The organism is Rahnella aquatilis CIP 78.65 = ATCC 33071, assembly GCF_000241955.1.
GTDB lineage: Bacteria > Pseudomonadota > Gammaproteobacteria > Enterobacterales > Enterobacteriaceae > Rahnella > Rahnella aquatilis.
Genome location: NC_016818.1, coordinates 3,736,142 through 3,850,977 on the forward strand (window position 1 = coordinate 3,736,142; position 114,836 = coordinate 3,850,977).

Here is a 114,836-nt window from a genome sequence, read left to right on the forward strand (position 1 = left end):
CGCAAGCCGCTTAAATAGGTGAAGATCGCGTCTAACACGTCTATAATCGGCGCCCCAAGTAGAGGTAGACCATGACTGTAACCACTTTTTCCGAACTCGAACTCGATGAACGCCTGATTGAAGCCCTTGGCGACAAAGGCTATAGCCGCCCTACTGTCATTCAGGCAGAGGCCATTCCGCCAGCAATGGACGGACGCGATGTGTTGGGTTCGGCTCCTACCGGCACCGGCAAAACAGCGGCATTCCTGCTGCCTGCATTACAGCATTTGCTGGATTTCCCGCGTAAGAAATCGGGTCCGCCACGAATTCTGATCCTCACGCCAACCCGTGAACTTGCTATGCAGGTTGCTGAGCAGGCGCGTGAGTTAGCCAAACATACCGAACTGGATATCGCGACCATCACCGGCGGTGTGGCTTATATGAACCACGCCGAAGTGTTCAGCGAAAACCAGGACATCGTTGTTGCGACTACCGGTCGTTTGCTGCAATACATTAAAGAAGAAAACTTTGACTGCCGCGCAATCGAAACACTGATCCTCGACGAAGCCGACCGCATGCTGGACATGGGTTTTGCTCAGGATATCGAAACGATTTCTGCTGAAGCACGCTGGCGCAAACAGACGTTGCTGTTCTCCGCAACGCTGGAAGGGGAAGCTATCCGTGAATTTGCAGAGCGCATTCTGACTGAGCCGGTAGAAATCGAAGCTGATCCGTCACGTCGCGAACGCAAAAAAATCCTGCAATGGTATTATCGTGCCGACGATCTGGCGCATAAAACCCGGATGCTCATTCATTTGCTGAAACAGGAAGATGTGACTAAATCCGTCATCTTCGTGCGTAAGCGCGAGCGTGTGCATGAGCTGGTTGCGTGGTTGCGCGAAGCAGGTATCAACTCCTGTTATCTCGAAGGCGAAATGGTGCAGGTGAAACGTACCGAAGCCGTCAAACGTATGGTTGAAGACCGCGTTAACGTCCTCGTTGCGACCGACATCGCTGCCCGCGGTCTGGATATCAACGACATCAGCCATGTCTTCAACTTTGACCTGCCGCTGACCGCGGATATCTATCTGCACCGTATTGGCCGTACCGGTCGTGCGGGTCGCAAAGGTACTGCGATTTCCTTTGTGGAAGCCCATGACCATTTGCTGCTCGGTAAGATTGGTCGTTACCTCAACGAGCCGCTGAAAGCGCGTGTGCTGGACGAATTCCGTCCAAAAACGAAAGCACCGAGCGAGAAAGTCACCGGTAAGCCGTCGAAAAAAGTGCTGGCGAAACGCAAAGAGAAGCAGAAAGCGGATCAGGAAAAATCGAAGGTGAAAGTGAAAGTTCGCCATCGTGACAGCAAAAACGTCGGCAAACGCCGTGTTAAACCTGATGCTGTAAAAGACGCCGCTAAATAAATATTGGCCTGATTTGATGCAAAGAAAAACCGCCCCGTATGAACTGAGGCGGTTTTTTTATTTCTATAATCTTAAAAGCTGAGAGGCAATTACAGACTTTCAGTGAAGGTACGGGTAATCACGTCACGCTGTTGCTCAGCAGTCAGTGAGTTAAAACGCACCGCATAACCCGATACACGAATGGTCAACTGCGGATATTTTTCAGGATGCTTAACCGCATCTTCCAAAGTTTCACGGCGCAATACGTTAACGTTCAGATGCTGACCGCCTTCCACACGTACAGTCGGCTGAATTTCCATCGGTACTTCACGGTATTCAAACTGGCCAAGATCGCTGACAGCAACAATCTGGTCTTCCGCAAAACCTGCTTTTGCACACACGCAGCGCGCTTCCGCTTTTTCATCATCCAGCAGCCAGAAAGAGTTTTTCAGCGCTTCGTTGTTGCTTTTAGTAATTTGGATCCCGGTGATCATATGTTGCCTCCGTTGTTGGCTACGATACTGTTAATTGATTGGCGTTAGGTTTGAACGACAACCTGTTTACCTGTTGTCAGATATAACAGCAGAAGACCCCGCATTCTTTGATAAATATCAATCTTATCCTTGGGGGTATTTCTCTACTTCAGCATATTTATGATTTATATCAATTTTTCCAAGATGTCCGATTAAATTATTTTGTAAATTATCAACAAATTTTGCATAGAACGTTAAGTCGCAGATAAACATCAGCAAAAGCTCGCGCGGGTTTAACTCATCAGGATGAGCAGGTAAGCTACAGTCAGTTTAAAATTATCTTCAAAAGGAGAGCGTCAATGTCCACTACTCTCACCTGGCATGACGTGCTCGGTCAGGAAAAAGAACAACCCTACTTCGTTGATACACTGAAGTTTGTCGCTGCCGAACGCGCTGCAGGTAAAACAATTTATCCGCCCCAGCAGGATGTGTTTAACGCTTTCCGTTCTACTGAACTGGCAGATGTCAAAGTCGTGATTTTGGGCCAGGACCCTTATCACGGACCCAACCAGGCTCATGGCTTATCGTTCTCCGTTCGCCCGGGCATTCCGGCACCGCCTTCTTTAGTGAATATGTATAAAGAACTGACCGCCGATATTCCCGGCTTTGAACGGCCTCCTCACGGCTATTTGCAGAGCTGGGCAGATCAGGGCGTACTGTTGCTCAATACCGTGCTGACTGTTGAAGAGGGTAAGGCGCATTCGCATGCCAAACTGGGCTGGGAAACGTTCACTGATAAAGTCATTGCCGCGTTGAATGAAAATCGTGAAGGGATCGTCTTTTTACTCTGGGGCTCACATGCGCAGAAAAAAGGCAATATTATCGATCGCCATCGCCATCATGTATTGAAAGCACCGCACCCTTCTCCGCTTTCTGCACACCGGGGTTTTCTGGGGTGTAAGCACTTCTCACAGGCGAATGCCTTACTGGTGCAGCAAGGATTGGCACCGATTGACTGGGTGCCAAGATTGCCGGAATAACGCAAAAAAGAGGCACCCGTAAAGGTGCCTCTTCTATTATGTCAGTCTGCTTAAAACAGAATCAGGCTTTGGCTTTAGAGACCGCAACCATTGCCGGGCGCAACAGACGGCCGTTCAGCGTGTAACCCTTCTGCATCACCATCATTACGTGATTAGGTTCCAGCTCGTCGGACTCCATCATGGTCATCGCCTGGTGCAGTTCAGGATTGAATGGCACGTGAATATCAGCCACCACTTCCATACCGAACTTGCGAACGGCATCCAGCAGGGATTTCAGGGTCAGCTCAACGCCTTCAATCAGACCCGCCAGTTCTGAATTCGATTTATCAGCCAGATCCAGCGCACGTTCCAGATTATCGATTACCGGCAACAGTTCACCGGAGAATTTCTCCAGGGCGAATTTATGCGCTTTCTCGATATCCTGCTCAGTGCGGCGGCGGATGTTTTCCACTTCCGCTTTCGCCCGCAGCAGGCTGTCACGCTCACGCTGCTGGAGTTCTTTCAGCTGTGCTTCCAATTCAGCAATACGTTCATCGCGGGGGTCAACGACATCTGCCGCCTGGGTTTCCGCTTCCGCTTGCAGCTCTTGTTCCTGATTCAGTTCTTCAGAGACTTGCTCGTCAGGTGTCTTATGTTCTTTACTACTCATGAATCTCTCCGCGTTTTAGCATTAATCTTGCTACTTGGCTTATTATGGGGATCAAAACCGGGGTTTCAAGGTTTGGTTTTTAATGAAACCGGTCATAATGCAGGAGTCATCACACCCTGCTGAGGATAACCACAGCGATGAATAAAAAATTTGAGTGCATTGGGATTATCGGACATCCCCGTCATCCTTCCGCACTTGCCACCCATGAAATGCTTTACCACTGGTTAATCTCAAAAGGTTATCAGGTGGTCGTCGAACGTCAGGTGGCGCAAGATTTAGCCCTGGAAGGCGCACAGACAGGTAGCCTCGCTGAGATTGGCAAGCTGGCAGATTTAGCCGTGGTCGTCGGCGGTGACGGGAATATGCTGGGTGCGGCGCGCGTTCTGGCACGCTATGACATAAAAGTCATCGGCATCAACCGGGGTAATCTCGGCTTTCTGACCGATCTGGATCCGGATAACGCTTTGCAGCAACTTGATGACGTTCTGCAAGGCGAATACATCAGCGAGCAACGTTTCCTGCTGGAAGCCATGGTGCGCTGCAAAGACCAGCAATGTCGCGTAAGTACCGCCATCAATGAGGTGGTTCTCCATCCGGGGAAAGTCGCCCACATGATTGAGTTTGAAGTCTATATTGATGACAAATTCGCTTTCTCCCAGCGTTCCGACGGTCTGATTATTTCGACACCAACCGGCTCAACCGCATATTCGTTATCTGGTGGCGGTCCGATCCTGACGCCAACATTAGAAGCTATCGCGCTGGTGCCAATGTTCCCGCATACGCTCTCGGCGCGCCCGCTGGTCATCAACAGCAGCAGCACAATTTGCCTGCGGTTTTCGCACATGAGCAATGACCTTGAAATCAGCTGTGACAGTCAGATTGCCCTGCCTATTCAGCCGGGTGAAGAAGTCGTTATCCGCCGCAGCGACTTCCATCTGAATCTGATTCATCCGAAAGACTACAGTTATTTCAATACATTAAGCACAAAACTCGGGTGGTCCAAAAAACTTTTCTGATCGGATAAAAATAATTCGCCAGCCCCTTTACTGTATATAAAACCAGTTTATACTGTATGTAATTACAGGTCTGTTGTTATGTACAGGAGGGTGATCATGCTGGCGCAATTAACTATCAGTAACTTTGCCATTGTCCGCGAATTAGAAATCGATTTTCATGCAGGTATGACAGCCATCACCGGTGAAACGGGTGCCGGTAAGTCCATTGCTATTGATGCTCTCGGACTTTGTCTGGGCAACCGGGCGGATGGCAGCATGGTGCGCCTCGGCGCCAGCCGTGCAGATATCTGCGCGCGGTTCACCTTAGCGGATACACCTTCCGCGAAACACTGGCTGACGGAAAATCAGCTCGATGAAGGGCTGGATTGTCTATTGCGCCGGACTATCAGCAGCGATGGCCGTTCGCGCGGCTTTATCAACGGCACGCCTGTTCCCCTGTCACAGTTACGTGAACTGGGCCAGCACCTGATCCAAATTCATGGACAACACGCCCATCAGCTTCTGCTCAAACCTGAGCATCAGAAAGATTTACTCGACGCTTATTCAGATCAGCCCTTACTGCTATCAGAAATGCGCAAGGCTTACCAAAACTGGCATCAGAGCTGCCGTCAGCTGGCACAATATCAGCAGCAGATGAGTGAGCGTGAATCGCGCCGTCAGTTGTTGCAATACCAGTTGAAAGAGCTGAATGAATTTGCCCCTCAGGCAGGTGAGTATGAGCAAATTGATGAGGAATACAAACGCCTGGCTAACAGCGGCCAACTGCTTTCTCTGAGCCAAAATGCACTCTATTTGCTGGCAGATGGTGAAGAGCAAAATATTGTCAGCCTGCTCTACAGCGCCCGCCATCAGTTGGCTGAGCTGGCTGAGCTCGACAGCAAAATGAATGAACTGATCGTCATGCTTGACGACGCTTCCATTCAGGTCAGCGAGGCCAGCGATGAATTACGCCATTACAGCGAACGTCTGGATATGGATCCAAACCGTTTATTCGAGCTGGAGCAGCGCTTGTCCCGCCAGATGAATCTGGCTCGTAAACATCATGTCAGCCCTGAAGAGCTCCCTGAGCTACATCGTCAGTTGCTCGAGGAACAGCAGGCCCTGGATGATCAGGAAACGAATCAGTCTGAACTGAGTGAAGCCGTACAGCGCCATTATCAACAAGCTGTAGCTATCGCTGAACAGTTGCACGAAAAACGCCAGTATTTTGCCGATGAGCTAACCCATCTGATCACCCAAAGTATGCAGGCACTTTCCATGCCACACGGTAAATTTAAAATTCAGGTTCAGTTCGAACCCGAACATTTAAATATGGAAGGGGCAGACCGCCTCGAGTTCCAGGTCACCACCAACCCGGGGCAGCCGCTTCAGGCGCTTGCAAAAGTGGCCTCCGGTGGTGAGCTGTCACGTATCGCGTTGGCTATCCAGGTGATCACGGCACAGAAAATGGAAACGCCGGCGCTGATCTTTGATGAAGTGGATGTCGGAATCAGTGGCCCGACGGCTGCGATAGTCGGTCGCCTGTTGCGTCAGTTAGGCGAATCCACGCAAGTTATGTGCGTCACTCACTTACCTCAGGTTGCAGGTTGTGGTCATCAGCATTATTTTGTCAGCAAAGAAACTGATGGTGAAGTGACTGAAACCCAAATGAATCGCCTTGATAAAAAGGCGCGTTTGCAGGAACTGGCACGTCTGCTGGGCGGAAGTGAAGTGACCCGAAACACGCTGGCCAACGCAAAAGAGCTACTCGCAGCGTAAAAAGCTCAACTTTTTTACAGTTCAGCGGTCATACAGGTGCCCCGCAAAGGTTTCAAACTGATGAAAGGTCTATTATCATCGGCATCTTATGCCCTAAAGGAATGTAATGACTATGCGCTGTAAAACGCTAACTGCCGCCGCTGTAGCTCTTGTAATGCTTACTGCGGGCTGTTCCACTCTGGAAAAGGTGGTTTATCGGCCTGACATCAATCAGGGGAACTATCTGTCTCCTGCTGATGTTCAAAAAATTCATACCGGTATGACTAAACAACAAGTTGCTTATGTTCTCGGCACGCCGATGCTGCACGACCCGTTTGGCAGTAATGTTTGGTATTACGTGTTCCGTCAGGAACCAGGCCATGAAGGCGTCACTCAGCAGACGCTAACGCTGACCTTCAACGAGTCTGATACGCTGACCAACATCGACAACAAACCGAAGTTGAGCGATCAAAAATAAATCGCCCCGGTGTGATGGTCTCTGGTTACCGCCAAAAATCATCTTTCAGGGTAAAAAAATAAGGCGCCTGAGGCGCCTTATTTTTTAGAACGTTCGGCGCGGATACGCCGTAATTCTTTCGGATCGGCAATCAGTGGCCGATAAATTTCAATACGATCCCCCTCACTGACTGTATCCGCAAGCTTCACCGGGCGGCTGTAGATGCCTAATTTGTTCTGTTTTAGATCAATATCCTGACGCAACTCAAGTAAACCGGAAGCCTTCACCGCCTCTTCGACACTGCTCCCTTCTTGCAGTGTTACCGTTCGCAGATACTGACGTTCCGGCAAAGCGTAGACCACTTCAACACGGATCTCAGACACTGTAGACCTCTTTCGCACGTAAAGTGAATGCCTGAACCATACTGCCGGCCAGTTCTTTGAAGATTTTACCGAATGCTAACTCAATCAACTTATTTGTAAATTCAAAATCAAGACTGAGCTGAACTTTGCAGGCATCGGGGCTAAGTTCGATGAAATCCCATCCTCCGGTCAGTTTACGGAACGGGCCATCCACCAGTTGCATATCAATGCGTTTGTTGCTGATTAGCGTATTTTTGGTGGTAAACGTTTTACTGATGCCCGCTTTGGAAACGTCTACAGCGGCGGTCATCGACGTATCGCTGTTTTCCAGGATGCGGCTGCCGGTACAACCGGGCAGAAATTGCGGGTAGGCATCGACATCATTTACTAAGGTGTACATCTGCTCCACGCTAAACGGCACAAGCGCAGAACGACTTATCTGTGGCATATCATTTTCCAGGTGTCATAAAACGTACAGATAATATCATTTATCCATGCGGTAATAAAAACTACGAAGCACAGAGCGCCACAAACAGGAAAAACACCTGACTCTCGCTGCGTGGGGATTTCAATCGGCATCGCTTACAGTATAATAAGTATCACTATGACAAAGAAAAAAGCACATAAACCCGGTTCCGCGACTATCGCGATGAACAAACGCGCTCGCCATGAATATATCATCGAAGATGAATTCGAGGCGGGGCTTGCTTTGCAGGGATGGGAAGTCAAATCGATGCGCGCTGGTAAAGCAAACATCACTGACAGCTACGTCACATTCCGCGACGGTGAAGCCTTTTTGTTTGGCGCAACCATTCAACCCCTTAACGTGGCGTCCAGTCATATTGTTTGTGACCCGACTCGTACAAGAAAATTACTGCTCAACAAGCGTGAATTAGAAACGCTGTTCGGAAAAGTCAGTCGCGATGGTTACACCGTCGTCGCGCTTTCCATGTACTGGAAAAATGCCTGGTCCAAAGTGAAGATCGGCCTGGCGAAAGGTAAGAAAGAGCACGACAAGCGCGATGACATTAAAGATCGTGAATGGAAAGTAGACAAAGCACGTATCATGAAGCACGCAAATCGCTAAGACTCTGGCTTAGCTGGGTGTTTTTCTGGTATACTGTGAAATAGTACTTGGGGCTGATTCTGGATTCGACAGGATTTGCGAAGCCCAAGGAGCATGCCGAGGGGCGGTTGGCCTCGTAAAAAGCCGCAAAAAAATAGTCGCAAACGACGAAAACTACGCCCTAGCAGCTTAATACCCTGCTTAGAGCCCTCTCTCCCTAGCCTCCGCTCTTAGGACGGGGATCAAGAGAGGTCAAACCCAAAAGAGATCGCGTGGACACCTTGCCTGGGGTGAAAGCGTTAAACTCAATCAGGATAGTTTGTTAGTGGCGTGTCCATCCGCAGCTAACCGGCGAATGTAAAGATTGGACTAAGCATGTAGTGCCGACGGTGTAGTAATTCTGGACGGGGGTTCAAATCCCCCCAGCTCCACCAAATAATGATCCGGTTATTACCAGATAAGTCCGGAGAAGTCCTGAAAGCCCGCATCCCTTCTAGGTTTGCGGGCTTTTTTGTGTCTGTAGAAGTCCGAGAAGAACCGCCTACCGGCGTCTATAGGTATACCAATTAGGGAAGATCCTTGCATGGCGCGGACTACACGCCCCCTCACCCACACCGAAGTACAAAAAGCCAAAGCCACTGATAAAGACCTCACCTTGCATGACGGTGACGGACTCTTTCTCCTGGTCAAAACCACCGGCAAGAAAATTTGGCGCTTTCGCTACCAGGTGCCTGGCACATCAAAACGCACCATGATCAGCCTCGGCGCTTATCTGTAGTCCCTCCGGTTTTTAGTACCACCGCCAATGAGGATCTCCGGCCAGTTTTTGCCTCACATAGATAACGGGTGGCATATCACCCAGTGAGCTATGCGGACGTTCTTCGTTATATTCTGCGCGCCAGTCTTCTGTCAGCACACCAAACGGCCTCTATATTGGCAACGCCAACATTATTCCGGCTAACCCGCGTAAATATCTCTATCACGCATACCTGTCGTTTATGGAAGCGCGAGGGCATCAGCACCCTATGAGCCTGACGGCCTTTGGTCGGGATGTACCGCAAACGCTGAAAGAATATGAGATTGAATTCATGAAGCGAAAGACCAATCAGGGAATGCAGACTAACCTCACGTTAAACGATGACAGTGAGGCGGATTGGTTGCCGAAGTGCGAAAGATAATTTAATTCTCACCGCCTCAGATGATAATGAGGCGGTGAGAATTTCATATCTACAGGAGCTGTATTTTTGCATCAACTCTAGCATGTTCTCTTAAAAGATAAAGTAAACCACCACCATCAATTAATTCTATAGGTTTATCTTTACAGAAATTATAAGCATCTTTGCCATATTTACTAGTGCAAACCAAGATTCCTTTATTTGCACCTTCATTCATCATGGTTCCATAAAGATCTCGTACGGCACTCACACCTACAGTATCTTTATATCTTTTAGCTTGAATGACAACTTTCCCACCAAGAATAGGTCTTGTATCAAACGCTATTGCATCAACCCCGCCATCTTTAGTACCTCGGGTTAGTTTGGTATCTAATCCCATCTGCGAAAAAAGATTTGAAACTAAAACCTCGAACTCCCCAGGGGATAAATCCATAAGATTAGGACGCGATTCTAATCCAGACAAAGCATCACCCTGCTCAATAAACCTCTTATCTACCATATTAAATTCTATAATAGGCTTAATTGCTTGAAGCTCTTCAGGATGATTAGATACTTGAGCACCAAGACTACGAAGGCAAGCTACCTTATCTATTCGGTCTAATTTTATAGCCATAAACTCTTCTTTGAAAGCTCTAACAGATACGACATTCACATTGATATCATGCCCACTAGTTGGGTCGATCGTATCGAGCACCCCATTGAATACTACTGATAATATAGCACCAGCCTGATCAGCCTCAAAAATCTCATGTAATGTACGCAAAGCAATTGCAGCTATAATATCTTGGTATAGTTTATTTATTTCAGATGGCTTTCTTAATTTTGAAGTTATCGCATCACGAGTCTTAATATATTTGTATTCTAAATCCTTTGGGATAACATCGATACTAGGTATGAAATACTCTATTATTAATTCTTTGTTTGCAATTGTATAGGCAAGACGGAAATTTTGTTGAAATCCATCTTGCGGATACTCAGAGCGAGTAAGAACCATTTCGCAGTAATTTTTAACGGACAGTTCATCTCCAGAAAAATAACTTATTTCAAACTCATCAATATCTTCATTATGCCGATTCACCTCATCAAGATATCTATTTTTTTCTCGTGAATATTCATTTTTCATCTCTTCGATTTTCTGGCTTTTTTCTTTTTCTTTAGAGATATACTCTTTCATTTCAATTTCTAATTTCTTCTCAGCCAACTCTACTTTAGAATTGTATTTTTTACCCGCACCAGGTATTAACTTTCTCCATCCCATCGGCATAGGTACGAAATCTATTATCGGGCTACTGTCGGGTAAAAGATGGCTCGGCGTCTGAAATTTTTTAAAGCTAGGTACCATTTTTAAACTTGAAAAATCAATAGAATCATCATGATTTAAAGTGTGTTCTAAAATGCCAGATAATTCAGAGATTGTTTCAACCAAATCAGAATTAAGATCGTTAACCTCCTCTATTCTATCTTCTAAATACATTACTTTAGCAAGTTTATCTGCCTCCTTTTGCTCACGAATTAACTGTTTTTCTTCACGCACGCATTGTGCATATTCTTGTCTGTTCTGCCTTTCTACACGCCTAGCTTCAGCGGCATGGCTTCTCAGAGATCTTTTATTTTCACGGTCAATTGCCGCAGCAGCCCTAACCGAAGCCCTCAAAAAACCCTCAAAACCGGATCTACGCCCCATTTTATGTCCTTAAATTAGTTTAGCGCTTTTACTGTGTATAAATGATAACAAACAATTTTTTTCATAATAGGCGAAGTCATGAACCAAAAATACCTTTTGGCATCATCGTGAATAGAAGTGAAGGCTATGAAATGACTTAAAAAAATTAACCAACTGAAAAAAAAGAGTTTTCTATAAGAGTGAACACTGTGAGCAGTTTTTCTTTAAATCTTTTTTTATCGAGCAGGCTACTCACAGACCTCCTACTCAAAGCGTTCAAAATATGAACATAACGAAGCACGGTTATCTGCATTGGTATACGTTTAGGTATACACCACAAATTTGAATTCATAATTAATCATTTAAAACATTAAGTTAGCAACTTAACTCAACGTCCCCAGCCAATGATCCGGTTATTACCAGAGAAGTCCGGAAAGCCCGCATCCCTTCTAGGTTTGCGGGCTTTTTTGTGTCTGTAGAAATCCGAGAAGAACCGCCTACCGGCGTCTATGGACAGTTCGGAACAAACCAGTCACCACATGAAATAAAAAATTAAAAGTGAACACCGGGGACAGTTTTCTATAAATCTTTTTTCTGACGTTCAGATTATTGCCCTGTTAGAGACTCTTCCAGTCAGGCAGTTTGTTGACCCGCTTACGCCAAGAGTGGAATAACGCCATGAAAAAACCAAACAGCAAACCCGCTAAGAGGGCGGTCAATACCGTACGCAATACGCTGAAGTCTTGATTTTTCCAAATACTAAACCACATGAAAATGCCCCATAGAGGGCCAAACCAGACGGCAAAGAACAACGTATTCAGCCACAGGGGGGCAAACGGCGGTGGTGGCATTTTACCTCCCGTTTTCCAAAACAGGCGCAAGATGGGGGGTGCATAATTGCTCCGCCACATCTTTTTATTTTCCATCAGGGCTATTGCCTTTTTCTTCTTTTCTTCAAATACCATCATCCGACTCCTTTCATTAGATACCCGTAAAGACCTCCTAATGATATGCCTTATTCAAAGTCAGCTATAGAGTGAAGTAAATTAAACGGCTTATTCAGATCCCCCCGGTCAGATACGCCCGTTACCACAAAGAAAGCCGCAGCCCGCATGGGTTTGCGGCTTTCTTTTGCCTGTTATCTTTCAGGCACCGGTAATCTATCTTCTTGTTTTCAATGCACAAGCAGCATGAATCGGCCTCAGTCGTCCCCACTTCGTGTTAGGTCTGCAACAAAAACTCTCACTGCCGCCGCAGGGATCTTCCTCTGCGACAGTTTTTTTGGATACAGCTTCCACTTACGAATAGCTGTTACTGAAACGCCTACGTTTTTTTCCGCAGATCTGCGCAACCCTCAGACCCGCCTGTTTTATTGATTCGTCAGCAGACGTAAAGTCTGCATAGGTTGATATCTGAAGCAGATAAAAATCAGACAACAATAATCTCTGTCGACGTTTGTTTGAGTGCCTGTTGCACATCATGGCTGATACCGGAGTCAGTAATGATGGTGTCGATTTTTTCCATAGGCAGCACCAGGTTATATCCGCGTCGTCCAAATTTAGTGGAATCAGTGACTACCACTACACGCTGAGCGGCATCGGCCATAATACCGCTGATACTGTAGCCTTCATTAAATGTGGTGATCCCTGTTGCCGCGTCGAGGCCATCAGCGCCAACAAACATGAGGTTAGCGACGATACCCTGCAATGCATATTCCGTGATGTTGCCGTGCAGCGAGCGCGTTTTGTGGCGTAGCGTTCCCCCGCAGACAACCAGCGTGATATCGGGGTTTTCTGATAACACAAATGCAGCAGGTAAGTTGTTAGTAATCACAGTGATATCGCCCGCTTTTACTAACTCTTCAGCCAGCAGCATGGTGGTACTGCCACTGTCGAGGATCACGGTATCCCCCGGCTTAACCAACCCTGCGGCAGTCTGAGCGATGCGGTTTTTCGGGTCGCTGGCCTGAAGATAGCGCTCTTCCAGAACCATTTCACCCAGCGGTTTATCGTGACCCGGAGCTTCCTTTGCGGTCCACTTTGCCGCACCTCCGTGAAAACGACTGAGCGCACCTTTTTGTTCCAGCAAACTCAAGTCAGAACGAATTGTCACTTCCGAAACTTCGAAAGCACTCGAAAGCTCAGCTACCAGAACACTGCCATTCTCATTCACTAAATCAATGATTTTATTGCGTCGTTCATAAGTATTCATTATGGGTAATCCGAAAGGTCGTATTCCTCATAGTGTAAACAAAAGGCAAGTTAATGAGGAGTAAAAATTCCGCACGATGTGAATCACCGCAACTCCCGACGGGCTGACATCACGCCAGGCGATTTTATCTTTTCATTTCTCGAGATACCTCCAAAAACGAAAGAAATCGAATGGTTAATGCTTACGAAATATTTCGATCACCATCACGAAATGTGCAAAACGCTATTGTTTGCCTTTCGGAAAGATATGATCCTCTTCGGAAATAAACGGAGGCTTAAAATGAAAGACATTATTGCTAAACACAAGACAGGCGAAAGGATCGGCATCTGCTCAGTATGCTCTGCGCATCCGCTGGTGATTGAAGCAGCATTACGGGAAGACCTGCGCACCGACCGAAAAGTGCTGATCGAGGCCACCTCAAACCAGGTCAATCAGTTTGGCGGCTATACCGGCATGCTGCCGATTGATTTTCGTGATTTCGTTCTCGCCATTGCTGAGAGGATCGGATTCCCGTTACAGCGTCTGATCCTAGGGGGCGATCATCTGGGGCCAAACTGCTGGCAGCACGAAAACGCTGAAACAGCGATGGCAAAAGCAGAAGAACTTATTGCGCGCTATGTCGAAGCCGGATTTAGCAAAATTCATCTGGATGCGTCAATGTCCTGTGCAGACGATCCTGTTCCCCTGGATCCTTTCGTTGTGGCTCAGCGCGCAGCGCGTTTATGTCAGGTCGCAGAAAAAGTGGCAACTCCGCAGCAGAAAGCGTTGCTGACCTATGTCATTGGTACCGAAGTTCCGGTTCCAGGCGGTGAATCATCAGCAATTCAGCATGTTCATGTCACCGAAACCAGAGATGCAAAAGCGACTGTGGATATGCACCATCAGGCATTTCTTGAACTTGGGCTGAATGATGCCATAGATCGGATCATCGCCATCGTGGTGCAGCCCGGCGTTGAGTTCGATCACAGCCGCGTGATTCACTATCAGCCTGATCTTGCTCAGGATCTGTCAGCCTATATTGCTGGTACACCGCTGGTTTATGAAGCGCATTCCACCGATTACCAGACCCGCGATTCCTACCGCAACCTGGTAAAAGATCACTTCGCTATCCTGAAAGTGGGTCCCGCATTGACTTTCGCTTTGCGGGAAGCGGTTTTTGCCCTGGCCAATATTGAACAGGTATTAATTGCACCGGAATGCCGCAGCCAGATCCTGACGGTCATTGATGGCGTCATGCTGGATGAGCCCGGTTATTGGAAAAAGTATTACAACCCCACATTTAGCCTTTCGCTTATCGATCTGCATTTCAGCTTATCCGATCGTATTCGCTACTACTGGCCCCATACCCGTATCAACAGGGCGATGGACGTTTTAATGGCCAACCTGAGTTCAGTCGATATCCCGCTTGGCCTGCTGAGCCAATACCTTCCTGCTCAGTTTGAACGGGTGATGACCGGCGAACTTGCCCGCGATCCGCATGAACTTATCATCGATAAAATTCAGGACGTGTTGCGTGCGTATCACTTCGGCTGTACGCCATCACAGACGATATGCGAAGGAACCTGCCATGCATAACTGTGAAATCTTTGTCAAAACCGGTATCGACTTTGCGGATTATCACGAGGCACTCACGCATATCTGTGAGCGTATGGTGCAGGAAGGCGTGGTGGAAACAACGTATCCGCAGGCGCTGATAAATCGCGAGGCTGAATATCCCACCGGCATTCAGCTTGAACACCACGCTGTCGCTATTCCACATTGCGAAGCCACCCATGCCCGTAGTCCGGCCATTTATCTGATCAGGCCAGATAACGCGGTCGAATTCTTTCAGGCTGATGATGAAGGAACGATTCCCGCAACACTTATTATTGCCCTGATTGTCACTCACCCGTCCGAACAGCTGAAGTTGTTACGTCAGTTATTCAGCCAGCTACAGGACCCTGTTTTTTTCGAAAGCTTACTGACCGCTCCGGAAGAACAGCTCGCCACGCTTTTTGAACAGCACCTTTTTATTCCAGCACCGGAGAAACGCTCTGCCGTTTGTACCTGAAAATATTCGAAGCAATAAACCCGACGTCTTACCTACAAAAATAACATTTAAAACAATCTGTTAAGGAGCCTTACCGTGAAGCGAAAAATCATAGTCGCCTGTGGCGGAGCCGTTGCCACCTCTACGCTGGCAGCGGAAGAAATCAAAGAATTGTGTGAGGCACATGGCATCCATGTGGATCTCGTGCAGTGCCGGGTAACGGAAATCGAAACCTATATGGAGGGTGCTCATCTGATTTGTACCACCGCCAAAGTCGACCGGACATTTGGCAACATTCCGGTAGTGCACGGCATGCCGTTTATCTCCGGCGTGGGTATGGATACGTTACGCCAGCAAATACTGACCCTGTTACAGGAGTAAGTCATGTTTACCGACATCATGCGCTACATCCTCGATCTCGGCCCGACAGTCATGCTGCCCGGGGTGATCATCGTTTTCTCTCTGATATTAGGGATGAAACTTGGGGATTCATTTAAATCCGCGATTCATATTGGTATTGGTTTTGTCGGGATCGGTCTGGTTATTGGCCTGATGCTGGATTCCATCGGGCCTGCGGCAAAAGCCATGGCAGAGCATTTCGAAATTAACCTGCAGGTCGTTGATGTTGGCTGGCCGGGCTCATCGCCAATGACCTGGGCATCACAAATCGCGCTGGTCGCTATTCCGATTGCGATCGGTGTGAATATCGTGATGTTGCTGACGCGTATGACGCGTGTCGTCAATGTGGATATCTGGAATATCTGGCACATGACGTTCACGGGCGCCATGCTGCACCTCGCCACCGGTTCTTACTGGCTGGGGATCATGGGGGTCGTTTTGCACGCAGCATTCATTTACAAGCTGGGCGACTGGTTTGCAAAGGACACGCGTGACTTCTTTAATCTGGACGGTATTGCCATTCCGCATGGTTCCTCAGCCTATCTCGGCCCGATTGCGGTACTGGTTGATACCCTCATTGAGAAGATCCCGGGGCTGAACAAAATTCACTTCAGCGCTGACGACGTACAAAAGCGTTTCGGCCCGTTCGGTGAACCGGTCACCGTCGGTTTCGTGATGGGGCTGATTATTGGTTATCTCGCCGGATACGACGTCAAAGGTGTATTGCAGCTGGCCGTTAAAACCGCTGCGGTCATGCTTCTGATGCCACGGGTCATCAAACCGATAATGGACGGTTTAACACCCATTGCCCGTCATGCCCGTACACGTCTGCAAGCCCGCTTTGGCGGACAGGAGTTCCTGATTGGTCTGGATCCGGCTTTATTACTCGGCCATACCGCCGTGGTTTCCGCCAGCCTGATTTTTATTCCTCTGACAATCCTTATCGCCGTGCTTGTCCCAGGAAATCAGGTCTTGCCGTTTGGTGACCTCGCCACTATCGGTTTCTTTGTTGCCATCGCGGTTGCCGTGCATCAGGGCAACCTGTTCCGCACGCTGATTTCAGGTTGCATCATCATGAGTATCACGCTGTGGATCGCGACACAGACCATTGATTTGCACACTCAACTGGCCGCGAATGCGGGGGCACTCACGGCTGGTGGAAGAGTGGCTTCGATGGATCAGGGCGGCTCGCCGATCACGTATTTACTCATCCAGCTTTGCACGCTTAAAAACATCGCAGGGCTCACCATCATCGGCGTTATTTACGCTATCGGCGTATTCCTGACATGGCGTCGCGCCCGTCAATTCACCCAAACAGAGAAGCGGGCAGCCGCGTCACTGGCTAACTCTTAATTTTCATCCCGGCGGGGGAAATCCCCGCCTAAGGAATCTGACTATGAAATCTGTCGTTGTACATGCTGACAGTAAGATAACGATTGAAGAGCAACCCGCTCCCACGCTGAGTGCTCCTGATGAGGTACTGGTGCGCATTGCCTACTCCGGGCTTTGCGGATCCGATATCCCGCGTATTTTCGCCAGCAGTTCACATTTTTATCCCATCACATTGGGCCATGAATTTAGTGGCCACGTCGTCAACACCGGAGAAGAAGTCAGCGATTTACACGAGGGGGATGCCGTGGCCTGCGTACCTTTACTGCCGTGTTTTCAGTGCGAAGAATGCCGCAAAACGGCGTATTCCCAATGTAAGCATTATCAGTTTATAGGCTCCCGCCGGAGTGGCGGCCATGCTGAATTTATTGTGGTTTCACGGAAAAACTTGTTCAAATTGCCGGAGAATTTTTCACTGCTGCAGGGCGCTTTTTTGGAACCGCTCACCGTTGGCTTGCATGCCCTTAAACTGGCAGGAGGTTGTGAAGGTAAAGAGGTGATAGTGGTTGGAGCTGGCACCATCGGGCAGTTGCTTATTCAGGCAGCCAGCGCACTGGGGGCTAAATCGGTGACAGCCATTGATATCAATCCGCAGCGCCTTGCCCTGGCACGGGAAACAGGTGCCAGCCACGTTTATAACAGCGCAATGTCCGATGCCGATGAAATCCGCCAGCAAACACACGAAAGGCGCTTTAATCAGCTGATTGTTGAAACGGCAGGCACGGCTCAAACCGTGGCACTGTCTCTTAATATCGCAGGCCCAAAAGCGCAAATCGCGCTGGTTGGTACCTTACACAAAGACCTGACTTTAGACGTCGCCACTTTCGGTCATATCCTGCGCAAAGAACTGACCTTGCTCGGCAGTTGGATGAATTATTCCTCTCCGTGGCCGGGCAATGAGTGGCGACAGGCCGTTCAGCTTTTTGCTGAGAACAAGCTAAGCCTTGACCCTCTGATCGCCAGCGTTGCCCGTCCGCAGGAGTTTGTCAGGCACGTTACGGCACTGGCTGGCAAGCCGATGACGGGAAAGATTCTGCTGGATATGACGGGAGGCTGAGAAAATGTATCTGATTTCAAACAGGGAAATGTTGCTCGCTGCTCAGCGCGGGGGTTACGCCGTTCCGGCTTTCAACGTTCACAATCTCGAGACGGTACAAGTCGTTGCAGAAACGGCGGCAGCCATGAGTTCTCCGGTGATCCTTGCCGGAACGCCGGGGACATTCAGTTATGCGGGCACAGATTACCTGATCTCGATATGCCATGAGGCTGCGCGGAAGTATCGCATTCCACTGGCACTGCATCTGGACCATCATGAGGATCAGGGCGATATCGAAAGTAAAGTCCGGGCAGGCATCCGCTCCGTAATGATCGATGCGTCACATTTCCCGCTGGCAGAAAACATCCAACACGTGCGTGAAACTGTACGCTTATGTCATGCCTTTGATGCCAGTGTCGAAGCGGAACTTGGCCGCCTTGGCGGACAAGAAGACGATCTGGTGGTAGAAGAAGGCGACAGTATTTTCACCGATCCCGTTGTGGCTAAACATTTTGTTGAATCCACACGCATTGACTCGCTGGCCGTTGCGATTGGCTCTGCGCATGGCCTGTACCAGGGCGAACCGAAGCTGGATTTTAGCCGTCTTGGGCAAATCCGCCAGCAGGTCGATGTCCCGCTGGTACTGCATGGTGCATCCGGTATTCCTGAAAGCATGATCCGTCAGGCGATTGAACTTGGGATCTGCAAAGTCAATGTGGCAACCGAACTGAAAATCGCCTTTGCCGGTGCGATAAAAGAGTATTTCGCAGAACATCCGGATGCTAATGATCCCCGCAAATACATTGTGCCAGGGAAACTGGCGATGCAAAAAGTCGTTGAGGAGAAAATCAGGATCTGTGGCAGTGGCGGGTGCCTATAAGCGACCTGCATTAACGAAGCGGGCCAAATGCCCGCTTTCCAGATTTTTATGAAAGCGCCGGTTGCAGGCGTCATTCCGTTCTGATTTTATGGAAGTTCATTGTGAGTAAAATGGAAACTGCTATGACCACCCTCAACCACTTTGGCCAACCCATTGGTGACGCCCTCCCCGACTGGCAACCCCGCGAACGACCTTCTCATGTTCAGCTTGACGGCCTCTGGTGTCGTCTGGAGCCGCTGGACACTGAACGCCATAGTCAGGATCTCTTTAAGGCCTGGCACAGCATTGATGATAATCGCGACTGGACCTATCTCTCCGTCGACAGGCCTGCGACCCAGACTGATTGCGATCTGTTTATTTCTCAACAGGCCAGAAGTGAGGATCCGGTGTTTTTTGCGGTTGTCGATATACAGACACAACGCGCAGTCGGCAGCGTTTCTCTGTTGCGCATTGATGCGGTGAATGGCGTTGCTGAAATTGGCTGGGTGAACTGGTCTCCGCTGATGAAGCGCACACGTTTTGGCACTGAAGCGATTTATCTGTTGCAACGTTATCTGTTCGATACGCTGAAATATCGCCGCTGCGAATGGAAATGCCACAGCCTGAATGAGCCGTCAAAACGTGCCGCACAGCGTTTTGGTTTTCAATATGAAGGTATGTTCCGTCAGGCCATCGTCAATAAAGGCCACAACCGTGACACCTGCTGGTATTCCGTTCTCGACTACGAATGGCCTGCGTCAAAAGCCGCGTTTGAGCGCTGGTTAAGCACAGAGAATTTCACCCCCAAAGGTCAGCAAATACAACGGCTGGAAGCACTGCGTGAGTGAATGTGGCCTGCGTTATTCAGGCGCAGGCGGGTTTTATCGCGAAGGAGGTTTACAGTACTGTCAGCACGGTAATATCAGGCCACGCGTAGATTATGTTAGGTGAGCGCCAGAGGGGTCCGGCATCTGTGTAGCGCCCTGCCTCCCGGCCTCCCAAAGCACGGTAAAAGTGGATGGCGGGTTCGTTACCTTCCACCACGCCAAGCCCTGCGCTTCGGAAACCCTCAGCGGCCAGATGCCTTGCAGCCTTAGCGATTAACAACTTGCCGATCCCCTGACGTTTGAATAATGGGGAAACATACAGAAATTTGATTTCTGCCATGGCGCCAAATTCCGGGTTTGAGGAAGCCGAAGCCAGGCAAAATCCGGCGACTATTCCGTCAGTTTCTGCGATAAAAATGCCCTGACCGGCAGCAGGATGCGCAAATTTGTCCTGCCAGAAAGCTTGCCGACGTGGTACATCGAGCGTCGCAAAGGCCTCTGCAGGAGCAAGCTCACGATACGTATCACGCCAGATGGCAACATGTAGTTCAGCAAGCGCATCGATATCTTTGGGTTCAGCAATCCGTAAAGTGCAGGCTGGCACGGCATCCCTCGTTATAAAAAAGTTCAGAAGATCATAAAGTCTGCTCAGTATAGTCAGCTCTTCTCTTCCCGCGCCAGCAAACGACGTTTTCGTTCTACCCCCCAGCGGTAACCGGAAATATTGCCACCGGTTTTCACCACCCGATGGCAGGGAATAGCGACCGCCAGCAGGTTCGCGGCACAGGCGCCGGCCACAGCGCGAACAGATTTCGGCGAACCAATTTTGTTGGCAATCTCGGCATAGCTGGCCGTGGTTCCTGGCGGAATATCACGCAATGCCTGCCAGACCCGCTGCTGGAAAGCTGTGCCGCGAATATCCAGCGGCAAATCCAGACCGATATCTGGTGCTTCCACAAAACCGACGACCAGGGCAATACGCTGCTCGAAATCCGGATCGCCGCCCAATAGCTCTGCCTGCGGAAAACTATTTTGCAGTTCGTTAATCAGCTTTTCAGGATCATCTCCCAGCAAAATGGCGCAGATCCCCCGCTGACTTTCGGCGACCAGTATATCGCCGAGAGAAGATTTGCCGATGGCAAACCAGACGCGGACATCGCGGCCGCCGGAGCGGAAAATTTGCGGCGTCATACCCAGTGTCGCCACGGAGGTTTCGTAAAACCGGCCATCAGAAGGATAACCCGCCGCGTGGATCGCCTCGGTGACCGTCGCAGAATCTGCCAGTTTTTCGCGTACCCGGCGTGCCCGCTGCGCCTGTTGGTACTCTTTAGGTGTCACGCCGGTTTGTGCTTTAAACAGGCGATGAAAATGATATGCGCTGATGCCCACTTTGGCTGCCAGTTGATTGAGCGTCAGCATCTCGGCTGATTGTTCCAGCAACCGGCAGGCCTGAGCCACGCGCTGAGCATGAAACTGCGCCAGGGAAATCAGCCCCTGACGACAGCGCTTACAGGGGCGAAACCCTGCCTGTTCTGCGGCTTCGGCATCATCAAAGTAGATAACATTTTCCGGATTAGGCTGCCGCGACGGACACGACGGTGCGCAGTAAATTCCGGTGGTTTTTACCGCATAAACAAATTTGCCATCCGCATTCGCATCACAACTGACCACCGCCTGCCAGCGTGGATCCTGTCTCTGCACACAGGCAATATTTCCCCATGCCTTATCTTTGATGACTTCTGTTTTACCTGACATTTTCTGCCTCACATTTACGACTGGATGATTGTCAGCATAAGCCGCCGTTATTGTGCGTGCCCTCCGGCTCTTGCTTTCTCATTCAGCGCGGCGTCCTCAGCCTGCAACCGGTTTTAAAGGCGTTTCGAGGATCATCTGATAAAAGGCCAGATCCAGCCAGCGATCAAATTTGAAAGCCGCCTGTTTAATCGTGCCGGTATGGCTGAATCCATTTTTTTCGTGCAGGGCAATACTGCCACTGTTAGCCGCATCAATGGCGCCAATCAGCGTGTGCACGTCCCTTTCACGGGCGGCATCCACCAGCGCGTTCAGCAGGATTTTACCCAACCCTTTGCCACGGTGATCTTTATGAATATAAATCGAATGCTCGACCGAATATTTATACGCAGGCCAGGCGCGGAACGTGCCGTAACTGGCAAAACCCAGCAGCGCACCCTGCTCGTCTTCCAGCCCGATCACCGGAAAGTTATGGGTCAGTTTAGTGGCAAACCAGGATGTCATGCTGTCGATGTGGCGCGGTTTATAATCATACAGCGCCGTGGATGTCAGGATCGCCTCATTAAAAATATCCAAAATGGCGACAGCATGCTGGCGTTCAGTGCAGGTAATCATTTTCATCAGTCATTCCCCGGTGGCTTCCGTTATGCGTTTAATTCCACTATAGTAGAATTAATTCCACAAAAGTAAACAACGGAACCTACCTCATGTCAATTGATCAATTGATCGCCACGCGCCTGCAGGCTTTGCGAAAATCTCAGGGTTTAAACCTCGAACAACTCGCCAGCAGTTCGGGCGTCAGCAAGGCAATGATTTCGAAAATTGAACGACAGGACAGCAGCCCGAGCGCCAGCCTGTTAGGCCGCCTCGCGGCCAGTCTGGGCGTTTCGCTGGCGCAGTTGCTTTCAGAAGATAACGAGCAGCCCGCCCCCTTGCGCCCGCTGGCGCAGCAGGAAGTCTGGCAGGATCCGGATATCGGTTATCTGCGACGTCAGGTGACAGCGCATGAGGAAAACGGCGGCCCGGAACTGGTTGAAATCACGCTGCCCGCCGCCGCTCGCGTCAGTTATCCCGTCTGGCACCATCAGGCCTATAAACAACGTTTATGGATGGTGGAGGGGGTGCTGACGATCGATTATGGTGCTGAAAAATATGCTTTATCGGCGGGGGATGCGCTGACGTTCGGCGTTGACTTGCCCATCACCTTCAGTAATCCCGGCACTGATCCGTGCCGGTATCTGCTGGTCATGAGCGACAAATAACCTCCACACTTTCCAGCAGCGCCAGCGCACGGTTGTGCTGACGGCGAAAGCGCGTTGCCATCATCAGCCACATTTCCGGCGTGGTGTCTTCGCGCCGTGCGGCCAGTTCCTGAAAACCGGGGAACGCGCCACCGCGATAACTCAGGTCGTAATGGAAATCATCCACGGAGCTGTAACGCAGGCGATGTAAACCGGCAATCGCCTGCTTCAGTTGCCGCTGCCAGATCTGCGGCTCCGCCTGCCAGTTGGTGGTCAGTCCGTTCAAAACAGGCTGTAATTGCTGTAATTTTTCAGCCACGGCGGAGAGATCAAATTCCGGTGAGAGGGTGGCGGCGAGTTCTGCCAGCGATTGCTGCAAACCGTTCAGGTAATTCAGCGGATCCAGCGGTAGCGCGGGTTGTGTCAGCAAGCCTTCCAGCCAGTGCGCGTGGATTTGCGTATCGCGCCAGAGAATATTCAGATCCACTTTATCGTAAGTGTCGTCTTGCGTGTGCCACCACCAGCCACCGCCGCTGCCCGGCGACTGACTGTTTTTTTCCAGCGGGACTTCGCGAAAGGCAAAATGCAGCGGCAGACCACAGCCCCAGAATGACTGATCGCCGCCTTTGCCCGGCGGGGTAATATGCTGCGCCGGTTCACCGGTCACGGCTTGCACCGCCGCATTTAAAAAGGTCTGTGATTCCGCACCGCTGGCGTTGAGCACAATATTCACCGCATCCCGACACCCCGGTGAATCGACGTTAATGTGTGCGACGCAATGCTGTTTCAGCTGCTGGTGGTAGTTGTCGGCGTACCAGGTCGAGCCGCCATAGCGGGCGTTAGAATGCCCGGGCCACCAGATAATCCGCAGGCCGCGCAGCAACGTTTGCGGCTGCTGATGAAAATGAATTGCCATCGCCAGACAAAGCGCATTACCGGTCGCGTTGTCCGTGACACCTTCATGCCAGGAATCATAATGTGAGGAGAGAAGCACGAACTCCGGCGAACTGCCGGGAATATCCACCACCGGCATGCTGCATTCAGCGACGTGAAAATTCAGTTCCGTGGCGATTCTCAGCGTCATCAGCGGGTGCTGCTGACACTGCGCCAGCAAACGCTGACCGTCCTGATGATTAACTGAAATCACCGGCAGACGCGGATACCGCAGAAAATCATCCGGTTCCGGCGTCCCCCAGACCGGTCCGACGGTTTCTTCATGCAGCGCTGTTTCAGCCGAACCCCAGATATGGATAAGTCCGGCGGCTCCTGCGGCGCACAGGCGTTGTACGTAATCCTCAAAGCCTTGCCCCGCAATCACAATTTTGCCTTTTACCTCCTGCGCCCAACGTTGCCACTCAAAATCGGTACGCGGCTGACAGGCACCGGCATCGTAATAACCTTGCCCTTCCACGCCCTGCGGGCAATGGGCCGAAAACGAACGGGTTTTGGCGTCGCACTGCCATTGCGGGAATTCAGGCAGTCGCAAGCTTCCGGTCAGCGGATCGCTGAGATACAGCGGGCAATGCATCAGCCGCGCATCCAGCCCGTGACGGTGCAATACAGACACCATGAGCTGCGCGGCCCGTTGTGCATCATCGCAGCCGGAAAGCCGGTGCAACGTGGAAAACTCGCGCAACAGGTCATCCATCAGCGGTAATAGATGTTCACGAACAGGCTGGCGCAACATCATGATTATTTGGCCTTTTCCTGATGAACGGATATGTCCAGCGGACCGAAGTATTGCGTCTTAATCTTTTCCCATGTGCCGTCGGCAATGATTTTCGCCAGCCCGTCATTGAGCAGTTTTTTAATGTGGTCGTCGCCTTTACGCAGGCCGTAAGACGAACCGATACTGAACAGCTTGTCATCACGCACTTCCGGGCCGGTCAGGGTAAAATTTTTGCCTTCCGGTTTGTTGAGGAAACCAAAGGTCACCGCCACCGCCGGGCTGAGCGCACCGTCTAAGCGTCCGGCCACCAGATCCTGATAAATGGTGTCCTGATCGGCATACGCCACCACATCCACCCCTTTCGGCTGCCAGAAAGTATTGGCATACATTTCCTGAATCGAACCCTGCTGAACCGCGATACGCTTGCCCTGCAACGATCCCGGCGTCGGCAACAGCGGGCTGCCTTTTGGCACCACCAGTTTGGTCGGAATGTGATACACAAAATCGCTGAAGTCGATCACTTTGCGGCGTTTTTCGGTCGCACCCTGCGGCGAAATGAAATCCACTTTTTTGGCGATCAGCGAAGGAATTTCAGCGTCAAAGCTGCTGACCACATAGTCACATTTCACTTTCATTTCTTTGCAGATGGCGTTGGTGACATCAATTTCAAAGCCGGTCGGCGTGCCCGCCGCATCACGGTACTGGAACGGCGGATAACTTAAATCAGCGCCGACACGCAGCGTTTCGCCTTCGGCATGCGCCAGCGCGCTGCCAAACGTCAGTGCCATAACGGCAGCCACCAGTGTTTTTTTCATCATTATCCTGTCCTCTTACCCAAGGTTATTATTTTGATGGTTAACTTAAAAACGGGACTTCCAGTTTAAAAACTCTTCCCTCACCGCCTGAAGTTTTGCGCCGTCCTGACACAGATCCACTGTCGTCATCGCCAGCGCTTTGGCTGCCTGCAACATGGCCTGTAAACCGGCTTCGGAACCGGCAGCGTCGGCAAATTCCGGGGTATGTGGCAGCACATCACCGATACGGATATACGGGTGGATCGCCGCAGTGATCTGGCTGACATTGCCGATATCCGAAGAACCGATGCCGCCACTGAGCGGCGGCGGAACCACTTCCACACCGAGAATGTCCAGATTCTGTTTAAAGTATTCCGCCAGCGTCAGGTTGTTATTACGCTCGGCGTAGGTCAGCCCTTCTTCAATTTCCAGCCGCGCACCGGCCATCAGCGCCGCGCCCTGTGCCGCATCAAACACTTTTTGTTTGACGGTGCCGAGCCCTCTGACCGTTTTAGCGCGCATCAGGAATTTCGCTTCTGCATAAGCCGGAACAATGTTGGTCGCCCTGCCGCCGTCGGAAATAATGCCGTGCACGCGCACATCGTCGGTGAACAACTGGCGCAGAGCATTAATGCCATTAAAGGTGTGGATCACCGCATCGAGCGCGCTGATGCCGTTTTGAGGTGCAGACGCCGCATGTGCCGCTTTGCCATAGAATTTAAATACCGCATCGACACACGCCAGCCCGCCGCGTACCACCATGGTTTTATCGCGCGGATGGAACATCATCACCGCATCCACATGGTCGAAAATGCCTTTCTCGCTGAGAATAATTTTCCCGCCGCCCTCTTCCTCTGCCGGTGTGCCGATCACTTCCAGCTTGCCGGTCAGCAGATGTGATTGCTGTTTCAGCGCCAGCGCGGCCGTCACGGACGCCGTGCCAATCAGGTTATGTCCGCAGGCATGTCCCAGATCCTTCAGCGCATCGTATTCCGCCAGCAACGCGATCACCGGACCCGGCCTGCCGCTGTCAAATGTCGCGCGAAACGCCGTCGGCAGACCGCCTGCTTGTTCCTCAATCTCAAACCCTGCTGCACGCAGGGGCGCAATCAGTGCCGCTGCGGATTCGACCTCTTCAAAGCTGAGTTCAGGGCGGGCATGAATATTCAGCGCCAGCGCACTGGCCTGCGCGGTGAGAGCATCCACAGCCGCGATAATCTCAGCTTTCTGTTGTTTGATGTGATGAACCGATGTAGTGCAACCCGACATGTTTTATTCCCTGCGATGGTGCAAGACCAAAAATTATTTTCGGATGAATACGATTGGGCATTGTGATAACCCGTCTCTGTGCCTACAGAAATAGGGCTTTTAACGTTTCCGGTCAAATTGAGCCTTTTTATCTGTTGCGCTTTTTACGCAAAAAATATTTTATGGCTGAGGAATTTTACTGGCGGCGAAAAAACGATGAACGAGAAAGACTGGCTGATATTGCGGGCGGTATATCAGCATAAAAACATTACCCGTGCGGCGGAGCAGCTTTATACCTCACAGCCCGCACTCAGTTACCGTTTACGCCAGATTGAACGCAAGCTGGCGATCCGTCTGTTTGAAGACGGTCAAAAAGGGCTGGTTTTCAGCGCGCAGGGCGAATATCTCGCGCAACATGCGGTGAGCGTGCTCAACGATTTACAGCAATTGAAACTCAATCTGCACAGTCTGGATCAGGAACAGCAGGGAGAGATTTCGCTGGGCGTGTCGAGCAACTATGCGGCGTACCGTTTGCCGCCGTTACTCAGCCAGTTCCGGCAGACACATCCGGGGATCCGCGTGAATCTGATGAGTGGTTTTAGCGAGGGGATCATTCAGAAACTGTTGCGCGGAGAAATTGATATGGCGCTGGTGAAGGACGATTTTAACTGGAAGGAAGGCAAGCATCTGATTGAGGAAGATGATTACGTGCTGGTCAACCGTCAGGATTTTGATTTCGCCCTGCTGCCGCACATGCCGCAGATAAAAATTCATCACGGCCCGCACGTGACACAACTGATTGAACGCTGGTGGAATGCCAACTTTTCCCATGCGCCGACTGTCACGATGGAAGTCGACAAACTGGAAGTGTGCATGGCGATGGTTGAGCACGGGCTGGGTTACGCGATTGTCGCCACCTATTTACCGCTGCCCGAACATTTTTACCGCCGCCCGATCAGTGTGGACGGCGCGACGGTAAAAAACCGCACCTGGCTGCTGCACCGCCATAACCTGAACGCAACGCCCTATATGCAGGCGTTTATTCATCTGTTACAGACGGCGCAACAAGGGCTGATGCCCCGCTGATCAGAGATCTAACGTGCCGTCAATCAGCGTACAGGTATCGCCACCGATCCAGGGTTCGCCCTCGACAAACGTGACCGTCACGCGGCCATCGCGTTGCAGTCTGGTGCCCTGACGCACGCGGTAGGTTTGTGCCATATGCGCGCCATCCGGGAAATTCGCCGCTTTCAGCACCCGCGCCAGACAGGCATTGGCGCTGCCGGTGACCGGATCTTCTTTCAGCACGCCATCCTCATCGATAATCGCCCGCACTTCATAATCCGCCGGACCGTTTTTATCGTGTAAACCATAGACCGCGATACCGTTAATCCCCAGCTGTTTTTGTAGCTGACTGACTGCCGCTGCATCGGCGTTGATATTCAGGCAGTCCTGCGCGCTTTCCATGCGAACGACCAGCCAGATGATGCCCATATCGACCGAAACCGGCGTGACATCAGCCTGAATGTTGCCGCCGCGCAGCGCGGTTTTCAGCAACGCATCATGTTCAGCCGCCAGCAATTTCAGCTGCGCAGGCGGCGCGGAAAATGCCTGACCGCCTTCTGCCAGTTGCTTCACCTGCACCAGCCCGACACCGCATTCCTGCACCAGATAGCCTGCATTTTTTGGCTTCAGACCGCTTTGCAACAGCGCATACGCCGTGCCCAGCGTCGGATGTCCGGCGAACGGCAGCTCTTTGTCAGTCGTAAAAATCCGCACACGGTAATCCGCTTCGGGTGAAGCCGGTTTGAGCACAAACGCCGTTTCCGCCAGGTTGGTCCAGCGGGCCATGGCAAACATTTCGGCATCCGTCAGTCCTTCCGAATCCAGTATCACGGCCAGTGCATTACCTTTGAGTGGCTCAGCGGTGAACACATCAACTTGTTTAAAACGGCGCAGGCGGGTCATAGCAAATCCTTTTAAATCATAAAGAAAGAGTGGGTGAACTGACTGAGTTTAGGAATATTTCAATAAGTTATCGAGAAAAAGGCCAGTCGCTGTCGGCTGACCTATGCTTAATAACATTGTTTCCAAAGTATCCTAAAAACATAAGGAATAGAAAGATGCCCGTGAAGGATTTGATTGGTATTGGTATCGGTCCCTTTAATCTCAGTCTCGCCGCCATGGCAAAAGACACGGAAAAACTCAACGCTGCTTTCTTCGACGCTAACCCGGAATTCAGCTGGCATCCCGGTATGTTATTACCCACGGCGACCATGCAGACCTACGTCCTGCAGGATCTGGTCACTACCGTTGCGCCGCGCAGCGAATTTTCGTTTATTAACTATCTGGTTGAGCAGAAGAAAATTTACCGTTTTCTGGCCACGGAACAGCTGATCATCAGCCGCGATGAGTTTTCCGATTATCTGCGCTGGGCGTGCGACCGCATTACGGGTTTGCATTTTTCCGAGCCGGTTGAGCGGATTGATTTCGACGATAAGCGGCAGGAATTTATCGTGCAGAGTGAAAAAGGCGAGCACCGCGCACGCAATATTTGTCTCGGCACCGGTCATGCCCCGTGGATCCCTAAACCGGCACGGGCAGCACTGGGGGATAACTGTTTTCATGCCGCAGAAATAGAGCTGCGTGAGCCTGATTTCACCGGTAAACGGGTGGTAGTAGTCGGCGGCGGACAGAGCGGTGCCGATATCGTTCTTAACACACTGAGCGGCCACTGGGGCGAATTCACCGAACTGAGCTGGATATCCCGGCGCCCTAATTTTCAGCCACTGGATGAATCGATTTTCACCAATGAATATTTCACGCCGGAGTATGTGAACTACTTTTATACGCTGCCGGAAGAGGTGCGCGAGCAGGAAATCGAAACGCAAAAACTGCCTTCTGACGGCATCAGTTATCACACCCTGGAAGACATCTATAAGCAGCTTTACCACCGTTTCGACGTGCTGCATCAGCCGCGTAATGTGCGTTTGCTGCCGCACCGGGCGCTGGATCATATCGTGCGTAATGCGGCTGGCGATTTCAGTTTGCAGGCAAAACACGGGCTGGAAAAATGCGAGGAACATTTCAGTGCCGATATCGTGATCCTGGCGACCGGCTATCGCCCCGGTTTACCTGATTATCTTGAACCGCTGCTGGAACGCATCCCGTATGACCGCGAGCAACATTTGCCGCTGCAGCCGAATTTCAATCTGCGCTGGGATGGCCCGGAGCAGAACCGCATTTACGCAGTGAATGCCGGGATCCACAGCCACGGCAGTGCCGAAGGGCAACTGACGCTGACCGCGTGGCGCTCAGCGAAAATCCTTAATCATCTGCTGGGCGAAGCACATTACGATCTGCGGCCGGTGCCTTCGCTGGTCCAGTGGTGGTCAGATACGCCCCATAAATAGCACGCACAAAAAAGCGGAGCATCTGGCTCCGCCTTTCCTTTTCTCAGAACGCCTTCGTGACTGAAAACACGTCAGACGTAAAAATAGATGGCTAAAAAGTGGCAGGCACTGCCGCCAAGCACGAATCCGTGCCAGATGGCGTGGCCGAACCGATAACGTTTTGAAGCGTAAAAAATAACGCCCAGCGTGTATATCAAGCCACCCAGCGCCAGCAATATCACACCGCCTGGGGAAAGTTTGGTCGCAAGCTGGTAAATCACAATCAGCGACAGCCAGCCCATCGTCAGATACGTGACCAGCGAAAGCACCTCAAAACGGTGCGCAAACGCCAGTTTAAAAATCACGCCGAACAGCGCCAGCCCCCAGATCACCGCCATTAATCCTTTCGCCAGCGGGGAATTGAGCCCGACCAGCAGGAACGGGGTGTAGGTCCCGGCGATCAGCAAATAAATCGCGCAGTGATCAAGTTTTTTCAGCCAGTATTTGGCTTTCTGATGCGGTATCGCGTGATACAGCGTAGAGGCCAGATACAGCAAAATCATACTGCCGCCGTACAAACTGTAACTGGTGATCGCCATGGCACTGGCGTTATCACCTATCGCCTGAACCAGCAACAACACCAGCCCGACAATCCCGAAAATCAGACCAACGCCGTGACTCAGGCTGTTGGCAATTTCTTCAGCCCACGGATATCCCTGTGGTGATGGAGACATCTTACCCATACGTTGAGAACCCTCGAGGCAATACATGTAAAAAAGTAATAAGAGACGATTTAATCCCCGGTTGTTTATAACCGCTGATTATAAATCATACCGCAAACAGAGTAGCTGAGAATCATTCCAGTGTACATCTGTAAGCTTAAAAATCAGTATTTCCCGATGTAACAGTCCCTTATCCCGATCATCATTGCCATGCGACACCGTCTGGAATCCCTTCAATTCATTCACTTTGTTTATAATTTACCGCTGTGACATTCTGAAAACAGCGGTGTTTACCGCACCCAAAAACATGATTTTTTGTCATCAAGCGACTAAGGTGTAGCGGAAATCTCTGATAACGCCATTAACAATGCCGTCAATATGACTAAGGTTTGACTATGTCTGTAGCAACTTCCCCGCTGGATTTCGGCGCCATGACCGAAGTTTTTCAGTTCCTGATGGAAATCGGCAAGCTGAAAAACGTACAACGTCGCACTAAAGTTTTAGGCACTGAGCGTCAGGAAAATTCCGCGGAACATAGCTGGCATTTCGCCGTAGCAGCCATGTCTCTGGCACCTTTTGCGCCAGAAGGCATTGATATTAATAAAGTCATTCGTATGGCGTTGATCCACGACATCGTAGAAATCGACGCCGGTGACGTGCTGGTTTACGATCTCGCCGCCCGCGCCGCCGTTCACGATCAGGAAATCATTGCCGCAAAACGCCTGTTCGGCATTTTGCCTGCGCCGCTCAACAGCCAGTTCCTGGATTTGTGGAATGAATACGAAGCGGGTGAAACCCCGGAAGCGCGCTTTGCGCTGGTGATCGACCGCGTGATGCCGATGATCATGAACCTGAATAATCAGGGGCAGAGCTGGGTGGAAAACAATATCCGTCTGGAGCAGGTGTTAGCCCGTAATGCCTTTATCGCCGATATCCATCCTGAACTGTGGCTGCACATCCGCAGCCATCTGGACAACGCTCATCAGCAGGGCTGGCTGAAGTAAAATGTCCTTCCCCTCGCGAGAGGGGAAGGCGCAAGATCACTCACTTAGGAACATTCAGTGTCGTGGAATCCACGTAAGGTTTCATGATGGTGTCGGCGTCTTTCTGTGCCTGTGCCGCCGCTGCTTCCGGCGTGACTTTCTCGTCATTAACCAGGGCCGCCAGCTGATTTTCCATCGCCTGACGCACCGCCACGGTTTCATACGTCGCATACCACGGATAGGCGTATTTTAGCTGCTCCAGGGCAATCGTCGCACGCGGGTCTTTTGCCAGATAATCTTTCATTTCCGGCGTGTCATAGGACGCCATGCGCGGTGAAAAATAGCCGGTAAAGCGGCTCCAGGCACCGTTTACTTTCGGGCTGACCAGATATTGCAGGAAGGTATAAGCCGCTTTTTTCTGGTCATCGGAAATGCCTTTAAAGCTCACCAGACTCGCCCCGCCGATGGTGACCCCGTTACGCACTTTGGCAGGCATCATCGCCACGCCCAGCTCGAAATCTTTGGTATTTTCACGCATAAAGCCCAGCGCGCCGGTGCTGAGCATCGCCATGCCGAGTTTGCCGGAGAAAAACGCCGCGCTGATTTGTTTCGAGTTCAGCACGCCAGACGGCATCACTTTGTCGCGATATACCAGATTCTGCCAGAAGCGCAGCGCGCCCAGTGTGGACGGTTTGTCGTAATACACTTCGCCCGGATAATCGGCGTTGTAATACTGGCCGCCGTTGGCGCGGGTCAGTGCCGATAAAATCCAGCCGCCGTAATCATCGTTGGTCGATGGCAACATGATCCCCCACTGGCCTTTTGCCGAATCCGTCAGCTTTTTCGAATCTGCCAGCAATTCATCCCAGTCTTTGGGCGGCGCGGTAATACCCGCTTTGGCGAACATGTCTTTGTTGTAATAGAGAATGGGCGTCGAGTTATGGAACGGGATCGCGTATGTCACGCCGTTGAGCTGAGCATTCTGGCGCATGGCAGGCCAGAAGTTCTGCGTCAGGAACGGCGTGGCTTTCTGATCGCCGAATTTGAACAGTTCGTCCATCGGCAGAATTTCGTTTTTGATCGCCAGATCCGCCGTGAAGTTAGCAGACATGATCACCAGCGCCGGTGGCTGGCCGGATTTCGCCGCCGCTTCGGCTTTGACTTTGGTGGTGTCGTAGTTACCGGTAAATATCCCGCGCACTTCGACATCATTTTGTGACTGGTTGAACTCTTTAATAACGCGGGTCATTTCCATGGTCAGTTTGCCGTCAACCGGCGCCGGGAACATGAAATCAATATTTTCTTTGGCCGACGCCGTGCCTGCGGCAAAAAAGCCGATGACGAGCGCCAGCGCAGATACGTTACGCATGATGGTGATTCTCCCGGTGCAGGTTCTGCTGGTTTTGGCCTGAAAAAAGATGAAGGTCGTGCAAAGAGAAATACAAAGTGATGCTGTCGCCGGGTTGCGCAATGTCCCGGCTGTTTTCCCGCAAATGATTTTTACGGACGTAACGGATTTTCCCGAGCGGCGTGTCGGCATGGCACAGATACTCCGCGCCGAGCAGTTCGCGATAGGTCAGCGTCGCCTGCAATTGCAGGCTTTCACCTTCCACCGGCCGGTCACTGATGTGTTCGGGTCTGATGCCCAGATACACCTCATTCAGCGCCAGCGCATGTTCAGTTTGCGGCAGACGTACCGGCTGGTTTTCGACTGTCAGCAGGCCATCAGCGCATGGCAGTAAAAACAGATTCATCGACGGGGTGCCGATAAATCCGGCGACAAACAGGTTGGCCGGATGTGCATACAGCGTTTCCGGTGCGCCAATTTGTTGCAGATGACCTTTATCCAGCACGGCGATCCTGTCCGCCATGGTCATGGCTTCCATCTGATCGTGAGTGACATAAACAGTGCTGGTTTTCAGCTGCTGATGCAGTTGCATGATGCCGTCACGCACTTCCGTGCGCAGCCGTGCATCGAGATTCGACAGCGGTTCATCCATCAGAAACAGCTTCGGGTCGCGCACAATGGCGCGCGCCATCGCCACACGCTGACGCTGGCCACCGGATAACTTGCCGGGTTTACGTTTGAGTAACGGCTCCAGCTGTAATAATCCGGCGACACGATCCACCCGTGCTTTGTGCTGCTCTTTCGGCTCGTTACGCATACGCATGCCAAAGGTGATGTTCTGCTCCACGGTCATATGCGGGAACAGCGCGTAGTTCTGGAAGATCATCGAGAAATTACGTTCGCGCGGCGACAGCCCGGAGATGTCATTGCCGTCAAGCATAATGCGCCCGTCGCTGACGTTTTCAAGACCCGCCAGCAGGCGCAGCAAGGTACTTTTGCCGCAACCCGACGGCCCGACCAGCACCAGAAACTCACCGTCGGCAATTTCCAGCGAAAGCTGATTCACCGCCGTGCTGCCTTCAAACTGTTTGGTAATATTTTCCAGACGAATGCCAGACATCATTGCTCATCCGCCGGGCAACTGATTTGCGCGTCATACAGATACGGCCCCGGATACTGCGACAGCGGATGCAGATAACTGACCAGCCCGGTGTGATCCACCAGACGGTGCATCACGCAGGCCGCCGGTTCGAGGTTATAAAACGGTGCCGGATTGTGGTGATAATACGGCACCTGATGCACCGTGCCGGGAATGGTGGTGATGATCGCCTGTTTGTACTGGGTGAAAATCAGGCGGTGCGTGTGGCCGCAGAACACGCGAACCAGCGACGGGAAGCGGTCAATCAGCGCCAGCAACTGATCGCCATTTTCACAGGAAATCGCATCCATCTGCGCCGAACCAACTTTCACCGGCGGATGGTGCATAAATACCGCCGTCGGTTTATCACCGCCCTGCTCCAGTTGCCCTTCCAGCCACGCCAGCGTTTCCAGCGTCAGGTACCCTTTGGATTCTCCGGCCAGGCTCGAATCGACAAACAACAGACGCATCGGGAAATCGTCGATGGCGTAACGCATATTTTGCGGGTCAGTACCGAGCTGCGGGCACAGCGGATGCAATGCTTCCAGAAACTGCGCTTTGTCGTCGTGGTTGCCGGGAATGATGTACAGCGGATAACGCAGATTGCCCAGCGTGCGGCGCGCCACCTCGTATTCCTGCGGCAGACCGCAGTTAACGATATCCCCGGTGATCACCACCGCATCCGGTTGTTCTTCCAGCGCATTCAGCTGGCTCACCACTTCGGCATTGCAACCGTTCACATCGATAAAGTCATACAGTTTGCGGCCGTGGCTGCGAAAGTGCATGTCAGAAATCTGAGCTAAAAACATGGATGACTCCTTTATTTGATCCCGGAAAAGCCGAAGCTTTTCAGGAACTGTTTCTGAAAAATAATGAACGCCAGCATCAGCGGCAGGCACACCATCAGCGTGCCGGCGGTAATTAATCCCCACTGGCCGCCCGATTCTGCGCCCATCGCGAAGGACACCAGCCCGACGGTCAACACCTGTTTATCCGGGTCGTTAAGCACCATCAGCGGCCACAAATATTCATTCCAGTGATAAGTGATACTGACCGTGGCGAAGGCGAGAATGGCTGGCCATGACATCGGGATCAGCACGCGGAACACCACCTGCCACCAGCGGCAGCCTTCCATCAGCGCGGCTTCTTCGATTTCACGGGGAATGCTGAGAAACGCCTGACGCATCAGGAACACGCCAAACGCCGAGGCAAAATACGGCATCATCACGCCGGTCAGGGTATTGAGCAGGCCGAACTGTTTGAGGATCATCATGTTCGGCACCATCATGATGACGGGCATGATCATCAGTTGGATCAGCAGCAGGTAGAACAGCGTCTGTTTGCCGCGAAATTCGTGATACGCGAACACGTAACCGGCAGTGGTAATCGTCACCAGCTGAACCAGAAAGGTGCCAAAGGAGAAGAAAATGGTATTGGCGTAAAGCCGCAGCCAGTCGGCGCTGTCCCACGCGTCACGGAAGTTTTGTAACGTAAGCGGGAAGCGCGGTAACAACGAGGCCATATCCGGCGCAAAACTGCTTTCGCTGAAGGCTGACGACAGCATCCACAGGAAAGGCGCCAGCCACAAAAACGCCGCGCACAGCAGTAAAACCGGCAGTGTCGAACGGCGCGCACCGCGCAATAACATCGATGGCGAACGTACGCCCGCCCGCAATTTTTTGCCCGTCATCACCGGCGCTTCAGACGTTTCAACGCTCATAATGAACCCCTCTTTCCAGCACCCGCAGGTTCAGCATCGAAAAGCCAAACAGCAGCACCAGCGTCAGGAATGTCGCCGCCGAAGCTTTGCCTAAATCGTGGGTGTCATTCGCCAGACTCTGGATGTAATACAACAATACGGTGGTGGCGTTATTCGGCCCGCCCTGCGTCATCACCGCGACATGATCTATCTGGGTAATCGAATAAATCAGCGCGATAGTGACCACAAAACTGATGGTCGGGCGCAGCAGCGGCAACGTGATATAGAAGAAAACCTGCGGGCGCGACGCCCCTTCCATCAGCGCCGCTTCGCGTGCCGGGGCGGGGATCGACTGCAATCCGGCGAGGAAAAACAGCATGTAATAACCGGCGAATTTCCACACACCGATCACGCTCAGCGCAATCAGCGCGCTGTTGCTCATACCGAGGTAATTGTTATTCATCGGTCCGAACACTTTCGCGAGATAGTAATCCAGCAGCCCCATGCCGGGCATAAAAATGAACAGCCACAAGGTGGCAGCACTGACCAGCGGGATAATCATCGGAAAGAAAAACGCAGTACGCAGCCAGCGGTTCAGCGAGGTGTTTTCCCACAGCGCCACCGCCAGCAGCAACGCCAGAATAATGCCGGGGACCACAGTCATCAGGATGTACGCCAGATTATTAAGCAGTGCGCGCCAGAAAACCGAATCCTGGAGCAGGCGCAGATAGTTTTGCAGGCCGACAAACGGCGGCGCATCCGACGACAGACGGCTGTCAAACAGGCTGTCAGACGCTGACTGAAATAAGGGGTAATAGGTGAATAAAAGCAGAAAAATCAGCGTCGGCAGCAAAATCAGATAAGGAAACAACGTGCGGCGCATTACAGGGTACCGGTCAGCGAAATAAGGTGCCTATCCTGTCCTGCATTTATGTCAGCCACATGGCGGGAATGTGATGGTTATTTGAATGAAATATGAGCAATGTTACTGAACAAATAGAGGTCGGATGTCAGATTGAACGGTAACATGCGGATACAACCCCACTAAAATGGGGTTGAGTTGAGGTATATAAAGACAGAATCAGATTGGTTGGTAAAACTATAAATAGTTCCTTTAACTGTAAAATAGAGATATCTGCCCTTCAATTGCATTTGGACATTTGAATCTGAAGTAAAAAGAACAGAAGGATAATCTCTGACATCCGCCAGAAACTCTTTCTCTGTTTTTACAGATGGATAAAGATAATATTTATACGTATTTTGGGTCGTTGCTCCCGCACTACCTTCAGTCACATAAAGGGTATTAAACTCGCCTATTCTTTCCTTTCGTATAATCGTTTGTTCATAAGGTGAAAAATCTAATGCCACCATAATTAAATATCCCAGGAAAGCTACAACCAACACGATGAAAATATAGTTTTTCCTAAAAACCCGTTCTTTTGGCATAATCAATCCCTGCTCTTATCCATGTCTGATCTTTAGGATCATCCCAATGGGAATTTGGTCCCTCATAAGAATCCCATTCAGGATCATTTGTACCTGCAAATTTTTGAGCCACGCCAGCACCTCTTAATAAAACACCAGGTGAAATACCTGCTGCTGTTCCTACAGCCCCGTAATGAAAATTCCCGAAATTTTCATATTTTCCACCTAACTGTTTATAGTCCCAGGGGCCATGATTTCTGACCTGATTATAGAACCATATATAAGTTAATGCAGATGGACCTTTGTGTAAACGAGCCGTCATCATATGATTACTCATAGATATGCCTGGGGGGATGATTGCAGATATATCATAAGGAGGATGTTGATTTACACCTTCTACAGGGTGTCTGGACATAATTTACGCCCTTTCATTCCATGAGTCTGTGAACATGATGTTCCCATCGCAATGTTTCCACGTTATTTTGTCGTAACGGAGTTCAACAACTTCAAGATGATTGTGTTTTTCTTTGGTTGGATCTTTAATATCATGCATCAGCGGGGAAATGCTCACAACCTTAACGCCTTCGATAAACATATTGAAGTACTCAACTTCTTGCCCTGCATCATTGATATGATACCATTTAAATTCTGCTGACTTTAAAGTTTGGCCTTTTGAAACCGCTTTATATAAATAAGGTGATGATGAATCAAATTCTTTTTGGAAAATCATCGCAGAATGATTACGCGTTGCTGTAATGCTTCCGGTTAAAGGGTCTGTTGGCAATCGTAAATTATGTGAAAACCCTGTGACCTCAATACTACCTTCTCTATTATTTACATCCACAGACCCTTTGATGTCCGCACCGCCGTCATCTTTCAACCATAAATAAGCTGGAATTGCCATTTTAACATCCTTATTGAAATAATAAATTCACCGTACAAACACTACCTCTTTGTAATTTAAAAAACAATCACCTGAAACAGTAATGCTTTCGCTTACCTATATACAATAATAATCATCATCAAATTTAATATAATAAATTTTTATCTAAATTGAGAATATCTTTATTAGATCCCAGCCAATGCCTCCGCATTTATTTTGGACGTGTGAGTAAATTGTTATATATGGTTAAAATGAAGTTGTAATAGCGTTCAAGATAAAATCTGGAAGATGTCTCGCAGGAATAACGCAGTCCGACTCCCTCCCCTGCGAAGGGGAGGGTTGGGGTGGGGTATTAAAGCAAAATCAAAAAGTTGAAGTGTACTTTGAAAAGAGTTAGCCCTTAAAACCCCCTCCCAACCTCCCCCTTCGCAGGGGGAGGAGCAAAGAAAAACCCGCTTCAAACCATCGTCATCACCATCCTCTCCCGCGCTTCTTCATATGTCGGCATTGATGCCGCCGCGCCTGCCCTTTCCACACAAACAGACGCGTAAGCGGAGGCGAATTGTGCGGCTTCGGGGAGTGTCGCACCGGCGGCGAGTTGGGAGGCCAGCGCGCCGTTGAAGGCGTCACCTGCGCCGGTGGTGTCGACCGGGGTCGCCGGACAGGCGTGGATAATCTGCGTTTCGCCGTTCACTGAAAGCAATGCGCCCTGCGTGCCCAGCGTGATGATCAGCGCCTGGATCCCTTTGGCGTGCAGCGCGTGGGCGGCGCGTTGGGCAGAGGGAATATCGCAGACTTCAATGCCGGTCAGCAGCGTGCATTCTGTGGCGTTCGGCGTGAGTAAATCCACCTGAGCCAGTAAATGGTCAGAAACCGGCTGAAACGGCGCCGGGTTGAGGATAATGTAGGTGTCGTTGTCCTTCGCGATGCCGATCAGTTTTTCAATCGCAGGCAGATTGTTTTCGAGTTGCGTCAGCAGGATATCAGCGGCGGCGACGGCCGGACGGCACTGTTCGACTTCTTCATCGGTGACCGTCAGGTTGGCGCCCGGATCAACGGCAATCATGTTTTCGGCATCGGCTCCGGCGACATAAATCAGCGCGTTGCCGGTCGGGCATTCGCTGGTGGAAAACAGCGTGACGGCGTCGAAACCGGCGCCGTCGAGATGGCGCCGGGCGAACATGCCGAAATCATCGCGACCCACTTTACCGATATAATGCACCCGCGCACCGGCACGCAGTGCGGCGACCGCCTGGTTGGCGCCCTTGCCGCCCGCGCCCATCATACTGTTGCGGGCAATCAGGGATTCTCCCGGTTTGGGGAAACGCGCCATGCCTGCGACGATATCGAGGTTGAAAGACCCAAATACGCATACCTTGCCTTTGTTCATGCCTCTCTCCTGAAGGAAAATGTTCCGGCGGCCAGAGCGGGCTGCGACGGAAAAACGCGCTGTGCGGCCAGACACGCGCCACGGCAACCGGTCTCGTCGGTGACGGCGCTGAAATGAATGGTCAGGCCGTTCGCCGGATACGGGCTGCGCAGATGGCTGCGTAACTGTTGTTCCAGTTCGGCCAGCGGGAAGTTTTCCATCGCCAGCACGCCACCGCCCAGCACCAGATATTCGGGATCCAGAATGTTCATTTCGCTGGCGACGGTGCGTGCCAGTCGTGCCACAAACTCAGTTAAATCCGCATGCCCGGCATGGCGCACAAACAGGTCGGCGAATGGTGTCTGCGGCGCATGTCGCCGCGCCCAGCCGGTCAGCCAGTTGCCGGAGGTCAGCGTCTCGACGCAGCCGGTTTTGCCGCACGGACAGCGCAGCGGATTCCCCGCCAGCGGGATGTGCCCGAGTTCGCCCGCACCGCCGTGCGCGCCGTGATAAAAATCACCGTTGATCCACAAACTGTTGCCCAGCCCGGTGCCGAGATACAGCCCGACGGCGACATCCGGCAGCGCGCTGTGCTGTGTTAAATCCCACCACATCAGATGGTTAACGTCTTTGTCCATCGCCACCGGCAGGTGTAAACGTTGCGAGAGCAGCGCCGCCACCGGCTGATTATCCAGCGCGGAGATAAACGGCAGCGACAGCACGGTCTGGCGGTCGCGGGACAATACGCCCGGCAGCCCGAGCATCACCTGCGCCACCTGATGATGCGGATCCTGTTCCTGCAAATACGCCGTGATCAGGTTTTCCAGCCCCTGCAACGGATCGGGCTGCCCCGCCCAGCTTTGCGTCGGGGTTTTGTGGTAGCCGCGAAAATTTTGCTGGCTGTCCATCAGCATTAAACGGGTATTGGTGCCCCCGACATCGACTCCAAGAAAGTGCGGCATACGGCTCTCCTGCCCTCAGGCTGCGTGACGCGCCTGACGCATCTGATCGAGCATTTTGTCCCAGGCAACATCCAGATCGCTGTCCAGCGTGAACAGACCGGAACTGCCGACGATCAGCACTTCCGCGCCTGCGCCCATCAGATCCTGATAAGTCCGCAGATTGCAGGAACCGTCAATTTCGATCAGATAGCGGTAGCCTTTTTGCTGTTTGAGATCGCGCAGTTGCGTGATTTTCCCCAGCATTTCAGGGATGAACGGCTGACCGGCGTAACCCGGATCGACCGTCATCACGGTGATTTTATCCAGCAGATGAATGTAGTGCTGGATGTACTCCACCGGCGTCGCGGGATTGAGCACCACGCCGACTTTTTTCCCCAGCGAGCGGATCTGATTAATGATGCGGAAGGCATCGCGGTTAATGGTTTCGGCATGCGGACAGATAAAATCGGCACCGGCTTTGGCGATTGGCTCGATAAAGTCAGCCGGGTTTTCCACCATCATATGCACGTCGAGGATCAGCGGGGTGTGCGGGCGGATCTGCTCAATAAAGAACGGCGACAGCGTGATATTTTTGACGTAATGGCCGTCCATGATATCGATGTGCAGCATGTCGGCGCGGCGGTTCAGTACCTCGAGTTGCTGTTTAATGTCGATCAGGCTCATGCACATCAGCGACGGAGAAATTTTGTATTCCATGATGTTTTCCTAAGTCAGAGGCAATGTTAAAAGAGTGTTTAAGGTTGAGCGGCCCGCGCTTTGGCAGCGCTCATTCGCCCCGCCCTTTTTTGCAGATAACGGCTGCGGAAGAATTTCAGCGCCAGCACCACGATCAGTACCGCGCCCCACATCGCCAGGCTGAAATGCGGGCTGACGTTCATCAGGTTCAGGCCGGTGGAAATCACCTGCAGAACAATCAGCGAGAGCACCACGCCCGCGACTTTGCCGAAGCCACCGTTGGGATCGGTGCCGCCAAGAATGATGGCCAGCACCGTCAGCAGCAGGTATGAATCGCCGTAGCCCATGCGCGCCGAGTTGAAACGCGCCATCATAATCAGCCCGGCAATCACACATAACATGCTGGAAATCACGTAGATGGCGATCAGAACACGATGGGTATTCACGCCGCTGAAATGGGTGGCGTTGATGTTACTGCCGCTCATATAAATGTATTTACCGAGGCGGGTGCGCTCTAAAAACACCGCGATTAACACCGCCGTCAGCAGGAAAATCATCAGCGGAACGGGCACACCGAGCAGGGTTTCCGCGCCGATAAAGCGCACGATATCCGGCATACCGCTGATCGCCGCACCGCGTGAAAGATAAATGCCGACACCGTTGACCATGGTCATGGTCGCCAGCGTCACCAGAATCGGATGCGCACCGACATACGCCACCAGCGCACCGGTCAGCATGCCAATCACCAGCGCCAGAATCATTGCGCCGACCAGCGCCAGCGTCAGCCAGACCGCCTGCATCGCCATGCCGGCATCGGGCGGCAGCCAGGTCAGAAACACCCACGCCATCAGTAAACTGGTCAGGTTAGCGGTAGCGATAATGCACAGGTTCAGGCCACCGCTGAGGATCGGGATAAACATCGCCAGCGTCAGTAAACCCAGCTCCGGCAACTGAAAGGCAACGCTCATAAAGGTGGCGTCACTGAAGAACCGCCCCGGCATCGCCAGGCTGAAACCGATGATCACTACCAGCAATAACAGCGATAATCCCAGTGTCGTATTGTCTATTCTCAGGTTGCCGATTTTCAGGCGAGGCCGCACATCGGGCTTCGCTTTAAGACTCACATTTCTGCTTTTTGCGAACATAGCGGTTTTCCTCAGGCGAAGCCGACTTCGGTTTCTTTGCGTTTCTTATAATGGGTGACGGTAATGGCCGCGACGATCACCACGCCGATGACGATGTTCATGAAGTAGCTGGACACGCCGATCAGGTTGAGGCCGTTTTTCAGCACGCCAATCAGGAATACGCCCATCAGGGTGCCGACCACGCTGCCTTTGCCGCCGTTAAGGCTGGCACCGCCGAGTACCGCCGCCGCCAGCACATCCAGCTCGCCGCCGACCAGCGCATTCGGCACCACTTCACCGACGCGATAGACCTGTACCAGTCCGCCAATCGCCGCCATTGCGCCGAGATATCCGTAAGCAAACAGATGCAGCAAACCTACGCGGATACCGATACGGCGTGCGGATTCCTGGTCACCGCCGACCGCAAACAACTGGCGTCCGAGATGGGTTTTGTTAAGCAGGATCCAGCTCAGCCCGGCGACCGCCAGCATCACCACCACCGGCAAACCCATCTGATAATGCTGTTCGCCGACGCTGAACGGCAGTACGCGGACGGGCGTGGTCAGCCAGTCAGGCAGGTCGTACAAACTGGTGCCGTTGGTCAGCCACATCAGCATGCCAAACAGCAGTGACTGCATACTGATGGTGACGATGATCGACACGATGCGCAGGCAGTAGATCAAAATGGCATTGATCATCCCGAGCACCGTGCCGACGGCAACAGCCAGCAAAATGCTGCCCGTCGGGCTGCTCAGGCCGTAGTGGATCGCCAGCGTGGCGATGAGGTACTGCACGACAGAAGCCACGGCGGCGAACGAAATATCGATACCGCCGGTGACCAGTACCACAAACAGACCGAGGGCAAAAATGCCGCTGACGGCATAGCTTTCGGTCAGATCCAGCAAGTTCTGCAAGGTCAGAAACTGGTTGGTCAGTAAGGAAAAGGTGACGATCACCGCCAGCAAGACCCAGGCTAAATAACCTTCGTTGCCGGACGGGCGTAACCGGCTGAGCTTAAGCATTGACCGCCTCCGCAAGTTGTTGCTGGGTAATCGCACCCGGCAGATATTCGCCAACCACCGTGCCTTCACTGAAATGCAGCACGCGGTCGCAGTTGAAATAGACTTCCGGCACTTCGTCGGAAATCAGCAGGATGGAAATCCCCTCTTCCGCCAGTTGATGAATTAACTGATAAATGCTGGCTTTCGCACCGACATCGACGCCAACCGTGGGGGAATCGAGGATCAGGATTTTCGGCTGCGTCAGCACCCATTTTGCGAGCACAATTTTTTGCTGATTGCCGCCGGAAAGCGTGGAGATCGCCTGGTCGGGGTTCGCCACTTTGACGCCGAGTTTCTCGATCCACTGCTGGATAATTTTGTTTTTGCGGTATTCATCGATCAGGTGAAAACGGCTGCGCAGTTGATCCATGATCGCCAGCACGGTGTTGTCGCCGACCGACTGTTGCTGGATCAGGCCGAGCGTCAGGCGGTCTTCCGAGACGTAACCGACGCCCGATTTGATCGCGTCTTCGTGACTGCGAAAACGTACCGGTTTGCTGTCGAGATAGATTTTGCCGCTGTCCGGTTTAGTCATGCCAAACAGGCTGAGCGCCAGTTCGGTGCGCCCCGATCCAAGCAGGCCGCATAAACCGAGCACTTCACCGGCGTGCAGTTTGAAACTGACGTCATGGTACTGGCCTGCGCGGCTGAGTTTGTCGGTTTCCAGCATGATGCGTTCGTCATTCATGTTGGCGGCTTTCAGGCGGTAATCGAGTTTCAGGCCGGTCATCAGTTCGGTCAGGCGTTCGCTGCTGACCTCAGAAGCCGGGAAAGTGCCGACTTTTTTGCCGTCACGGATAACCGTCACGCTGTCGGAAATCTCCAGCACTTCATCGAGGCGATGGCTGACGAACACCACGCTGATGCCTTTGCTTTTCAGGTAATGCACGGTGCGCAACAGCTGATTGACTTCGGTGCGGGTCAGCGAGGCGGTCGGCTCATCCATAATCACTAACCGCGCATCCGCCACCAGCGCACGGCAAATGGCCACCTGCTGACGCTGGGCAATCGGCAACGACGAGACTTTACTGTCGAGATCCAGCGAGTAATTCAGCTCGGTGAGAATACGCTGCGCCGTTTCCCGCAGGCGTGACGGACGGTACCAGCCCATCAGCCCTTGTAAGTTGTGGTCGAAGGCAATATTTTCGAACACGCTGAGGTTCGGGAACAGCGACAAGTCCTGATAAATCACCTGCACGCCAAACTGCCGCGCCTGATCCGGAGACAGCTTACTGAACCTCTGGCTGCCCTGCGACGGCGAACTGAGTGTGATCTGGCAACCGTTATCCGGCTGGTAAACCCCCGAGATCACTTTGATCAACGTACTTTTCCCGCAGCCGTTGGTGCCCGCCAGGCAGTGAACTTCGCCCTGCATCAGCCGCAGGGAAATGTCATTGAGCGCACGCTGCCCGCCAAAGGTTACCGACAGATTTTGCACATCAATCAGCGGCGCGTGGTCTGTTTGAATGATCCCGGAGATTGCCATGATTACAGCCCCATTTTGACCAGTTTCGGCAGGTTCGCTTTATCCAGGCTTTCGGTTTCATTGCCCAGAATGGTGTGCGTTGCCTCGTCCACTTTCACTTTGCCCATGCCTTCAATGGTCATGCCGTCAGTGATTTTTTCGCCTTTTTCCAGCTTCTCGGCGAGGCGTACAAAGACTTCACCGGCGACCATCGGGTTCCAGATAAAGCCGCCTTTGATCGCCCCGGCTTTCACCAGACTGGCACCCTGACCCGGACTGAACGGGCCGAACACGCAGATATCGTCAGTTTTGCCACGGTTAAGCACCGCGCGGCCTGCGCCAATCGGGCCTTGCGAACCAATCGCCAGAATGCCTTTCAGATTGGCGTCTTTGGACATCAGGTCGTTGGTGGTGCGGATGCTGTCATCAAGGGATTCACCGACACCAAATTTGTCGCCAACCAGATGCATATCCGGATAGTGCTCTTTCTGGTAATTGATGGCGGCATCGGCCCATTTCTGATGGAGCGGCACGGTTAAACTGCCGACGTACACCGCATAATCCCCCTTCTCTTTCATGCACTGCGCCAGCGCGATCATGTGATTAATGCCGTGCTGCGTGGCATCGACCATTTCGAAATCCCAGTCGGCATATTTCTGATCCGGCGATTCATGCACGATGACTTTGATCCCGGCGTCGTGCGCACGTTTCAGCACCGGTTCCAGCACGCGGGCGTCGTTGGGTACCACGCCGATCACATCCACTTTCTGGGCGATCAGATCTTCAATCGCACGCACCTGCAATGCCGGATCCGCGCTGGTCGGCCCGACCTGCCACGCGTCGATCCCGCGTTTGGCGGCTTCACTTTTGATCCCGGCTTCCATCGCGTTGAACCAGGCGTTACCGCCGACTTTCACCACCACGCCCATGCGAATTTTGTCGGCGGCATGCGCTGACAGGGACAACATGGCTGTGGCGAACAGGCAGGCAAGAACGGATTTCTTGATCATGTTTACTCTCCTGGGAGGTCAGTTATGTGCCGCAGCTAACGGGCCGTTGCGGCTGTTTTTAGTTTTTTTCTGTAGGGGTGACGGAGAAACTTCAATCACGTTAACGTTGCTCCAGGCCAGTTCCTGGCGGAATTCTTCATCCTCCAGATGGTCTGTTATCAGTGTGTCGATTTCCCGGTAGTGGCAGATCCGCGCAAAAGAGCGGCGGCCGAATTTGCTGGAGTCAGCCAGCAAAATTTTGTGCTCGGAGGAAAGCAGCATTTGCTGTTTCAGCCGCGCATGATGCTCATTACTTTCACGGATGCCGCCTTCGTGGCTGATACCGTGACAGGAGAAAAACAGTTTGTTGATGACGAACTCTTTCAGCATTTGTTCGGCCAGCACGCCGACGAAATCTTCATATTTCGCCGAGTATTCGCCACCCAGTCCGATGACGCGCACATTGGCTTTCACCGCCAGCGTCTGGATGATGTGCACCGAGTTGGTCAGCACCACCAGCTGGATATCAGGCATCTGGCGGGCCAAAAACCAGCTACTGGAACTGCTGTCGAGCAGCAGACAATCGCCGGGATTAATCAGTTGCAATGCCCGTTTGGCGATGCGCGTTTTGCTGTCCGGCGACTGATTGCTGCGGTCACGAAAGGATTCGCCCTGTTCAATCTGCGAAGGCACGTAAGTTTTTTCGCCCGCCGAATGTTCCATAAACACCGCGCCGCCGTGGCTGCGTAACAGCACGCCGCGCTTTTCCAGCAGCGCCAGATCCCGCCGCGCCGTTTCCAGCGAGATGCGGCATAACTGCGCCACTTCCTGCACTAATATGCGTCCGCGCTGGCTGAGAATTTCGGTGATATAACGATGTCGCTCTACTGGCAGCATGTGGTGATTCCTCTTTCCCGATGTCAAATAGGATACGCAGCCGGATGTTTACGGAATGCGCAGTGCCTCAAAGGCGACTGTGCGCATTTTTTGCCACAATCGTCCTGTGATAGTTGTCACGAAAAGGTGAGAAAAGATGAAATGTTAAAGTTTGGATCTGTGGCGGGAACGGCATTAAATCGTTATTTACGTTGCAACAAGACAGCAACAGATTTGCAAACGGTCACAATTCCTCGTGCAATTTAATGACCGCTAATGACCGTTTGTGTGGAATTGACCGTTTGGGGGAGTGAACGGAGAGCTATCCCCGTTATCAATGACTTACTCTGATTATCTGCCGCCTGCCAGTTCGAGAAAACTGCCGGTGGCATAGGAAGCAGAATCCGACAGCAGCCAGGCGATCGCCTGTGCCACTTCTTCCGGCTGACCGCCGCGCTGCATCGGCAGGTTGGCTTTCACGCGATCGACACGCCCCGGCTCACCGCCGCTGGCGTGCATTTCGGTGTAGATAAGACCTGGACGCACGCAGTTAACGCGAATACCGTACGCCGCCACTTCCAGCGCCAGACCGGTGGTCAGGGTATCCACCGCGCCTTTCGATGCGGCGTAATCCACATATTCACCCGGCGCACCCAGACGGGCAGCCGCCGAAGACACATTCACAATCGCTCCACCCTTTCCTCCATGCCGGTGCGACATAATTTTCACCGCCTCGCGGCAGCACAGGAAATAACCCGTCACGTTGGTGGACAGCACTTTGTTGATACGTTCGGCAGAGAGATTTTCGATGGTCGTCTGCTGGAACAAAATCCCGGCGTTATTCACCAGCGCGGTGACCGGCCCGAGTTCAGCGCTTAACTGTTTGAACATCGCGACAACCTGCGCTTCATCGGAAATATCGGCTTTGAGCGCGAGCGCTTTACCACCGGCCTGATGGATTTCATCGATGACGGATTGCGCTGCGGTTTCGTTATTGAGGTAATTAACACCGACTGCATAACCCTGCCGGGCAAGGAGGACAGCCGTTGCACGGCCGATACCGCGACTGGCGCCGGTGACGAGAGCGATTTTCATGAGTGACTCCATTGGGGGAAGTGAGAAAAGTGCTTACTCCTCCCCCTGCGAAGGGGGAGCAGCTGTGTCGAATGTCAATCCGGCAGCGATTAATTTGCTGCCCATTCACGGCCATCTCGCACCATCGCATTCAGGATTGTCACCAGTTTCCGGATGCATGCTGTTAGCGCAACTTTCTTTAACTTTCCCCGAGCGATGAGACCGTCGTAAAACCTCTTGATTTCCTTATTATTCTTTTTTGCCACCAGCGCAGCCATATACAATGCAGCCCGCACCGCTGAACGCCCTCCCCAGATAGCTCGCTTCCCTTTGAGCTTTCCGCTGTCATGTGAATAAGGGCACACTCCCACCAGAGCACTAATTTTCCTCCGACTCAGTGTTCCTAATTCAGGCAAAAGTGCTAATAACGTCGCCGTCGTTGTTGGGCCTACGCCTTTGACACTGCTCAGGATTTTTGCTTTCTCCTGCCACAGTGGCATCACACGCAACTGTCGTCCAATGTCATCATCGAGATCTTTTATCTGGCTGTTCAGCCACTCGATGTGATGGTGAATGAGTTCCGCAACATCAAGATGGACACCATCAAGGCGGTTTTTTTCCATCGTCCGCATATCGATCAACTGACGCCGTCTTGTCACCATTTGCGCAAGCCGCTGGGTCTGCTCATCACTTGCTACTGTCAGCGGCGGCAACACGACTTGTGCAAAGCGACTCAGCACCATGGCATCAAGTTTGTCCGTTTTCGCGAGATTCCCGAGCGATAAGGAAAAATGCTTAACCTGCCGTGGGTTTACGACCGATACGGGATAGTTTTCCACAGATAAATTTGCGGCTAACACACAGTGATAACGACCCGTAGCCTCCATGACTATCTGTGCAACCTCATAATTTTTAAGCAAATTAATGAAGTCGACATGGCCAGTTTGGTTGTTAGTAAACTTCTGATAGAAATTGCCAACGTTAATAAAAACATCGAAGGTTTCTTTAGAAATATCGACGCCGACAAATGCTTTTGGGGACTGATTCATTATTTCCCGTCCTTGTAGATACGGGCTGGTGCAGGCACCGCCCAGGCAGCTGTTCGGGTTAAAAATGAGCTGACGTAACGCAGGAATGCTCCCCCACGGGCTTGATGTCCCAGAGGCCGGACTTGCTGCTACATCAGTTTAGAACTCGTTAAAATAATAGATGCTTGAAAGAGATTTCAATGATCAACGACGTAAATCAATCATTGAAATGAACATACAAGGCTGGGAGGGGGTTTTAAGGACTAACACTTTGACAAAGCAAACTTTAATTTTGGGATTCTTACCTTAATACCCCACCCCAACCCTCCCCTTCGCAGGGGAGGGAGCCGATCGAGCTTTTCTCCTCCCCCTTCTCAGCGAGGAGCAGACCGCAGTCTTACTCGTAATCTGACATCGGTACACACGAACAGAACAAATTCCTGTCCCCGTACACGTCGTCGAGACGTTTCACGGTCGGCCAGTATTTGTTGTCATAACCGGCCGGGAAGACTGCGACTTCGCGGGTGTACGGATGGTTCCAGTCGCTGACCAGCTCGTTCTGCACGTGCGGTGCATTCACCAGCGGGTTGTCTGCCAGCGGCCATTCACCTTGCGCCACGCGGTCGATTTCACTGCGGATCGCCAGCAGTGCATCGATAAAGCGATCCAGTTCCACTTTGCTTTCTGATTCGGTTGGCTCAACCATCAGCGTACCCGCCACCGGGAATGACATGGTCGGGGCATGGAATCCATAGTCGATCAGGCGCTTGGCGATATCCATTTCACTGATACCGGTGGTTTCTTTCAGCGGACGGATATCCAGAATGCATTCATGCGCCACACGACCGTCACGGCCGGTATACAGCACCGGATACGCGTCTTTCAGACGGGTCGCGATGTAGTTAGCATTGAGGATAGCGACCTGGCTGGCTTGTTTCAGGCCTTCCGCACCCATCATGCGGATGTACATCCAGCTGATTGGCAGAATGGAAGCGCTGCCGAACGGAGCCGCAGAAACCGCGCCGTTTTGGGTCAGTACGCCGTCAATCTGCACCACGCTGTGTCCCGGAACGAACGGCGCCAGATGCGCTTTCACACCGATTGGCCCCATACCCGGACCGCCGCCGCCGTGCGGAATACAGAAGGTTTTATGCAGGTTAAGGTGCGAGACGTCGGCGCCGATATAACCCGGCGTAGTGATGCCCACCTGGGCGTTCATGTTCGCGCCATCAAGGTAAACCTGACCGCCGTACTGATGCACAATCTGGCAAACTTCACGGATGGTTTCTTCGTAAACACCGTGCGTTGACGGATAAGTCACCATGATACAAGACAGCTCATCGCCCGCTTTCGCCGCTTTTTCACGCAGATCGCTGAGATCGATGTTGCCCTGTTTATCACAGGCCACCACCACCACGCTCATGCTCGCCATCTGTGCGGATGCCGGGTTAGTGCCGTGCGCTGAACTTGGGATCAGACAGATGTGACGACTGCTTTCATTACGGCTTTCATGGTAACGGCGGATCGCCAGCAGACCGGCGTATTCGCCCTGCGCGCCGGAGTTCGGCTGCATGCACACCGCGTCATAACCGGTGAGCTGAACCAGCCATTGTGACAATTGCCCAATCATTTGCTGATAACCGGCAGCCTGTTCAGTCGGACAGAACGGATGCAGTTCAGCGAATTCAGGCCAGGTGATGGGGATCATTTCTGCCGCAGCATTGAGTTTCATGGTGCAGGAACCCAGCGGGATCATCGCCTGATTCAGCGCCAGATCCTTTTTCTCCAGACGGTGCATGTAACGCATCATCTCGGTTTCGCTGTGGTACTGGTTGAATACCGGATGGGTCAGGATCGGATCCACACGCAGCATGGCGGCAGGAATGGCGTTGCTGTCAGTCGATACGGCTTTGTCCAGTTTGTCGATATCCAGACCGTTGTCGTCACCCAACAGGGCAGCAAACAGAATCTGAACGTCTTCGCGGGACGTGGCTTCGTCGAGGGTGATACCGACTGCGCCGTGAATGTCAGTACGCAGGTTCAGGCCGAAGCTCAGCGCGCGTTCCAGCACGGCAGCTTTATCTTTGACTTCAACGGTCAGCGTATCGAACCAGGTGTTGTGACGCAGTGTCAGGCCGCCCTGTTTCAGGCCAGCGGCCAGAATGTCGGTCAGACGGTGGATACGGGACGCAATACGTTTCAGGCCTTCAGGGCCATGGAATACCGCATACAGGCTGGCAATATTCGCCAGTAAAACCTGCGAGGTACAGATGTTGGAGTTGGCTTTCTCGCGGCGGATATGTTGCTCACGGGTCTGCATCGCCATACGCAGTGCAGTTTTGCCTGCGGCATCACGGGAAACCCCGATGATACGGCCCGGCATGGAACGTTTGAATTCGTCTACACAGGCGAAGAAGGCCGCGTGCGGACCGCCGTAGCCCATCGGCACACCAAAGCGTTGCGCGGAACCGAAGACCACGTCTGCGCCCTGTTTGCCCGGCGCAGCCAGCAGTACCAGTGCCATAATATCAGCGGCAACGCTGGTAATAATTTTGCGGGTTTTCAGTTCGCCCAGCAGCGCGGTGTAATCATGCACTTCACCGGTGGTGCCAACCTGCTGTAACAGCACGCCAAATACGCCTTCCAGCTCGAGCACTTTTTCGGCTTTATCAACAATGATGTCAAAACCAAAGGTTTCCGCACGGGTACGCACCACATCCAGCGTTTGCGGATGCACGTCGTCAGCCACGAAGAAACGGTTGGCATCTTTGAGTTTGCTGGCACGTTTTGCCAGCGCCATCGCTTCGGCTGCGGCAGTCGCCTCATCAAGCAAAGAAGCAGAAGCCAGATCCAGCCCCGTTAAGTCTAACGTCAGTTGCTGGAAGTTCAGCAATGCTTCAAGACGGCCCTGCGACACTTCCGGCTGATAAGGCGTGTAGGCAGTGTACCAGCCCGGATTTTCCAGCATGTTGCGCAGGATAACCGGCGGCGTCAGCACCGCGCTGTAACCCATACCGATGTAGGATTTATAGCGTTGGTTCTGGCTGGCAATGGCTTTCAGCTCAGCCAGCGCCTGATGTTCCGTGACGGCATCGCCGACAGCCGGCGGGCCGGGTAACTGGATATCGACCGGAACGATCTGCTGGATCAGCGCGTTTAAGGAATCCGCACCGACCGTTTCCAGCATTTGTTGCTGCTGCTGAGAAGACGGACCGATATGGCGGCCAATAAAGGCTTCGCTGTGTTCGAGTTGGCTGAGAGTCTGAGTCATTTGCTACGCATTCCTGAAATCTGCTGGAGGTGTCTTGGGATACTGACAAAAGCTACGGGTCCTGATTTGCCCCGCAAGCGGGTTGCGGGGCGGGTAAAACAGTATTTAATCAGTCTTCAATGGATGCTGAATAGGCTTCTGCATCAAGCAGGTTAGCCAGTTCACTTTCGTCAGACGCTTTAATCTGGAACAGGAAACCGGTGTCATATGGCTCGCTGTTCACCAGCTCCGGGGAACCTTCCAGTTCAGCGTTTACCGCAATAATTTCGCCGCTGATCGGAGAGTAAATGTCGGAAGCTGCTTTGACGGATTCCGCCACGGCGCAGTCTTCACCGGCGGCAACTTCACGGCCAACTTCGGGCAGATCAACAAATACCATGTCGCCCAGTAATTCCTGTGCGTGTTCGGTGATACCTACGGTGTAAACGCCGTTACCTTCTGAACGAATCCACTCGTGGGAAGACGCGTATTTCAAATCTGACGGGACATTGCTCATCGATAATCTCCTGAAAACGTTTTAAATTTTTCTATTTCTGCTCAATTAAATACGTTACTGCGCCAGCGGTTTGCCGTTACGGACAAAACCGGGTTTAGTGACTTTTACCGGCATTTCACGGTTGCGGATCTGCACAATGGCGTTTTCGCCGATGCCCGCCGGAACGCGTGCCAGTGCAATACTGTAGCCCAGCGTCGGCGAGAATGAGCCGCTGGTGATCACGCCTTCCAGGGTGTTACCCGCGCTGTCGGTGAATCGCACCGGCAGTTCATTACGCAATACACCTTTCTCGGTCATCACCAGGCCGACCAGTTGATCAGTGCCCTGCTCGCGCTGTCTTTCCAGCGCGTCACGGCCAATAAAATTACGGTCTTCCGGTGCCCAGGCAATGGTCCAGCCCATGTTGGCCGCCAGCGGTGAAACGCCTTCGTCCATTTCCTGACCGTACAGGTTCATACCTGCTTCCAGGCGCAGTGTGTCACGCGCCCCCAGACCGGCTGGCTTCACGCCTGCGGCCAGCAATTTCTGCCAGAAATCGGCAACCTGTTCTTGTGGCAATGCGATTTCATAACCCGCTTCGCCGGTATAACCGGTGGTCGCGATAAACAGATCGCCCGACTGAACGCCAAAGAACGGCTTCATGCCCGCGACAGCTTGTTTTTGTTCGGCGGTAAACAGCGTTTCCGCTTTCTCTTTCGCCTGCGGCCCCTGCACGGCAACCAGCGCCAGATCATCACGCACCGTCAGTTCGACAGCGTACGGTTCTGCATGTTGCGAAATCCATGCCAGATCTTTCTCGCGGGTCGCGGAGTTGACCACCAGACGGAAATAATTTTCGTTGAGGAAATAGACGATCAGATCGTCAATCACGCCGCCGGAGGCATTGAGCATGCCGGTGTACAGGGCTTTGCCGGGAACGGTGAGTTTGGCGACATCGTTCGCCAGAAGATAACGGAGGAATTCACGGGTACGGGCGCCGTGGAGATCAACAATGGTCATGTGCGAGACGTCAAACATACCGGCATCCTGACGCACGATGTGGTGTTCATCCAGCTGAGAGCCGTAATGCAGAGGCATCATCCAGCCGTGGAAATCGACCATACGCGCGCCGCACGCAACATGTTGTTCATAAAGCTGAGTCTGCTTAACCATCTTATTCCTCATTTAATTAAGTGCATAAACAGCACACCGCGCAAACGATACCCTTTGCCTGAACTTACCACTGAATCTCCCTGCTAACCATAAGTTAAAATATGCAGAGCGGTGGAGATGTCAGTGATTTCACAGAGGCATTGTGCAGAGTTTTTGACTGGTAAACTGGGGTTTGTGGCGCAAAATCTACAAATAAACAGCAAAAGTATCGATGTTATATAACGACAAGGCCGAATTTCTCACCATTTGCAGAATGAGAAATCCGGCCCCGGATTAGAAAATGTAATGGAAAATTTTAGCTGAAATTAGATTATTTCAATCGAAGCGATTCGTCCTGTAACCATTCCGGTAAATCATTCAGCCCCATCGCCTGACGGACCAGTTTCGGTTTCACGCCCGGCAGGGAATCCGCCAGCGTCAGGCCGATATCGCGCAGCAGTTTTTTGGCAGGATTGTCACCGGCAAACAGTTCACGGAAGCCCTGCATCCCGGCAAGCATCAGCGCAGCGCTGTGTTTGCGGCGGCGTTCGTAACGGCGCAGGTACATATGCTGGCCGAAATCTTTACCTTCTTTTTGCAGACGTTTGATTTCAGAGGCCAGTTCGGCGGCATCCATAAAACCTAAGTTGACACCCTGCCCGGCCAGCGGATGTACGGTGTGCGCCGCATCCCCGATCAGCGCCAGACGCTGTCCGGCAAAGCTGCGGGCATAACGACCGGTCAGCGGGAAGGTCAGGCGATCGCTCTCCACGGCACAAACGCCAAGGCGCAGGTCAAAGGTGCTGGCGAGAATTTTGTTGAATTCTTCCGGCTCCAGCGCACTCAGGCGCTGCGCTTCATCCGGCGAAACTGACCAGACGATAGAAGACAAATGCGTATCCGCCAGCGGCAGAAATGCCAGAATACCTTCGCCGTGGAATACCTGCCGTGCGACAGACTGGTGCGGTTCTTCAGTGCGGATGGTCGCCACCAGTGCATGATGGCGGTAATCCCAGAAGGTCAGCGGAATATCGGCGTGCTGACGCAGCCATGACTGTGCACCATCCGCTCCCACGACTAAGCGCGCACTGAGCTGACGATCATCGCTAAGGGTAATGAAGGCTTCATTTTCGCCCCACGCCACATTTTTCAGTGTTGCCGGTGTGAGCAGTGTGATGTCAGAAGATTTTTCCGCACGCTGCCACAAAGCACGGTGGATCACCTGATTTTCGATAATGTGGCCCAGATGGCTGAAACCGTATTCTTCGCAGCGGAACGCGATTTTGCCGAAGCTGTCGCGATCCCAGACTTCCATCCCCTGATAGGCATTGGCACGCTGAGCAATAATGTTGTCCCAGACGCCGATATATTTCAGCAGACGTTCGCTGGCGGCATTGATCGCCGAAACCCGTAAACCCGGCTGTTCCGGCAACGGCGAATCGAGATCCGGTTGCTGGTTTTCCAGCACGGCAACGCGCAAACCGCTGCCCTGTAATCCGCACGCCAGCGCCAGACCGACCATTCCGCCACCGGCGATAACCACATCAAAAGATTGCATAATTTTTCCTGTAAGGCTTAACGGTCAACCCAACCTAATGTTCTTCGGGTGAAAGCATCGCGCAACGGCGTAATGCTTTCCATCGCCAGTAAACCGAAATTGCGTCCGACCATTAATGGCAGCCAGCGGTTGGCAAAAAGGTGGATCAGGCCATCGGTGATGCCAATGGTCGCCTGCTGATCAGGCTGACGGCGCTGCTGATATTCATTGAGCACGCGGTAACTGCCGACGTCAGTGCCTTGTGCGGCAGCACGGGCCAGCGTTTCCGCCAGCGTCATGACGTCACGCAGACCGAGGTTAAAACCCTGCCCGGCAATCGGATGCAGCGTTTGCGCCGCATTGCCCACCAGCGCCAGGCGGTGGCTGATATGGCTGTTGGCTTTCTGTAATTGCAGCGGATAACTGAAACGTTTACCGGCCTGTTTCAGGGTGCCCAGACGCCAGCCAAACGCTTTTTGCAGCTCACTGAGGAACTGTGCTTCAGTCCAGTTATCGATCTCTTCTTTCGCTTCGCGCGGATGACACCAGACCAGCGAACTGCGGCCATCGGACATCGGCAGTAACGCCAGCGGCCCGTGCTGAGTGAAACGTTCAAAAGCACGACCCTTGTGCGGTTCGCTGGTGGCGATATTCGCGATCACGGCAATCTGACCGTAATCTTCACGCTGCCAGCCAATATTGCAGGCTTTTGCCAGCGAAGAATGCGAACCGTCAGCGGCCACCAAAAGCTGCGCTGTCAGCGTTTGACCGCTGTCGAGCGTCACGCTGGCGGAATCTTGTGAACGCGCGACATCCGTGACTTTGGCCGGACAATGCAGCGTGACGCCGGGGGCATTTTTCAGCATCGCAAACAGGCGCTTACCGACTTCATGCAGCTCAACCACCTGCCCCAGCGCCTCAACGCCATAATGCGCGGCATTGAGATTCACAAAGGCCGCGTGACCACGATCGCTGACGTGGATATCACGGATTGGCGTGGCGATTGCCGCCAGCACAGGCCAGATCCCCACCCGCGATAATTGCTGGCAGGTTCCCTGCGCCAATGCGATCGAACGGGCATCAAAACCCGGATGCCCGTGATGCTCCGGCGCAGTGGCTTCCACCAGATGCACCGCCAAACGTCCCTGCGTCAGCGAGGAAATCGCCAGCGCCAGCGTGGCACCGGTCATGCCGCCGCCAACAATTACGATGCTCATATTATTTCTTTGCCGCCGCCATTAACGCTTCAATATCATCGGCTTCTTTCACCACATCGCCGGTCAGAATTTCAATACCGGTAGCGGTGATCAGAATGTCGTCCTCGATGCGGATACCGATACCGCGGTATGCTTCCGGTACGTCGGCATCCGGCGCGATATACAGACCCGGTTCAACGGTCAGCACCATGCCCGGTTCCAGCGTCCGGCTGCGATCCACTGAACCGTAATGGCCGACATCATGAACGTCCAGCCCCAGCCAGTGGGAAAGACCGTGCATGAAGAACTGGCGGTGTGCCTGCTCCGCGTAAAGGGTTTCAACGTCACCTTTCATCACGCCCAGTTTGACCAGACCTTCAATCATCACGCGAACTGCGGCTTCGGTCGCGGCCTGAATGCTGCTGCCCGGCCCGAACACTTCCAGCGCTTTATATTCTGACGCCAGCACGATGTCGTAGATTTCGCGCTGCGCTTTGCTGAATTTGCCGTTCACGGGGAACGTGCGGGTGATATCACCGGCATAACCCTGATATTCACAACCGGCGTCGATCAGCACTAAATCGCCGTCACGCAGTTCACATTCGTTTTCGGTGTAATGCAGGATGCAGCCGTTTTCGCCGCCGCCTACGATGGTGTTATAGGAAGGATAACGTGCACCGTGACGGGTGAATTCGTGATGAATCTCGCCTTCAAGCTGATATTCGAACATGCCCGGACGGCATTTTTCCATCGCACGGGTATGGGCCAGCGCGGTGATGTGTCCGGCGCGGCGCATGACGGCAATCTCTTCAGCCGATTTGAACAGGCGCATGTCATGCACCCACGGACGCCAGTCGGTGACAGTGGCCGGGGCCGAGAGATTCTGGCGGAAGCCTTTGCGCAGTTTTTCCATGGCACGGTTAACGATTTCATCCGCATAGGCGTAATCGCCCTGTGCGTGATACAGCACGTCGAGACCGTTAAGCAACAGGTGAAGCTGATCGTTGATATCATCAAAAGGCAGCGCTTTGGTCACACCCAGTTTGGCGGGCGCGGCTTCCTGACCTAAACGACGACCAAACCAGATTTCAGCGGTGAGATCACGGACGCGGTTAAACAGGACGCTGTGGTTATGATTTTCATCACTTTTCACCAGGATCAATACCGCTTCCGGCTCATTGAAACCGGTGAAGTACCAGAAATCACTGCTCTGACGATACGGATATTCACTGTCGGCACTGCGTGGGGCTTCCGGCGCAGAAAAAATTACCGCAGCGCTTCCCGGTGCCATCTTCGCTAACAGCGCCTGACGACGATTATCGTACTCTTGCTGAGTCATCACACCTTCTCCTGAAATCGTTTTAATGAGTGCAATCAGTTTATGTAATGCAATGTACCATTAATGCAAAGTACGGTGATTTTCCGCAGCCGTCGGGCGGCTGTGGCCAAATTCACCAAAGCACAGAATGGCAGCAACACGGACATACTCCACCACTTCCTCTAAAGATTGCGCCAGTTGTTCCTGATCTTCATCTTCGTCGTAGCCCAGTTGCGCGATGCTGCGCAAATCGTCGATCGCTTCACCGACTTCGCCTTTCACTTTGGCGAGTTTGGGCTGCATCATGCCCAGGCCAAGCAGGAAATGGTTAACCCATCCGGCCAGGGCATCGGCACGCTCAAAGATGTGTTTTTCATCGTCGGGCATCAACATTTTGAATTCGAAGCTGTCATCTTCGAGAGTGTCTGACGTCACTTTGCGCAATTGTTGCAGCAAATCTGCCAGCGTGTGCGGGAAGGCCATGCCTTCGTTAGTCAGATCATGCACCATCGTCAGCCAGCTGCCGTCGCGATTGCCACCGCACAGCAAGCCACTGATCAAACCGTGCATTTCTGCTGCAGTCAAAGCAACCGATTGTTGTTTCAGGTTTTGATCCAACGAATCGTAAGTAGGGTAAGTATTCTCTATAGACATGCGCATTCGCCATCGTTGGCAGGTTAAGTTCGTGTTATGCTACCACCAAGGTCTGTCGTAGTACCAGATTAGCAGCCCGTGATTGGGTGCTCTTAAACATGAATGGCACGCCCTGAACAATCGGGCAGCAGTCAGTCGGTCATGGGGTTGTAACCTGGTATTGAGATAGTTATAGTGGCGCCCGCTTCCAACATCCTGCGCCAGGTCGTAGTGGTCACGTTGGGGCGGATGAATAAATCAGCAGGAAGGTGGCATGTCTGCACAACCGGTAGATATTCAAATTTTTGGTCGCTCTTTACGGGTGAATTGTCCGCCAGAACAACAGGAAGCACTGAATCTGGCAGCTGAAGATCTTAATCAGCGGTTGCAAGATCTGAAAGTTCGCACTAGAGTCACCAATACAGAGCAACTGGTATTCATCGCGGCATTGAACGTATGTCACGAACTTGCTCAGGAAAGGTTGAAAACGCGCGATTACGCATCCAATATGGAACAACGTATACGGATGTTGCAACAAACCATCGAGCAGGCATTGCTCGAACAAGGCCGGATCTCTGAACGTGAAGGGGCGCCTTTCGAATAACACACGTTGCTGACTGACTGGTCACAGGTCGTCAGAAACGGTAAAAAATTTCTCTGAGATGTTCGCCAGCGGGCCCGTCCCCTGAGCCGATAATTAGTACCAACAGAATGTGATGATCCGTAATCGGTGCGCATGCTCGGCCCGTCCGAGAAGCCTAAAGATTGCGACAGCACGTTCACCTTGAACCATGGGTTCAAGGGTTACAGCCTGCGACGGCATCTCGGAGATTCCCCTTTCTTTTCGGTACATCCCTTTCTGGTGTTTGTATCTATGCCCTACACACCGCTGTTTGCTTCAGTCCGACAAACCATCCGCAGTGAAATACGCCAACGCAGAAATATGCTGACCGCTGAGCAGCAAACTCATTTTGCGCTGCAGGCTGCAGAACGCGTCGCAACACACCCCAAGATTATGCCCGCCACGACAGTTTCCCTGTTTCTGTCCTTTGATGGTGAACTGGATACCACACCGTTGATCACCCGTTTGTGGAACGAAGGCAAACAACTTTGCCTGCCGGTGCTGCACCCTTTCGCCCCCGGCAATTTGCTTTTTCTGCGTTATACGCCTGAAACGCCTCTGGTGTGCAATCGTCTTAAAATCCTTGAGCCACAACTGGATGTCACCCAGGTTATTCCGCTGGCGCAACTGGACATTATCCTGACGCCACTGGTCGCCTTCGACAGCGCGGGGCAACGTTTAGGTATGGGTGGCGGCTTTTATGACCGCACACTCGAGCGCTGGAAACAAGGCGGCCCGTATCCGATAGGGTTGGCGCACGATTGTCAGCATGTCGATGCTTTGCCGGTGGAACACTGGGATGTCCCTTTACCTGAAGTCATCACACCTGGAAAAGTGTGGGTCTGGTGATGCCAGACAATATAAATTCCCTGTAACTTGAGTGACAGTCATAAACAGAAAGCACACCTCATCAGTATGTTGTAACTAAGCAAGGAACCGGCGCACTCCCTTCTTTGTTGAAAACACCTAACTCGTTGAAATAAATAACAATTTGATCTTATACATACCGTTACACGCCGAAACCAAACACTCACGGACAACAGGGTTTGTCGCGCCTATTATTCCCACATCGGCCCCGCAGTGGGGTGGACACATAAACCAAGACTCTCTGAGGAATTAAACATGAAAAAAGTATTAGCTCTGGTTGTAGCCGCTGCAATGGGCCTGTCTTCTGTCGCTTTCGCTGCTGAAACTACAGCAACCCCGGCGCCTGCTGCTACCACAACCACCGCAGCCCCGGCTCATGCTACAAAGCATAAAGCACACAAGAAACCGGTTCAGAAAGCGCAAGCTGCCAAGAAACATAAAAAAGCTGCCAAAAAGGCGCCAGTTGCTCAGAAAGCGCAGGCTGCTAAAAAACACGTAAAACATGCTAAGAAAGCGGCTCCTGTTGCTCAGAAAGCGCAAGCTGCTAAGAAACACGTAAAACACGCTAAGAAAGCGGCTCCTGTTGCTCAGAAAGCGCAAGCTGCTAAGAAACACGTAAAACATGCTAAGAAAGCGGCTCCGGCAGCAAAAGCGACTCCTGCAGCATAAGAAGTCACTAAGAAGTCTTTGTGAACGAACCTGTTCACCCTTATCAAGACTGAAAAATTTAACACCCGGTTCGCCGGGTGTTTTTTTCTCCGTTTTCTGGCCTGAGGTACTGACAGATGATGCTGCGCCGCTACCTGTTCGAAATCACCTTTTCATCCATGATCCTCTGCGGTCTGATTACCCTGTCCTTTTACTTCTGACGTTTTGATTCCCCTTTCTTCCATCTTCAGACATTTTTTACCTCCCCGATGCCATAAAAACAAAAAACCGCCTTTCGGCGGCGGGTATTTGTCTGTTTCAGAACGGCTTATCAGTAAAGCAAACGGGCGCGAATGGTACCCGGAATCGCCTTCATCAGTTGCAGCGCGGTGTTAAGCGTCGCTGTATCCGTTTCCGCATCAATCACTACATAACCGATTTCCGGGCTGGTTTGCAGATATTGCGCCGCAATGTTGATGCCTTGTTCCGCGAAAATCTGGTTGATGCTGGTCAGCACGCCAGGGCGGTTTTCGTGGATATGCAGCAGACGGCTGGCTTTCTCGGTGTGTGCTGGCAGAGAGGCTTCCGGGAAGTTGACCGCTGACAGGGTTGAACCATTATCAGAGTATTTCGCCAGTTTGCCCGCCACTTCGAGGCCGATACCTTCCTGCGCTTCCATCGTTGAACCGCCGATGTGCGGCGTCAGCAATACGTTGTCGAATTCACACAGCGGAGAATTGAACGGATCACTGTTGGTTGCCGGTTCTTCCGGGAAGACGTCGATGGCTGCACCGGAAAGATGTTTGCTGCGCAGCGCATTGCACAAAGCAGGAATGTCGATCACGGTGCCGCGTGAGGCGTTGATTAACAGCGCACCCGGCTTCATCTGTGCCAGTTGCCGCTCGGAGATCATGTCTTTAGTCCCTGCTGTTTCCGGCACATGCAAGGTGACCACGTCGCTGGTGTTGAGCAATTCTTCCAGCGTGGCAATCGGCTGCGCATTACCCAATGGCAATTTGCTTTCGATATCGTAATAGAAGACGCGCATCCCCAGGCTTTCCGCCAGGATCCCCAGTTGCGTACCAATGTGGCCGTAACCGATAATGCCCAGACGCTTGCCCCGCGCTTCGAATGAACCGACCGCCAGCTTGTTCCAGATACCACGGTGCGCTTTCGCATTCGCTTCAGGAATGCCGCGCATCATCAGCAACATTTCACCCAGCACCATTTCCGCAACTGAACGGGTGTTGGAGAACGGTGCGTTAAAGACCGGAATACCGCGACGGGTCGCAGCTTTCAGATCCACCTGATTGGTGCCGATACAGAAACACCCAACAGCCACCAGTTTTTCTGCCGCCTGGAACACTTCTTCAGTCAGCTGAGTACGCGATCGGAGTCCAACAAAGTGCGCATCACGGATCGATTCTTTCAGCGATTGCGTGTCTAAAGCACCTTTGTGAAATTCAATATTGGTGTAACCCGCAGCACGGAGTGTATCAACCGCACTTTGGTGGACGCCTTCCACTAACAAAAATTTAATCTTGTCTTTCTCAAGTGATACTTTTGCCATTTCCCGACCCTATATTTTCTGGCTGAATTCAAACTGCAAGGTGACTGCTCACAGCCAACATAACAAAAAATCCGCCAGCATCAATACAAACGATTGCCTGCCCCACAGCAGAAGGCTCAGCGCGCCTGTTGGTTTTTAGCATTTCATGCTGGTTAGATTTTACTGTGCCAGACGTTCAGGAGGATAAACATCAGAATGTGACATAAGTCACCAAATTAAAGCTTTTGAAGAAAAGATGATTCAGCCAGAAAATTATCATCTTCATAACATTGCGTTATGACGGCGGGATGACGAGGCGCAGACTGGCTGCTTTGGGCAAAAACAGCCAGATCTTCTGCTTATAAGCTGATTACTTCAGTTTGACGGTTTTGACACCTTCGGAAGTCCCGACCAGCGCCACATCAGCCCCCCGGTTGGCGAACAGGCCGACAGTCACCACACCGGCAATACTGTTGATCTTATTTTCCATCGCGACAGCATCCAGAATGTTCAGGTTGTGCACATCCAGAATTACGTTACCGTTGTCTGTCAGCACATTCTGACGGTATTCCGGCAGGCCGCCGAGTTTCACCAGTTCACGCGCCACGTAGGAGCGTGCCATTGGGATCACTTCAACCGGCAGCGGGAATTTACCCAGCACATCCACCTGTTTGGAGGCATCCACAATGCAAATGAATTTTTTGGCGATCGCGGCAATGATTTTTTCACGGGTCAGCGCCGCACCGCCGCCTTTGATCATTTGCATTGAACTGTTGATTTCATCTGCGCCGTCAACATACACATCCAGCGAATCCACTTCGTTGCTGTCGAAAACATGAATGCCTAAGCTTTTCAGTTTTGCGGTGGAGGCGTCGGAGCTGGAAACTGCGCCTTCAATCTGGCCTTTGATAGAGCCCAGTGCATCGATGAAATGCGCGGCGGTGGATCCGGTGCCGACACCGACAATGGTGCCCGGTGTGACGTAATCCAGCGCGGCCCAGCCGACTGCTTTTTTCAATTCTTCCTGCGTCATAATGGCTTCTCTGTCTGATAACACGTAAGTGGCGTGAATAGTTCGGTGAAACGAAGAGTGTCGGTATTATAAAGCATGTGCTGGCAGATTGGGCAGCCAGGAGCGCGGCCAGATCACACTTATTAAGTGCAATTGCGTTGCAAACACCCCGATTTTCCTCACCACAAAACCTGACAATCTGTGGCATAGTGTCTGGATAACATTGAATCTAAGGGACAGAACTCCGATGAAACGCCCGGACTATAGAACGCTGCAGGCACTGGACGCGGTGATCCGTGAGCGCGGTTTTGAGCGCGCAGCACAAAAGCTTTGCATCACACAATCGGCGGTCTCTCAGCGCATCAAGCAACTGGAAAATTTGTTCGGCCAGCCGCTTCTGGTACGAACCGTTCCACCTCGTCCGACTGAACAGGGACAGAAATTGCTGGCCCTGTTACATCAGGTGGAATTACTGGAAGAAGAGTGGCTGGGCAGTGACAGCAACAACGAAAGCAACGATACGCCGCTGTTGCTTTCACTGGCGGTTAACGCCGACAGTCTGGCAACCTGGCTGTTACCGGCGCTGAAATCGGTGCTGGTGGATTCCCCTATCCGCCTGAATTTACAGGTGGAAGATGAAACCCGTACGCAGGAACGCTTGCGACGCGGCGAAGTGGTGGGCGCGGTGAGTATTCAGCCGCAGCCGCTGCCGAGCTGTCTGGTGGATCAGCTAGGTGCACTGGACTATTTGTTTGTGGGTTCCAAACCTTTTGCTGATCGCTATTTCCCGAACGGCGTTACCCGCTCCGCCTTGCTGAAAGCCCCTGCGGTGGCGTTTGACCATCTTGACGATATGCATCAGGCTTTCCTGCAACAGAACTTCGATTTATCGCCGGGCAGCGTGCCGTGCCATATCGTTAACTCGTCAGAAGCCTTCGTACAACTGGCCCGTCAGGGCACCACCTGCTGCATGATCCCGCATTTACAGATTGAGAAAGAACTGGAAAGCGGCGAGCTGATCGACCTGACGCCAGGCCTGTTCCAGCGTCGTATGCTTTACTGGCACCGTTTTGCGCCGGAAAGCCGCATGATGCGTAAGGTCACCGATGCACTGATCGCCCACGGACATCAGGTGTTACGTCAGGACTGATAGAATTATCCGGCGTAAGAAGCGGCGTTTAACCACTTTTCTCCCGGACCATCTCGATCAATGCCCGCAGGCTCGCGGGCACATGCCGGTTGCCCGAGAAGTAAAGAAATAAACCGGGGATCGGCGGGCACCAGTCTTCCAGTACCGCGATTAGCCGCCCTTCTTTCAGCGCAGCCTGCGCATAATCTTCAGGAACATACGCGATCCCCAGCCCGTTCTGTGCAGCCTCCACCATCAGTTGCGTATTATCCAGTGTCAGACTTCCCGGCACGTCCATCGCCACTTCCTGTCCGCGTTGGTGAAACTCCCAGCGATAGCGTTTTCCGCCAGGCAGGCGCTGGCGCAGACACTGATGACGGGCGAGATCATCCGGCGTTTCAGGGGCGGTATGCGCCGCAAGATAATCCGGCGAAGCCACGGCCAGAAAGCGCATGTCGGGGCTGAGCCGCACGGCGATCATATCCCGCGGAACCGCTTCTCCCAGCCGGATCCCTGCGTCAAACCCTTCCCCGACAATATCCACCAGCTTTCCTTCCGCCACCAGATCCAGCGCCACACCGGGATAACGCGCCATGAATTGCGGCACAATCTCTCGTAACAACAAGCGGATAGCGCCTTCGCTGCCGTTGATACGCAATTCGCCCGTCAGCCGCCCCGGCTCGCCCGCCACGTCTTCCAGCGCAGCATCAAGCCCGCGCATAATGTGGCTGAGCGAGGATCGGGTAATGCCCAAAAGATCGGCGGCACGGCGGAAACTGCGGTGTTCGGCAACGGCCATAAAGGCCCTGAGTTCTGCCAGGGTCGGTTTGCTCAATAATGGTTTGCTCATTGGTGGATAATATTCACCTGTTCATGCGGGTTATTGGGTATTAACGCAACAGTAGTATTGCCCTACCCTGAATGTCTGGCAACTTCTGCAACAGAGGTATTTGATAATGGCAAAGACATGGTTTATTACCGGCACATCGACCGGCCTTGGACGCCTGCTCACTGAACAACTACTTGAACGCGGTGACCGGGTGATCGCCACCTTACGCAAGCCGGGTGCGCTCGACGACTTACAGGCGATCTATGGCGATCAGTTGCATCGCATCACGCTCGACGTCACAGATACGCCGGCAATCAGAGCAGCCGTTGCCGGGGCATTCGCTAAGATGGGACGTATTGATGTCGTGGTCAGCAATGCCGGTTATGGCCTGTTCGGCGCAGGCGAAGAAATTAGTGACGGGCAAATCGACAGGCAGATCGCCACTAATCTGGTGGGTTCGATCCAGCTTATCCGCGCCGTTTTACCGCACCTGCGCGCACAAGGCGGTGGCCGGATTGTGCAGGTTTCATCGGAAGGCGGACAGATCGCTTATCCCAACTTCAGCCTTTATCATGCGACCAAATGGGGGATTGAAGGGTTTGTCGAATCGGTTGCGCAGGAAGTGGCACCGTTTGGCATTGATTTCCTGATCGTGGAACCCGGCCCGACCAGCACAGAATTTGGTGCCGGGCTGGATCATGCAATCCTATTACCGTGCTATGAAAAAACACCCGCCGGTGATGTACGTCGGGCGATAGCATCCGGTGATTTCGCCATTAAAGGTGACGCAGTAAATACTGTCCGGGCAATGATCACCGCGACCGATGAGGTGAACCCGCCATTGCGTCTGGCGCTGGGCAGTACCGCTTATGCCTCAATCAGCCAGGCGCTGACAGAAAGAATGCGGGTGCTGGAAGCACAGAAAGACGTGACATTTTCAGCGGATAAAAACGCATAGCCAGCGTTACAAAAGGCAGAAAACAAAAACCCGCCGAAGCGGGTTTTTTCATTATGTGGGAAAAGTTAATAACTGCCTAAATATTCCCATTCGCTATTTGATGCGAGATTAGTCGGGAAATACCAATAGGTTGGCGTTTTCAGCATGAAGTAATCCTGCGTTCCCTTATTTGCATTTTTATATAAGTCACCGATCGTGTTATTGGTCGCGTTACTATGCCATATCTGGAATTCAGTTTTTCCATACCATGACAATAACTGTTGCTCCAGATCTGCCTGTGAGAGTTGCTTCATCGCTTCGAGCGTTTTTTGATCACCAATATAATACCAGTCTTCATTGGATTTTTTATTGGTTGGGAAATAATGCCCGGATTTCTTATTGCGCTGAAGGAAGTACTCTTTATCTTCGTTGTCAGGGTTCTGATAGACGAATATTTCTCTGTCTTGCGTGGTGTTCTGTCTCTGAGACCAGCTAAAAATATCCTCGCGGGAGAAATATTTTTTCAACAAATCTTCTGTTGTAAGATTTTTATTGGTATGAGCAAACAGCGGCGAAACGTCATTATGAACATATTGCGTCGATGAACCTATATACCCCCAAACCTCGGTAGACTGCTGAGTGGTTGGGAAATACCAGTAGTTCTTTTGCTTGAGAATGAAGTAGTCGCGGGTTTTGGTGTACGGGTTTTCATAGACGTACAAGTCTCCCGGCATACCGCTATCTTTACCTTTTGAGCTCCAGGTTTTAATGTCGCTTTTCCCATAAGAGGCGCGAACATCCTTTTCGAAAGCCTCAACAGTGGCATAGCTGTGAGGTTTTAGCTGAGTATTTTGTTCAAACAGGATCGTCTGTTCCAGCACCTGAGTGAAACCCTCTGATTTCCCGATGACGACAGCGGGCGCAGGTTCAACGGTGGCGGGTTCAATAGTACGCTGATCGAGTAAGTCAACGCCCATACTGTCATAGCTTTGCCCGGCGAGTTCTGCCTCGAAAAGCTCGTTCAACGCCTTCTCATTGGTCAGATATTCCCAATCGTTATTACTTTGTGTTCCCGCAGGGTAATACCAATAACCAGCATGTTTAAGCTTGAAATAACGGCCATCACTGTCGCGGTAAACATCTCCCGCAACACCGTTTTTATCGGCACTCCAGTTCTTAATTCTTTCCACGCCGAAGTAGTCATTTTTCCAGGTATCGTAGACCGCATCCATATCTTCTTGCGGACAATTCACGGAGACGAATTGCGGGTTGCTCGCGGTTTCAACATTGAAATGGAATTTATTCATGCGCGCGGTGTTATGTCGGGACCCAGCCAGCGGATAACGTTGCTTGTTATTGTCGGCAAAGGTCACTTCCGCCCAGCATTGCCCCCCTTTCACCGGCTGTGGCTCATAGACGTAGCCATAGCTGCTGGTCATCGGCGGGTAAATATAGCCTTTCACGTCCTTAGCAGGATCGTAAAAACCAACCAGCGTCGTCACAGGAACGCCAAATTTCACCGGCTTAAGTCGGGTTGGATCATTACGTTCAACCATTTCATGCTTATCTTCATCCCACATCAGATAACCAGAAGAAGCGGCCTCAGAAATGACACCGGTATTTTCCATTCCGGCCTGAATACGTTTTTGGGAATATCCGGTATACAACGTATAGGCAGAATAAGGAGAACTGGCTACCCCACCAGCCATCGCATCCGTGTTGAAGCGATAGACACCCGCAAATGGCAAGGTGGTAACCCCTTCAGAAACCGCATTCCCACTTTTATCCCAGAAGAAGTTCGCAATAAAACGGTTGTTAAGACTGTCCCAGCCCCAGCCCGAATTCTGGTTATGCGTCGACCACATGCCGCCGCCAGGGTAATGCCCTAACCCGTATGCATGTCCGAGTTCGTGGCTTAACTCATTGCCGGTAGTCTGGGTCAGCGTTGCCATGCCGTTACCGCCGCTCATGCCATGCTGGACCACGCCATTCTGATAAAAACCACATGCCTCATGCACAGCATAGATATTAAACCAGGCCGGTTGCCATTGTGTTGAACCCGCGGAATCATTGATGCCAAAGTTAGCATTATCAATACCCATGGAAATCAGGTTCTTGGCGATATCCTCACGTAAATCACCGCTGTACATATCCCCGGTGGTGTCGCTTTGATATTCATAAATCTTGCCATCTGACAGCACCACTTTGGTCAGATGAACCGGCGAGTAATTTCCGACAATCAGTCGCGACACGGGTATTTTCTGGAAATAATCTGCCGCTAAGATCGAATTGCCTTCCAGCTCATTGGTTTTCGCGGGTTCAGTCAGCATTCCAAGACGGATATTCTGTATCATGACCTCATTTTCAGCGCCTACATCAATATCCATGAGCAGACCAGTGCTGCCATTTTCATCGGAAATTGAAATCTCCATTCCGGGTTCGATCAGATCCCAGGAAAGTTTCGCGCTGTAGGCATTATCGGAATACACCACGTCGGGATGTCTGCTGTCAGCCAGGTCTGCCTTGTCACTGGCTGGCAATGCGGAAGGCGGAGACAGGCTAAACGGACCATGGCTAACCCCCTTTTTATCTTTAATATGTATGGTGTATTTCGTTCCCGTGCTGCCAGAATGCGGGATAAACATAAATAACGAGTCACGCAGACTGACCAGACGGGGCATTTCCTGCACACTGTTATTGGCAGGATCAATGGTATGGGTTTGAGCAAACTTTACCTGTCCCTTGAGTGAACCGGACAGGCTATTGATAGAATCGTCTTGCTGATGAAAAACTAACGGTGCAACGCTGGCACAAACAGGAAAACTGCCCATGCTTATCGCCAGTGCCAGAAACGTCTTATTAAAGTTCATATTCATATTCAGTCCATTGGATCAAAATAATTGAGATTTAACATCATTATTAAATCAACATTATTTTCCCAGCAGAGACCATCTTTCCATACTGAATGTTATTTTCAGATAATTAATATAATAGCAGGAGCTGTTATTTATTTATCCATTTTAAAAACCAATGAATAAAAAAAATAATAACGATAATAACTAATTTAAAATGAAAAAACCCGCCGAAGCGGGTTTTTTCATTTTTACTGCGTTATTGTGCGGGAGCCTGAGGCTGCAATTCGAACACCACATCAACCTGATCGTCGAAGTGAATGCTTTGCTGCTCGTAGGTTTGCGCAACATCGCTCTGCCCTGCGGCTTCAGCGGTTTTATACATACGCGCAACCGGCATCGGCTGGTAGTTAGCCACGTGATAACGAATGCTGTAAACCGGCCCCAGTTTGGTATGGAAACCTTCGGCCAGCGATTTTGCCTGCTGCGTGGCGTTTTCGATAGCTTTCTGACGCGCTTCATCGCGGAATTTATCCGGATTGGCGACACCCAGTTCAACCGCACGCACTTCATTCAGGCCTGATTTCAGTGCGCCATCCAGCAGTTCGTTCAGTTTGTCCAGCTGACGTAATGTTACCTGCACCTGACGCACCGCACGGTAGCCTTTCAGCTGTGACGTGCCGTCTTTCAGATAGTTGTATTCCGGCTGAGTCCGCAGGTTCGCCGCATTGATATCTTTTTTCTCAATGCCGTTTTTCTGCAGGAAAGCAAAGTACTCTGCCACGCGTTCATCAGCCTGCTTCTTGGCGCTGGCTGAGTCGTTCGCTGACACACTGACTTCGATCGCCAGCGTCGCGATATCCGGCGTAGCATCAACGCTTGCGGTACCTGACGTCACGACGTGCGGCCCGGCAGGCAATTCTGCCGCCTGTAACGCCAGCGGTAATGTCCCTAATCCCAACATCGCTGCTACAGCCAATGCTTTCAGTTTCACAGTGCCTCCATTAATCATTAAAGATCTGGCAATAGATAGGTCAAACAATCTGCGAAACCGTAGCATAATCCGTTACAACAGAAACTAAGATTAGTGACAAAACTTAAAATACCCCGGTCTGACGCGCCAGTTGTATTGCAATTCCCCACATGATCACGCCGACGATAACATTAATTACCCGCTGTACTTTGCCGGTATTCAGCCAGGGTGCAAGCATGGCGGCAAGAATGGCCAGCCCGAAGAACCACATCACCGACGCACTGACCGCGCCGAGCGCAAACCACGAACGTTCATCGGGGCTCAGACTGCCGCCCAGACTGCCGAGCACCACGAAAGTATCGAGATAAACGTGCGGATTTAGCCAGGTCACCGCCAGCATGCTGACGACGATTTTCCAGCGGCTTTGCTTCGCCACTTCGGCCTGAGCCAGCTCGGGATTTTTGCTGAATGCCGTACGAAATGCACCCCAGCCATACCACAGTAAAAAAGCTACGCCGCCCCAGCTCACCAGCAACAGCAACGTCGGGGATTTGCTTAGCAACGCGCTGCCGCCAAAGATGCCACCGCAAATCAGCGCGATGTCACTCAGTGCGCACAAGCCAGCAATCATCAGATGATACTGACGGCGGATGCCCTGATTCATGACAAACGCATTTTGCGGACCAATCGGCAAAATCATTGCGGCGCTCATCGCCAGTCCTTGCAGGAAAATAGCCAGCATAGGGAACTCCTTCAGAGAATGAATAACAGTGATTGCGCGCAGTGTAAGGGCTTTGCTGGCATAAGAGGAAATGGATATTTCTAATCGCTCATTAGATGTGCTTATCAGCAACAGCGCGCTATTACAGGCGTGAAAAAGGCGCCCGCAGGCGCCTGAGAAAATCTGAAAACTGGGGGAGATTTATTATTCGAAAGTGCGTCGTTCTTCTTGCTGGCTGCCCGCCGCATTCGCCACCTGATACAGGTGAACATCCATTTGCGGATAAGCAATATTGATATTGTTTTTATCCAGCGCACGTTTGAACGATTCCAGCAGATCCCATTTTACGTTCTGCGCATCACCATTGCTGGTCCAGGCGTACACGATGAAATTCAGTGTCGACGCTGCCATTTCGTTCAGACGAACCACGACGTCTTTATCTTTTAAAACGCGCTGATCGGCAGTGATGATGTCGGTCAGGATTGTTTTCACCAGATCGATGTCAGAGTCATAACCCACGCCAACAGTCAGCTCGATACGGCTGGTTGGTTCGCGTGAATTATTGATGATATTACCGGCGATGATTTTGCCGTTTGGCACCACAATGATTTTGTTGTCCGGCGTCCGAAGGGTGGTGGAGAAAATTTGTACCTGAGTGACAGTACCGGCCACGCCACCGAGATCGACATATTCACCGGCACGGAACGGACGGAAGATCACCAGCAGTACGCCTGCCGCAAAGTTGGACAGTGAACCCTGTAATGCCAGACCGACGGCCAGACCAGCGGCACCGATGACGGCGATCACGGACGTGGTTTGCACGCCAATCCGCCCCAGAACCGCGATCAGGGTGAACGCGATAATCGCGTAACGCACCATGGCAGAAAGGAAGTCGGAAACCGTGATATCAATACCACGAACTTTTAAGACCCGGCTGACGGCACCGGAAACGACGCGGGCAATAATCATACCCACAATCAGAATGAAGATTGCTGCCACAATATTTACAGCGTAATGAAGCAGTAACGCCTGGTTTCTCACCAACCAGTTGCCAGCATTATTGATGCTGCCCACAACGTTCAAATCATCCATTTAAAGTACCCCAAAATTACACCCTCACGGGCTGCAAGAAACCAAAGCTGCCCCGTTTAACGAGGCAGCAAGTGTTCTGTAAGGTTAACTAACAATGGGATGAAGTGCCAATTTCGTAGCAAAGACGTCAGATAAATTAAGAATTTGCGTGGCTGTTTTTTAACGGTTCAGGGGTTTTGAATGCCTGAAGGGGGCCGCGACCGCTCAGCGTAAAGGCAGAAATCACCGTAAAGGTCAGCGCGACTAAGCCGAGGATCAGATAGGTGCCGTGGAAACCGATACGGTCATACATATTGCCCGCGAAGACCGACATAAAGATGATCGCCACCTGTTTGAAGAAGCAGAAAGTCACCAGATAAATCGTCGCCGAGAAACGGACTTCAAACACTGACGTAATGTACTTGAAACAACCGACAATCAGGAACGGCACCTCAAACATGTGCAAGGTTTTCAGCACCACCACTTCCAGCGGCGATGACGCGAAAGACGAGCCGATGATACGTACTGACATGATGGCACCGGCCAGCAGCAACGCATTCTTGCCGCCAATCCGGTTCACAATCAGCGGTGCGAAGAACATGATGCAGGCGTTCAGCAGTTCGCCCATCGTGGTCACATAGCCAAAGACACGTGTCCCTTCCGAAGATGAAGTGAAGAACGAGGTAAAGAAGTTGGCAAACTGCTGGTCAAACACGTCGTATGTACAGGAGACGCCAATCACGTACAGCGCCAGAAACCACAGTTTTTTATCTTTCAGCAGTTCGACGGCCAGTTTGAGATTGAACGGTTTGCTGTTCGCCCCCAGTTCATTGACCACACGTGCGCTGGACGTGACTTCCGGTTTGGCGATCAGCAGCAGGATAGCGAGGATCACCGCACAGCCGGAACCGAGCCAGAATACGAATTCATTGTTAATGGTAAACATGATGCCGACCACCGAAGCACACAGCGCCCAGCCGACACAACCGAACATACGTGCCCGGCCAAATTCAAAGCTGCTGCGACGGCTGACTTTCTCGATATAGGCTTCAATCGCAGGTGCACCGGCGTTGTAAATCAGCCCCAGGTAAATCCCGCCTACTACTGAACCGAGGTAAATATTTATTTTCAGTAACGGGCCAAACACATAGATAAAGAATGGCGCGAACAGGATCAGCATACCGGTGATGATCCACAACAAATGCTTTTTCAGCCCCAGCTTATCGGCCAGTAAACCAAACACCGGCTGGAACAACAGAGAGAACAACGAAATGCTGGCGAAGATGATGCCGGTGTCACTTTTGCTGATCTGATTGATGTCATGCAGCCAGATCGGGAAGAACGGAAAGTAGGCTCCCATAATGAAAAAGTAGAAGAAGAAGAACAGCCCGAACATCCAAAAGTTAGTATTTTTCAGGTAATACATAAGCAGATTCCTTACGTCTGAATACTGCGCTGCGGCGGGTTAACGCCACAGCGCGGGATGTCAGGCACGTTTCCAGGTGAACGAATAACGATACTGACCGGCCGTCAGCAGGAAATCGGGGCTGACGCTCGGACTCCACGAATCATCGCCGCCGACGCCCATATGGAAGCCGTCAATGTTCAGCCAGGTGCCCTCTTCTTCGCGCAATAAGTGGCGATGGCTGGTGTCCATCAGCTGTTGCAGGCTGTAGCGGCTCAGGCCAAAGTGGAAATTGCCACGCAGCGTCCATCCGGCGTAATCCAGCTCACGGGTATCACCGCGCAGGCCGTTTTCGGTCGGGAAAACGTACGGCGTGTACATCTCTGTCAGCGGCAATGTCCAGCGCCCGTGTTGCGCCGCCAGACGGCGGTCCGGATAGTTTTCGTGCGGTCCCAGCCCCAGCCAGCTGACATTTTCTGCGGTGTCTGCCAGCTGACAGGTCAGGCCAATTCGCCCCGGCGACGGCACGTTTGACGCCACGCGAACATCAGCGCTGATATGCAGTTCGCCCTGATTATCGATGCGGAAAATTTTGCGGCTCAGCAGGCGCGTTTCTTCCCCCGCCATGAATGCGTGGGTGGTGGTGATCACCACGCTGTCCTGTAACTGATCGGCAGAGATGTTAACTAAACGCGATTCCAGCTGGTACATACCCGCCGCTTTCCAGCGTTCAACCCACGCATTCGGATCAATACGGGTGACTTCGCTGACGCCGATATCGTTATCCACCGGCGCACGGACAAACTGGTCACGCAATGCAGAAAGCAGACGCGGCTTTTTGCCATCAAACCACTGCTCCAGCAATCCGTTTTGCGGACTGAACTGCCAGCGCTGTGCGCCATGCACCACAGAAATCAGATCATCTTGCTGCGCAAGAACCGGTGCGGCGGCGGAAATTTTCTCCGGCACCGGTAAGGTCAGCGGCTGCGGCAGTTGCCATTGATCCCAGGCACTGCGGTGACCGGCGTCTGACCAGGCCGTCGCCTGCGGCTGATGCACGGCGACGTTCAGCCACAGATCGCCTTCTGCCTGCGGGATATCGCCCAGATTCAGGGTTTGCTTGCCGTTTGGCGCAATATTCAGCGCGGCTTCGCCCTGCGAAATCACCTCGCCGTCACGTTCGATACGCCAGATCAGTTGTTCATTGTCGCTGTGACGGAACAGATATTCACTCTGAACTTCCAGCATCAGCGGTGAGGTGCTGATCAGAGAGAACTGGAAGAATTGCTGGGCGCGTTGCGCCTCAAATAACGACGGATGTGGCGTGCGATCCGCAAATACCAGACCGTTCATGCAGAACTGACGGTCATTCGGCGTATCGCCAAAATCACCGCCGTAGGCCATATAACGATCGCCGTCATCGCCGGTACGCAGCAGGCTCTGATCGACCCAGTCCCAGACAAAACCGCCCTGTAAACGCGGAAACTGACGGAACGCTTTCCAGTATTTATCGAAGCCGCCAAAGCTGTTACCCATCGCATGGGCGTATTCACAGAGGATCAGCGGACGGGTTTCGTCCGGCATGCTGATCCACTTTTTGATTGACCATTTTGGTACGGCCGGGAAGGGCTGATCCTGCTCAACACGGGAATACATCGGGCAGATAATGTCGGTGGCTGCGCTGTTGGCGCCGCCGCCTTCGTACTGCACCGGACGGGTCGGATCGACAGATTTGATCCAGCGGTAAAGTGCATCGTGATTCGCCCCATGGCCGGACTCATTGCCCAGTGACCAGATGATGATGCACGGATGGTTGCGGTCGCGCTGCACCATGCGGGTGACGCGTTCGCTGAAAGCGTTGAACCACACCGGATCGTCAGACAGACGGTTCATCGGCTGCATGCCGTGGGTTTCGATATTCGCTTCATCGACCACGTACAAACCGTATTCGTCGCAAAGCCGGTACCATAGCGGATGGTTGGGATAATGCGAGCAGCGCACGGCGTTGAAGTTGTGTTGCTTCATCAGCACGATGTCCCGGCGCATGGTGGCTTCATCCATCACCTGACCGTTTTCGGGATGATGCTCGTGACGGTTGGTGCCACGGATCAATACCGGCTGGCCGTTCACTTTCAGCAACCCGTTGCTGATTTCCACCTGCCGGAAGCCCACATCGCAGGCTTCGGCTTCAATAAGCTGCCCCTGCGGAGAAATCAGGGAAACGACGGCACGATACAGCGCCGGTTGTTCCGCACTCCACAACGCAGGCTGGCTGACCGGCAAACGCAGCGTGGTGCGGTCATATGCCGACCCGCGCTCATCAATGATTTCGCTGCCGAGCGGTTGCTGATGTTCTGCGACCGGTTTATCGCCCTGCCACAACTGGACGCGTATCTGGTAATCCGCTGCGTTTTCCTGCGGCACGGCGGCGCTGACCTGCACTTCCAGTTCGGCCTGCGTGAAGCCATGAAACAAATGCGTGCGTACCTGTAAGTCGGTAATCTGCTCCGCCGGTTTATGCAGCAACGTGACATCGCGGAAGATCCCGCTCATGCGCCACATATCCTGATCCTCCAGATAGCTGCCGTCGCTCCAGCGCAGCACCATGACCGCCAGACGGTTTTCGCCTGCGTGCAGTACGCCACTGAGATCGAATTCCGCCGGTAAACGGCTGTCCTGTGAATACCCAATCCACTGACCGTTACACCATAAATAGAAAGCAGAGTTGACGCCGTTGAACACAATGCGCGTCTGCCCGCTGCTCAGCCAGTCATTATCCACTGAAACTGTGAGCGAGTAACAACCGGTAGGATTTTCTTGCGGTACAAACGGCGGATTGACGGGGATCGGGTATTGAACGTTGGTGTAAATCGGCGCGTCATAACCCGCCAGTTGCCAGTTTGATGGCACCTGCACAGAGTCGGCACCCGCCAGATCCTGTTGCAGCCATTGTTCCGGCACGGCTTCAGGACGGGTAAAATAGCTGAACGCCCACTGGCCATTCAGGCTGCGGGATTTTTCTGAAGCCTTGTTGCTTCTCGCTTCTTCTGCATCGCGCCAGCTGTTGAACGGCGGGTGCGCGGGTAACCGGTTGCACTGCGTCGAGGCCGGTTTTTCCCAGTCGCGGCGGGCCAGAACAGTGGCCAGTGATGATAATTTATCTTCCGCTGATGACGTCATAATATCTCCCCGTAAATTGTTATGCGCTCACAATCATATAAACATGCGTAACGGGAGAGAGTAAGTAAAGTACCGGGATGCGGGAAAGGGACGCGGATCACAAATTCCGCGTCAGTCTGTTCTGAAAAGGGGAGTTACAGCGCGCTGAGCTGGCGGGCGATGCGGATCAGTTCCTGCGACAAGGCTTCCTGTGACACGTTGTCTTCGCCGGGTCTGGCGGTTGTGTGGCGTTCCACCAGGGACGTGGGCAGTAACAGCGAGGATTGCTGATGATCGCCATGCGTATGCAGATGCTCAACCAGCCGGTTAATGCTCTCGTGCCCGAGCAGGCGGAAATCCTGCTTGATGGTGGTCAGCGGCGGGAAGAAAAAGGCGCTGTCTTCGGTGTCATCATAGCCTATCACCGAGATTTGTTCCGGCACCCGCAGGCCAAACTCATGGACAGCGCGCAGGACACCCAGCGCCATCTGGTCATTGGCCACCAGAATAGCCGTAAGCCGTGCAGGCTGATTGAGCAACAATAATGCCTGCTGATAACCCGACGCCGCACTCCAGTCGCCATGCTGAACCGCACAGGGCGTAATATTATGCATCGCCAGCGTTTTCAGCCAGCCTTCATAGCGCAGACGCGCAGAGATGGATCCCAGCGGGCCGGTCAGTACGGCGATCTGCTGATGTCCGAGCGCCAGCAAATGCTCCACGCCCTGCTCTGCCCCGCAGTGAGGATCGAACAGAATTTTAAACACATCGGCCTGCGGATCAACATCCAGAAACAGCGCCGGTAAATTGCCGCAAAGCTGTGCGATCGCGTCTGCGTCTTCATTCGACAGCGGCACGTTAATCAGCACGCCATCGACACGCTGCGACATCAGTTCATTCACCGCTGTACGACACGCGGCAAGGCTCAGGTTATCAATCATCGAAATCACGACGTTGAAGCCTAACTGGTTCGCACGTGTTTTCATCGCCGAGGCAATTTGTGACGGCGCATGCAGCGCCAGTTCAGTGGTCGCCAGACCCAGCGTGTAACTTTGTTTGCCCGCCAGTTGCTGGGCGACACGGTTCGGGACGTAATTGAGCGCCGCCATCGCCTGTTCAACTTTATTGCGCGTTCTGACCGAGACGTGCGCAGCCTGATTCAGTACACGCGAAACGGTCTGATAAGACACACCGGCGTGGCGAGCAACATCATCGAGGGTGACAGATTTTGGCTTCATAGCTCTCTCTTGGGGATTCTGGCGAAACACGGATAACGGGCTATTGTGGCCGGAAAGCAGGCAATAAAAAAGGGGCCGGAGCCCCTTTGACGATGATCCTCACATTCCGGTGGTCAAGCACCGGAAGGATAAGAATTACAGTACGTCGATCGCGTTCAGTTCTTTGAATGCCAGTTCCAGGCGAGTCACCATGGAAGACTGGGCAGAACGCAGCCATACGCGCGGGTCATAGAATTTCTTGTTAGGTTTGTCCGCGCCTTCCGGGTTACCCAACTGACCTTGCAGGTAAGCTTCGTTTTTCTTGTAGAACTGCAGGATACCGTCCCAGTTAGCCCACTGGGTGTCGGTATCGATGTTCATTTTGATCACACCGTAACCTACAGATTCTTTGATTTCTGCTGCAGTTGAACCGGAACCGCCGTGGAATACGAAGTTCAGGCTGTTGTGTGGCAGGTTGTGTTTCTTGCACACGTATTCCTGAGAATCACGCAGGATCGTTGGAGTCAGTTTAACGTTACCTGGTTTGTAAACACCGTGTACGTTACCGAATGACGCAGCGATAGTGAAACGCGGGCTGATGGCGTTCAGTTTTTCGTAGGCATAATCAACGTCTTGCGGTTGAGTGTACAGTGCAGATGCGTCCATATGGCTGTTGTCTACGCCATCTTCTTCACCGCCGGTGCAACCCAGTTCGATTTCCAGAGTCATGTCGATTTTTGCCATGCGCGCTAAGTACTTGCTGCAAATTTCGATGTTTTCTTCCAGGGATTCTTCAGACAGATCAATCATGTGAGAAGAGAACAGTGGTTTACCGGTTTTCGCGTAGTGCGCTTCACCCGCGTCCAGCAGACCGTCGATCCATGGCAGCAGTTTTTTCGCACAGTGGTCGGTGTGCAGGATAACCGGCACACCGTAATGTTCTGCCATCTGATGCACGTGGTGTGCGCCAGAGATTGCACCCAGGATTGCCGCGCCTTGTGGCACGTCAGTTTTCAGGCCTTTACCTGCGATGAACGCAGCGCCACCGTTAGAGAACTGAACGATAACCGGTGAACGGACTTTCGCAGCCGCTTCGAGAACGGCGTTGATGGAGTCGGTGCCTACGCAGTTAACCGCTGGCAGAGCAAATTTGTTTTCTTTAGCAATAGCGAAAACTTTCTGTACATCATCACCAGTGATAACGCCTGGTTTTACGAAATCAAAAATTTTAGACATAGTTCTTTGTCCTGTATTCGTCGGCCGTAGATGGATTGAATCGGTTTGCTATGTCGCGCGGGCTCCACTGTGCAGCCCCCCGCGCGGCAAAGAAGAACGGACAGCATTATGCTCCCCGTTCAGGGTTCATGACTTCTTAGCACGCTCTTCCAGCATCACAACCGCTGGCAGTGCTTTCCCTTCAACGAATTCCAGGAATGCGCCACCGCCAGTGGAGATATAGGAAATTTTGTCAGCGATACCGAACAGGTCGATAGCTGCCAGTGTGTCGCCGCCGCCTGCGATAGAGAATGCATCGCTGTCAGCAATAGCCTGCGCCACAATTTCGGTCCCTTTACGGAAGTTAGGGAACTCGAACACGCCTACAGGACCATTCCACAGAATGGTTTTAGCGTTTTTAATAATCTCAGCCAGACGGTATGCAGACTCATCGCCCATGTCGAGAATTTGTTCGTCATCTTTGATGTCTTTAACAGACTTCACAGTGGCGGTCGCGGTTTCGGAGAACTCAGTCGCCACGCGAACATCAGTAGGAACAGGAATGTCGCAGGTTTCCAGCAATTTGCTTGCGGTGCCGACCAGGTCTGCTTCGTACAGGGATTTACCGACGTTGTTGCCTTGAGCAGCCACGAAGGTGTTCGCGATACCACCGCCAACGATCAGCTGGTCAGCGATTTTAGACAGGGAATCCAGAACGGTCAGTTTGGTAGAAACTTTAGAACCGCCAACGATAGCCACCATCGGACGTGCCGGGTTACCCAGCGCTTTACCCAGTGCTTCCAGCTCTGCAGACAGCAGCGGACCGGCACAGGCGATCGGCGCAAATTTGCCCACGCCGTGAGTAGAAGCTTGCGCGCGGTGCGCGGTACCAAATGCGTCCATCACATAGATGTCACACAGGGCAGCATATTTTTTGGACAGGGTTTCGTCGTCTTTCTTTTCGCCTTTGTTAAAGCGAACGTTTTCCAGAACAACCAGCTCGCCTTCGGCAACTTCAACACCATCAAGGTAATCTTTCGCCAGACGTACCGGGGATTTCAGATGCTCTTTCAGGTAATTAACAACCGGCAGCAGAGAAAACTCTTCGTTATATTCGCCTTCAGTCGGACGACCCAGATGCGAGGTAACCATCACGCGTGCGCCTTGTTTCAGGGCAATTTCGATGGTTGGTAAAGAAGCGCGGATACGTGCATCTGACGTTACTTTGCCATCTTTAACTGGCACGTTCAGATCGGCACGGATTAGTACGCGTTTACCCGCTAAATCCAGATCGCTCATCTTAATAACAGACATGGTGAATCCTCTCGTTGATTCTCTTTAAAGTTGCTTGAAGGCCATTCAGGTCTGAAGACCGGAACAGCCGTACTAGAAACCGCTAGCGGACATTGCCAATGTTGTATCCAACATTCTGTTGGCAAAACCCCACTCGTTATCGCACCAGACCAGTGTCTTAATCAGGTGCTGTCCACTTACCCGCGTCTGCGTTCCATCTACGATGGCGCTATGGGGATCATGGTTAAAATCTGTCGAGACTAATGGTAGTTCGGTATAGTCAACAATACCACGAAAAGCACCTGTTGCAGCCTTTTGCAGCAGTTGGTTAACCTCGCCTACCGTCACAGAACCCTCGACAAATACGCTCAGATCAATGGCTGTGACATTGATTGTCGGCACACGCACCGAGATCGCTTCAAAGCGATCGCAGAATTTGGGCATGATGCGCGTGATCCCTGCGGCCAGTTTGGTATCGACCGGGATAATGGACTGGCTGGCGGCGCGCGTACGGCGTAAATCTGCATGGTATGCATCAATCACCGGCTGGTCATTCATCGAGGAATGGATGGTCGTTACCGTGCCGGACTCAATGCCAAAGGCATCGTCGAGCAGTTTGATCACAGGGATAATACAGTTGGTGGTACAGGACGCATTGGACACAATGCGGTGCTGACGTTCGAGCAACTCGTGGTTCACACCGTAAACCACCGTGGCGTCAAGATTATGACCGCCCGGATGCGCGAACAGGATTTTTTTGGCACCGGCCGCAAGCTGGGCTTCTCCGTCTTCACGGCTGCCATAAACGCCGGTGCAATCAAGCACGACGTCAATGCTCAGTTCGCCCCATGGCAACTGGCTGGCATCAGACTGATGAAGTAAACGGATGGAGTCATCGCCGACGTAAAGGTTTTCACCTTCCTGGCGGACATCCCAGGCAAACCGCCCGTGGCTGGAGTCGTATTTAAGCAGGTGGGCCATGCCTTCAGGGCTGGCAATTTCATTGATGGCAATGACGGAGATTTCCGCCCGACGCCCGGATTCGTATAACGCGCGCAATACGCTACGGCCAATGCGACCAAAGCCATTAATTGCAATACGTATTGGCATACATCTCCCTGTTACACGGTTGTTACTCAATTTCAGTAACACCTATAGTAATGCAGCGTGCGTTTACGGTGAATCACCATCATCATCTGTCCGCACAATGCGTGCGGCAGAAAAGTTTCAGTTTCAGGCACGATAACAACCTGGTGACGATGTTAAGCTCAAATAGCCTGACTGAAACGGTTCAGCTGAGAATAAACCAAACGATGAATAAAAGGAATAATTCGTAGAACAACCCCGCATTAATCGCGCCGATCGCTGAAAAAAACGCCAGTCAATTCTGTGTATTCACAGTGATTTTACTTTTTCGTCACCTTTTCGACAGTGATTTTTCGCAAAAAATGACCGAATGAAACACTTTCAGAATGCAGGCAGTGTAGCCGAGTCTGCATGAGAACGGTTTGACCTGCGTCATTTCGTACGAAACTGAGAGCCGGCGCATGAAATCGCAGTCGAAAAAAAAGCACCCGAAGGTGCTTTTAGACGTTTCAAAAAGCGGAATTACTTCAGTAACGCCTGTGCCTGAGCAACAACGTTATCAACCGTGAAACCGAACTCTTTAAACAGCAGATCTGCCGGAGCAGATTCGCCGAAGCTGTGCATACCGACGATAGCGCCATTCAGGCCCACGTATTTGAACCAGTAATCAGCAATACCGGCTTCGACGGCAACACGTGCAGAAACCGCTTTCGGCAGGACAGATTCACGGTAAGCCGCGTCCTGTTTGTCGAAGGCATCGGTAGACGGCATAGAAACCACGCGCACTTTGGTGCCCGCAGCCGCCAGTTTGTCTGCCGCTTCTACTGTGATACCGACCTCAGAACCGGTGGCGATCAGGATCACTTCCGGCGTACCGTCGCAATCTTTCAGCACGTAACCACCACGCGCCACGTTGGCCAGTTGTTCAGGCGTACGCGGTTGCTGGGTCAGGTTCTGACGTGAGAAGATCAGGGTAACCGGGCCATCATTACGCTCAATAGCGTATTTCCATGCCACAGCAGATTCAACCTGATCCGCAGGACGCCAGGTGCTCATGTTTGGCGTAACACGCAGGCTGGCGATTTGCTCAACCGGCTGGTGCGTCGGGCCGTCTTCGCCCAGACCGATGGAGTCATGGGTATACACGAACACGTTGCGGATTTTCATCAGTGCTGCCATACGCACCGCGTTACGGGCGTATTCCACGAACATCAGGAAGGTGGCAGAGTACGGCAGGAAACCGCCGTGCAGTGCAATACCATTGGTTATCGCGGTCATACCGAATTCGCGCACACCGTAATGGATGTAGTTACCCGCCTGATCGTCGCCGATAGACTTAGAACCAGACCACATGGTCAGGTTGCTTGGTGCGAGGTCAGCAGAGCCGCCGAGGAATTCCGGCAACACTTTACCGAACGCTTCCAGCGCATTCTGAGACGCTTTACGGCTGGCGATGTTTGCAGGGTTTGCCTGCAGCTGTTCGATGAATTTCTGTGCTTCGGTTTCCCAGTTTGCTGGCAGCTCGCCGTTCACACGACGTTTGAACTCTTTTGCCAGTTCAGGATACGCTTTCGCGTAGGCATCAAACTTATCGTTCCATGCCGCTTCTTTCGCTTTACCGGCTTCTTTCGCATCCCACTGTGCATAAATATCTTGCGGGATTTCAAACGCAGCGTATTTCCAGCCCAGCGCTTCGCGGGTCGCGGCCACTTCGGCTGCTCCCAGTGCAGCACCGTGTACATCGTGAGTACCGGCTTTGTTCGGCGAACCGAAACCGATGACGGTTTTGCACATCAGCAGGGAAGGTTTGTCGGTAACTTTGTGCGCTTCTTCGATAGCCGCTTTGATAGAGTCAGGATTATGACCATCAACGTGACGCACAACGTGCCAGCCGTACGCTTCGAAACGTGCCGCAGTGTCATCGGTGAACCAGCCTTCTACGTGGCCGTCGATGGAGATACCGTTGTCATCATAAAAGGCGGTCAGTTTGCCGAGTTTCATGGTACCGGCCAGAGAGCACACTTCGTGAGAAATGCCTTCCATCATGCAGCCGTCGCCCAGGAACGCATAGGTCTGGTGATCGACAATGTCATGACCTGGTTTGTTGAACTGTGCAGCCAGCGTACGTTCTGCGATAGCAAAACCGACAGCGTTCGCGATGCCCTGACCCAGCGGACCGGTGGTGGTTTCAACGCCAGGCGTATAGCCGTATTCCGGGTGGCCCGGGGTTTTAGAGTGCAACTGACGGAAGTTAGCCAGTTCGCTCATCGGCAGGTCATAGCCGGTGAGGTGCAGCAGGCTGTAAATCAGCATAGAACCATGACCATTGGACAGCACGAAGCGGTCACGGTCAGCCCAGTGCGGGTTTGTCGGGTTGTGATTCAGGTAATCGCGCCACAGCACTTCGGCAATGTCTGCCATGCCCATAGGGGCACCAGGGTGGCCGGAATTCGCTTTCTGCACGGCATCCATACTAAGTGCGCGAATAGCGTTCGCAAGCTCTTTACGAGAGGACATGTTCTACTCCAGGTCGGATTAAAAAAGCAGTCAAGAAAGTCATTTTCTCAGACTCGGCATTAAAACGGCAATCTCTAATCACTCTCGTGATTAAGTTCACAAAATCCGCTTTTAAATCAGTGCATTTTTTCGGACTTACACTATAGATCGTGCACTGCGAAAAACCTACCTTAACGCTATCCTTACAACCAGAGCCTTTTTCAGGCTACATTTTCTGTTTTGTTAACTTTTTCTGGGAACACAAATTGATGAAATTTCACCCTCTTCTGTTAAGCCTTTTTACGGCGTCCCTGGTCAGCGGTTGTGCGACTGTCAATACCGATACCTTAATGCAGTCCGGCGCGCAGGCTTATCAGGCGTATACCCTGAGCGATGCCGACGTCAAAACGCTGAGCGTGCAGTCCTGTGAAGAAATGGATAAAAAGGCGCAGATAGCACCTGACAGCAGCGAATATGCGCAACGCCTGAAAAAAATCTCGGCGGCGCTGGGCGATAATATCAACGGCACACCGGCCAACTATAAGGTTTACCTGACCAAAGACGTCAATGCCTGGGCGATGGCGAACGGCTGTATCCGCGTTTACAGCGGCCTGATGGATATGATGAACGACAATGAAGTCGAAGGCGTTCTCGGCCATGAAATGGGCCACGTCGCACTCGGTCACACCCGCAAAGCCATGCAGGTCGCCTACAGCGCTACGGCGGCACGTTCAGCGATTTCTTCCCTTGGCGGCGTCAGTGCCACATTGTCACAATCACAACTGGCCGATCTGGGTGAGAAATATGTCAACGCACAGTTCTCGCAGAAACAGGAATCTGAAGCGGACGATTACTCTTTCGATTTGCTGAAAAAACGCGGTATTGATCCTACAGGTCTGGCAACCAGTTTCGAGAAGCTGGCAAAACTGGATAAGGGAAGCAGCATCGGCTGGTTTGATGATCACCCGTCATCAGAAGCCCGCGCGAAACACATTCGCGAACGCATTGCTGCCGGGAAATAATCTATTAAAAAAGCAAATAAGAATAAAGGCTATCACCTCTGACAGTCAGGCACCTGTGGGTGCCTTGATTTTTGTTTCCTCTTTTACCTCTTCTGCTTCTCTTCGTTAGCCCGACATCAGCAGTCTGTACGTTATTCATACAAAAAAGTCAGATAATTATGTGAATTATCACTCATAGCACAATTTGATTATCACCTGCAGAGAGTATAAGAATTATTACATCACATAGATGAATGTATATTTTTCATCATTTTCACGATTCGATTAAAAACTCTGTTCCTGAAGATTTTTTAATTTGATAGTCAATAGCGTTCTGAGAAACAAAATTCAATACTTAAAAACTTAATTATAAAAGACAGTTAACTAATTACAAATTGAAAAAGGAATCACTTTATTACATTTGTATTACCGTAAGGCGAACTTGATATCAATAAAAACGATAATTATAATTCACACTCAGTAACTTTCTGAAAAAACTTATTCAAGTCACTAATACAAGCCACTAATAGTTTTATTTTAATGTTGTCATTACTTTTATAATGAAAAGGAAGATTCATGAAAAAGAGTACTATTTTTTTCCCTTTGTCGGCATTCTGTCTGGTATTCTCAGGCTTATCTGCACAAGCAGCAGACGTAGGCTTAATTACCTTTGATGGCGCTGTATCAGATACCACTTGCGAAATCACCACCAATAACGGTGTTGCTGCCAATAATGTGACGATTTCGTTGCCGGTTGTGACCAAAGCAGCGGTTGATGCCACGACTCTGGCTGCGGGCGGCGTGGGCGCGAAAGAGTTCGAGTTAATGCTCAATGACTGTGCAGCATCGGTCACAAAAGCCACTATTAGCTTCTCTTCACAGCAATTTGCTGAATTGTCCAACGGTACGCTGAAACCAGACTCTACGGTTTCTGGCAGCGCGCAAAACGTCAGTATTGCGCTGTATAACAACACTACGACGGATGTCAGCCAGGTATTGATCGGTGATCCGACCGATGTGCCACAAAGCGTGACGCTGGTCGACGGTCGCGGTATTTTCGCCTACAAAACAGCGTATGTTCCGAGTGCTGACTGGACAGAAACCAATTCTGTTCAGTCGGGTAAAGTGAATACTAACGTCACCTTCACCATGGCTTACGAATAATTATTATCGCTATTTAGCGAGTGATTAAGCGTGCCGCTGACAGAGCGGTGGCACGCTTTTATTATAAAATTTACAGAGGGAATTATGAATTTTATATCGGCTAAAAAAGTTATTATATACAGTCTGGCAATGTTGGGTTTTATTGCTTCTGATGTCAGTGCGGATGTTGTCATCTCCGGCACCCGGGTTATTTATCCAGCTCAGGCGAAAGAGGTCACGGTAAAACTGGATAATCGTGGCGAGAAAGCTTTGCTGGTGCAAGCCTGGATGGACGACGGCCGTGAAGATATTAATCCGCAGGAGATGAAAATTCCTTTTCTGGTTACGCCTCCTATTTCCCGAATGAATGCCAAACAGGGACAGACAGTAAAAATTGCCAGCCTTGATGCAGACTTACCTAAAGATAAAGAAAGTGTCTTTTGGTTTAACGTTCTGGAAATCCCCCCTAAAGCGAAAAATACTTCCGATGAGAATTTGCTGCAACTGGCTTTCCGTACCCGTATAAAACTGTTTTATCGCCCCGAGGGGCTTAAAGGTTCTTCTTCTGAAGCGGCCACCGCGCTGACATGGAAAATTATCAAAAAAGATAAACAGGTGTTTGCAGAAGTCAAAAATGCCTCACCTTATTTTGTCACGGTGAATGAAGCAACGTTGAATGCAAATAACAGTCAGTACGCTATTGAGAAAAATATGATCTCCCCAGCGTCCATAAAACTGATGAAAGTTGAAGGGCTGAGCAATCCCGTCAGCGCCGGGAAAATAACCTACTCCGCTATCAGTGATTACGGCGGAAATATCACTCACGCGTTTAGCCTTTAACAAAGGCTCTGTCATTGTCAATTTTTCAAAAAAAGCCAGTAATATTATGAAATTTAAAAAAATAATAAGTGGACTATTACTGCTTCCATTGACTCAGGGCATTGCCACTTTCTGGTCGCCAGTCAGTATAGCGGAAACTGCCATATCAAATGATACTGATGAAGATGAAACTGTAGAGTTTGACAGCCAGTTTCTCTACAGCACGACAGACAGCGACAAAATCGACACCCGGCGTTTCAGTAAGGGAAATCCCATTATTCCGGGTGTTTACAGCGTGGGAATTTTTGTCAATGGCACGTTGAAACTCAACACTCAGGTCACCTTTATTGATAACGGCAGTGCGACGGCAACCCCCTGTCTGACACAAAAATTAATCGATCAGTTGGATATTATTACCGAAGATACCCGTGCTTCCGATATCAATGCGGCAGACACCGGGACGGGCGAGGCTTCTTGCTTTGACCTCAGTAAAAATTTGGATGGCGCACGGGTCCGGTTTAATACCGCCGAACAACGGCTGGACATTACCGTTCCACAAATTTATCTCGCCAGACATCCTGCCGGCTATGTGAATCCGACTCTCTGGGAAGAAGGCATCACAGCGTTCATGCTGTCTTATGATTTGAATGCCTACCGTTCAACCGCTGACGGAGAATCCCGTGACACTGCCTACGCCGGGTTAAATTATGGTGCAAACTTCGCTGGCTGGCGTTTTCGTGCCCGTGGCTCAACAAACTGGGATCAGGACAACGGGCTGTCCTATTCAAGTCAGGATGCTTATGTCCAGCACGATATCACGGGCTTAAAGGCCCAATTCGTTTTAGGGGACACTTACACGCAGGGTGATACTTTTGACTCCATCAGTCTGCGTGGGCTCAGGATATTCAGCGATCCCCGTATGCAAGCCAGCTCAGCCAACAGCTATGCGCCAGTGATCCGCGGCACGGCAAACAGTAACGCGAAAGTCACTGTCCGTCAGAGCGGCACTGTGATTTATGAAACCACGGTACCACCGGGGCCGTTTGCACTTGATGACGTTAACCCGACCGGTTATGGCAACAGTCTGGACGTAACCGTAGAAGAGTCTGATGGTAGCAAGCGCACCTTTTCCCTGCCCTATTCTTCAGTCACGCAGATGTTGCGCCCAGGCAGTGCCCGCTGGGATGTCGGCGTCGGAAAACTCAATGACGGTTCATTGAGTAATTCTCCCGACGTGGCGGTTCTGACGGGATATTACGGCATCAATAACACTTTTACGGGTTATGCTGGTGTGGAAGCGATGTCATCAGATTACCTGTCCGTTTTAACCGGGATAGCCATGACGACTCCGGCTGGGGCATTTGCTTTTGACATCACCCATTCCCGTGCAGATATCGATGATACACAATCGCTGGAAGGTCAGAGTTATCGGATTTCATACAATAAACTGTTAACCGAGACCAATACGTCGCTGAATGTGGCTGCTTACCGGTTTTCAACGCAGGACTATCTGAGCCTCCACGATGCAGCCTCGCTACAGGATGAACTCAATAATGATCCGATAAATAAAGAAGAGACTTTCAAAAATTACGACAGAATGAAAAACCAGATACAGGTTAATATTAATCAGCCCCTGGAATATGCTGAAAAAGATTACGGTTCACTCTATATGACCGGCAGTTGGGAAACTTACTGGAATCAAAGTAAAAAAACGTCCCAGTTCTCGCTCGGATATAACAATAACTATCGTTGGGCAAATTACAGTATTTCGTTACAGCGGGAATATAACGAAAATGGCGAACAGGATGACAGGCTTTATGTCAACCTGAGCATTCCTTTAGAAAATCTGTTCGGTCAGGGTAAACGTCCGGCGGGATTTACCAACGTGAACGCCGGTTTAAGCTCTGACTTTAAAGGCTCGTCGCAGTTAGACATGAGCGCCGGGGGGTACACCGAGGATAACCGTTATAACTACAGCGTTAACACGTCTTCTTCGCTGTCTGATTCACAGAACTTAAATCAGATTGGTGGCTACGGAAGTTATAACAGCCCTTACGGTCCGGTCAGCCTTTCCGCTTCCGTCACTGATGACGGAGGCAGACAAGCATCCTTCGGCACCAGCGGTGGTATGGTTATTCATTCTCAAGATATCACCTTTGCTCCCGGAAATATTAATGACACCGATACGCTGGCGTTGGTCAAAGCTAAAGGAGCGAAAGGCGCCAAAATGAGTATGGGCGAAGGAGAGATAAACAGTAACGGATATGCGATTACCCCCTATCTTTCACCTTATCAGGAAAATATCGTTGGCCTTGACATCAGCACTCTGGAAACGGACGTTAATATCATCAATACCAGTACCACAACCTACCCTCGCAGTGGTGCTGTGGTTTTGGTTAATTTTGAAACCGATGAGGGACGCTCGGTTATTCTGGAGTTAGAGCGTTCTGATAATGGTTTCATTCCTTTAGGAGCTGATGTTTTTAATAGCAAAGATATTTTGGTCGGCACGATAGGACAAGGCGGACGTGCTTTTGCACGTGGCATTGATGATAAAGGGGTGTTGAAGGTGGTGTGGGGAAATCAGTCTGACCAATCTTGTCTGGTTGATTATTCCATTCCAGAAAATCCTGACAAGATAAATATGACGATTATGCTAAAAAACGTCTCTTGTAAAATGAAACACTAACTTTTAGTTTAATAATAAAGTGGAGATGATATGATAAAGGAATATAAAAACATACTGGCATTATGCTCAGCTTTGCTTGTTAACTTTAACAGCACATGTGTTTTTGCACAGAACGTCGATGTCACTTTTAGCGCCAATATTATTGAAACCACCTGCGAAATGAAACTAGAAGGGGGGACTGGCAATGGTATTAATAATACCATCCCTATTGGTTCGGGTGGAAAAGTCAGTCTGGATAAAATAATACAAAATGATCCGGCGGCAACAATGACATTCAAAATTAAAATCGTAGAATGCCCGGCAGGGGTAACATCAATCAAGACTACTATCAGAGGCACTCCGTCCGCTTATAAGGATACAGCCATTATCAGTGATCTTTCAGGCGAAGGCGCATCATCCTTTTTGGGGGTCACGATCGCCAGAACGTCAGCTTCAAATCAGCCTTTTGTCATCAACTCTACAGCAGATAATCAAAGGTTAAACTGGAGCAGCGCAGAGATCAATGCAAAAGAAGTTTCGTTGATTTCACGTTTGATAGAAACACAATCAGGTAAGGGCACAACGGGAAATTTTAGCGCGGTTGCCACTTTTAATTTCGAATATGAATAATATAGAAAATTCAGATATAAAACATGGAGGATAATAACGTGAAAAAAATAAAATTTTTCCTGTTCCCTGCGACTTTAATAACGGTTTTTTCAGCACATTCACTTGAACTTACACCGACTGAAAATTTGTCAGCTACCTTCACCTCAACCATTGAAGCAGGTACTTGTACCGCCATCATTCAGAATGATGCCGGCGCGGCCACATCTCAAATTAATTTCGGTGATGTGTATAAATCTGAGCTCGCACAAAAAAGTAAAGTTCAAGCTTTTAAACTTGTTTTTAGCAGTTGCTCTGGCGTTAAATCAGCGGATATAACGGTTAGACCTACTGCAGGCGGATGTTCAGGCCCCAGTTCAAATGGCGACTCTTTTGCTAATAACGGCGGTACAGCGACAGCCACCGCTGTCGAATTATGGCGAGGTGCCACAGATTCAGGTAGTCAGTTAAGTTGCTTCGACAGGACAACGTCGCAAAACATCGCGCTCAGTTCTGGCGGCACCATGGCGATGAATGCCAGAATGGTTATCGCTAAAGACAGAATGATCACTGATGTCTTAGCTGGAAGTTTTACTGCACCTATTACATTTGTTATTACCTATCAATAATCGGTTTATACACGGTCAACGGGTGGATTATGTTTTACAATCTGTGGAAGAAAAATAGAACCTTATCGCTGATTTTGTTTTTCTTTACATCCTGCTTTCCTTTTGTGAGCCATGCAGAAGGTGATTTAAATATGAATATTCAGGCAAATATTCTTGAAACAACCTGCAAACTCACATTACGAAATGGGGGATCGGTCCATTTACCGACTGTTAGCGTGGCTTATTTTTCTGATCGCGGTTCTCCGCCTGCACCGATATTACCCACCGACCAACTGGGCGGTTACCCGTTTACTGTAAGCCTTAGCGAATGTACGAATGAAGTAGATAATATTCACTTCAGTTTTGCACCTCAGTCGGGAAATTTTGCGCCTACATCTAAGCAGGTTTTTATCAGTGAAACGAGCGAAATGCCGGGTGGAGCAAATAATGTGGGCGTTGTGATATTTTCAAAAAAATACAATACCAATGTCTTAGAACCTGACGGAACTTCTGATGTCAATTTTCCGGTGGATGCTTCAACGTTCTCTTCGGGCATGACAGACTTTAACTTTTACGTTCGTTATCAGAATACCGGAATGGTGACAGCAGGTAAGGTCACTTCGAAGGTTCTGGTGAGTGTCAATTATGAATAATGTTATTTTAGCAACACCTCTTAATATATCGAGATCACAGAACAGGAAGGGAACAGCCCTGAATATTCTGTTAGCATTGCTCATTATTTTTTGTTTCAAAAATGCACATGCAGCCAGGGAATGCTATTTTTCCAATGCGCCCTTCACAACCACATTAACTCTAAGCGGGCCTGAGATTGATTTGCATCCTCATGTAAGCAGTACAACAATGCTTACGAATAACGACTTAAAAGCAACGTCAAGCTGGGGGATTCACTCTGATTGCAGGACCGGGAATGATGGCGAAAACTTATATGGGAAGACAGGTGGCATTGCTCAAGCAGGTTCTATTGATAAAAATACGGGGTACTCTGCAGTATTATACGCCACTAACATTCCCGGAATTCTCTATTCAGTTGAGTTAAGAAGGGAAACCAATGCGTCTGTGGCTGCATATATTCCCATCAATACAGAGATGATCACTCTGTACAACATGCATGATGACGAAAGCATAGTTGAGGACAGAAATTGGGGGTTTTATATTGATCTTTACCAAACCTCTCAATTCGTTGGTATTCCAAAAGGTGTATCGGCTATTCACCCGTTAACCCAGAGTAATGTCGGGGCATTCAGATTAGGTGGGGCTGATACAAATAACGGTGTGATTTCAGTCAATATAGGTGATTTTTCGTTTCCTGTTAAAGCACCCACCTGTACCTCACTCGTCAGCAGTGCTGGCAACATTCCATTAGGGGATTACACCGCGGCAAAGATCAGAGCAGGTTCTACAAGTGTTGTGAATTTTACCCTTAATGCATCTGGCTGCACCAATGTCAGTATGTTTAAAACCAGAATGACCACGGTCAATGTCGCGCCAGGGAACAGCGCATTATTGGGGAATTCTGCTACATCAAATGCTGCGACAGGTGTCGGGGTAAAGATTACAACCGCTGCTGGTGGTCAGTTAATACCTAACGATACCAATTCAATAAATTCTGTAAGTGATACCAATATCCCTGCATCTAAACAATTGCAATTCAGCGCCCAGTTGGTAGCAGATTCAAAAACCATTTCGGTAGGGAGTTTTTCGGCTAAAGGCACTTTTGTTGTCAATTACGAATAAAAAAATGGCGAAGGAATAAAACCTTCGCCAAATATTTTTACTGATTCAGCCGGAACGAACCTGCTGAATTACTCATCTTCTTCCAGATACGTATAACCGTATAAACCGGCTTCAAACTCTTCTACAAACTGTGCCTGCAGTTCTGCATCCAGATCGGTTTCTTTTACCTGATCGCGGAAACGGGAAAGCAATACGTTAGGATCCAGTTGCACGTATTCCAGCATATCAGCAACAGTATCGCCTTCGTCGGACTGCTGCACTTCAATGCTGCCGTCAGGGAAGACAAATACATCTACCGCCGCAGTATCGCCGAACAGGTTGTGCATATTGCCGAGAATTTCCTGGTACGCGCCGACCATAAAGAAGCCCAGCACTGGCGGATTCTCAGGATCGTACGGTGGCATTGGCATGGTAGTGGCTACACCGTCACCGTCGATGTAGTGATCGATAGTGCCGTCGGAATCACAGGTGATATCCAGCAGCACCGCACGGCCTACCGGTGGTTTATCCAGGCCTTCGAGCGGCAGAACCGGGAACAGCTGATCGATACCCCATGCATCCGGCATTGACTGGAACAGAGAGAAGTTGACGTACAGTTTGTCCGCCATACGCTCCTGTAATTCGTCAATGATCGGACGGTGCGCGCGGTTGCTCGGATCCAGCTGATCCTGAATTTTGTTGCAGATATTCAGGTAGATGTCTTCCGCCCAGGCGCGCTGTGTCAGATCCAGGATCCCGTGCGCATACTGCGAGTGGACATCGTGCAAATCCATCTGGCTGTCGTGCAGCCATTCGCGCAGTGAGCGGCGGTTTTCCGGATCGTGCATTTCGTTCCAGGTATCCCACATGCTGCCCAGCGCACGCGGTGCATCATTTTCAGGGGCGACAGGCTCTTTGAATTCGTTGCGTTCAACGCCAATCACGTTTGATACCAGCACAGTATGATGCGCGGTCACGGCGCGGCCAGATTCGGTGATCACCGTCGGGTGCGGCAGGCCGTGCTCGTTACAGGCATCACCGATCCCCCAAATCACGTTATTGGCGTATTCATTCAGACCATAGTTCACCGAGCAATCAGACTGTGAACGGGTCCCTTCGTAATCCACGCCCAAACCGCCGCCGACGTCGAAGCACTGAATGTTGACGCCCAGCTTATGCAGCTCGACATAGAAACGCGCGGATTCACGCACACCAGTCGAAATGTCGCGAATATTCGCCAGCTGAGAACCCAGGTGAAAGTGCAGCAGTTGCAGGCTTTCCAGACGCCCGGCTTCACGCAGCATTTCCACCAGTTGAAGAACCTGAGATGCCGCCAGGCCGAATTTGGATTTCTCGCCGCCGCTGGACTGCCATTTACCCGACCCCTGCGAAGATAAGCGCGCACGCACGCCCAGACGCGGGATCACGTTCAGACGTTCGGCTTCTTCCAGCACCAGTTTAATCTCAGTCATCTTTTCGATAACCAGATAGACCTTGTGACCGAGTTTCTCACCGATCAGTGCCAGACGGATGTATTCACGGTCTTTATAACCGTTACAGACGATCACGGAACGGGTCATCCCGGCATGCGCCAGAACGGCCATCAGCTCAGCTTTTGAGCCAGCTTCCAGCCCCAGCGGTTCACCGGATTCCACCAGCGATTCAATCACGCGGCGATGCTGGTTGACTTTAATCGGGTATACCAGGAAGTAGTCACCCTCGTAGCCGAAAGATTCACGCGCACGTTTAAACGCGGCGTTAATCGAACGCAGGCGGTGCTGCAAAATTTGGGGGAAACAGAACAATGCTGGCAGACGCTGACCGTCCTGCTCGCGCATGTCTTTGACCAGTTGTGCCAGATCGACACGGGCAGAAGGTACGTCGGGATCCGGGCAAACACTGATGTGGCCCAGTTCATTGACGTCATAATAATTGTTACCCCAATAGGCAACGTTGTAAGTGCGCAGCATCTTGCTGGCATCACGATCGTTCACGGCAACCTCCTGCATGGAGCGCAAAGAAACAGTATCGCCCGAATGTGACGGACGGTGGGACTGGATGTCATCAGACATAGGTAAATCCTCTTTCTATACTGACAACATGGCCAGCCACTATCGCAGTAACAACAGGTGAGAACAACCCGCAAGGCTGGCTTTCAGACAGGATAAAACCCTGCGTGCCACAGCTATGGGGCTGTTTTCCACTCATATCATTGTAAAACACGTTTTTAGACTCCGTGTAACGAGTCGGGAGAAATCAGGGGTGAATGCCCCAGGAGATTACAGGCTACATCAGTTATATGTCGGGAGTGCGATGTTCACGCAGACCAGAGGTTACTGAGTAGCGTACCGGTGTCGGCGACTGACCTGTCTATAGCCAGGCTGTCTGTAACATCGCAGAGATGACAGACGCTTTTCTAAATGAGGGTCTGAGAGAAGTGCTGCAGTGCGCAATGAAGGCTGCAGGGGATGCAGTTGAAATGTTACAAGCGGTAAAAAGTGGGTCATTAAACTAACCACCTCCACACGTGCCACGCATCACCCGCGGGCATTCTAGCTGAAAACGCAGTAATTACTGGAATACGCTGCTTCTGCAGAGCCTGCAGAAATGTGCATAGCGCGCGCCGTTTATACCGGCAACCCGCTGTAATTGCAAAATGAAAATGCAGTGTAAATAGTTTCAGACCGTGAATATCACTGCAAACCCGCACAATAACACTCACTCTGTCACAAAAATGACTGGCATTCAGAACGCCTGCTATCCTAAAATAGCCGTCCAGATGTTAATCCGTCCACACGCATGGGTGGTTTAACGCGCAAACTGCTTCAAGGCTTTGCCTAATGGGGACATGCAGGACGCATTGCGACAATGGCGAGCTTCGCTCCTCATCTGCCAGTCTCCCCAGTGCTATGCAGTGATATCTAACCCGTCGTATGTAAGGTAAAGAACATAATGGCTAAACACCTCTTCACGTCCGAATCCGTTTCGGAAGGACATCCAGATAAAATCGCTGACCAGATTTCTGATGCGGTACTTGACGCGATTTTAGAGCAAGACCCAAAAGCACGTGTTGCATGTGAAACTTATGTCAAAACCGGCATGGTCCTGGTTGGCGGTGAAATCACCACCAGCGCATGGGTCGACGTTGAAGAAATCACGCGTCAGACTGTTCGCGAAATTGGCTACATCCATTCTGACATGGGTTTCGATGCCAACTCCTGTGCAGTGCTGAGCGCTATCGGCAAGCAATCACCGGATATCAACCAGGGCGTTGACCGTACTGACCCGCTGGAACAAGGTGCGGGCGATCAGGGCCTGATGTTTGGTTATGCGACCAACGAAACCAGCGTACTGATGCCAGCACCTATTACTTATGCACACCGTCTGGTGCAGCGTCAGGCTGAAGTGCGTAAATCAGGCACCCTGCCATGGCTGCGTCCTGATGCAAAAAGCCAGGTCACTTTCCAGTATGACGAAGGCAAAATCGTCGGTATTGATGCAGTCGTGCTGTCTACTCAGCACGCAGAAGACATCGCGCTGAAAGATTTGCAGGAAGCAGTGATGGAAGAAATCATCAAACCTGTGCTGCCCGCAGAATGGCTGAACGCCGGTACCAAGTACCACATCAACCCGACGGGCCGTTTCGTTATCGGCGGCCCGATGGGTGACTGCGGCCTGACTGGTCGTAAAATTATCGTGGATACCTACGGCGGCATGGCCCGTCACGGTGGCGGTGCGTTCTCAGGTAAAGATCCGTCGAAAGTTGACCGTTCTGCGGCCTACGCTGCACGTTATGTGGCAAAAAACATCGTAGCAGCGGGTCTGGCCGATCGTTGTGAAATTCAGGTGTCTTACGCGATTGGCGTGGCAGAACCGACGTCCATCATGGTGGAAACCTTCGGTACCGGTAAAGTATCCAACGAACAGCTGACCCTGCTGGTGCGTGAGTTCTTCGACCTGCGTCCATACGGTCTGATTCAGATGATGGATCTGTTGCACCCTATCTATAAGGAAACCGCAGCCTACGGTCACTTTGGTCGTGAACACTTCCCTTGGGAAAAAACCGACAAAGCCGCTCAGTTGCGCGAGGCAGCAGGCTTATAACTCCTTCGCACGTCCTGTCGTCTCTCAAACCCCGTCCTTTGGCGGGGTTTTTTACTGCCTGTATCTCCTTTCCTCCCTGCTCTTTCCTCTTTTTATAAGAACCTCCCTCATTCACTTAAAGAATATAAAAAACACATCATTGATTTTTAAGATATTTTATATCCATTCATTTAATTTCATTATTCTTAATTACTCATTCATTAAATACACACAACCAGAAAACCCACTGCTTTTATTTAACAATGCCGAATATAAAAAAACTGATAATGATAAAAAATCCTTTGCTATCATAATAATAAAAAAACCACCAAATGTTACTTAATTGTTTTGTTTTATATTAGCCAAACAAATAACACAAATAGCTCATTTCCATGCCATTGACCTGAACATTCATTGAATCTATTATTCACCCCATCGAAAGCATCCAAACAAATAAATACTCAAATGGAATTAACGAAATCTCTTTAAGGATAGTGACCCATTAAATATTGAGAAAATGACAATGCCATTAACTAACTTGAAATCATGGACAATGATTTTAGCAGCCGCCCCATTAATTTTATCAGCATCATCATTTGCAGGAATAAGCGTCTACCCTATTTCTGTCCCGATGCAAAAAAGCGGCGGCGCACAAATTAGCGTGACAACAAACTCTGCCACCACGGAATATGTGAAGACCACAGTAAAGAAGATTAACAACCCTGGCACCGCGCAGGAAAATGAAACCACAATAAGCCAGTCATCGGGAAATGGTATTGTCGTTACCCCGGAGAAATTCGGACTGGCACCCGGCACCACCCGTATTATACGCCTGATTAATATTCAGCAACCGCAAACCGAAGAGGCGTACCGCGTTTATTTTGAAGGTGTTCCGGGGGTGAATAATAGTAACGACAAAAACGAACAAAAAAGTCCGGCTAAACTCGGCATCAGCATGATTTGGGGCGTACTGGTTAACGTACCGCCTGCCACGCCAAGGCTGGACTTCACGCTGGACCCGGCGAGCCGCGTGGTCAGCAATACCGGTAATATTCATCTGAAGATTGAGAGTATTGGTTTATGTCCTCAGCAACTCACTGATGAGGGCTGTAAATGGAGCAAACCGGTTAAAAACAGCATTTACCCTAATCAGCACGCCACATTAGATCCTGCCCTATTTAAAGGAAATAATTATCGCGTGGTGAAAGTAAAATATTCCAACTGGGCCGAAAAAACCGTTGGTGTAAAAGAATTCGGTGCAAAATAGATCTCACTATTTTATACAGAAAATAAAACCCTCTTGTTATAAAACCCGCATATCAATATGCATCTTATTAATTAGGAATTAAAAATGAAATCAATTATCAAACCATTACTCGTAACTGCAATCATGGGCTTCGCTATCAATGCTTCTGCAGTGCAGAAAGATATTACTGTAACTGCAAACGTGGATGCCACGCTGGATATGACCACTGACACGGGTGATGTATTACCGTCCACCATGGAAATGCGATATATGCCAGGCGTGGGTCTGGAACCTGTTACTCAATCCACGAAAATCTACTCAAACGATGCGACAAAAGACGTGAACATCAACCTGGCCGGTACTCCGCAATTAATGGATACCGTTGGCGTCAACCCGAATATCCCACTGAGCGTGAAATACGGTGACCTGACCCTGACTCAGGCTCAGCAAACCATGAGTGCAACCACGCTGTTCCCGAACGGTGACACCACTAACGGTTCCATCATTCAGCCTCTGATGGTCAGCCAGGCTACTCAGGCACCGGTGGCTTCCGGTAACTACAGCGGTGTAGTCAGCGTTGTGCTGACTCAGGCAACTACAACGCCATAAGCGTTCACCTCACCAGAGTCACTCCTCATCGGCCTGTTAATCGGGCCGATTCTTTTCCACTGCTCAGATTTTTGAATAAAGGAAAAATAATGAAACCCAATCTGAAAGTGTCACTCTGCTTTCTGGCAATTCATTTTGCTTTATTCAGCAATCTTGCTTTAGCAGCAGACTCCGGCGTACCGCCTGGTTTTGAAGAACTGGTTTCCGGTCAGAACATCTGGCTGAACCTCAATTTGCTGGGCCAGTCGGCTGGCTTATTTGAAGCGAATGTCACACTGGAAACCGTCCAGTTCAAAGACCCACAGGCGGTCATGACGGCATTAAACCTGCCACTGAAAGCCGGTACGCCGGATTATCAGAAAATGCTGGCGACATTGTCCGCGCCGCTTTCACGACACGGCAACCTGGCCTGCGGCAGCAATGCTAATGCCAAAGGATGCGGCTATCTGGAAACAGATTCCCTGGCGCTGATTTATGATGAAAATAACAGCGCGGCTGACGTTTTTGTCAGTAAGAAGCTGGTACCGGATGCCGGTAAAAAGGCTCTCTATTACACGCCAACTACGCAGACGGAAAATGCCCTGATTCATCAACAGACACTGAACGTGGCGGCGCAGGATGAATACCAGAGCCTGTCCTTACAGGGCTCCGGCGCGCTCGGCGTGCTGACCAACGGCTATGTGGGTTTTGACTGGTCGCTCAATTCGTACAAAAGCGACGACAGCGAAAGCCAGACGGTGTCTGTGGATGACCTGTATTTCCGCCAGAGCTTAGGCAAACGCCATTACGTACAGGCCGGACGGATGGATTCACGCGATCTCTCCAGCAATCTCGGCGGGAATATCAGCTTCTCGCTGCTCCCGCTGAATGCAATTGACGGTATCCGTGCAGGCAGTTCACTGAGCTACCTGAATCTCGAAGAGGCCAGCAAAGGTTCGCCGCTGGTGGTGCTGCTTTCCAGTAAATCCCGTGTGGATGCCTATCGCGGCAATCAGTTACTGGGCACGTTCTACCTGAATAACGGCTCAAATACGCTGGATACCGGCAACTTCCCGAGTGGCAGTTATGCCGTCACCCTGCGAATTTATGAGAATAACCAGCTCGTGCGCACCGAGACTCAGCCGTTTACCAAAACCGGCGGGATCGGCGACGGACATATGCAATGGTTTATCCAGGCCGGTGAAACGGCAGATAACAAGGTCGTCAGCTCAACCGATGATGAAGACAGTAACAGCACGTCACGCAAACCGGTGGTGCAGGCCGGTGCCCGTCTTCCGGTATTTGCCGAGCTGACGGCCACCGCGGGTGTTGCCAATACCGATAATGAAAACTATGGCGAAGCGGGTTTGCAATGGACGCACGGGTTTACCGGCAAAGTGATCGATGGCGTGCTGGATATGCAGGCCAATGTCTTTAGCGGTACCGACGGTTCCAAAGGTAACGTTGAGCAAATCAGTTACAACGACGGCTTTTCCATGAGCATTTACCGCAATGCCGCGTACGGCAAAAGCTGTACCAGCGCAGATGCCGGCCAGTATGATTACGCCGATATCGGTTGTTACGAATCAGTAAGCGGTACACTTTCCGTGCCGGTCAAAGGCTGGTCGGCATCGCTGGGCTACACTTACAATAAGAACACCAGCCTGTCGCCAGACTATTCGTCGTACGATCCTTCAAAGCCTTTTGAAGACAACATGATCAACAACACCGAATCGCAGAGTACGTCCAAGACTTTACAGCTGAGCCTGAATAAAAGTTTCAACTGGAAGCAGATGACGATTACCACGCGATTTGGCGGATACCGCCGTCAAAGCAGCAGCGCCAGTGATAATGACAAAGGTATCTACATGGGCTTCTCTCTGTCACGCAGCACACCAAAAAATTCCCAGCTTCGCAGCAGCAACTCCTCATTCAGTACCGATTATCAGGGCAGCCAGAACGGCGACGCACAGATGACCTACAATGCCAGCCAGAACTGGGACTGGGGCAGCAATAACGACCGCGAACTGGGTATTGATGTGGGTGGCACGGATACCGACAACGCTAACGCTTCAGTTCACGGTCGTCTTAATGGCCAGTATGGCGAAGGCGAACTGACCATTTCCGACAGTTATGACAACGAGCAAAAAACCCATCAGGGTGCGGTCACTGGCAGCTACAGTTCTTCCGTAGCCGTCTCCAAATCCGGCTTCTTCTGGGGGCCGGGCGGTACAGGTTCGCCGGGGGCAGCGGTGGCGGTCAAAGTCAAAGGCAAAGATGAAGATGCGGATGCCGCTGATGATGCACTGGTTGACGTTTCCGTTCAGGGTGGCGGTGCCACCAAAATGAAGCAAAACAGCAAAGCATTATTCCCGGTGACCGGTTTTGAAGAAGGCAAGGTGTCCGTCGATGAAAGCCGTGACGTCAGTAACGGCAGTCAGGCCAGCATTACGCAGGGCGCAGGCAGCCAGAAATTGTTCCTGTTGCCGGGGAAAATGAAAGTGCGCGAAGTGACAATGGAATCGCATTACACCTACGTCGGCCAGCTGGTCACGGCGACAGGTGAACCGATTAATCAAGGCAGTATGCTCAATGCCAGCGCGTTCAGCCCTTCAGAAGATGGCGGATTTACCGCAGAAATGACCTCGCTGGCGAAAAGTTTGTATGTTCAGAATGGCGATAAGAATTATCAATGCACGGTGACCGTACAGTCGAGCCGTGATGTGGTGCGTTATGTGGGCAAAACATTGTGTAAAACCATTACGCAAGGCGAATTACCCACAAATATCAGGAAAACAAAATGAAACTGAGCGCTTATTTAACCGCATTCTTGTTGCTGATCGGAGCACAAGGGCTGATAACTTCACAAGCCTATGCTACACGGGTTGAACCCACTGGGCGTGACACCCCCGTTACGTCAACATTTGATAAATCCAGCCCGCCCTCACAAATTGATATTTGGAAAGATGAAAGCGGGGGTTACGACAATTCAAACGATCCGCTCTGGGGCAGAAATACTTGGACTTGTTTATCATCCTCAAACCCTGTGAATGGTCAATGCAGCACCTCGGTGACCGGTGTAAAAAACGGAAGCACTACTATTCCAATTATTTTTACAGAAAAAAGAAGTCACATCACTCAGGTCATTAATCTCACCGGTTACCATGAAATCTATACCACTACAGGTACAGGCTGTGGTAACCCCATCAACTCCAAGGAGGGTGGCCCCTACCTGGTTAATGCTGGTATGCAGAGGAATTGCGAGGATGGTAATGCTAATGATGACTCCAGACTGACTGTCTATGTGAATAGTCAGGAGCTTCAGAAACTACCCACAGGTGGGATCTGGGAAGCCAATCTAAAAATGAATCTAATGCAATGGGATCCCCGAATCAAACTTGCAGACTGGAACGCCCATATCACCCTCAATGTCACCGACAATAATAACCAGCAAATCTATTTACCTGAATTTGGTCAGGCCGCCCCGCGTGTTGATCTTAACTTGCGCCCGCTGCCGGGCACCGGGGGGAATCAGGCGCAGATGACTGGCAGGGCAAATATTGATATGTGTTTGTATGATGGTTATGGATCTAACAGCTCCAGTTTCACGCTAAAATTTGAAGACCAGCCTCAGGGATCATCCAGCCCTAGCTCGGGTAATTTTTTCATTTATACTGACCACGGCGATGTTAATCAGAGTTCGGGCTGGATTGAATATTTTGTGCAAATGGTGCTACCGGACGGTAACAAAATGAGCATTATGCGTGGCCACGATATTGTGATCCCTGATATCCAGAACGCACACGTAAGGCCGGTACATCTCCCGGGGATCCCGCAAGCCGTCTTATGCGTGCCAATGCCAATTGAGCTCGACACGAAAGCCATTGATATCAACAGCAAACAAGCAGGGCATTATACCGGGCACCTGATAGTGACATTTACTTCACAGCTTTAAGTGCGCGAAGTGACAATGGAATCCCATTACACCTACGTCGGCCAGCTGGTCACGGCGACAGGTGAACCGATTAATCAAGGCAGTATGCTCAATGCCAGCGCGTTCAGCCTTCAGAAGATGGCGGATTTACCGCAGAAATGACCTCGCTGGCGAAAAGTTTGTAAATGGCGATAAGAATTATCAATGCACAGTGACAGTACAGTCGAACCGTGATGTGGTGCGCTATGTGGGTAAAACACGGTGTGACATCATCCGTAAAGCTGAATTGCCTGAAGTACTCCTCAAACAAGAAAGTACGCGAGTTCTGACATCTGGAGAATAATATGAAAAAAATTCATAGCTATATTGCAACAGTTGCAGTTCTGCTCGCCTCTGCCTTTTTTAGCACTACGACCTGCGCCAAGCCTCCTGCGGGAAGAGATACGACGGCGGAATTCACTTTTGATAAAACAGCACCAAAAGATTCCTATATCTGGAATAGAGAAAGTGGCGGTGACGATCCGTCCGATTTTAAAAATAACTGGGTATGCTTATCAAGTACATCCCCGGATAACGGACAATGTGCAACACAGACAATACAAGAGGGAGCACCCGGTTCGTCGCAAGGCAATAAATCATCAATACCTTTACTTTTCAGAGAAAAAAAGAGCGGAGCAACAACGATAATTAATCTGACCGCGTATCGAAATGTTGGCGGATATGGCCCCTGGGTAATTAATGCCGCGGCACATGCCAGTAGTGGTAATAATGGTGCTGATGCGACTTTTTATGTTCCTAAACAGGAGATTGCAAAATTCCCATTCGGTGGTAACTGGCAAGCTGAGCTAAAAGTCAGCCTGATAGATCATTATGCCGGTGATGTTAAAGCTGCTGACTGGGTTGCTCATATTTCGTTAAAAATTACCGACAATAATAACCAGCAAATCTATTTACCTGAATTTGGTCAGGCCGCCCCACGCGTAGATCTCAACATGCGCCCGCTGCCCGGCACGGGAGGGAATCAGGCGCAGATGACTGGCAGGGCAAATATTGATATGTGTTTGTATGATGGTTATGGATCTAACAGCTCCAGTTTCACGCTAAAATTTGAAGACCAGCCTCAGGGATCATCCAGCCCTAGCTCGGGTAATTTTTTCATTTATACTGACCACGGCGATGTTAATCAGAGTTCGGGCTGGATTGAATATTTTGTGCAAATGGTGCTACCGGACGGTAACAAAATGAGCATTATGCGTGGCCACGATATTGTGATCCCTGATATCCAGAACGCACACGTACGGCCGGTACATCTCCCGGGGATCCCGCAAGCCGTCTTATGTGTGCCAATGCCAATTGAACTCAACACGAAAGCCATTGATATCAACAGTAAACAAGCCGGGCATTACACCGGGCATTTAATTGTGACGTTTACGTCGCAGCTTTAAGCTGCATGACCGGACTTACCCTTATTCATAGCCCCTGTTGAACTGAAGGAACCTTATGTGTGAGTCACAAAGCAAGAGTCTGGCCTGCGGCCTGAAAATTCTCCCGTTGCTGGCGCTGGCCATTCCCGCACTCTGTTTCGCCAATATCACGGTTTCACCGATGAAGGTAATGCTTAACGATCAGCATGCCGCCAATCTGGTGATCAGTTCTAAAAGTGAAACCACCCAGTATATTCAGGGAAAAATCACCGAGGTTCATCATCCCGGCACACCTGAAGAAAATGAAACGCCTGCGCCGCAAGGCGCGCAAAACAGTCTGGTCGTATCACCGCTAAAATTTGCCTTACCCGCCGGTAACAACCAGCCGGTAAGAATCATCGGTCTCGGCGACAGCAACGAAGAAAAAATCTATCGTGTCCATTTTCAGTCGATGACACCGGAAGAATTTAAAAACACTGGCAGTAACAAAAACATCACCAGCGATCTGAGTCTGATTATCGTATGGGGTGTGGTGGTCATGGTGCCGCCCGCAAAACAGTTCGCAAAACTGGGGTGGGATGCATCGCTTCAGAAAATCACTAACACTGGCAATGTTCACCTTTTGGTAAACCGCATTGGCCTGTGTACCAGCGATAAACCTGAGGCGAAATGTCAGTGGAAAGTGCTCAGAAAAAACGTCTATCCGGGCAAACCTTTCTCACCCGAACTCTCTCTTCCCGCTTCAGTTTCTTCCGAAAGTGTAAGAATCGACTATTTCAACGATTACACTCAAAAGCAGGAAGTGGAGAATTTCCCTGTCAGATGACAGTACTAATGAAAACGTTTACAGATAATAACTTGTTATAATTTAATTAGTTATTTGTATGTGTAAAAGTTTGAAACACTGTATTGATTGATATAAATCAATTTCTGAGCTATTACTCTCAGGCACCTCCCCTTCCTGTTACGCTATCTGTTTGAAACCCTTCAAAAACAAGACACCCGGCCACACCTATTAGTGTAAACGATTACAACACTGTGACCGGGTTCACGTTATGCTGTGTGCAGGGTTAATAACATAACAGCCTAAGCATTATTACAAACTTAATAACGATTGCATTATTTTGGAGACCGGATGAATAACTCAACATCGACGAAAGGAAAGCGCTCGAACAAAAGCGTCACTTTCTTTGTCTGTTTTCTCGCTGCACTTGCCGGACTGCTGTTCGGCTTAGATATCGGCGTCATCGCTGGTGCCCTGCCTTTTATCAGCCATGATTTTCAGATAACCAACCACCAACAGGAATGGGTTGTCAGTTCCATGATGTTTGGTGCCGCTGTCGGTGCTGTCGGCAGTGGCTGGCTGAACTTCCGTCTTGGACGTAAATTCAGCCTGATGATTGGTGCAATTCTGTTTGTGGTCGGCTCCCTGTGCTCAGCCTTTGCGCCTAATGCCGAAATCCTGATTGTCGCCCGCGTTCTGCTGGGTCTGGCGGTCGGTATTGCCTCTTACACTGCACCGATTTATCTGTCCGAAATCGCACCGGAGAAAATCCGCGGCAGTATGATTTCCATGTACCAGTTGATGATCACCATCGGTATTCTGGCGGCGTACCTGTCTGATACCGCGTTCAGCTACACCGGGGCATGGCGCTGGATGCTGGGCATCATCACCATTCCGGCATTGCTGTTGCTGGTTGGCGTCTTCTTCCTGCCGGACAGCCCGCGCTGGCTGGCCGCGCGTGGCGATGACGGTAAAGCGCGCCGCGTACTGGAAAAACTGCGTGATTCCAGCGAGCAGGCAAAACGCGAGCTGGATGAAATCCGTGAAAGTCTGAAAGTCAAACAGAGCGGCTGGGGCTTGTTCACCAACAACAAGAACTTCCGTCGTGCGGTTTACCTCGGCATTCTGTTGCAGGTGATGCAGCAGTTCACCGGGATGAACGTGATCATGTATTACGCACCGAAAATCTTCGGCATTGCCGGGTTTGCCAGCACATCACAACAGATGTGGGGTACGGTGATTGTCGGTCTGGTTAACGTTCTGGCGACCTTCATCGCCATCGGTCTGGTTGACCGCTGGGGCCGCAAACCGACGCTGAAACTGGGTTTCCTGGTGATGGCGGTCGGTATGGGCGTGCTGGGTACCATGCTGCATATCGGTGTTGAATCCGATGCGGCGAAATACTTCTCCATCGCTATGCTGCTGATGTTTATCGTCGGTTTTGCCATGAGTGCCGGTCCGCTGATCTGGGTACTGTGTTCTGAAATTCAGCCGCTGAAAGGCCGCGATTTTGGTATCACTGTGTCCACGGCGACCAACTGGATCGCCAACATGATTGTCGGCGCGACCTTCCTGACCATGCTCGACAGCCTCGGCAACGCCAATACCTTCTGGGTGTATGCCGCGCTGAACGTGGTCTTCATCTTCATCACCATTGCGCTGATCCCAGAGACCAAAAACGTCTCTCTGGAACACATCGAACGCAACCTGATGAAAGGCGAAGCACTGCGCGACATCGGTAAGTAAGCCCGCCGTTCCTCCCCTGCAAAGGGGAGGAAATTCCATATTGCATCTCTCCCCTGCCAGATTTATCCTTCGCCAGATGAAAACCTCACGTCTCCCCATTGCCCTGCAACAAGCCGTTATGCGCTGCCTGCGGGAAAAACTCCTGATGGCAAATCAGTTTTTTGGCACCGATTACACGGAGCCGGAAATCAGCTACCAGCAACGCGGCACCAGCGCGGGAAGCGCGTACCTGCAACACTGGCAAATCCGGCTTAATCCGGTGCTGCTGATGGAAAATCAACAACCTTTTATTGATGAAGTGGTGCCGCACGAACTGGCCCATTTACTGGTCTACCGCCGCTTTGGCCGCGCACCTGCGCCGCACGGTAAGGAATGGCGCTGGATGATGGAACATGTGCTGGGTGTGTCAGCAAGCAGAACACACAAGTTCGAAGTGGCCTCCGTGCAAAGTAAAACCTATCCCTATTTATGCGCCTGCCGCGACCATCAGCTGACCGTGCGACGCCACAATAAGGTGATGCGCAAGGAGTCGGAATACCGCTGCCGCCATTGCGGCGAACTGTTACGCTTTAACGCTAACGGCACCCCTAATTGCTGATTTTTCAAGCACTCATTAGCAGCAAAGTCCCATTGTCATGACACCTTTCATCCGTTACCCTTTCGGCCTTTTAGTCTCGGGGCTTTCAGAAACATGTTTCGTAAAACGTTCTTATCTTTTCTGTTTATCGGTGCGCTGGTACCGCTGAGCGCCTTCAGCCAGTCTGGCAATACCATCAATAATTTCAGTCAGGCCAAAGCCGCCGCTGTTAAAATCAATCAGGGTGCGCCAACATTTTATTGCGGCTGCAACATCCGCTGGCAGGGGAAAAAAGGCACGCCGGATCTGCAATCCTGCGGCTACGCGGTACGGAAAAGCGAACTACGCGCCAGCCGGATCGAATGGGAACATGTGGTTCCTGCGTGGCAGTTTGGCCACCAGATGCAATGCTGGCAGGATGGCGGGCGCAAAAATTGTGCGAAAAATGCCGACTATCGCCAGGTAGAAACCGATTTGCATAACCTTGAACCGGCAATCGGCGAAGTGAACGGCGATCGCAACAACTTTATGTACAGCCAGTGGAATGGCGGCGAAGGCCAGTATGGCCGTTGCGAAATGAAAATCGACTTCAAAGCCAAAGCCGCTGAGCCGCCTGCCCGCGCCCGTGGTGCCATTGCGCGCACTTACTTCTACATGCGTGACCAGTACAAACTGAATTTATCCCGCCAGCAGACACAGTTGTTTACCGCATGGGATCGCCAGTATCCGGTGACCGCATGGGAATGTGAACGCGACAACCGTATTGCCAGGGTGCAGGGGAATCATAACCCGTACGTTCAGCAGGCTTGCGCGCAAAGAAAAAGCTAACCTACTATAGAGCACAATAGTCAGCGACAGGGCGGGCAACAGTTGCCAAAATAGCCCACTTCAACCGTTTAAGGACAGCAGCCTCACATGCGCATTCCCCGCATTTATCATCCCGAACCCCTGACCGCCCGCAGCGAAATCGCGCTGAGCGAAGATGCTGCGAACCATGTCGGACGCGTTTTGCGTATGCAGCCCGGTCAGACGATCCAGTTGTTTGACGGCAGCAATCAGGTTTTCGACGCCAGCATCACGCAGGTTGATAAGAAAAGCGTGCGTGTCAGCCTGAACGAGGGCGTGCTGGCGGATAACGAATCTCCGCTGAATCTGCATCTCGGCCAGGTGATATCCCGTGGCGAGAAGATGGAATTCACCATTCAGAAATCCATCGAACTGGGCGTGAATACCATCACCCCGCTGTTTTCAGAACGTTGTGGCGTGAAGCTGGACGGCGAACGTCTGGAGAAGAAATTGCAGCAGTGGCAGAAAATCGCCATTGCCGCCTGTGAACAGTGTGGCCGTAACCGTATCCCGGACATTCGCCCGGCGATGCAGCTTGAAGCCTGGTGTAACGAGCAGGACGACAGCCTGAAGCTGAATCTGCATCCGCGCGCCAGCCACAGTATTAATACCCTGCCGTTGCCGGTGAGCCATGTTCGCCTGCTGATCGGCCCGGAAGGCGGTTTATCCGCTGATGAAATTGCAATGACCTCCGGCTACGGATTTACTGATATCCTGCTGGGCCCCCGTGTTCTGCGTACAGAAACCACAGCGCTCACCGCGATAACGGCCTTACAGGTCCGTTTCGGCGATCTGGGTTAAGAGGAAACCAAATGATCAAGCTTGGCATCGTGATGGATCCGATCTCTTCCATCAACATCAAAAAAGACACCAGTTTCGCTATGTTGCTGGAAGCGCAGAGTCGCGGTTATGAACTGCATTACATGGAAATGAACTCCCTGTATCTGCGTGGCGGCGAAGGCCGTGCGACCACCAAAAAACTCAGCGTGAAGCAGGATTACGATGGCTGGTATGAGTTTGGCACAGAGCAGGATATCGCCCTGCAGGAACTGGACGTGATCCTGATGCGTAAGGATCCGCCGTTTGATACCGAATTTATTTATGCCACTTACATCCTCGAACGTGCCGAAGAAAAAGGCACGCTGATCGTCAATAAACCGCAGAGCCTGCGCGACTGTAACGAGAAACTGTTCACCGCCTGGTTCCCTGAACTGACGCCGGATACCCTGGTGACCCGCAATGCCGCGCAGTTGAAAGCGTTCCATAAAGAACACACTGACGTGATCCTCAAGCCACTCGACGGCATGGGCGGCGCGTCCATTTTCCGTCTGAAACCTGAAGACGCCAACGTCTCCGTCGTTATCGAAACCCTGACTGAACACGGCAGCCGTTTCTGCATGGCGCAAAACTACCTGCCAGCCATCAAAGACGGTGACAAACGTGTTCTGGTGGTCGACGGCGAACCGGTACCGTATTGTCTGGCGCGTATTCCGGCACAAGGTGAAACCCGTGGTAATCTGGCGGCCGGCGGCCGGGGTGAAGCACGTCCGCTGAGCGAAAGCGACTGGGCGATTGCCCGTACCGTGGCACCAGTCCTTAAACAGAAAGGCTTGATTTTTGTCGGTCTGGATATCATCGGCGATCGCCTGACGGAAATTAACGTCACCAGCCCGACCTGTGCGCGTGAAATCGAAGCCGCATTCCCGATTTCCATCACCGGCATGCTGATGGATGCCATCGAGAAACGTCTGGCTGCACGATAAGCACAGATAAAAAACCGATAAACGGGTTGTTCAGCATTGCTGGATAACCCGCTTTTTTTGGCAAGCCTGACGTAATAAACTGGCCTGCCTGCACCACTTTATATTCTGAGGTTAAACATCCTGCATACCATGAATCTACAACATCACTTTCTTATTGCGATGCCTGGCCTGGATGAACCCCAGTTCAAACGTTCGGTCGTGTATATCTGCGAGCACAATGAAGACGGCGCCATGGGTCTGGTGATTAATAAACTGGTCGACGATTTCACCGTAGAAAGCGTACTCGACAAGCTGGACATCACCCCTGAACCACGTGACCTGAGCATTCGTCTTGATCGCCCGGTGTTTTCAGGCGGCCCGCTGGCTGACGATCGTGGTTTTATTTTGCATACGCCACGCGAAGGTTTTGGCTCCAGCATCCGTATCTCCGACTGCACGATGATCACCACCTCCAAAGACGTGCTGGAAACATTGGGCACGCCCGATCAGCCGAAAGATGTGCTGGTGGCGCTGGGTTATGCCGCATGGGAACAGGGCCAGTTGGAAAAAGAGTTGCTGGAGAACTCGTGGCTGACCATTGAAGCTAACAGCGATATTTTGTTCCGCACCCCGATTGCTGACCGCTGGCGCGAAGCGGCGAAAATGATCGGCGTTGACGTCGGCCAACTCGCCACCCATGCAGGGCACGCATAATGGCAAACCGCACGGTTTTTGCTTTCGACTTCGGCACCAAAAGTATCGGCCTGGCTATTGGTCAGGAAGTCACCGGAACAGCGCGTCCGCTGACCGCGTTTAAAGCGCAGGACGGCACCCCGGACTGGCAGAAAATTGAAAAATTGCTCAAAGAATGGCTGCCGGATCTGGTGGTTGTCGGTTTGCCGCTGAACATGGATGGCACCGAACAACCCCTGACCGCCCGTGCACGCAAATTTGCCAACCGTCTGCATGGCCGTTTTGGCGTGCAGGTTGAACTGCACGACGAACGTCTGAGCACCGTTGAAGCCCGCGCTGATTTGTTCGATCGCGGCGGTTTCCGGGCGCTGGATAAAGGCAGCGTGGATGCGGCTTCCGCCGTCATTATTCTGGAAAGCTGGTTCGAGAAACAGTGGAGTCAGTCCTGATCTTCGGCCAGTAATCCTGCACGTTGCCGCTGCTGACGGCTTTGTGCAAACGTCTGCATGCCGGCCTGCGCGCCGGTTTGCAGGATATCCATCAACTGATGAGTTTTCCCCTCCCGGATTAAATTGCACACCGCCGGTGTTGAAGTCAGCACTTCAAACAGCGCTACCCTTCCCGTTCTTCTGCCGTCCTTTTCTTCAGCCACCGCCAGTTTTTGCGCAATCACCGCCCGCAGGCTGCCCGCCAGTTGTGCACGGACAAACGCTTTTTCTTCGGCCGGAAACACGTCAACCAGCCGGTCAATCGCCTGTGTGGCGTTGCGCGTATGCAGTGTTGCAAGAACCAGATGTCCGGTTTCTGCTGCCGTCAGCGCCAGCCGGATACTTTCAGTATCGCGTAACTCACCAAGCAGCAAGACATCCGGATCTTCGCGCAAGGCACCGCGCACGGCTTCGCTAAATGAACGCGTATGCAGCCCGAGTTCACGCTGCTGAATCAGGCATTGTCTGCCGGTGTGGATAAGCTCGATGGGGTCTTCCAGCGTAATAATATGGCGCTTCGCATGGCGGTTGAGATGATCGATCAGCGCGGCAAGCGTGGTGGATTTCCCGCTGCCCGTCGCGCCGGTGACCAGGATCAGGCCGTCTTCCTGCATAATGACGTGCTGCAAGATATCCGGCGCCAGCAAAGCAGCCAGCTCAGGACAACGGGCAGGCACCGGCCTCAGCGCCGCAGAAAGCCCGTGCAGTTGCTGAAAGATGTTGAGCCGCATCCGCACGCCATCGCCCAGTATCAGCGCTTTATCCACCTGCCCCGCCTGTTGTAAAGCGTGCTGCTCAGTGGCATCCAGCCACTCACGGGTCAGCACCAGCATCTGCGAGGCATCCACCACCGGCAGATCTTCACAGCGGCATAATTCTCCGTCAATGCGCAACACAGGCGGATAGCCGGTACAAAGGTGCAGATCAGAGGCATTTTGCTTTACACTACGTCCCACTAATCCATCAATGTCCATGTTGAAATCCTCCTGAGTCCCTATGAGCCTTAGTCAGCAAAACGCTATTGAGCAGAACTTACAGAATGTCCGCGAGAAAATCGCAGCCGCTGCACACCTTTGCGGCAGGCCTTCAGAAGAAATTACCTTGCTTGCAGTGAGCAAAACAAAACCTGCGAGCGCTGTCGAAGAAGCCATTGCCGCCGGGCAGTTTGCGTTCGGCGAAAACTATGTGCAGGAAGGCGTTGATAAGATTGCCCACTTTGCCGGCCATCAGCCCGCGCTGACCTGGCACTTTATCGGGCCGCTGCAGTCGAATAAAAGCCGACTGGTGGCGGAGAATTTCGACTGGTGTCATACCCTCGACCGCCTGAAAATCGCCCAGCGACTGAACGAACAACGTCCGGCCAGTTTACCGCCCTTGCAGGTGCTGATTCAGGTCAACATCAGCGATGAAGCCAGTAAATCCGGCATTGCGCTGCATGATATTGCAGAACTGGCCCGCCAGATTATGGCGATGCCCCACCTGACACTGCGCGGCCTGATGGCGATCCCGGCGGTGGAAACGGATTACGCGCGGCAGCTTGAGGTCTTCGGCAAGATGCGTGATGCGCTGAAAGATTTACAAAATATTTGTCCGCAGGCCGATACGCTGTCGATGGGTATGACCGATGATATGCCTGCTGCAATTGCGGCTGGCAGCACAATGGTTCGCATCGGGACCGCCATTTTCGGTGCCCGTGATTACAGCGTAAAACAGTAACCATTATTTTTGGGTTTACTGCTTTACTCTTGATAGGCTCAGTTCAGCCCCCATTAAAAGCAAGGAGCATGAATGCAACATCGCAAAATCAGTTTTATCGGCGCCGGTAATATGGCGGGCGCAATTATTTCCGGCCTGGTCGACAGCGGCTATCCGGCAAATCTCATCAGCGTTTGTGCCCCTTCCACCACGCATCGCGATGCGCTGGCTGAAAAATATGGCGTGCAAAGCAGCAGCGATAACAGCGGCTGTGCAAAAGAGGCGGATGTCGTTGTTTTGTCGGTAAAACCACAAATGATGGCCGATGTGTGTAAAGCACTGCAAAAAGACGTGGATTTTAGCGGCAAGCTGGTACTGTCGATTGCCGCAGGCGTCAGTGTGGCGCGTTTCTGTGAACTGCTGGGCGATAATCTGAACATCGTGCGTATTATGCCAAACACGCCATCCCTCGTCGGGAAAGGCATGAGCGGCCTGTACGCACCGGTTCAGGTTTCTCAGGCAGACCGTGATTACAGCGGCGAACTGATGACCGCCGTCGGCAAAATTTGCTGGGTCGATACCGAAGAAGGTATCAACCATGTGATCGCCGCCGCAGGCAGCGCACCGGCGTATTTCTTCCTGTTTATGGAAGCAATGCAGGCCGAAGCGCAGCGTCTGGGTTTCAGTGCAGAAACCGCGCGGATGCTGGTTGAACAAGCCGCCAGCGGTGCCAGTGCTTTAGTCGCCGCCAGCCCGGACACGCCATTGTCACAACTTCGTGAGAATGTGACGTCCAAAGGCGGTACGACGTTTGAAGCGCTGAAGGTTTTCACCGACCGTAAATTACCGGAGATTGTCTCCGGGGCCATGCAGGCCGCCATTACCCGCGCGCAGGAAATGGAAAAACTGTTCTAATTAAAATATTAAAGGTAACGCATGCTAACGCTGACTTTTCTGGTCAAAACACTGATTGATCTCTACGTGATGGTTCTGCTGCTGCGCATCTGGATGCAATGGGCACGTACAGATTTTTATAACCCGTTTTCACAGTTCGTGGTGAAAATTACTCAGCCCGTTATCGGACCGCTGCGCCGGATTATTCCGCCGCTGGGCCCGATTGACAGCGCGAGTTTGCTGCTGGCTTTCATTCTTTGCACCGTCAAATTCCCGCTGCTGTTACTTATCCAGAGCGGTGCCATCTTCTTTGGTCTGAGCAGCCTGCTGATTGGCCTGATAGGGCTGGTCAAAGCGGCGGGTTATCTGGTGTTCTGGCTGGTGATTATCCGCTCCCTGATGAGCTGGGTGAGCCAGGGCCGCGGGCCAATGGATTATCTGCTGTTGCAACTGACCGAACCACTGATGGCCCCCATTCGCCGTATTCTTCCGGCCATGGGGGGTATTGATTTCTCGGCGATGGTCGTGATCCTTATCCTCTATATGCTGAACTATCTCGGTATGGATCTGCTGGGTGCGCTGTGGTTTCAGCTTTAAGTCCGGCGTTCTGGCAGTCCGATGCGCTGGTTTTGCGGCTGGTTATCCAGCCCAAAGCCAGCCGCGACAGCCTGGTGGGTTTGCATGGCGACGAACTGAAAGTCGCCATCACCGCCCCGCCGGTGGATGGCCAGGCGAATACACATCTGGTGAAATTTCTCGCAAAACAGTTTAAAGTCGCCAAAAGTCAGATAAGCATTGAAAAGGGCGAGCTGGGCCGCCATAAACAAGTCCGCATTACACACCCGCAAAATATCCCGACTGAGGTCGCGGTACTGCTCGCAGAATAACGTTTACGTCAGGACTCTCCCATGCAGAAAGTCGTATTAGCTACCGGCAACGCCGGTAAAGTGCGTGAGCTCGCACATCTTCTGGCCGGTTTCGGGCTGGATGTGGTCGCGCAAACTGAACTCGGCGTGGGATCCGCCGAAGAAACCGGGCTGACGTTCATTGAGAACGCCATCCTGAAAGCCCGTCATGCAGCGGCCATTACCGGTTTGCCAGCCATTGCCGATGATTCCGGTCTGGCCGTCGATTTTCTCGGTGGCGCGCCGGGGATTTATTCTGCACGCTACGCGGGTGCTGACGCCTCCGATCAGGAAAATCTTGATAAGCTGCTGATCGCACTGAAAGACGTGCCTGCGGGCCAGCGCAATGCGCAGTTCCATTGTGTGCTGGTGTATATGCGCCACGCTGAAGACCCGACGCCGCTGGTGTGCCACGGCAGTTGGGCAGGCGAAATCACCTTTGCCAAAGCAGGCGAAGGCGGCTTTGGCTATGACCCGATTTTTTATGTCCCTGAACTAGGCAAAACGGCGGCAGAACTGACCCGCGAAGAAAAAAGTGCGGTATCACACCGGGGTCAGGCACTGAAACTGTTGCTTGCCGCGATGAAAGAGGCTGTACAGAAGAATGCGTAAGTTGCCGCCGCTGAGTCTCTACATTCATATTCCGTGGTGCGTGCAAAAATGCCCCTACTGCGATTTCAACTCGCACGCGTTAAAGGGCGAAGTGCCGCATGACGATTATGTCGCGCATCTGCTGGCCGATCTGGATGCAGACCTGCATCTGGTGGGCGGGCGCAGTGTGGGGACAATCTTTATCGGCGGCGGAACCCCAAGCCTGCTGAGCAGTGAAGCAATGCAGACCTTGCTCGACGGCGTGCGGGCGCGTTTGCCGCTTGATGCCCACGCCGAAATTACCATGGAAGCTAATCCTGGTACCGTCGAAGCTGACCGCTTCAGCGGCTATCAGCGCGCCGGTGTGAACCGTATCTCCATTGGCGTACAAAGTTTCGATGCGCAGAAACTGGAGCGTCTGGGGCGCATTCATGGGCCTGATGAGGCAAAGCGTGCGGCACATCTGGCGACCAGCCTGAATCTGCGCAGTTTCAATCTGGATCTGATGCACGGCTTGCCGGATCAGACACTGGAAGAAGCGCTGGACGATTTGCGCCAGGCAATCGCCCTTAATCCGCCGCATTTGTCGTGGTATCAGCTGACTATCGAGCCGAACACGATGTATGCCTCGCGCCCGCCAAAACTGCCGGATGATGACGCGCTGTGGGATATCT

Annotated in this window: 108 protein-coding genes, 2 other RNA genes and 3 pseudogenes (1 of these 113 cut by a window edge); 56 read left to right on the forward strand and 57 right to left on the reverse strand. The window is 51.6% G+C overall.

Annotation, left to right across the window (positions count from 1 at the left end; genetic code table 11):
* The first annotated feature begins 71 nt into the window (after positions 1–71).
* Complete coding sequence (srmB, locus tag RAHAQ2_RS16985) at positions 72–1,400, forward strand: ATP-dependent RNA helicase SrmB (protein ID WP_015698402.1); 1,329 nt, start codon at positions 72–74, stop codon at positions 1,398–1,400.
* 89 nt (positions 1,401–1,489) lie between these two features.
* On the opposite strand, the gene grcA is transcribed toward srmB, so the two are convergent.
* Positions 1,490–1,873 carry an autonomous glycyl radical cofactor GrcA gene (grcA, locus tag RAHAQ2_RS16990; protein WP_015698403.1) on the reverse strand — a complete coding sequence of 128 codons (384 nt, stop codon included), beginning with the start codon at positions 1,871–1,873 and terminating at the stop codon, positions 1,490–1,492.
* A 338-nt stretch (positions 1,874–2,211) separates the two neighbouring features.
* On the opposite strand from grcA, the gene ung reads away from it, so the two are divergent.
* Entirely contained in the window at positions 2,212–2,892 is a 681-nt protein-coding gene (gene ung / locus RAHAQ2_RS16995) for a uracil-DNA glycosylase (RefSeq protein ID WP_015698404.1), read from the forward strand.
* Between the two features lie 61 nt (positions 2,893–2,953).
* Here the strand turns inward: ung and grpE are convergent, their stop codons facing one another.
* Positions 2,954–3,541, reverse strand: coding sequence for a nucleotide exchange factor GrpE (grpE, locus tag RAHAQ2_RS17000; protein WP_015698405.1), 588 nt, complete (start codon positions 3,539–3,541; stop codon positions 2,954–2,956).
* A gap of 137 nt (positions 3,542–3,678) precedes the next feature.
* Here grpE and nadK point away from each other — a divergent pair, with 137 nt between their 5' ends.
* The 3 genes from nadK to bamE all read left to right on the forward strand — a co-directional run bounded on the left by nadK (position 3,679) and on the right by bamE (position 6,772).
* A complete protein-coding gene (nadK, locus tag RAHAQ2_RS17005) occupies positions 3,679–4,557 on the forward strand; it encodes an NAD(+) kinase (RefSeq protein WP_015698406.1) in 879 nt (292 codons plus the stop codon).
* A gap of 96 nt (positions 4,558–4,653) precedes the next feature.
* Positions 4,654–6,315, forward strand: a complete 1,662-nt coding sequence (recN, locus tag RAHAQ2_RS17010) for a DNA repair protein RecN (RefSeq protein WP_015698407.1) — start codon at positions 4,654–4,656, stop codon at positions 6,313–6,315.
* Positions 6,316–6,427: 112 nt separating this feature from the next.
* Complete coding sequence (gene bamE, locus RAHAQ2_RS17015; RefSeq protein WP_037040188.1) at positions 6,428–6,772, forward strand: outer membrane protein assembly factor BamE; 345 nt, start codon at positions 6,428–6,430, stop codon at positions 6,770–6,772.
* A 77-nt stretch (positions 6,773–6,849) separates the two neighbouring features.
* On the opposite strand, the gene RAHAQ2_RS17020 is transcribed toward bamE, so the two are convergent.
* Together RAHAQ2_RS17020 and RAHAQ2_RS17025 are read right to left on the reverse strand one after the other, a co-directional pair.
* The gene (locus tag RAHAQ2_RS17020) at positions 6,850–7,134 is read right to left on the reverse strand and encodes an RnfH family protein (RefSeq protein ID WP_015698409.1); all 285 of its coding nucleotides are present in this window, start codon (positions 7,132–7,134) and stop codon (positions 6,850–6,852) included.
* Positions 7,127–7,561, reverse strand: a complete 435-nt coding sequence (locus RAHAQ2_RS17025) for a type II toxin-antitoxin system RatA family toxin (protein ID WP_013576738.1) — start codon at positions 7,559–7,561, stop codon at positions 7,127–7,129. Before RAHAQ2_RS17025 ends, RAHAQ2_RS17020 begins: the two co-directional genes overlap by 8 nt.
* Before the next feature lie 156 nt (positions 7,562–7,717).
* Here RAHAQ2_RS17025 and smpB point away from each other — a divergent pair, with 156 nt between their 5' ends.
* The 3 genes and pseudogenes from smpB to RAHAQ2_RS17035 all read left to right on the forward strand — a co-directional run.
* Positions 7,718–8,200 carry an SsrA-binding protein SmpB gene (gene smpB / locus RAHAQ2_RS17030; RefSeq protein WP_015698410.1) on the forward strand — a complete coding sequence of 161 codons (483 nt, stop codon included), beginning with the start codon at positions 7,718–7,720 and terminating at the stop codon, positions 8,198–8,200.
* 49 nt (positions 8,201–8,249) lie between these two features.
* Positions 8,250–8,613: a transfer-messenger RNA gene (gene ssrA / locus RAHAQ2_RS25085) on the forward strand.
* A gap of 149 nt (positions 8,614–8,762) precedes the next feature.
* Positions 8,763–8,951: pseudogene (locus RAHAQ2_RS17035) on the forward strand (integrase arm-type DNA-binding domain-containing protein); the annotation flags it as partial.
* Positions 8,952–8,969: 18 nt separating this feature from the next.
* On the opposite strand, the pseudogene RAHAQ2_RS25090 reads toward RAHAQ2_RS17035, so the two are convergent.
* Positions 8,970–9,092 (reverse strand): annotated as a pseudogene (locus RAHAQ2_RS25090) (integrase core domain-containing protein); the annotation flags it as partial.
* Here RAHAQ2_RS25090 and RAHAQ2_RS25095 point away from each other — a divergent pair.
* Positions 9,088–9,357 (forward strand): annotated as a pseudogene (locus RAHAQ2_RS25095) (winged helix-turn-helix domain-containing protein); the annotation flags it as partial. The pseudogenes RAHAQ2_RS25090 and RAHAQ2_RS25095 overlap by 5 nt on opposite strands.
* A 49-nt stretch (positions 9,358–9,406) precedes the next feature.
* On the opposite strand, the gene RAHAQ2_RS17040 reads toward RAHAQ2_RS25095, so the two are convergent.
* The 3 genes from RAHAQ2_RS17040 to RAHAQ2_RS17050 form a co-directional block, all read right to left on the reverse strand.
* Positions 9,407–11,038: a restriction endonuclease gene (locus RAHAQ2_RS17040; RefSeq protein WP_015698412.1), complete on the reverse strand. Its 1,632-nt coding sequence runs from the start codon at positions 11,036–11,038 to the stop codon at positions 9,407–9,409.
* A gap of 596 nt (positions 11,039–11,634) precedes the next feature.
* Positions 11,635–11,982: a DUF6404 family protein gene (locus RAHAQ2_RS17045; RefSeq protein ID WP_015698413.1), complete on the reverse strand. Its 348-nt coding sequence runs from the start codon at positions 11,980–11,982 to the stop codon at positions 11,635–11,637.
* A 463-nt stretch (positions 11,983–12,445) separates the two neighbouring features.
* Positions 12,446–13,228 carry a DeoR/GlpR family DNA-binding transcription regulator gene (locus RAHAQ2_RS17050; RefSeq protein WP_015698414.1) on the reverse strand — a complete coding sequence of 261 codons (783 nt, stop codon included), beginning with the start codon at positions 13,226–13,228 and terminating at the stop codon, positions 12,446–12,448.
* Positions 13,229–13,507: 279 nt separating this feature from the next.
* On the opposite strand from RAHAQ2_RS17050, the gene gatZ reads away from it, so the two are divergent.
* From gatZ to RAHAQ2_RS17085, 7 genes are all read left to right on the forward strand, one after another.
* Positions 13,508–14,803, forward strand: a complete 1,296-nt coding sequence (gatZ, locus tag RAHAQ2_RS17055) for a tagatose-bisphosphate aldolase subunit GatZ (RefSeq protein ID WP_015698415.1) — start codon at positions 13,508–13,510, stop codon at positions 14,801–14,803.
* Positions 14,796–15,278, forward strand: a complete 483-nt coding sequence (gatA, locus tag RAHAQ2_RS17060; protein ID WP_015698416.1) for a PTS galactitol transporter subunit IIA — start codon at positions 14,796–14,798, stop codon at positions 15,276–15,278. The genes gatZ and gatA overlap by 8 nt, the downstream gene beginning before the upstream one ends.
* A 75-nt stretch (positions 15,279–15,353) precedes the next feature.
* Positions 15,354–15,638, forward strand: coding sequence for a PTS galactitol transporter subunit IIB (gene gatB / locus RAHAQ2_RS17065; protein ID WP_015698417.1), 285 nt, complete (start codon positions 15,354–15,356; stop codon positions 15,636–15,638).
* Between the two features lie 3 nt (positions 15,639–15,641).
* Positions 15,642–17,009, forward strand: a complete 1,368-nt coding sequence (locus RAHAQ2_RS17070) for a galactitol-specific PTS transporter subunit IIC (protein ID WP_015698418.1) — start codon at positions 15,642–15,644, stop codon at positions 17,007–17,009.
* A gap of 43 nt (positions 17,010–17,052) precedes the next feature.
* The gene (gatD, locus tag RAHAQ2_RS17075; protein WP_015698419.1) at positions 17,053–18,102 is read left to right on the forward strand and encodes a galactitol-1-phosphate 5-dehydrogenase; all 1,050 of its coding nucleotides are present in this window, start codon (positions 17,053–17,055) and stop codon (positions 18,100–18,102) included.
* A 4-nt stretch (positions 18,103–18,106) separates the two neighbouring features.
* Entirely contained in the window at positions 18,107–18,961 is an 855-nt protein-coding gene (locus RAHAQ2_RS17080; RefSeq protein ID WP_015698420.1) for a tagatose bisphosphate family class II aldolase, read from the forward strand.
* A 122-nt stretch (positions 18,962–19,083) separates the two neighbouring features.
* Positions 19,084–19,788 carry a GNAT family N-acetyltransferase gene (locus RAHAQ2_RS17085; RefSeq protein ID WP_015698421.1) on the forward strand — a complete coding sequence of 235 codons (705 nt, stop codon included), beginning with the start codon at positions 19,084–19,086 and terminating at the stop codon, positions 19,786–19,788.
* A 49-nt stretch (positions 19,789–19,837) separates the two neighbouring features.
* Here RAHAQ2_RS17085 and RAHAQ2_RS17090 read toward each other — a convergent pair whose 3' ends face one another.
* The 3 genes from RAHAQ2_RS17090 to RAHAQ2_RS17100 form a co-directional block, all read right to left on the reverse strand.
* On the reverse strand, positions 19,838–20,371 hold the full coding sequence (locus RAHAQ2_RS17090; protein WP_015698422.1) for a GNAT family N-acetyltransferase: 534 nt from the start codon (positions 20,369–20,371) through the stop codon (positions 19,838–19,840).
* A gap of 53 nt (positions 20,372–20,424) precedes the next feature.
* Positions 20,425–21,522, reverse strand: coding sequence for a bifunctional DNA-binding transcriptional regulator/O6-methylguanine-DNA methyltransferase Ada (ada, locus tag RAHAQ2_RS17095; RefSeq protein WP_015698423.1), 1,098 nt, complete (start codon positions 21,520–21,522; stop codon positions 20,425–20,427).
* A 96-nt stretch (positions 21,523–21,618) separates the two neighbouring features.
* On the reverse strand, positions 21,619–22,140 hold the full coding sequence (locus RAHAQ2_RS17100; protein ID WP_015698424.1) for a GNAT family N-acetyltransferase: 522 nt from the start codon (positions 22,138–22,140) through the stop codon (positions 21,619–21,621).
* Between the two features lie 86 nt (positions 22,141–22,226).
* Here RAHAQ2_RS17100 and RAHAQ2_RS17105 point away from each other — a divergent pair, with 86 nt between their 5' ends.
* Positions 22,227–22,781: a helix-turn-helix domain-containing protein gene (locus RAHAQ2_RS17105; protein WP_015698425.1), complete on the forward strand. Its 555-nt coding sequence runs from the start codon at positions 22,227–22,229 to the stop codon at positions 22,779–22,781.
* Here the strand turns inward: RAHAQ2_RS17105 and RAHAQ2_RS17110 are convergent.
* The 3 genes from RAHAQ2_RS17110 to RAHAQ2_RS17120 are packed head-to-tail and all read right to left on the reverse strand — an operon-like array spanning position 22,765 to position 26,492.
* Positions 22,765–24,450 (reverse strand): M28 family peptidase, encoded by a 1,686-nt coding sequence (locus RAHAQ2_RS17110; protein WP_015698426.1) that lies wholly within the window; start codon positions 24,448–24,450, stop codon positions 22,765–22,767. The genes RAHAQ2_RS17105 and RAHAQ2_RS17110 overlap by 17 nt on opposite strands.
* Positions 24,451–24,452: 2 nt before the next feature.
* On the reverse strand, positions 24,453–25,247 hold the full coding sequence (locus tag RAHAQ2_RS17115; protein ID WP_015698427.1) for a transporter substrate-binding domain-containing protein: 795 nt from the start codon (positions 25,245–25,247) through the stop codon (positions 24,453–24,455).
* A gap of 42 nt (positions 25,248–25,289) precedes the next feature.
* On the reverse strand, positions 25,290–26,492 hold the full coding sequence (locus RAHAQ2_RS17120) for a M20 family metallopeptidase (protein WP_015698428.1): 1,203 nt from the start codon (positions 26,490–26,492) through the stop codon (positions 25,290–25,292).
* A gap of 195 nt (positions 26,493–26,687) precedes the next feature.
* Here RAHAQ2_RS17120 and RAHAQ2_RS17125 point away from each other — a divergent pair, with 195 nt between their 5' ends.
* Positions 26,688–27,557: a LysR family transcriptional regulator gene (locus RAHAQ2_RS17125; RefSeq protein WP_015698429.1), complete on the forward strand. Its 870-nt coding sequence runs from the start codon at positions 26,688–26,690 to the stop codon at positions 27,555–27,557.
* On the opposite strand, the gene RAHAQ2_RS17130 is transcribed toward RAHAQ2_RS17125, so the two are convergent.
* The gene (locus RAHAQ2_RS17130) at positions 27,558–28,439 is read right to left on the reverse strand and encodes a PhzF family phenazine biosynthesis protein (RefSeq protein WP_015698430.1); all 882 of its coding nucleotides are present in this window, start codon (positions 28,437–28,439) and stop codon (positions 27,558–27,560) included.
* A gap of 155 nt (positions 28,440–28,594) precedes the next feature.
* Here RAHAQ2_RS17130 and RAHAQ2_RS17135 point away from each other — a divergent pair, with 155 nt between their 5' ends.
* Positions 28,595–29,884, forward strand: coding sequence for a lysine N(6)-hydroxylase/L-ornithine N(5)-oxygenase family protein (locus RAHAQ2_RS17135; RefSeq protein ID WP_015698431.1), 1,290 nt, complete (start codon positions 28,595–28,597; stop codon positions 29,882–29,884).
* 71 nt (positions 29,885–29,955) lie between these two features.
* On the opposite strand, the gene trhA is transcribed toward RAHAQ2_RS17135, so the two are convergent.
* Complete coding sequence (trhA, locus tag RAHAQ2_RS17140; RefSeq protein ID WP_015698432.1) at positions 29,956–30,606, reverse strand: PAQR family membrane homeostasis protein TrhA; 651 nt, start codon at positions 30,604–30,606, stop codon at positions 29,956–29,958.
* 374 nt (positions 30,607–30,980) lie between these two features.
* Between trhA and RAHAQ2_RS17145 the strand changes: the two genes are divergently transcribed.
* On the forward strand, positions 30,981–31,589 hold the full coding sequence (locus RAHAQ2_RS17145; RefSeq protein ID WP_015698433.1) for an HD domain-containing protein: 609 nt from the start codon (positions 30,981–30,983) through the stop codon (positions 31,587–31,589).
* A gap of 40 nt (positions 31,590–31,629) precedes the next feature.
* Here RAHAQ2_RS17145 and RAHAQ2_RS17150 read toward each other — a convergent pair whose 3' ends face one another.
* The 25 genes from RAHAQ2_RS17150 to RAHAQ2_RS17265 form a co-directional block, all read right to left on the reverse strand.
* On the reverse strand, positions 31,630–32,937 hold the full coding sequence (locus tag RAHAQ2_RS17150; protein ID WP_015698434.1) for an ABC transporter substrate-binding protein: 1,308 nt from the start codon (positions 32,935–32,937) through the stop codon (positions 31,630–31,632).
* The gene (locus RAHAQ2_RS17155) at positions 32,930–34,036 is read right to left on the reverse strand and encodes an ABC transporter ATP-binding protein (RefSeq protein ID WP_193785528.1); all 1,107 of its coding nucleotides are present in this window, start codon (positions 34,034–34,036) and stop codon (positions 32,930–32,932) included. The genes RAHAQ2_RS17150 and RAHAQ2_RS17155 overlap by 8 nt, the downstream gene beginning before the upstream one ends.
* Positions 34,036–34,863, reverse strand: a complete 828-nt coding sequence (locus RAHAQ2_RS17160; RefSeq protein ID WP_015698436.1) for a phosphodiesterase — start codon at positions 34,861–34,863, stop codon at positions 34,036–34,038. Before RAHAQ2_RS17160 ends, RAHAQ2_RS17155 begins: the two co-directional genes overlap by 1 nt.
* A gap of 11 nt (positions 34,864–34,874) precedes the next feature.
* Positions 34,875–35,774, reverse strand: a complete 900-nt coding sequence (locus RAHAQ2_RS17165; protein WP_015698437.1) for a carbohydrate ABC transporter permease — start codon at positions 35,772–35,774, stop codon at positions 34,875–34,877.
* Entirely contained in the window at positions 35,764–36,636 is an 873-nt protein-coding gene (locus tag RAHAQ2_RS17170; protein WP_015698438.1) for a carbohydrate ABC transporter permease, read from the reverse strand. Before RAHAQ2_RS17170 ends, RAHAQ2_RS17165 begins: the two co-directional genes overlap by 11 nt.
* A gap of 161 nt (positions 36,637–36,797) precedes the next feature.
* The gene (locus tag RAHAQ2_RS17175) at positions 36,798–37,199 is read right to left on the reverse strand and encodes a hypothetical protein (RefSeq protein ID WP_015698439.1); all 402 of its coding nucleotides are present in this window, start codon (positions 37,197–37,199) and stop codon (positions 36,798–36,800) included.
* On the reverse strand, positions 37,177–37,515 hold the full coding sequence (locus RAHAQ2_RS25100) for a polymorphic toxin type 44 domain-containing protein (protein WP_234300274.1): 339 nt from the start codon (positions 37,513–37,515) through the stop codon (positions 37,177–37,179). The genes RAHAQ2_RS17175 and RAHAQ2_RS25100 overlap by 23 nt, the downstream gene beginning before the upstream one ends.
* 81 nt (positions 37,516–37,596) lie before the next feature.
* Positions 37,597–38,082, reverse strand: a complete 486-nt coding sequence (locus RAHAQ2_RS17180; protein WP_015698441.1) for an Hcp family type VI secretion system effector — start codon at positions 38,080–38,082, stop codon at positions 37,597–37,599.
* A 436-nt stretch (positions 38,083–38,518) separates the two neighbouring features.
* A complete protein-coding gene (rbsK, locus tag RAHAQ2_RS17185) occupies positions 38,519–39,451 on the reverse strand; it encodes a ribokinase (protein ID WP_015698442.1) in 933 nt (310 codons plus the stop codon).
* Positions 39,448–40,392: an allose kinase gene (gene alsK / locus RAHAQ2_RS17190; RefSeq protein ID WP_015698443.1), complete on the reverse strand. Its 945-nt coding sequence runs from the start codon at positions 40,390–40,392 to the stop codon at positions 39,448–39,450. The genes rbsK and alsK overlap by 4 nt, the downstream gene beginning before the upstream one ends.
* 15 nt (positions 40,393–40,407) lie before the next feature.
* Positions 40,408–41,088, reverse strand: coding sequence for a D-allulose 6-phosphate 3-epimerase (alsE, locus tag RAHAQ2_RS17195; RefSeq protein WP_015698444.1), 681 nt, complete (start codon positions 41,086–41,088; stop codon positions 40,408–40,410).
* A gap of 38 nt (positions 41,089–41,126) precedes the next feature.
* Positions 41,127–42,212, reverse strand: a complete 1,086-nt coding sequence (locus RAHAQ2_RS17200; RefSeq protein ID WP_015698445.1) for an ABC transporter permease — start codon at positions 42,210–42,212, stop codon at positions 41,127–41,129.
* An 11-nt stretch (positions 42,213–42,223) separates the two neighbouring features.
* A complete protein-coding gene (locus tag RAHAQ2_RS17205) occupies positions 42,224–43,213 on the reverse strand; it encodes an ABC transporter permease (protein ID WP_015698446.1) in 990 nt (329 codons plus the stop codon).
* A complete protein-coding gene (locus RAHAQ2_RS17210) occupies positions 43,206–44,738 on the reverse strand; it encodes a sugar ABC transporter ATP-binding protein (RefSeq protein WP_015698447.1) in 1,533 nt (510 codons plus the stop codon). Before RAHAQ2_RS17210 ends, RAHAQ2_RS17205 begins: the two co-directional genes overlap by 8 nt.
* 2 nt (positions 44,739–44,740) lie before the next feature.
* Complete coding sequence (locus RAHAQ2_RS17215; protein ID WP_015698448.1) at positions 44,741–45,727, reverse strand: substrate-binding domain-containing protein; 987 nt, start codon at positions 45,725–45,727, stop codon at positions 44,741–44,743.
* Between the two features lie 18 nt (positions 45,728–45,745).
* The gene (locus RAHAQ2_RS17220) at positions 45,746–46,603 is read right to left on the reverse strand and encodes a DeoR/GlpR family DNA-binding transcription regulator (RefSeq protein WP_015698449.1); all 858 of its coding nucleotides are present in this window, start codon (positions 46,601–46,603) and stop codon (positions 45,746–45,748) included.
* A gap of 330 nt (positions 46,604–46,933) precedes the next feature.
* Positions 46,934–47,677, reverse strand: coding sequence for an SDR family oxidoreductase (locus tag RAHAQ2_RS17225; protein WP_015698450.1), 744 nt, complete (start codon positions 47,675–47,677; stop codon positions 46,934–46,936).
* An 89-nt stretch (positions 47,678–47,766) separates the two neighbouring features.
* The gene (locus RAHAQ2_RS17230) at positions 47,767–48,705 is read right to left on the reverse strand and encodes an IS110 family RNA-guided transposase (RefSeq protein WP_014333317.1); all 939 of its coding nucleotides are present in this window, start codon (positions 48,703–48,705) and stop codon (positions 47,767–47,769) included.
* Positions 48,706–49,081: 376 nt separating this feature from the next.
* On the reverse strand, positions 49,082–51,955 hold the full coding sequence (gene gcvP, locus RAHAQ2_RS17235) for an aminomethyl-transferring glycine dehydrogenase (RefSeq protein WP_015698451.1): 2,874 nt from the start codon (positions 51,953–51,955) through the stop codon (positions 49,082–49,084).
* Positions 51,956–52,064: 109 nt separating this feature from the next.
* On the reverse strand, positions 52,065–52,451 hold the full coding sequence (gene gcvH, locus RAHAQ2_RS17240; protein ID WP_015698452.1) for a glycine cleavage system protein GcvH: 387 nt from the start codon (positions 52,449–52,451) through the stop codon (positions 52,065–52,067).
* A 54-nt stretch (positions 52,452–52,505) separates the two neighbouring features.
* Positions 52,506–53,603 carry a glycine cleavage system aminomethyltransferase GcvT gene (gcvT, locus tag RAHAQ2_RS17245; protein WP_015698453.1) on the reverse strand — a complete coding sequence of 366 codons (1,098 nt, stop codon included), beginning with the start codon at positions 53,601–53,603 and terminating at the stop codon, positions 52,506–52,508.
* Between the two features lie 310 nt (positions 53,604–53,913).
* Positions 53,914–55,140, reverse strand: coding sequence for an FAD-dependent 2-octaprenylphenol hydroxylase (ubiI, locus tag RAHAQ2_RS17250; RefSeq protein WP_015698454.1), 1,227 nt, complete (start codon positions 55,138–55,140; stop codon positions 53,914–53,916).
* A 17-nt stretch (positions 55,141–55,157) separates the two neighbouring features.
* Positions 55,158–56,336: a 2-octaprenyl-6-methoxyphenyl hydroxylase gene (gene ubiH, locus RAHAQ2_RS17255; RefSeq protein ID WP_015698455.1), complete on the reverse strand. Its 1,179-nt coding sequence runs from the start codon at positions 56,334–56,336 to the stop codon at positions 55,158–55,160.
* 1 nt (position 56,337) lies between these two features.
* Complete coding sequence (gene pepP / locus RAHAQ2_RS17260; protein ID WP_015698456.1) at positions 56,338–57,654, reverse strand: Xaa-Pro aminopeptidase; 1,317 nt, start codon at positions 57,652–57,654, stop codon at positions 56,338–56,340.
* Between the two features lie 60 nt (positions 57,655–57,714).
* Positions 57,715–58,287, reverse strand: coding sequence for a YecA/YgfB family protein (locus RAHAQ2_RS17265; RefSeq protein ID WP_015690331.1), 573 nt, complete (start codon positions 58,285–58,287; stop codon positions 57,715–57,717).
* Positions 58,288–58,540: 253 nt separating this feature from the next.
* On the opposite strand from RAHAQ2_RS17265, the gene zapA reads away from it, so the two are divergent.
* The 5 genes from zapA to ydgU all read left to right on the forward strand — a co-directional run bounded on the left by zapA (position 58,541) and on the right by ydgU (position 60,624).
* Positions 58,541–58,870, forward strand: coding sequence for a cell division protein ZapA (gene zapA, locus RAHAQ2_RS17270; RefSeq protein WP_013576788.1), 330 nt, complete (start codon positions 58,541–58,543; stop codon positions 58,868–58,870).
* Positions 58,871–58,917: 47 nt separating this feature from the next.
* A non-coding RNA gene (gene ssrS / locus RAHAQ2_RS25105) (6S RNA) lies at positions 58,918–59,101 on the forward strand.
* Between the two features lie 39 nt (positions 59,102–59,140).
* On the forward strand, positions 59,141–59,737 hold the full coding sequence (locus tag RAHAQ2_RS17275; RefSeq protein WP_015698457.1) for a 5-formyltetrahydrofolate cyclo-ligase: 597 nt from the start codon (positions 59,141–59,143) through the stop codon (positions 59,735–59,737).
* Between the two features lie 273 nt (positions 59,738–60,010).
* A complete protein-coding gene (asr, locus tag RAHAQ2_RS17280; RefSeq protein WP_015698458.1) occupies positions 60,011–60,424 on the forward strand; it encodes an acid resistance repetitive basic protein Asr in 414 nt (137 codons plus the stop codon).
* 119 nt (positions 60,425–60,543) lie between these two features.
* Complete coding sequence (gene ydgU / locus RAHAQ2_RS26310) at positions 60,544–60,624, forward strand: small membrane protein YdgU (RefSeq protein ID WP_455769640.1); 81 nt, start codon at positions 60,544–60,546, stop codon at positions 60,622–60,624.
* Positions 60,625–60,734: 110 nt separating this feature from the next.
* On the opposite strand, the gene serA is transcribed toward ydgU, so the two are convergent.
* Together serA and rpiA are read right to left on the reverse strand one after the other, a co-directional pair.
* Positions 60,735–61,973 carry a phosphoglycerate dehydrogenase gene (gene serA / locus RAHAQ2_RS17285; protein WP_015698459.1) on the reverse strand — a complete coding sequence of 413 codons (1,239 nt, stop codon included), beginning with the start codon at positions 61,971–61,973 and terminating at the stop codon, positions 60,735–60,737.
* Positions 61,974–62,322: 349 nt separating this feature from the next.
* Positions 62,323–62,985 carry a ribose-5-phosphate isomerase RpiA gene (rpiA, locus tag RAHAQ2_RS17290; protein WP_015698460.1) on the reverse strand — a complete coding sequence of 221 codons (663 nt, stop codon included), beginning with the start codon at positions 62,983–62,985 and terminating at the stop codon, positions 62,323–62,325.
* Between the two features lie 226 nt (positions 62,986–63,211).
* On the opposite strand from rpiA, the gene RAHAQ2_RS17295 reads away from it, so the two are divergent.
* Positions 63,212–64,114, forward strand: a complete 903-nt coding sequence (locus RAHAQ2_RS17295; protein ID WP_013576793.1) for a LysR family transcriptional regulator ArgP — start codon at positions 63,212–63,214, stop codon at positions 64,112–64,114.
* 28 nt (positions 64,115–64,142) lie between these two features.
* Here the strand turns inward: RAHAQ2_RS17295 and RAHAQ2_RS17300 are convergent, their stop codons facing one another.
* Positions 64,143–64,943 carry a LysR family transcriptional regulator gene (locus RAHAQ2_RS17300; protein WP_037040222.1) on the reverse strand — a complete coding sequence of 267 codons (801 nt, stop codon included), beginning with the start codon at positions 64,941–64,943 and terminating at the stop codon, positions 64,143–64,145.
* A gap of 106 nt (positions 64,944–65,049) precedes the next feature.
* Here RAHAQ2_RS17300 and RAHAQ2_RS17305 point away from each other — a divergent pair, with 106 nt between their 5' ends.
* Positions 65,050–65,880, forward strand: coding sequence for an SDR family oxidoreductase (locus RAHAQ2_RS17305; protein WP_015698462.1), 831 nt, complete (start codon positions 65,050–65,052; stop codon positions 65,878–65,880).
* Between the two features lie 65 nt (positions 65,881–65,945).
* Here the strand turns inward: RAHAQ2_RS17305 and RAHAQ2_RS17310 are convergent, their stop codons facing one another.
* The 11 genes from RAHAQ2_RS17310 to tkt form a co-directional block, all read right to left on the reverse strand.
* Positions 65,946–68,735, reverse strand: a complete 2,790-nt coding sequence (locus RAHAQ2_RS17310) for a M66 family metalloprotease (RefSeq protein WP_015698463.1) — start codon at positions 68,733–68,735, stop codon at positions 65,946–65,948.
* Positions 68,736–68,970: 235 nt separating this feature from the next.
* Complete coding sequence (locus tag RAHAQ2_RS17315) at positions 68,971–69,705, reverse strand: oxidative stress defense protein (protein ID WP_015698464.1); 735 nt, start codon at positions 69,703–69,705, stop codon at positions 68,971–68,973.
* Between the two features lie 103 nt (positions 69,706–69,808).
* Positions 69,809–70,426: an arginine exporter ArgO gene (gene argO / locus RAHAQ2_RS17320; RefSeq protein WP_015698465.1), complete on the reverse strand. Its 618-nt coding sequence runs from the start codon at positions 70,424–70,426 to the stop codon at positions 69,809–69,811.
* Positions 70,427–70,609: 183 nt separating this feature from the next.
* Complete coding sequence (gene mscS / locus RAHAQ2_RS17325) at positions 70,610–71,497, reverse strand: small-conductance mechanosensitive channel MscS (protein WP_015698466.1); 888 nt, start codon at positions 71,495–71,497, stop codon at positions 70,610–70,612.
* A gap of 136 nt (positions 71,498–71,633) precedes the next feature.
* Complete coding sequence (locus RAHAQ2_RS17330) at positions 71,634–72,902, reverse strand: MFS transporter (RefSeq protein ID WP_015698467.1); 1,269 nt, start codon at positions 72,900–72,902, stop codon at positions 71,634–71,636.
* Between the two features lie 60 nt (positions 72,903–72,962).
* Positions 72,963–76,061 (reverse strand): beta-galactosidase, encoded by a 3,099-nt coding sequence (locus RAHAQ2_RS17335; protein ID WP_015698468.1) that lies wholly within the window; start codon positions 76,059–76,061, stop codon positions 72,963–72,965.
* Between the two features lie 134 nt (positions 76,062–76,195).
* Positions 76,196–77,278 carry a LacI family DNA-binding transcriptional regulator gene (locus RAHAQ2_RS17340; RefSeq protein WP_015698469.1) on the reverse strand — a complete coding sequence of 361 codons (1,083 nt, stop codon included), beginning with the start codon at positions 77,276–77,278 and terminating at the stop codon, positions 76,196–76,198.
* A gap of 135 nt (positions 77,279–77,413) precedes the next feature.
* Positions 77,414–78,493, reverse strand: coding sequence for a class II fructose-bisphosphate aldolase (gene fbaA / locus RAHAQ2_RS17345; RefSeq protein WP_013576802.1), 1,080 nt, complete (start codon positions 78,491–78,493; stop codon positions 77,414–77,416).
* 126 nt (positions 78,494–78,619) lie between these two features.
* Positions 78,620–79,786: a phosphoglycerate kinase gene (gene pgk, locus RAHAQ2_RS17350; protein ID WP_015698470.1), complete on the reverse strand. Its 1,167-nt coding sequence runs from the start codon at positions 79,784–79,786 to the stop codon at positions 78,620–78,622.
* 72 nt (positions 79,787–79,858) lie between these two features.
* On the reverse strand, positions 79,859–80,875 hold the full coding sequence (gene epd, locus RAHAQ2_RS17355) for an erythrose-4-phosphate dehydrogenase (protein ID WP_015698471.1): 1,017 nt from the start codon (positions 80,873–80,875) through the stop codon (positions 79,859–79,861).
* A 498-nt stretch (positions 80,876–81,373) separates the two neighbouring features.
* The gene (gene tkt, locus RAHAQ2_RS17360) at positions 81,374–83,368 is read right to left on the reverse strand and encodes a transketolase (protein WP_015698472.1); all 1,995 of its coding nucleotides are present in this window, start codon (positions 83,366–83,368) and stop codon (positions 81,374–81,376) included.
* Positions 83,369–83,616: 248 nt separating this feature from the next.
* Between tkt and loiP the strand changes: the two genes are divergently transcribed.
* From loiP to RAHAQ2_RS17400, 8 genes are all read left to right on the forward strand, one after another.
* Positions 83,617–84,369: a metalloprotease LoiP gene (gene loiP / locus RAHAQ2_RS17365; protein ID WP_015698473.1), complete on the forward strand. Its 753-nt coding sequence runs from the start codon at positions 83,617–83,619 to the stop codon at positions 84,367–84,369.
* Between the two features lie 555 nt (positions 84,370–84,924).
* Entirely contained in the window at positions 84,925–85,512 is a 588-nt protein-coding gene (locus tag RAHAQ2_RS17370; RefSeq protein WP_015698474.1) for a fimbrial protein, read from the forward strand.
* A gap of 84 nt (positions 85,513–85,596) precedes the next feature.
* On the forward strand, positions 85,597–86,331 hold the full coding sequence (locus RAHAQ2_RS17375) for a fimbrial chaperone (RefSeq protein WP_015698475.1): 735 nt from the start codon (positions 85,597–85,599) through the stop codon (positions 86,329–86,331).
* Between the two features lie 46 nt (positions 86,332–86,377).
* Positions 86,378–88,999 carry an outer membrane usher protein gene (locus RAHAQ2_RS17380; RefSeq protein WP_037040253.1) on the forward strand — a complete coding sequence of 874 codons (2,622 nt, stop codon included), beginning with the start codon at positions 86,378–86,380 and terminating at the stop codon, positions 88,997–88,999.
* Positions 89,000–89,029: 30 nt separating this feature from the next.
* Positions 89,030–89,608 carry a fimbrial protein gene (locus tag RAHAQ2_RS17385; protein WP_015698477.1) on the forward strand — a complete coding sequence of 193 codons (579 nt, stop codon included), beginning with the start codon at positions 89,030–89,032 and terminating at the stop codon, positions 89,606–89,608.
* A 23-nt stretch (positions 89,609–89,631) separates the two neighbouring features.
* Positions 89,632–90,213 (forward strand): fimbrial protein, encoded by a 582-nt coding sequence (locus RAHAQ2_RS17390; RefSeq protein ID WP_148267135.1) that lies wholly within the window; start codon positions 89,632–89,634, stop codon positions 90,211–90,213.
* A 29-nt stretch (positions 90,214–90,242) separates the two neighbouring features.
* Positions 90,243–90,845: a fimbrial-like protein gene (locus tag RAHAQ2_RS17395; RefSeq protein ID WP_015698479.1), complete on the forward strand. Its 603-nt coding sequence runs from the start codon at positions 90,243–90,245 to the stop codon at positions 90,843–90,845.
* Positions 90,838–91,947: a fimbrial protein gene (locus RAHAQ2_RS17400; RefSeq protein ID WP_015698480.1), complete on the forward strand. Its 1,110-nt coding sequence runs from the start codon at positions 90,838–90,840 to the stop codon at positions 91,945–91,947. Before RAHAQ2_RS17395 ends, RAHAQ2_RS17400 begins: the two co-directional genes overlap by 8 nt.
* A 68-nt stretch (positions 91,948–92,015) precedes the next feature.
* On the opposite strand, the gene speA is transcribed toward RAHAQ2_RS17400, so the two are convergent.
* Positions 92,016–93,998 (reverse strand): biosynthetic arginine decarboxylase, encoded by a 1,983-nt coding sequence (speA, locus tag RAHAQ2_RS17405; RefSeq protein ID WP_015698481.1) that lies wholly within the window; start codon positions 93,996–93,998, stop codon positions 92,016–92,018.
* Between the two features lie 880 nt (positions 93,999–94,878).
* Here speA and metK point away from each other — a divergent pair.
* The 15 genes from metK to ruvX all read left to right on the forward strand — a co-directional run bounded on the left by metK (position 94,879) and on the right by ruvX (position 110,038).
* Positions 94,879–96,030 (forward strand): methionine adenosyltransferase, encoded by a 1,152-nt coding sequence (metK, locus tag RAHAQ2_RS17410; protein ID WP_015698482.1) that lies wholly within the window; start codon positions 94,879–94,881, stop codon positions 96,028–96,030.
* 496 nt (positions 96,031–96,526) lie between these two features.
* The gene (locus RAHAQ2_RS17415; protein WP_238532039.1) at positions 96,527–97,276 is read left to right on the forward strand and encodes a fimbria/pilus periplasmic chaperone; all 750 of its coding nucleotides are present in this window, start codon (positions 96,527–96,529) and stop codon (positions 97,274–97,276) included.
* Positions 97,277–97,360: 84 nt separating this feature from the next.
* Entirely contained in the window at positions 97,361–97,864 is a 504-nt protein-coding gene (locus RAHAQ2_RS17420; RefSeq protein WP_015698484.1) for a fimbrial protein, read from the forward strand.
* Between the two features lie 89 nt (positions 97,865–97,953).
* Positions 97,954–100,647 carry a TcfC E-set like domain-containing protein gene (locus tag RAHAQ2_RS17425; RefSeq protein WP_015698485.1) on the forward strand — a complete coding sequence of 898 codons (2,694 nt, stop codon included), beginning with the start codon at positions 97,954–97,956 and terminating at the stop codon, positions 100,645–100,647.
* The gene (locus RAHAQ2_RS17430) at positions 100,644–101,798 is read left to right on the forward strand and encodes a CfaE/CblD family pilus tip adhesin (RefSeq protein WP_015698486.1); all 1,155 of its coding nucleotides are present in this window, start codon (positions 100,644–100,646) and stop codon (positions 101,796–101,798) included. The genes RAHAQ2_RS17425 and RAHAQ2_RS17430 overlap by 4 nt, the downstream gene beginning before the upstream one ends.
* Positions 101,799–101,813: 15 nt before the next feature.
* Positions 101,814–101,939, forward strand: a complete 126-nt coding sequence (locus RAHAQ2_RS25720) for a peptidase associated/transthyretin-like domain-containing protein (protein WP_158309246.1) — start codon at positions 101,814–101,816, stop codon at positions 101,937–101,939.
* 182 nt (positions 101,940–102,121) lie between these two features.
* Positions 102,122–103,222, forward strand: a complete 1,101-nt coding sequence (locus RAHAQ2_RS17435; RefSeq protein WP_015698487.1) for a CfaE/CblD family pilus tip adhesin — start codon at positions 102,122–102,124, stop codon at positions 103,220–103,222.
* Positions 103,223–103,277: 55 nt separating this feature from the next.
* Entirely contained in the window at positions 103,278–104,027 is a 750-nt protein-coding gene (locus tag RAHAQ2_RS17440) for a fimbria/pilus periplasmic chaperone (RefSeq protein ID WP_015698488.1), read from the forward strand.
* 309 nt (positions 104,028–104,336) lie between these two features.
* Positions 104,337–105,731, forward strand: a complete 1,395-nt coding sequence (locus RAHAQ2_RS17445) for a sugar porter family MFS transporter (protein ID WP_015698489.1) — start codon at positions 104,337–104,339, stop codon at positions 105,729–105,731.
* Between the two features lie 76 nt (positions 105,732–105,807).
* Complete coding sequence (locus RAHAQ2_RS17450; RefSeq protein ID WP_037040232.1) at positions 105,808–106,329, forward strand: SprT family zinc-dependent metalloprotease; 522 nt, start codon at positions 105,808–105,810, stop codon at positions 106,327–106,329.
* Between the two features lie 93 nt (positions 106,330–106,422).
* Positions 106,423–107,136: a deoxyribonuclease I gene (gene endA, locus RAHAQ2_RS17455; RefSeq protein ID WP_015698491.1), complete on the forward strand. Its 714-nt coding sequence runs from the start codon at positions 106,423–106,425 to the stop codon at positions 107,134–107,136.
* Positions 107,137–107,223: 87 nt separating this feature from the next.
* Positions 107,224–107,955 (forward strand): 16S rRNA (uracil(1498)-N(3))-methyltransferase, encoded by a 732-nt coding sequence (rsmE, locus tag RAHAQ2_RS17460; protein ID WP_015698492.1) that lies wholly within the window; start codon positions 107,224–107,226, stop codon positions 107,953–107,955.
* An 11-nt stretch (positions 107,956–107,966) separates the two neighbouring features.
* Entirely contained in the window at positions 107,967–108,917 is a 951-nt protein-coding gene (gshB, locus tag RAHAQ2_RS17465; RefSeq protein WP_015698493.1) for a glutathione synthase, read from the forward strand.
* A gap of 129 nt (positions 108,918–109,046) precedes the next feature.
* On the forward strand, positions 109,047–109,610 hold the full coding sequence (locus RAHAQ2_RS17470; RefSeq protein ID WP_015698494.1) for a YqgE/AlgH family protein: 564 nt from the start codon (positions 109,047–109,049) through the stop codon (positions 109,608–109,610).
* Positions 109,610–110,038, forward strand: a complete 429-nt coding sequence (gene ruvX, locus RAHAQ2_RS17475; RefSeq protein ID WP_015698495.1) for a Holliday junction resolvase RuvX — start codon at positions 109,610–109,612, stop codon at positions 110,036–110,038. Before RAHAQ2_RS17470 ends, ruvX begins: the two co-directional genes overlap by 1 nt.
* Here ruvX and RAHAQ2_RS17480 read toward each other — a convergent pair.
* A complete protein-coding gene (locus RAHAQ2_RS17480; RefSeq protein ID WP_015698496.1) occupies positions 110,029–111,051 on the reverse strand; it encodes a type IV pilus twitching motility protein PilT in 1,023 nt (340 codons plus the stop codon). The genes ruvX and RAHAQ2_RS17480 overlap by 10 nt on opposite strands.
* A gap of 22 nt (positions 111,052–111,073) precedes the next feature.
* Between RAHAQ2_RS17480 and RAHAQ2_RS17485 the strand changes: the two genes are divergently transcribed.
* From RAHAQ2_RS17485 to hemW, 6 genes are all read left to right on the forward strand, one after another.
* Complete coding sequence (locus tag RAHAQ2_RS17485; protein WP_015698497.1) at positions 111,074–111,793, forward strand: YggS family pyridoxal phosphate-dependent enzyme; 720 nt, start codon at positions 111,074–111,076, stop codon at positions 111,791–111,793.
* Between the two features lie 72 nt (positions 111,794–111,865).
* A complete protein-coding gene (proC, locus tag RAHAQ2_RS17490) occupies positions 111,866–112,687 on the forward strand; it encodes a pyrroline-5-carboxylate reductase (RefSeq protein ID WP_015698498.1) in 822 nt (273 codons plus the stop codon).
* 21 nt (positions 112,688–112,708) lie between these two features.
* Entirely contained in the window at positions 112,709–113,263 is a 555-nt protein-coding gene (locus RAHAQ2_RS17495; protein ID WP_015698499.1) for a YggT family protein, read from the forward strand.
* Positions 113,248–113,553, forward strand: coding sequence for a DUF167 family protein YggU (gene yggU, locus RAHAQ2_RS17500; RefSeq protein WP_015698500.1), 306 nt, complete (start codon positions 113,248–113,250; stop codon positions 113,551–113,553). The genes RAHAQ2_RS17495 and yggU overlap by 16 nt, the downstream gene beginning before the upstream one ends.
* A 21-nt stretch (positions 113,554–113,574) precedes the next feature.
* Positions 113,575–114,183: an XTP/dITP diphosphatase gene (locus tag RAHAQ2_RS17505; RefSeq protein ID WP_015698501.1), complete on the forward strand. Its 609-nt coding sequence runs from the start codon at positions 113,575–113,577 to the stop codon at positions 114,181–114,183.
* Positions 114,176–114,836, forward strand: the 5' portion of a protein-coding gene (hemW, locus tag RAHAQ2_RS17510; protein WP_015698502.1) for a radical SAM family heme chaperone HemW. 476 nt of this gene lie beyond the right edge of the window; only the first 661 of its 1,137 coding nucleotides appear in the window; it begins with the start codon at positions 114,176–114,178; the stop codon falls past the right edge of the window. Before RAHAQ2_RS17505 ends, hemW begins: the two co-directional genes overlap by 8 nt.

What these genes read in the sequence shown, in the direction of transcription:
- srmB (WP_015698402.1), top strand. Translation starts at nt 72, where the DNA reads ATGACTGTAACCACTTTTTCCGAACTCGAACTCGATGAACGCCTGATT.
- grcA (WP_015698403.1), bottom strand. Translation starts at nt 1,873, where the DNA reads ATGATCACCGGGATCCAAATTACTAAAAGCAACAACGAAGCGCTGAAA.
- ung (WP_015698404.1), top strand. Translation starts at nt 2,212, where the DNA reads ATGTCCACTACTCTCACCTGGCATGACGTGCTCGGTCAGGAAAAAGAA.
- grpE (WP_015698405.1), bottom strand. Translation starts at nt 3,541, where the DNA reads ATGAGTAGTAAAGAACATAAGACACCTGACGAGCAAGTCTCTGAAGAA.
- nadK (WP_015698406.1), top strand. Translation starts at nt 3,679, where the DNA reads ATGAATAAAAAATTTGAGTGCATTGGGATTATCGGACATCCCCGTCAT.
- recN (WP_015698407.1), top strand. Translation starts at nt 4,654, where the DNA reads ATGCTGGCGCAATTAACTATCAGTAACTTTGCCATTGTCCGCGAATTA.
- bamE (WP_037040188.1), top strand. Translation starts at nt 6,428, where the DNA reads ATGCGCTGTAAAACGCTAACTGCCGCCGCTGTAGCTCTTGTAATGCTT.
- RAHAQ2_RS17025 (WP_013576738.1), bottom strand. Translation starts at nt 7,561, where the DNA reads ATGCCACAGATAAGTCGTTCTGCGCTTGTGCCGTTTAGCGTGGAGCAG.
- smpB (WP_015698410.1), top strand. Translation starts at nt 7,718, where the DNA reads ATGACAAAGAAAAAAGCACATAAACCCGGTTCCGCGACTATCGCGATG.
- RAHAQ2_RS17040 (WP_015698412.1), bottom strand. Translation starts at nt 11,038, where the DNA reads ATGGGGCGTAGATCCGGTTTTGAGGGTTTTTTGAGGGCTTCGGTTAGG.
- RAHAQ2_RS17045 (WP_015698413.1), bottom strand. Translation starts at nt 11,982, where the DNA reads ATGGTATTTGAAGAAAAGAAGAAAAAGGCAATAGCCCTGATGGAAAAT.
- RAHAQ2_RS17050 (WP_015698414.1), bottom strand. Translation starts at nt 13,228, where the DNA reads ATGAATACTTATGAACGACGCAATAAAATCATTGATTTAGTGAATGAG.
- gatZ (WP_015698415.1), top strand. Translation starts at nt 13,508, where the DNA reads ATGAAAGACATTATTGCTAAACACAAGACAGGCGAAAGGATCGGCATC.
- gatA (WP_015698416.1), top strand. Translation starts at nt 14,796, where the DNA reads ATGCATAACTGTGAAATCTTTGTCAAAACCGGTATCGACTTTGCGGAT.
- RAHAQ2_RS17070 (WP_015698418.1), top strand. Translation starts at nt 15,642, where the DNA reads ATGTTTACCGACATCATGCGCTACATCCTCGATCTCGGCCCGACAGTC.
- gatD (WP_015698419.1), top strand. Translation starts at nt 17,053, where the DNA reads ATGAAATCTGTCGTTGTACATGCTGACAGTAAGATAACGATTGAAGAG.
- RAHAQ2_RS17080 (WP_015698420.1), top strand. Translation starts at nt 18,107, where the DNA reads ATGTATCTGATTTCAAACAGGGAAATGTTGCTCGCTGCTCAGCGCGGG.
- RAHAQ2_RS17085 (WP_015698421.1), top strand. Translation starts at nt 19,084, where the DNA reads ATGACCACCCTCAACCACTTTGGCCAACCCATTGGTGACGCCCTCCCC.
- ada (WP_015698423.1), bottom strand. Translation starts at nt 21,522, where the DNA reads ATGTCAGGTAAAACAGAAGTCATCAAAGATAAGGCATGGGGAAATATT.
- RAHAQ2_RS17100 (WP_015698424.1), bottom strand. Translation starts at nt 22,140, where the DNA reads ATGAAAATGATTACCTGCACTGAACGCCAGCATGCTGTCGCCATTTTG.
- RAHAQ2_RS17105 (WP_015698425.1), top strand. Translation starts at nt 22,227, where the DNA reads ATGTCAATTGATCAATTGATCGCCACGCGCCTGCAGGCTTTGCGAAAA.
- RAHAQ2_RS17110 (WP_015698426.1), bottom strand. Translation starts at nt 24,450, where the DNA reads ATGATGTTGCGCCAGCCTGTTCGTGAACATCTATTACCGCTGATGGAT.
- RAHAQ2_RS17115 (WP_015698427.1), bottom strand. Translation starts at nt 25,247, where the DNA reads ATGATGAAAAAAACACTGGTGGCTGCCGTTATGGCACTGACGTTTGGC.
- RAHAQ2_RS17120 (WP_015698428.1), bottom strand. Translation starts at nt 26,492, where the DNA reads ATGTCGGGTTGCACTACATCGGTTCATCACATCAAACAACAGAAAGCT.
- RAHAQ2_RS17125 (WP_015698429.1), top strand. Translation starts at nt 26,688, where the DNA reads ATGAACGAGAAAGACTGGCTGATATTGCGGGCGGTATATCAGCATAAA.
- RAHAQ2_RS17130 (WP_015698430.1), bottom strand. Translation starts at nt 28,439, where the DNA reads ATGACCCGCCTGCGCCGTTTTAAACAAGTTGATGTGTTCACCGCTGAG.
- RAHAQ2_RS17135 (WP_015698431.1), top strand. Translation starts at nt 28,595, where the DNA reads ATGCCCGTGAAGGATTTGATTGGTATTGGTATCGGTCCCTTTAATCTC.
- trhA (WP_015698432.1), bottom strand. Translation starts at nt 30,606, where the DNA reads ATGGGTAAGATGTCTCCATCACCACAGGGATATCCGTGGGCTGAAGAA.
- RAHAQ2_RS17145 (WP_015698433.1), top strand. Translation starts at nt 30,981, where the DNA reads ATGTCTGTAGCAACTTCCCCGCTGGATTTCGGCGCCATGACCGAAGTT.
- RAHAQ2_RS17150 (WP_015698434.1), bottom strand. Translation starts at nt 32,937, where the DNA reads ATGCGTAACGTATCTGCGCTGGCGCTCGTCATCGGCTTTTTTGCCGCA.
- RAHAQ2_RS17155 (WP_193785528.1), bottom strand. Translation starts at nt 34,036, where the DNA reads ATGTCTGGCATTCGTCTGGAAAATATTACCAAACAGTTTGAAGGCAGC.
- RAHAQ2_RS17160 (WP_015698436.1), bottom strand. Translation starts at nt 34,863, where the DNA reads ATGTTTTTAGCTCAGATTTCTGACATGCACTTTCGCAGCCACGGCCGC.
- RAHAQ2_RS17165 (WP_015698437.1), bottom strand. Translation starts at nt 35,774, where the DNA reads ATGAGCGTTGAAACGTCTGAAGCGCCGGTGATGACGGGCAAAAAATTG.
- RAHAQ2_RS17170 (WP_015698438.1), bottom strand. Translation starts at nt 36,636, where the DNA reads ATGCGCCGCACGTTGTTTCCTTATCTGATTTTGCTGCCGACGCTGATT.
- RAHAQ2_RS17175 (WP_015698439.1), bottom strand. Translation starts at nt 37,199, where the DNA reads ATGCCAAAAGAACGGGTTTTTAGGAAAAACTATATTTTCATCGTGTTG.
- RAHAQ2_RS25100 (WP_234300274.1), bottom strand. Translation starts at nt 37,515, where the DNA reads ATGAGTAATCATATGATGACGGCTCGTTTACACAAAGGTCCATCTGCA.
- RAHAQ2_RS17180 (WP_015698441.1), bottom strand. Translation starts at nt 38,082, where the DNA reads ATGGCAATTCCAGCTTATTTATGGTTGAAAGATGACGGCGGTGCGGAC.
- rbsK (WP_015698442.1), bottom strand. Translation starts at nt 39,451, where the DNA reads ATGAACAAAGGCAAGGTATGCGTATTTGGGTCTTTCAACCTCGATATC.
- alsK (WP_015698443.1), bottom strand. Translation starts at nt 40,392, where the DNA reads ATGCCGCACTTTCTTGGAGTCGATGTCGGGGGCACCAATACCCGTTTA.
- alsE (WP_015698444.1), bottom strand. Translation starts at nt 41,088, where the DNA reads ATGGAATACAAAATTTCTCCGTCGCTGATGTGCATGAGCCTGATCGAC.
- RAHAQ2_RS17200 (WP_015698445.1), bottom strand. Translation starts at nt 42,212, where the DNA reads ATGTTCGCAAAAAGCAGAAATGTGAGTCTTAAAGCGAAGCCCGATGTG.
- RAHAQ2_RS17205 (WP_015698446.1), bottom strand. Translation starts at nt 43,213, where the DNA reads ATGCTTAAGCTCAGCCGGTTACGCCCGTCCGGCAACGAAGGTTATTTA.
- RAHAQ2_RS17210 (WP_015698447.1), bottom strand. Translation starts at nt 44,738, where the DNA reads ATGGCAATCTCCGGGATCATTCAAACAGACCACGCGCCGCTGATTGAT.
- RAHAQ2_RS17215 (WP_015698448.1), bottom strand. Translation starts at nt 45,727, where the DNA reads ATGATCAAGAAATCCGTTCTTGCCTGCCTGTTCGCCACAGCCATGTTG.
- RAHAQ2_RS17220 (WP_015698449.1), bottom strand. Translation starts at nt 46,603, where the DNA reads ATGCTGCCAGTAGAGCGACATCGTTATATCACCGAAATTCTCAGCCAG.
- RAHAQ2_RS17225 (WP_015698450.1), bottom strand. Translation starts at nt 47,677, where the DNA reads ATGAAAATCGCTCTCGTCACCGGCGCCAGTCGCGGTATCGGCCGTGCA.
- RAHAQ2_RS17230 (WP_014333317.1), bottom strand. Translation starts at nt 48,705, where the DNA reads ATGAATCAGTCCCCAAAAGCATTTGTCGGCGTCGATATTTCTAAAGAA.
- gcvP (WP_015698451.1), bottom strand. Translation starts at nt 51,955, where the DNA reads ATGACTCAGACTCTCAGCCAACTCGAACACAGCGAAGCCTTTATTGGC.
- gcvH (WP_015698452.1), bottom strand. Translation starts at nt 52,451, where the DNA reads ATGAGCAATGTCCCGTCAGATTTGAAATACGCGTCTTCCCACGAGTGG.
- gcvT (WP_015698453.1), bottom strand. Translation starts at nt 53,603, where the DNA reads ATGGTTAAGCAGACTCAGCTTTATGAACAACATGTTGCGTGCGGCGCG.
- ubiI (WP_015698454.1), bottom strand. Translation starts at nt 55,140, where the DNA reads ATGCAATCTTTTGATGTGGTTATCGCCGGTGGCGGAATGGTCGGTCTG.
- ubiH (WP_015698455.1), bottom strand. Translation starts at nt 56,336, where the DNA reads ATGAGCATCGTAATTGTTGGCGGCGGCATGACCGGTGCCACGCTGGCG.
- pepP (WP_015698456.1), bottom strand. Translation starts at nt 57,654, where the DNA reads ATGACTCAGCAAGAGTACGATAATCGTCGTCAGGCGCTGTTAGCGAAG.
- RAHAQ2_RS17265 (WP_015690331.1), bottom strand. Translation starts at nt 58,287, where the DNA reads ATGTCTATAGAGAATACTTACCCTACTTACGATTCGTTGGATCAAAAC.
- zapA (WP_013576788.1), top strand. Translation starts at nt 58,541, where the DNA reads ATGTCTGCACAACCGGTAGATATTCAAATTTTTGGTCGCTCTTTACGG.
- RAHAQ2_RS17275 (WP_015698457.1), top strand. Translation starts at nt 59,141, where the DNA reads ATGCCCTACACACCGCTGTTTGCTTCAGTCCGACAAACCATCCGCAGT.
- asr (WP_015698458.1), top strand. Translation starts at nt 60,011, where the DNA reads ATGAAAAAAGTATTAGCTCTGGTTGTAGCCGCTGCAATGGGCCTGTCT.
- ydgU (WP_455769640.1), top strand. Translation starts at nt 60,544, where the DNA reads ATGCTGCGCCGCTACCTGTTCGAAATCACCTTTTCATCCATGATCCTC.
- serA (WP_015698459.1), bottom strand. Translation starts at nt 61,973, where the DNA reads ATGGCAAAAGTATCACTTGAGAAAGACAAGATTAAATTTTTGTTAGTG.
- rpiA (WP_015698460.1), bottom strand. Translation starts at nt 62,985, where the DNA reads ATGACGCAGGAAGAATTGAAAAAAGCAGTCGGCTGGGCCGCGCTGGAT.
- RAHAQ2_RS17295 (WP_013576793.1), top strand. Translation starts at nt 63,212, where the DNA reads ATGAAACGCCCGGACTATAGAACGCTGCAGGCACTGGACGCGGTGATC.
- RAHAQ2_RS17300 (WP_037040222.1), bottom strand. Translation starts at nt 64,943, where the DNA reads ATGAGCAAACCATTATTGAGCAAACCGACCCTGGCAGAACTCAGGGCC.
- RAHAQ2_RS17305 (WP_015698462.1), top strand. Translation starts at nt 65,050, where the DNA reads ATGGCAAAGACATGGTTTATTACCGGCACATCGACCGGCCTTGGACGC.
- RAHAQ2_RS17310 (WP_015698463.1), bottom strand. Translation starts at nt 68,735, where the DNA reads ATGAATATGAACTTTAATAAGACGTTTCTGGCACTGGCGATAAGCATG.
- argO (WP_015698465.1), bottom strand. Translation starts at nt 70,426, where the DNA reads ATGCTGGCTATTTTCCTGCAAGGACTGGCGATGAGCGCCGCAATGATT.
- mscS (WP_015698466.1), bottom strand. Translation starts at nt 71,497, where the DNA reads ATGGATGATTTGAACGTTGTGGGCAGCATCAATAATGCTGGCAACTGG.
- RAHAQ2_RS17330 (WP_015698467.1), bottom strand. Translation starts at nt 72,902, where the DNA reads ATGTATTACCTGAAAAATACTAACTTTTGGATGTTCGGGCTGTTCTTC.
- RAHAQ2_RS17335 (WP_015698468.1), bottom strand. Translation starts at nt 76,061, where the DNA reads ATGACGTCATCAGCGGAAGATAAATTATCATCACTGGCCACTGTTCTG.
- RAHAQ2_RS17340 (WP_015698469.1), bottom strand. Translation starts at nt 77,278, where the DNA reads ATGAAGCCAAAATCTGTCACCCTCGATGATGTTGCTCGCCACGCCGGT.
- fbaA (WP_013576802.1), bottom strand. Translation starts at nt 78,493, where the DNA reads ATGTCTAAAATTTTTGATTTCGTAAAACCAGGCGTTATCACTGGTGAT.
- pgk (WP_015698470.1), bottom strand. Translation starts at nt 79,786, where the DNA reads ATGTCTGTTATTAAGATGAGCGATCTGGATTTAGCGGGTAAACGCGTA.
- epd (WP_015698471.1), bottom strand. Translation starts at nt 80,875, where the DNA reads ATGCCAATACGTATTGCAATTAATGGCTTTGGTCGCATTGGCCGTAGC.
- tkt (WP_015698472.1), bottom strand. Translation starts at nt 83,368, where the DNA reads ATGTCCTCTCGTAAAGAGCTTGCGAACGCTATTCGCGCACTTAGTATG.
- loiP (WP_015698473.1), top strand. Translation starts at nt 83,617, where the DNA reads ATGAAATTTCACCCTCTTCTGTTAAGCCTTTTTACGGCGTCCCTGGTC.
- RAHAQ2_RS17370 (WP_015698474.1), top strand. Translation starts at nt 84,925, where the DNA reads ATGAAAAAGAGTACTATTTTTTTCCCTTTGTCGGCATTCTGTCTGGTA.
- RAHAQ2_RS17375 (WP_015698475.1), top strand. Translation starts at nt 85,597, where the DNA reads ATGAATTTTATATCGGCTAAAAAAGTTATTATATACAGTCTGGCAATG.
- RAHAQ2_RS17380 (WP_037040253.1), top strand. Translation starts at nt 86,378, where the DNA reads ATGAAATTTAAAAAAATAATAAGTGGACTATTACTGCTTCCATTGACT.
- RAHAQ2_RS17385 (WP_015698477.1), top strand. Translation starts at nt 89,030, where the DNA reads ATGATAAAGGAATATAAAAACATACTGGCATTATGCTCAGCTTTGCTT.
- RAHAQ2_RS17390 (WP_148267135.1), top strand. Translation starts at nt 89,632, where the DNA reads ATGGAGGATAATAACGTGAAAAAAATAAAATTTTTCCTGTTCCCTGCG.
- RAHAQ2_RS17395 (WP_015698479.1), top strand. Translation starts at nt 90,243, where the DNA reads ATGTTTTACAATCTGTGGAAGAAAAATAGAACCTTATCGCTGATTTTG.
- RAHAQ2_RS17400 (WP_015698480.1), top strand. Translation starts at nt 90,838, where the DNA reads ATGAATAATGTTATTTTAGCAACACCTCTTAATATATCGAGATCACAG.
- speA (WP_015698481.1), bottom strand. Translation starts at nt 93,998, where the DNA reads ATGTCTGATGACATCCAGTCCCACCGTCCGTCACATTCGGGCGATACT.
- metK (WP_015698482.1), top strand. Translation starts at nt 94,879, where the DNA reads ATGGCTAAACACCTCTTCACGTCCGAATCCGTTTCGGAAGGACATCCA.
- RAHAQ2_RS17415 (WP_238532039.1), top strand. Translation starts at nt 96,527, where the DNA reads ATGACAATGCCATTAACTAACTTGAAATCATGGACAATGATTTTAGCA.
- RAHAQ2_RS17420 (WP_015698484.1), top strand. Translation starts at nt 97,361, where the DNA reads ATGAAATCAATTATCAAACCATTACTCGTAACTGCAATCATGGGCTTC.
- RAHAQ2_RS17425 (WP_015698485.1), top strand. Translation starts at nt 97,954, where the DNA reads ATGAAACCCAATCTGAAAGTGTCACTCTGCTTTCTGGCAATTCATTTT.
- RAHAQ2_RS17430 (WP_015698486.1), top strand. Translation starts at nt 100,644, where the DNA reads ATGAAACTGAGCGCTTATTTAACCGCATTCTTGTTGCTGATCGGAGCA.
- RAHAQ2_RS25720 (WP_158309246.1), top strand. Translation starts at nt 101,814, where the DNA reads ATGGAATCCCATTACACCTACGTCGGCCAGCTGGTCACGGCGACAGGT.
- RAHAQ2_RS17435 (WP_015698487.1), top strand. Translation starts at nt 102,122, where the DNA reads ATGAAAAAAATTCATAGCTATATTGCAACAGTTGCAGTTCTGCTCGCC.
- RAHAQ2_RS17440 (WP_015698488.1), top strand. Translation starts at nt 103,278, where the DNA reads ATGTGTGAGTCACAAAGCAAGAGTCTGGCCTGCGGCCTGAAAATTCTC.
- RAHAQ2_RS17445 (WP_015698489.1), top strand. Translation starts at nt 104,337, where the DNA reads ATGAATAACTCAACATCGACGAAAGGAAAGCGCTCGAACAAAAGCGTC.
- RAHAQ2_RS17450 (WP_037040232.1), top strand. Translation starts at nt 105,808, where the DNA reads ATGAAAACCTCACGTCTCCCCATTGCCCTGCAACAAGCCGTTATGCGC.
- endA (WP_015698491.1), top strand. Translation starts at nt 106,423, where the DNA reads ATGTTTCGTAAAACGTTCTTATCTTTTCTGTTTATCGGTGCGCTGGTA.
- rsmE (WP_015698492.1), top strand. Translation starts at nt 107,224, where the DNA reads ATGCGCATTCCCCGCATTTATCATCCCGAACCCCTGACCGCCCGCAGC.
- gshB (WP_015698493.1), top strand. Translation starts at nt 107,967, where the DNA reads ATGATCAAGCTTGGCATCGTGATGGATCCGATCTCTTCCATCAACATC.
- RAHAQ2_RS17470 (WP_015698494.1), top strand. Translation starts at nt 109,047, where the DNA reads ATGAATCTACAACATCACTTTCTTATTGCGATGCCTGGCCTGGATGAA.
- ruvX (WP_015698495.1), top strand. Translation starts at nt 109,610, where the DNA reads ATGGCAAACCGCACGGTTTTTGCTTTCGACTTCGGCACCAAAAGTATC.
- RAHAQ2_RS17480 (WP_015698496.1), bottom strand. Translation starts at nt 111,051, where the DNA reads ATGGACATTGATGGATTAGTGGGACGTAGTGTAAAGCAAAATGCCTCT.
- RAHAQ2_RS17485 (WP_015698497.1), top strand. Translation starts at nt 111,074, where the DNA reads ATGAGCCTTAGTCAGCAAAACGCTATTGAGCAGAACTTACAGAATGTC.
- proC (WP_015698498.1), top strand. Translation starts at nt 111,866, where the DNA reads ATGCAACATCGCAAAATCAGTTTTATCGGCGCCGGTAATATGGCGGGC.
- RAHAQ2_RS17495 (WP_015698499.1), top strand. Translation starts at nt 112,709, where the DNA reads ATGCTAACGCTGACTTTTCTGGTCAAAACACTGATTGATCTCTACGTG.
- RAHAQ2_RS17505 (WP_015698501.1), top strand. Translation starts at nt 113,575, where the DNA reads ATGCAGAAAGTCGTATTAGCTACCGGCAACGCCGGTAAAGTGCGTGAG.